General features: G+C 42.0%; 60 protein-coding genes, 4 pseudogenes, 1 riboswitch and 1 other annotated feature. Of the genes and pseudogenes, 13 read left to right on the forward strand and 51 right to left on the reverse strand.

The annotated features are described in order from the left end of the window. Positions 1-285: 285 nt before the first annotated feature. The 4 genes from ppdK to tdh form a co-directional block, all read right to left on the reverse strand. The gene (gene ppdK, locus DXC04_RS11740; RefSeq protein ID WP_117538247.1) at positions 286-2,916 is read right to left on the reverse strand and encodes a pyruvate, phosphate dikinase; all 2,631 of its coding nucleotides are present in this window, start codon (positions 2,914-2,916) and stop codon (positions 286-288) included. Positions 2,917-3,019: 103 nt separating this feature from the next. Further along, positions 3,020-4,417: an aminopeptidase gene (locus tag DXC04_RS11745; RefSeq protein WP_118661090.1), complete on the reverse strand. Its 1,398-nt coding sequence runs from the start codon at positions 4,415-4,417 to the stop codon at positions 3,020-3,022. A 289-nt stretch (positions 4,418-4,706) separates the two neighbouring features. Next, positions 4,707-5,909, reverse strand: a complete 1,203-nt coding sequence (locus DXC04_RS11750; protein ID WP_021859923.1) for a glycine C-acetyltransferase — start codon at positions 5,907-5,909, stop codon at positions 4,707-4,709. Positions 5,910-5,930: 21 nt separating this feature from the next. Beyond that, on the reverse strand, positions 5,931-6,971 hold the full coding sequence (gene tdh, locus DXC04_RS11755; RefSeq protein WP_117538279.1) for an L-threonine 3-dehydrogenase: 1,041 nt from the start codon (positions 6,969-6,971) through the stop codon (positions 5,931-5,933). Between the two features lie 367 nt (positions 6,972-7,338). Between tdh and sstT the strand changes: the two genes are divergently transcribed. Then, positions 7,339-8,577: a serine/threonine transporter SstT gene (gene sstT / locus DXC04_RS11760; protein WP_117538244.1), complete on the forward strand. Its 1,239-nt coding sequence runs from the start codon at positions 7,339-7,341 to the stop codon at positions 8,575-8,577. 159 nt (positions 8,578-8,736) lie between these two features. Here sstT and DXC04_RS11765 read toward each other — a convergent pair whose 3' ends face one another. The 4 genes and pseudogenes from DXC04_RS11765 to DXC04_RS11780 all read right to left on the reverse strand — a co-directional run bounded on the left by DXC04_RS11765 (position 8,737) and on the right by DXC04_RS11780 (position 11,969). Continuing rightward, positions 8,737-10,137 (reverse strand): glycine--tRNA ligase, encoded by a 1,401-nt coding sequence (locus tag DXC04_RS11765; protein ID WP_118661091.1) that lies wholly within the window; start codon positions 10,135-10,137, stop codon positions 8,737-8,739. Positions 10,138-10,192: 55 nt separating this feature from the next. Further along, positions 10,193-10,606 (reverse strand): annotated as a pseudogene (locus DXC04_RS11770) (FMN-binding protein); the annotation flags it as partial. A 41-nt stretch (positions 10,607-10,647) separates the two neighbouring features. Further along, positions 10,648-10,860 carry a hypothetical protein gene (locus DXC04_RS11775; protein ID WP_021859919.1) on the reverse strand — a complete coding sequence of 71 codons (213 nt, stop codon included), beginning with the start codon at positions 10,858-10,860 and terminating at the stop codon, positions 10,648-10,650. Between the two features lie 20 nt (positions 10,861-10,880). Next, entirely contained in the window at positions 10,881-11,969 is a 1,089-nt protein-coding gene (locus tag DXC04_RS11780) for an FAD:protein FMN transferase (protein WP_243059941.1), read from the reverse strand. 273 nt (positions 11,970-12,242) lie between these two features. Here DXC04_RS11780 and DXC04_RS16295 point away from each other — a divergent pair. Beyond that, positions 12,243-12,775: pseudogene (locus DXC04_RS16295) on the forward strand (penicillin-binding Tp47 domain C-containing protein). Positions 12,776-12,983: 208 nt separating this feature from the next. Here the strand turns inward: DXC04_RS16295 and recO are convergent. From recO to DXC04_RS11895, 19 genes are all read right to left on the reverse strand, one after another. Then, positions 12,984-13,727 (reverse strand): DNA repair protein RecO, encoded by a 744-nt coding sequence (gene recO / locus DXC04_RS11795; protein WP_118520202.1) that lies wholly within the window; start codon positions 13,725-13,727, stop codon positions 12,984-12,986. 177 nt (positions 13,728-13,904) lie between these two features. Next, positions 13,905-14,801: a GTPase Era gene (gene era / locus DXC04_RS11805; RefSeq protein WP_021859915.1), complete on the reverse strand. Its 897-nt coding sequence runs from the start codon at positions 14,799-14,801 to the stop codon at positions 13,905-13,907. Beyond that, on the reverse strand, positions 14,794-17,742 hold the full coding sequence (locus DXC04_RS11810) for an insulinase family protein (RefSeq protein ID WP_118661094.1): 2,949 nt from the start codon (positions 17,740-17,742) through the stop codon (positions 14,794-14,796). Before DXC04_RS11810 ends, era begins: the two co-directional genes overlap by 8 nt. Positions 17,743-17,875: 133 nt before the next feature. Further along, entirely contained in the window at positions 17,876-19,510 is a 1,635-nt protein-coding gene (locus DXC04_RS11815; RefSeq protein ID WP_021859913.1) for a Na+/H+ antiporter NhaC family protein, read from the reverse strand. Between the two features lie 121 nt (positions 19,511-19,631). Continuing rightward, positions 19,632-19,801: riboswitch (Lysine riboswitch) on the reverse strand. 138 nt (positions 19,802-19,939) lie between these two features. Beyond that, a complete protein-coding gene (gene nifJ / locus DXC04_RS11825) occupies positions 19,940-23,476 on the reverse strand; it encodes a pyruvate:ferredoxin (flavodoxin) oxidoreductase (RefSeq protein ID WP_021859912.1) in 3,537 nt (1,178 codons plus the stop codon). A gap of 82 nt (positions 23,477-23,558) precedes the next feature. Further along, entirely contained in the window at positions 23,559-24,467 is a 909-nt protein-coding gene (gene lgt, locus DXC04_RS11830) for a prolipoprotein diacylglyceryl transferase (protein ID WP_118661096.1), read from the reverse strand. Positions 24,468-24,511: 44 nt separating this feature from the next. Beyond that, a complete protein-coding gene (gene ychF, locus DXC04_RS11835; RefSeq protein WP_021859910.1) occupies positions 24,512-25,612 on the reverse strand; it encodes a redox-regulated ATPase YchF in 1,101 nt (366 codons plus the stop codon). Positions 25,613-26,329: 717 nt separating this feature from the next. Then, complete coding sequence (locus DXC04_RS11840; RefSeq protein WP_118520229.1) at positions 26,330-26,992, reverse strand: thiamine diphosphokinase; 663 nt, start codon at positions 26,990-26,992, stop codon at positions 26,330-26,332. Next, on the reverse strand, positions 26,985-27,647 hold the full coding sequence (gene rpe / locus DXC04_RS11845; RefSeq protein WP_118661097.1) for a ribulose-phosphate 3-epimerase: 663 nt from the start codon (positions 27,645-27,647) through the stop codon (positions 26,985-26,987). The genes DXC04_RS11840 and rpe overlap by 8 nt, the downstream gene beginning before the upstream one ends. 2 nt (positions 27,648-27,649) lie before the next feature. After that, entirely contained in the window at positions 27,650-28,528 is an 879-nt protein-coding gene (gene rsgA / locus DXC04_RS11850) for a ribosome small subunit-dependent GTPase A (RefSeq protein ID WP_021859621.1), read from the reverse strand. Positions 28,529-28,553: 25 nt separating this feature from the next. After that, positions 28,554-30,665, reverse strand: coding sequence for a Stk1 family PASTA domain-containing Ser/Thr kinase (pknB, locus tag DXC04_RS11855; RefSeq protein ID WP_118661098.1), 2,112 nt, complete (start codon positions 30,663-30,665; stop codon positions 28,554-28,556). Continuing rightward, positions 30,659-31,402, reverse strand: coding sequence for a Stp1/IreP family PP2C-type Ser/Thr phosphatase (locus tag DXC04_RS11860; protein ID WP_021859619.1), 744 nt, complete (start codon positions 31,400-31,402; stop codon positions 30,659-30,661). The genes pknB and DXC04_RS11860 overlap by 7 nt, the downstream gene beginning before the upstream one ends. After that, positions 31,403-32,449: a 23S rRNA (adenine(2503)-C(2))-methyltransferase RlmN gene (gene rlmN, locus DXC04_RS11865; protein WP_021859618.1), complete on the reverse strand. Its 1,047-nt coding sequence runs from the start codon at positions 32,447-32,449 to the stop codon at positions 31,403-31,405. Beyond that, a complete protein-coding gene (gene rsmB / locus DXC04_RS11870) occupies positions 32,442-33,752 on the reverse strand; it encodes a 16S rRNA (cytosine(967)-C(5))-methyltransferase RsmB (RefSeq protein WP_118661099.1) in 1,311 nt (436 codons plus the stop codon). Before rsmB ends, rlmN begins: the two co-directional genes overlap by 8 nt. Before the next feature lie 33 nt (positions 33,753-33,785). Beyond that, complete coding sequence (locus DXC04_RS11875; RefSeq protein ID WP_021859616.1) at positions 33,786-34,487, reverse strand: zinc metallopeptidase; 702 nt, start codon at positions 34,485-34,487, stop codon at positions 33,786-33,788. A gap of 18 nt (positions 34,488-34,505) precedes the next feature. Next, a complete protein-coding gene (gene fmt / locus DXC04_RS11880; RefSeq protein WP_021859615.1) occupies positions 34,506-35,438 on the reverse strand; it encodes a methionyl-tRNA formyltransferase in 933 nt (310 codons plus the stop codon). After that, complete coding sequence (def, locus tag DXC04_RS11885) at positions 35,438-35,914, reverse strand: peptide deformylase (RefSeq protein WP_021859614.1); 477 nt, start codon at positions 35,912-35,914, stop codon at positions 35,438-35,440. Before def ends, fmt begins: the two co-directional genes overlap by 1 nt. Positions 35,915-35,930: 16 nt before the next feature. After that, complete coding sequence (gene priA, locus DXC04_RS11890) at positions 35,931-38,159, reverse strand: replication restart helicase PriA (RefSeq protein WP_118661100.1); 2,229 nt, start codon at positions 38,157-38,159, stop codon at positions 35,931-35,933. 9 nt (positions 38,160-38,168) lie between these two features. Further along, the gene (locus DXC04_RS11895) at positions 38,169-39,629 is read right to left on the reverse strand and encodes a UDP-N-acetylmuramoyl-L-alanyl-D-glutamate--2,6-diaminopimelate ligase (RefSeq protein ID WP_021859612.1); all 1,461 of its coding nucleotides are present in this window, start codon (positions 39,627-39,629) and stop codon (positions 38,169-38,171) included. A 168-nt stretch (positions 39,630-39,797) separates the two neighbouring features. Here DXC04_RS11895 and pepT point away from each other — a divergent pair. Continuing rightward, positions 39,798-41,017 (forward strand): annotated as a pseudogene (pepT, locus tag DXC04_RS11900) (peptidase T). Between the two features lie 173 nt (positions 41,018-41,190). Here the strand turns inward: pepT and DXC04_RS11905 are convergent. The 9 genes from DXC04_RS11905 to DXC04_RS11945 all read right to left on the reverse strand — a co-directional run bounded on the left by DXC04_RS11905 (position 41,191) and on the right by DXC04_RS11945 (position 53,311). Continuing rightward, entirely contained in the window at positions 41,191-42,066 is an 876-nt protein-coding gene (locus DXC04_RS11905; RefSeq protein ID WP_021859647.1) for a YitT family protein, read from the reverse strand. A gap of 208 nt (positions 42,067-42,274) precedes the next feature. Continuing rightward, positions 42,275-43,294, reverse strand: coding sequence for a vWA domain-containing protein (locus tag DXC04_RS11910; RefSeq protein WP_118661101.1), 1,020 nt, complete (start codon positions 43,292-43,294; stop codon positions 42,275-42,277). Between the two features lie 26 nt (positions 43,295-43,320). After that, positions 43,321-44,358, reverse strand: a complete 1,038-nt coding sequence (locus tag DXC04_RS11915; protein WP_158580499.1) for a zinc ribbon domain-containing protein — start codon at positions 44,356-44,358, stop codon at positions 43,321-43,323. 2 nt (positions 44,359-44,360) lie between these two features. Next, complete coding sequence (locus DXC04_RS11920; protein ID WP_199692547.1) at positions 44,361-45,338, reverse strand: N-acetylmuramoyl-L-alanine amidase family protein; 978 nt, start codon at positions 45,336-45,338, stop codon at positions 44,361-44,363. Further along, positions 45,338-46,567, reverse strand: a complete 1,230-nt coding sequence (locus DXC04_RS11925) for a Y-family DNA polymerase (protein WP_118661104.1) — start codon at positions 46,565-46,567, stop codon at positions 45,338-45,340. Before DXC04_RS11925 ends, DXC04_RS11920 begins: the two co-directional genes overlap by 1 nt. 11 nt (positions 46,568-46,578) lie before the next feature. Continuing rightward, a complete protein-coding gene (clpB, locus tag DXC04_RS11930; RefSeq protein ID WP_021859643.1) occupies positions 46,579-49,194 on the reverse strand; it encodes an ATP-dependent chaperone ClpB in 2,616 nt (871 codons plus the stop codon). A 167-nt stretch (positions 49,195-49,361) separates the two neighbouring features. Beyond that, entirely contained in the window at positions 49,362-49,955 is a 594-nt protein-coding gene (locus tag DXC04_RS11935) for a metallophosphoesterase family protein (RefSeq protein ID WP_118661105.1), read from the reverse strand. Positions 49,956-49,963: 8 nt separating this feature from the next. Then, positions 49,964-51,856 (reverse strand): BMP family ABC transporter substrate-binding protein, encoded by a 1,893-nt coding sequence (locus DXC04_RS11940; RefSeq protein ID WP_118661106.1) that lies wholly within the window; start codon positions 51,854-51,856, stop codon positions 49,964-49,966. Positions 51,857-52,132: 276 nt separating this feature from the next. Then, the gene (locus tag DXC04_RS11945) at positions 52,133-53,311 is read right to left on the reverse strand and encodes an ABC transporter ATP-binding protein (RefSeq protein WP_118661107.1); all 1,179 of its coding nucleotides are present in this window, start codon (positions 53,309-53,311) and stop codon (positions 52,133-52,135) included. A gap of 455 nt (positions 53,312-53,766) precedes the next feature. Between DXC04_RS11945 and DXC04_RS11950 the strand changes: the two genes are divergently transcribed. The 5 genes from DXC04_RS11950 (at position 53,767) to malQ (DXC04_RS11970) (ending at position 59,410) form a co-directional block, all read left to right on the forward strand. Continuing rightward, complete coding sequence (locus DXC04_RS11950) at positions 53,767-55,095, forward strand: ABC transporter substrate-binding protein (protein ID WP_117538209.1); 1,329 nt, start codon at positions 53,767-53,769, stop codon at positions 55,093-55,095. Positions 55,096-55,165: 70 nt separating this feature from the next. After that, the gene (locus tag DXC04_RS11955; protein WP_021859900.1) at positions 55,166-56,008 is read left to right on the forward strand and encodes a carbohydrate ABC transporter permease; all 843 of its coding nucleotides are present in this window, start codon (positions 55,166-55,168) and stop codon (positions 56,006-56,008) included. Beyond that, entirely contained in the window at positions 56,008-56,841 is an 834-nt protein-coding gene (locus tag DXC04_RS11960; RefSeq protein WP_021859899.1) for a carbohydrate ABC transporter permease, read from the forward strand. Before DXC04_RS11955 ends, DXC04_RS11960 begins: the two co-directional genes overlap by 1 nt. Before the next feature lie 53 nt (positions 56,842-56,894). Continuing rightward, entirely contained in the window at positions 56,895-57,902 is a 1,008-nt protein-coding gene (locus tag DXC04_RS11965) for a LacI family DNA-binding transcriptional regulator (RefSeq protein ID WP_021859898.1), read from the forward strand. Positions 57,903-57,919: 17 nt separating this feature from the next. Further along, positions 57,920-59,410, forward strand: a complete 1,491-nt coding sequence (gene malQ / locus DXC04_RS11970; protein WP_021859897.1) for a 4-alpha-glucanotransferase — start codon at positions 57,920-57,922, stop codon at positions 59,408-59,410. A gap of 45 nt (positions 59,411-59,455) precedes the next feature. Here the strand turns inward: malQ (DXC04_RS11970) and DXC04_RS11975 are convergent, their stop codons facing one another. After that, positions 59,456-60,169 (reverse strand): TraX family protein, encoded by a 714-nt coding sequence (locus tag DXC04_RS11975; protein WP_117538208.1) that lies wholly within the window; start codon positions 60,167-60,169, stop codon positions 59,456-59,458. A 335-nt stretch (positions 60,170-60,504) separates the two neighbouring features. Then, positions 60,505-61,380: an AraC family transcriptional regulator gene (locus DXC04_RS11985; RefSeq protein ID WP_118661109.1), complete on the reverse strand. Its 876-nt coding sequence runs from the start codon at positions 61,378-61,380 to the stop codon at positions 60,505-60,507. A gap of 183 nt (positions 61,381-61,563) precedes the next feature. Here DXC04_RS11985 and DXC04_RS11990 point away from each other — a divergent pair, with 183 nt between their 5' ends. Together DXC04_RS11990 and malQ (DXC04_RS11995) are read left to right on the forward strand one after the other, a co-directional pair. Continuing rightward, complete coding sequence (locus DXC04_RS11990) at positions 61,564-63,816, forward strand: glycogen/starch/alpha-glucan phosphorylase (protein WP_199692548.1); 2,253 nt, start codon at positions 61,564-61,566, stop codon at positions 63,814-63,816. A gap of 12 nt (positions 63,817-63,828) precedes the next feature. Continuing rightward, positions 63,829-65,174: pseudogene (gene malQ, locus DXC04_RS11995) on the forward strand (4-alpha-glucanotransferase). 78 nt (positions 65,175-65,252) lie between these two features. Here malQ (DXC04_RS11995) and DXC04_RS12000 read toward each other — a convergent pair. Continuing rightward, on the reverse strand, positions 65,253-66,620 hold the full coding sequence (locus DXC04_RS12000) for an MATE family efflux transporter (protein WP_117538204.1): 1,368 nt from the start codon (positions 66,618-66,620) through the stop codon (positions 65,253-65,255). A 196-nt stretch (positions 66,621-66,816) separates the two neighbouring features. On the opposite strand from DXC04_RS12000, the gene DXC04_RS12005 reads away from it, so the two are divergent. Further along, a complete protein-coding gene (locus tag DXC04_RS12005; protein WP_118661111.1) occupies positions 66,817-67,404 on the forward strand; it encodes an HD domain-containing protein in 588 nt (195 codons plus the stop codon). 14 nt (positions 67,405-67,418) lie between these two features. Here the strand turns inward: DXC04_RS12005 and rsmH are convergent, their stop codons facing one another. From rsmH to DXC04_RS12045, 9 genes are all read right to left on the reverse strand, one after another. Further along, the gene (gene rsmH, locus DXC04_RS12010; protein ID WP_118661112.1) at positions 67,419-68,474 is read right to left on the reverse strand and encodes a 16S rRNA (cytosine(1402)-N(4))-methyltransferase RsmH; all 1,056 of its coding nucleotides are present in this window, start codon (positions 68,472-68,474) and stop codon (positions 67,419-67,421) included. A gap of 124 nt (positions 68,475-68,598) precedes the next feature. Beyond that, complete coding sequence (larC, locus tag DXC04_RS12015) at positions 68,599-69,858, reverse strand: nickel pincer cofactor biosynthesis protein LarC (RefSeq protein WP_118661113.1); 1,260 nt, start codon at positions 69,856-69,858, stop codon at positions 68,599-68,601. Next, positions 69,855-70,613, reverse strand: coding sequence for a nickel pincer cofactor biosynthesis protein LarB (gene larB, locus DXC04_RS12020; RefSeq protein WP_118661114.1), 759 nt, complete (start codon positions 70,611-70,613; stop codon positions 69,855-69,857). Before larB ends, larC begins: the two co-directional genes overlap by 4 nt. Next, positions 70,613-71,362 (reverse strand): ATP-dependent sacrificial sulfur transferase LarE, encoded by a 750-nt coding sequence (gene larE / locus DXC04_RS12025; RefSeq protein WP_118661115.1) that lies wholly within the window; start codon positions 71,360-71,362, stop codon positions 70,613-70,615. The genes larB and larE overlap by 1 nt, the downstream gene beginning before the upstream one ends. Then, the gene (locus DXC04_RS15580) at positions 71,359-71,526 is read right to left on the reverse strand and encodes a hypothetical protein (RefSeq protein WP_158580501.1); all 168 of its coding nucleotides are present in this window, start codon (positions 71,524-71,526) and stop codon (positions 71,359-71,361) included. The genes larE and DXC04_RS15580 overlap by 4 nt, the downstream gene beginning before the upstream one ends. A 29-nt stretch (positions 71,527-71,555) precedes the next feature. Further along, positions 71,556-72,374: an energy-coupling factor ABC transporter permease gene (locus tag DXC04_RS12030; RefSeq protein WP_118661116.1), complete on the reverse strand. Its 819-nt coding sequence runs from the start codon at positions 72,372-72,374 to the stop codon at positions 71,556-71,558. A gap of 224 nt (positions 72,375-72,598) precedes the next feature. After that, on the reverse strand, positions 72,599-73,624 hold the full coding sequence (locus DXC04_RS12035; RefSeq protein ID WP_118288766.1) for a bile acid:sodium symporter family protein: 1,026 nt from the start codon (positions 73,622-73,624) through the stop codon (positions 72,599-72,601). A gap of 172 nt (positions 73,625-73,796) precedes the next feature. Further along, positions 73,797-74,034: a binding site (T-box leader), on the reverse strand. 117 nt (positions 74,035-74,151) lie between these two features. Continuing rightward, positions 74,152-74,754 carry a bifunctional phosphoserine phosphatase/homoserine phosphotransferase ThrH gene (thrH, locus tag DXC04_RS12040; RefSeq protein WP_021859882.1) on the reverse strand — a complete coding sequence of 201 codons (603 nt, stop codon included), beginning with the start codon at positions 74,752-74,754 and terminating at the stop codon, positions 74,152-74,154. Between the two features lie 71 nt (positions 74,755-74,825). Next, the gene (locus DXC04_RS12045; RefSeq protein WP_118661117.1) at positions 74,826-75,695 is read right to left on the reverse strand and encodes a C39 family peptidase; all 870 of its coding nucleotides are present in this window, start codon (positions 75,693-75,695) and stop codon (positions 74,826-74,828) included. A 178-nt stretch (positions 75,696-75,873) separates the two neighbouring features. Between DXC04_RS12045 and DXC04_RS12050 the strand changes: the two genes are divergently transcribed. Together DXC04_RS12050 and DXC04_RS12055 are read left to right on the forward strand one after the other, a co-directional pair. After that, entirely contained in the window at positions 75,874-76,812 is a 939-nt protein-coding gene (locus DXC04_RS12050) for a D-2-hydroxyacid dehydrogenase (protein ID WP_117538195.1), read from the forward strand. Between the two features lie 179 nt (positions 76,813-76,991). Then, the gene (locus tag DXC04_RS12055; RefSeq protein ID WP_118661118.1) at positions 76,992-77,747 is read left to right on the forward strand and encodes a gamma-glutamyl-gamma-aminobutyrate hydrolase family protein; all 756 of its coding nucleotides are present in this window, start codon (positions 76,992-76,994) and stop codon (positions 77,745-77,747) included. On the opposite strand, the gene DXC04_RS12060 is transcribed toward DXC04_RS12055, so the two are convergent. Genes DXC04_RS12060 through DXC04_RS12070 form a run of 3 tightly spaced genes read right to left on the reverse strand, consistent with a single transcriptional unit; the run spans position 77,724 to position 82,394 of the window. Beyond that, complete coding sequence (locus DXC04_RS12060; protein WP_118661119.1) at positions 77,724-79,541, reverse strand: ABC transporter ATP-binding protein; 1,818 nt, start codon at positions 79,539-79,541, stop codon at positions 77,724-77,726. The two genes, DXC04_RS12055 and DXC04_RS12060, sit on opposite strands and share 24 nt — an antisense overlap. Before the next feature lies 1 nt (position 79,542). Beyond that, complete coding sequence (locus DXC04_RS12065) at positions 79,543-81,915, reverse strand: ABC transporter ATP-binding protein (RefSeq protein WP_118661120.1); 2,373 nt, start codon at positions 81,913-81,915, stop codon at positions 79,543-79,545. Continuing rightward, positions 81,912-82,394 carry a MarR family winged helix-turn-helix transcriptional regulator gene (locus DXC04_RS12070; protein ID WP_118661121.1) on the reverse strand — a complete coding sequence of 161 codons (483 nt, stop codon included), beginning with the start codon at positions 82,392-82,394 and terminating at the stop codon, positions 81,912-81,914. The genes DXC04_RS12065 and DXC04_RS12070 overlap by 4 nt, the downstream gene beginning before the upstream one ends. Positions 82,395-82,778: the final 384 nt, after the last annotated feature.

Here is an 82,778-nt window from a genome sequence, read left to right on the forward strand (position 1 = left end):
TACAGCAAAACCCCATTACACCATAACAAGCTACAGCAAGACCTCATCGCATCACAACAAGCCCCAACCAAGCCTTTTTCAATACGAATAGATATCAATAAATCTCAATTTTCTTATAAACAAATACAAAATTGGAAAAATGTGCCGGAACCGGCACTTACTGAATAATAAAATATAGAATATATGCCTGGCCAAAAAGGCCAGGCATATAAAGAATTATAAACATATCAATAGAACAAGTTCTATCTTTTCGTCATCTAATGCTTATCTAATGCTCAACTTTAATTACGCATTCTTCTGAGCAATAGCTGCCTGTGCTGCTGCAAGACGAGCGATCGGTACACGGAATGGTGAGCAAGATACATAGTCAAGACCAATCTTGTTGCAGAATTCAACTGAAGATGGATCTCCACCGTGCTCTCCACAGATACCAACGTGAAGGTTCGGATTAACCGGCTTACCTAATTCGATAGCCATGTTCATCAGTTTACCAACACCTGTCTGGTCAAGCTTAGCAAATGGATCATTCTCGAAGATCTTAGCATCATAGTAAGCATCTAAGAACTTACCAGCGTCATCACGAGAGAATCCGTATGTCATCTGTGTTAAGTCATTAGTACCGAAGCAGAAGAAGTCAGCTTCTTTAGCGATATCATCAGCTGTAAGAGCAGCTCTTGGGATCTCGATCATTGTACCAACTTCGTACTCAAGGTCGCTTCCTGCTGCTGCGATCTCAGCGTCTGCTGTCTCAACTACGAATTTCTTAACGTATTTCAGCTCTTTGATATCTCCAACAAGCGGGATCATGATCTCCGGTTTAACATTCCAATCCGGATGAGCTTTCTTAACATTGATTGCTGCACGGATAACAGCACTTGTCTGCATCTTAGCAATCTCTGGATATGTAACTGCAAGACGGCATCCACGATGTCCCATCATTGGGTTGAACTCGTGAAGTCCATCGATGATAGCTTTGATCTGCTCAACAGTCTTGCCCTGAGCATCAGCTAATTTCTTAATGTCCTCTTCCTCTGTAGGAACGAACTCATGAAGCGGTGGATCAAGGAAACGGATAGTAACCGGGTTACCTTCCAGTGCCTCATATAATTTTTCGAAGTCTCCCTGCTGTTCCGGAAGGATCTTAGCAAGTGCTGCTTCTCTTTCTTCTACTGTCTCAGAACAGATCATCTCACGGAATGCATCGATTCTGTTGCCTTCGAAGAACATATGCTCTGTACGGCAAAGTCCGATACCTTCTGCACCAAGCTCGCGAGCTTTTTTAGCATCAGCCGGTGTATCAGCATTAGTACGAACTTTCATAGTTCTGTACTTATCAGCCCATCCCATGATTCTTCCGAACTCACCTGCGATTGTAGCGTCTACAGTCGGGATGATTCCGTCATAAATGTTACCAGTAGAACCATCAAGAGAGATGCAATCTCCTTCATGATATTCTTTACCGGCAAGTGTAAATTTCTTGTTTGCTTCGTCCATTGTGATGTCTCCACAACCAGATACACAGCAAGTACCCATTCCACGAGCAACTACGGCTGCGTGAGATGTCATACCACCACGAACTGTCAGGATACCCTGAGCAGATTTCATACCTGTAATATCTTCCGGTGAAGTCTCAAGACGTACAAGAACAACCTTCTCTCCTCTTGCAGCCCATTCTACAGCATCATCAGCTGTGAATACGATCTTACCACAAGCAGCTCCCGGAGATGCTCCAAGTGCTTTAGCCATCGGTGTTGCAGCTTTCAGTGCAGCAGCATCGAACTGTGGGTGAAGCAGAGAGTCAAGGTTACGAGGATCGATCATTGCAACAGCCTCTTCCTCTGTTCTCATTCCTTCATCAACAAGATCACAAGCAATTTTCAGAGCAGCTTTCGCTGTTCTCTTACCATTACGTGTCTGCAGCATGTATAATTTACCGTGCTCTACAGTAAACTCCATGTCCTGCATATCTCTATAGTGTTTTTCCAGTGTCTCACATACCTGTTTGAACTGTACGAATGCTTCTGGGAATTTCTCTTCCATCTCAGAAATGTGCATTGGTGTACGAACTCCGGCAACAACGTCCTCGCCCTGAGCGTTTGTCAGGAACTCACCGAACAGACCGTTCTCGCCTGTAGCAGGGTCACGAGTAAATGCAACACCTGTTCCACAGTCATCTCCCATGTTACCAAATGCCATCATCTGTACGTTAACAGCTGTTCCCCATGAATACGGGATATCATTGTCACGACGGTATACGTTAGCTCTTGGGTTATCCCATGAACGGAATACAGCTTTCACTGCTTCCATTAACTGTTCCTTCGGATCAGACGGGAAGTCTGCACCGATCTTCTCTTTGTATTCTGCTTTGAACTGGTTAGCAAGTTCTTTTAAATCTTCTGCTGTCAGCTCAACGTCCTGTTTAACACCTCTGTCAGCTTTCATCTTGTCGATCAGCTCTTCGAAGTATTTCTTACCAACTTCCATAACTACGTCAGAGAACATCTGAATGAATCTTCTGTAGCAGTCCCAAGCCCAACGTGGATTTCCAGAAGCTTTTGAAAGTGTCTCTACAACTTCTTCGTTCAATCCAAGGTTCAGGATTGTGTCCATCATACCAGGCATAGAAGCTCTTGCTCCGGAACGAACAGATACAAGTAACGGATTCTCTTTGTCTCCGAATTTCTTACCTGTGATTCCTTCCATCTTGTCGATTGCTTCCATAATCTGGCCCATGATCTCATCGTTGATCTGTCTGCCATCTTCGTAGTACTGTGTACAAGCTTCTGTTGTTACTGTGAAGCCCTGTGGTACCGGAAGACCTAAGTTTGTCATTTCAGCAAGGTTCGCACCTTTTCCACCAAGAAGGTTTCTCATGGTTGCGTTACCTTCTGTAAACATATAAACCCATTTTGCCATTTTGTCATGACCTCCTAAAACTAATTTTTTCTAAGTCGCACATCTATTTTACTGGTTTTGCTATTATTCGTCAAGTGTCAGCATTAACTTTCACGACACAAAACTACATTTTTATAAGAAAGCTTTTATATCCTCTGTATGCTTCGTACACATCTGCCTTGCTTGTCACTTCCCATGGCGCATGCATACTGAGTACCGCAACACCACTGTCGATAACCTGCATTCCGTAGTTTGCCATAATGTATGCGATTGTTCCGCCGCCACCTTCATCTACTTTTCCAAGTTCAGCAAACTGGTATGCAACTTCTCCCGCATCCATTACCTGACGGATCTTTGCAAGATATTCTGCATTGGCATCATTGGATCCACTCTTTCCTCTTGCACCGGTAAATTTATTAAATACAAGCCCTTTTGCGAAAAATGCCGAACTTCTTTTTTCAAAGGCTTCTGCATACATCGGATCATATGCCGCACTTACATCAGAAGATAACATGCAGGAATTCTGCAGCGCTCTTCTCACTTTCAGGTCGGATTCGCTACTTTCCAGTGCAACCAGCTCAGCAATTACATTTTCAAAAAATCTGGAATGCATACCTGTTGCACCCACACTTCCGATTTCTTCTTTATCTACCAGGATACAGCATGCCGTACGCTCTGTCTCTTCTACATCCAGCATTGCAAATAATGAAGTAAATGCACACACACGGTCATCCTGCCCATAAGAAAGGATCATACTTCTGTCAATTCCACAGTCTCTTGCTTTCCCAGCCGGTACGATTTCCAGCTCTGCGGATACAAAATCCTCTTCTTCTACGTCATAATATTCTTTTAAAAGCTGAAGTACATTTTCTTTTACTGTTTCTTTTTCTTCTGTATCCAGATCCGGGGTTTCTTCTACCGGACAGCTTCCGAACAGCAAATCCAGTTTTTCACCTTCTACAACAGCGTTCGCTTTTTTCTCCATCTGTTTTCCCGCCAGATGGATCAGAAGATCTGTCACTACAAATACGGGATCGTCTTCCTTTTCACCAAGGCTGATTTCTACAACTGTTCCATCTTTTTTTGCTACAACACCGTGTAATGCCAGCGGAAGGGTTACCCACTGATATTTCTTAATTCCGCCATAATAATGGGTATCCAGATAAGCCAGCTCTTCATTTTCATACAGTGGATTCTGTTTTACGTCAATACGCGGTGAATCTATATGTGCACCGAGAATGTTCATTCCGTTTTCCAGCGGCTTTTTTCCAATCTGGAATGCTGCAATACTTTTTCCCATACATACTGCATAAATCTTATCACCGGTTTTCAGTTTATTATTTGCTGTCTTATATGTTTCCAGCGACTGATAGCCTTTTTCTTCAAGCATTTTTACTGCAAGTTTCACACATTCGCGCTCTGTTTTTCCGGCATTCAAACATGCTTTATATTTTTCATTGATCGTGTTTAATTCTTGTTTTTGGCTATCTGTATAAGATTTCCATGCATTTTTTCGTATCATAATTTTAAGCTCCTTCCACAAGTTGTTATTCTTCCTCTTCGAATTTCTGCACACCCTCACGGAGTGTATAATAGACAGGGAATCCTTCCCTGTTCTGTTCAGGGCTCGCTCTCGAGTCCTGGTGCGAAATTCGAGTCTGTCTTGCAGACATTTTCCTCTTCGAATTTCTGCACACCCTCACGGAGTGTATAATAGACAGGGAATCCTTCCCTGTCTATTATACACAAAAACCGGGCAGAGCAAACGTTAATTTTGCTCTGCCCGGTCTGATATATCGGATTATACCATATTATTTGTTCAATCCCATCTCTTCTCTTACTTCTTTGAAGCATTTTACGATGAAATCAATATCTTCTTTTGTATGGCTTGCGCATACCTGTGTACGGATTCTTGCTTTTCCCTTCGGAACAACCGGATAAGAGAATGCAACAACATAAACACCTTTTTCCATCATATGCTGTGCAAATTCTGCTGCAGTCTTCTCGTCGTATAACATAACCGGTACACATGGATGAGTTCCCGGAATAATATCAAAGCCATTATCTACAAGTTCTTTTCTGTAGTAAGCTGTAACTTCTTCCAGGTGATCTCTAAGCTCTGTACTCTCATCTAACATATCAAAAAGTTCAATACTTGCGCCTGCGATAGCCGGTGCAAGAGAGTTGGAGAACAGGTACGGACGGCTTCTCTGACGAAGCAGGTCAATAATCTCTTTACGTCCTGATGTATATCCGCCGGATGCTCCACCAAGTGCTTTTCCAAGAGTACCTGTGATAATATCTACACGTCCTTCCACTCCACAATGTTCAGCAGTTCCACGTCCTGTCTTTCCTACAAATCCTACAGCATGGCTGTCATCTACCATAACAAGTGCATTGTACTTGTCAGCCAGATCACATACGCCTTTCAGGTTACAGATAATTCCGTCCATTGAGAATACACCGTCTGTTGCGATCAGTTTGATTCTTGCTCCGGCTTCATCTGCCTCTTTTAACTTAGATTCCAGATCTTCCATGTTATTATTCTTATAGCGGAAACGTTTTGCTTTGCAAAGACGTACACCGTCAATGATAGATGCATGGTTCAGCTCATCACTGATAACTGCATCGTCTGCTGTCAGGATTGTCTCAAATAATCCACCATTTGCATCGAAACATGAAGAATATAAAATTGTATCATCTGTTCCTAAAAAATCAGAAATCTTCTTCTCCAGCTTTTTATGGATATCCTGTGTACCACAGATGAAACGAACAGATGCAACTCCGTATCCTTTCTCATCATAAGTACGCTTTGCAGCTTCGATCAGTCTTGGATTGTCTCCAAGTCCCAGATAGTTGTTCGCACACATACACAGAAGTTCTCTTCCATCTTCCATCGTCACACGTGCACCCTGCGGAGAAACAAACGGAGCTTCTCCTTTAAACAGTCCTGCCTCTTTGATGCCTTCTACTTCTTTTGTATAAATATTTAAAATATCATCTTTACGTGCCATCTTTCTTCTCTACCTCTCTTCTTAGTCATTCACATGTGCCCAGTCAAGAACTACTTTACCAGACTGTCCTGAAATCATTGCCTCAAAACCTTTTTCGTAGTCTTTGATATCGAAACGATGTGTGATAATTTCGGAAATGTCCAAACCTGCCTGTAACATCGTAGACATCTTATACCATGTATCCCATACTTTTCTTCCGTAGATTCCACGGATATTCAGTCCGTTGAAGATTACTGTCTCAAGGTCTACTGTTGCATCTGTTCTCTGTAATCCAAGCAGTGCTATGTTACCACCGTGCTTCATATTATGGATCATGTCATGAAGACCTGCCTGTGATCCGGACATCTCAAGTCCCACATCAAATCCTTCTGTCATGCCGATTTCTTTTAAAACATCGGATAATTTTTCTTCTTTTAAGTTTACTGTTCTGGTAGCACCCAGTTTCTTAGCCAGATCCAGACGATACTGGTTCATATCTGTTACAACAACATGTCTTGCACCTGCAAATTTGGCAATTGCTGCTGCCATGATACCAATTGGTCCTGCACCTGCAACCAGTACATCTTCACCAAGCATATCATAAGACAGCGCTGTATGTGTTGCATTACCAAACGGATCAAAAATTGCATACATCTCTTCCGGTATATTCGGATTGCACGGCCATACATTAGATGCAGGGATTACGAGATATTCTGCAAATGCTCCGTTTCTGTTCACGCCGACACCTTTGGCATCCTTGCAGTTCTCTTTGTGTCCTTCCAGACAGTTACGACATTTACCACATGTAATATGTCCTTCTCCGGATACCAGGTCACCGATCTTGAATCCTTTCACACCCGGTCCTACTTCTACAACTTCACCTACATATTCATGACCTGCAGTAAGTCCGACCGGAATTGTATGCTGTGCCCAGTCATTCCACTGATAAATATGTACGTCTGTTCCACAGATTGCTGTCTTGTGGATCTTAATCTTCACATCATTCGGTCCCACTTCCGGAATCGGAACTCTCTTCATCCATAATCCAACTTCTGGTTTTTCTTTTACAAGTGCCCACATCATTCCATCATTTTGTACGCTCACAGTATTAAACCTCCCGTTTTCTATTGTCCCCCCGACAATTTTTATTTTGCTGTCTCATTATAACACCTCTTCTCTCTATATACAACTTTTTTCTTGCTTTTTTTGTGCACATTGACATTTTTTTCACATTTTATGTGTATTTTTTTGTCTTTTTCAACAGTTTTTTCTGTGAAATCTATTTACAAACCATAGTCTATTCTTTATAATAAAACCCGTTACAGCAGGTTGAGCATGGAAAAGCACTACGGAAGAACCGCCTACTTCTCCATGCTCGATGTATCTATCGGGGAACATATTACAAAAGAAAGAGAGGATGCAGGTTTTTACCTGCAAAAGGAAGGGATCTATGAAAAACTTAATTCAGAAATGGAACAGCATAAGCCTTGTATTAAGAATCCTGTGCGGTCTGATCGTTGGTATCATTCTTGGGCTTTGCATTCCAAAAGTAACTGTTATTGCAATTCTTGGAGATTTATTTGTCGGAGCTTTAAAAGCGATTGCTCCGCTTCTTGTCTTCTTTCTTGTTATGAGCGCACTTGCTCACATGGGCGAGGGGCAGAAGACAAACATGGGCTTTATCGTAGCTCTTTATATGCTTGGTAACCTTTTCTCAGCACTTGTTGCAGTTATAGCCTGCCGTCTTTTCCCAGTTACTTTAACTCTTGGAAAAGCAGCCACAGAAGATGTTACTCCTCCGAGCGGAGTAGGCGAAGTATTAAAAAATCTTTTGCTCAATGTTGTGTCCAATCCGATTGCTTCTATCGTAAATGCGAATTATATCGGTATTCTTGCATGGGCATGTATCTTTGGTATCGCACTCAAAGCTGCATCTCCTGCAACAAAGAATCTGTTAGATGATTTTTCCAATGCTCTGTCAACCGCAGTAAAATGGGTAATCAGCTGTGCTCCGTTCGGAATCATGGGACTGATTTTCAATGTTATTTCCGAATCCGGACTCAAGGCATTATTATCTTACGGAAGGCTGATTCTTGTACTTGTTGGAAGTATGGCATTTGTAGCACTGATTATGAATCCACTGATCGTATTCTTCTGCTCACGCAAGAATCCATATCCGCTTGTATTCAAATGTCTGGTAAGAAGCTTTATCACTGCATTCTTCACCAGAAGTTCTGCAGCCAATATTCCAGTTAACATGGAGCTTTGTGAAGAGATGGAACTGGATGAGAATACATACTCCGTATCCATTCCTCTTGGTGCAACAATCAACATGGCTGGAGCTGCTATTACAATCTCTGTTATGGCATTATCCGCAGCCAATACAGTTGGTGTATCTGTAGACTTTGGAACTGCACTGATCATGTGTGTTCTTGCCGCACTCAGCGCTGCCGGAGCTTCCGGAGTTGCCGGTGGTTCTCTGCTTCTGATTCCTATGGCATGCAGCCTGTTTGGTATCTCTTCTGATATTGCAATGCAGGTTGTTGGTGTCGGCTTCATTGTTGGTGTAATCCAGGATTCCTGTGAGACAGGTCTGAACTCCTCTACAGACGTTCTGTTTACAGCCGCTGCTGAGCTCCGTGACAGAAGACTTCATCCAGAACGTTATAGTAAAGAAGCAAACATCTAAAACAATTACTTAGGTTTGATTATCAGTCGGGAAGGACTTGCACAGGCAAGTGCCTTCCCTTTATCATTAACAGTGCCAGAAAGGCTGTGGCATCTTATCAGATGCCGCAGCCTTTCTATTAACGATTTTCTATGAAACCACGCATTCTCTTATTAAATCTTACCACTCAAACTTCTCTGCGAAATAAGCTTCCAGATCTTCGATCTTAATTCTCTCCTGTTCCATCGTATCACGATCACGAACAGTAACTGCTCCGTCTTCCTCAGAATCAAAATCATAAGTTACACAGAATGGTGTTCCAATCTCATCCTGACGACGGTAGCGTTTACCGATATTTCCACGGTCATCATATTCGCAGTTATATTTCTTTCTTAAAATCTCATATACTTTCTCTGCGCCTTCATTCAGTTTCTTGGACAACGGAAGGATACCAATCTTAACCGGTGCAAGTGCCGGATGGAAATGAAGTACTGTACGGACATCCGGCTTCTCTTCTGTTCCGATATTCTCCTCATCATAAGCACTGCAAAGGAATGCAAGTACCATACGGTCTGCTCCAAGTGACGGTTCGATAACATATGGAATATATTTGATTTTTTTCTCATCATCAAAATAAGTCATATCCTGTTTAGATACATTCTGATGCTGTGTCAGGTCGAAATCTGTACGGTCTGCGATACCCCATAACTCTCCCCATCCGAACGGGAACAGGAATTCAATATCTGTTGTCGCTTTACTGTAATGGCTCAGCTCTTCCGGATCGTGATCACGATAGCGGACTTCTTCTTCTTTTAAGCCAAGCTGCTCTAACCAGTCAAGACAGAACTTCTTCCAATATGCATGCCATTCAAGGTCTGTATCCGGCTCACAGAAGAATTCCATCTCCATCTGCTCAAACTCCCTTGTACGGAAAGTAAAGTTACCAGGTGTAATTTCATTACGGAATGACTTACCAATCTGGCAGATACCAAATGGAAGTTTCTTTCTGGATGTACGCTGTACATTCTTAAAGTTTACAAAAATTCCCTGTGCTGTCTCAGGTCTTAAATAAACAACATTTTTTGCATCTTCTGTTACGCCCTGGAATGTCTTAAACATCAGGTTGAACTCACGGATCTCTGTAAAATTATGCTTTCCACAGGTCGGACATGGAATGTTATGGTCTGCAATGTAGCCTTCCATCTGCTCATGACTCCATCCGTCAATGCTGTCCGGAATATCCAGCCCGTTCTTATGTGCATAGTCCTCAATAATCTTATCTGCACGGAAACGCTCATGACACTCTTTACAATCCATAAGAGGATCACTGAATCCTCCAAGATGTCCACTTGCTACCCATGTCTGTGGGTTCATCAGAATTGCACAGTCCACACCAACATTGTATGGAGACTCCTGTACAAACTTCTGCCACCATGCTTTCTTTACATTGTTCTTAAGTTCTACTCCAAGATTACCATAGTCCCATGTATTCGCAAGCCCGCCGTAAATCTCTGATCCCGGATATACAAATCCTCTTGATTTTGCCAGTGCTACGATTTTGTCCATAGTTTTCTCTACCATATCCCTTATCCTCGCCTTCTATAATATAGTAATTGTACCTTATTATACATTTTTACTATTTGCTTTTCAAGTATTTTCCCGGAAACGGTCGTTCTGCATTTCTTCTCGGACACCGTTCTGCACATTTTCCACATGCAAAACATTCGCCGGGCAGCAGAACATGCTGAAAACAGTTGCCGGTTTCTGTAACCTTTGCGACCTTTTTCGCCTTGCCTTTTCCCCCGAAAGATGCAGGCGCCTGTTTCGTTGTCGATTTTGTTCCATACAACGCATTTTTCACTGCACCGATAATTCCTTTGGAACTGTAGGTTGCTCCTGATACTGCATCTACATCAGTACTCTGCTGCCGGAGCATCAGATCTGTCAGCGTTTTTGCACGATTGAAGAAAGAAGTCGTTTCTCCCGGCGAGCTATCAATGTGTATCTTCACAATCTTTTTATTCTTGATCGTTACGGTCACCGTGATCTTTCCACCATATCCATTTGCAGAGCCTGTGTATTTTCCATCTTTTAGATCAAAACCTTTACCTTTTTCCCGGCTTTCACTGTCTGGGACTCTGTCGTTTGCTTTCCTGCTGCCAGAATCTTATGCACCCAACTTCCTCCATCGGAATCTGTTCCTGCATCCGGTCTGTATCCGGTGACAGCCACTATAACGAAAATTCCAAGTAACATTGCCGGAAGTACCGGTTTTATCATCTGTAATTTTTTCAGAATTTTCATACTCTACCCTATCCTTTTCTTTATTTGTGAATAACTTTGAATCCACTGTCACCGGAAAACACATCTGCAATTCCTTCCGTCACCCAGATTGTTCCGTCATCTTCCACCATAACAGTATCAAATGCCTGTGTATGTTTCTTCCAGTAAGTTGTTGCTTTCTTTCTGCCCATAATAAAGAGCGAGGTTGACAGTCCATCTGCAAGCGTTCCATCTTTTGAAACGATCGTAACCGAAGACAATCCATTTTCTGACGGATATCCGGTCTTCGGATCAATGATATGATGATATTTCTTTCCATTCTTTTCAAAATAACGTTCATAGCCACCCGATGTAATCGCCGCCTGATTTCGAAGAGACAATACTCCAATATAACTGGATTTGTCTTGTGGATCTTCCACGGCAATCTGCCATGCAGAACCATCCGGCTTGCTGTTCAGCGTCTGTACATTGCCGCCAAGGCTGATTACGGCATTTTTCACGCCATATTTTTTCATGATCTCCATAACGCGGCCGGAAGTATATCCTTTGGCAATTCCTCCAAGATCAATCTTCATTCCTTTTTGATCCAGTTTTACAGTACCTTTCTTCTCATCACAGATAATTTTATCTGCATCCATATTGGCAAGAAGTTTCTGAAGTTCTGTTTTGCCCGGTATCCGGTATTTTTCTGTCGTAAATCCCCATGCTTCCATCACCGGATACACAGTGATATCAAATGCGCCGTCTGTATCTTCATATAACTCTCTTGATCTTAAGATCAATTTCATCGTATCTTCAGAAACTTTTCCTGAACCATTCTGATTGATCCTGGCAATCTCACTCGTCTTCTTCCCGGTAGATACCAGATTTTCAATCCGTTCAATCTCTTTCACAGAAGCATCCAGCGCTTTTCCGGCATTTTTGCCATATGCTTTGAGTGTCATATAAGTGTCCATCGCAAATACTTCTCTTGTCTGTTCTTTTAAAAGAGATGCCTGACTGCCTTTTGATTTGCCATTTGTACTACAGCCGGTCGCAAGTCCCGTCACCATACATCCGATTACGAATACCGCCGCTGCCCGTTTCACATATTTTTGCATACATCTGTATATATATTCCTGTTTTTTCATATTTATATAATCCTCTTTATTTTTATCATTCAACGAATTCCTTCTGTTATCCGCGGTCTTATCTGTTCAACTCTCTTATTGTATATTTTTTTTTCCTATCTGCCAAGGCTAAGTTGTATTTTGATAACATCTCTCATTTTCTCTGTATTTTATTGCGACTTTTCTCAATAGCTGTTATTCTTTTTGTTAGCGTAAGCTAACTACTATTTTTTCAAGAAGGATTTAAGTGCTTATGATAATCTGAAAGCCAATGTAACAGAGAACACAAACGGTCTGAAAACAGCTGCTTACAATGCTTCTACCGATTCTTTTACCTTTAGTGCACGCCAGACTGGAACAGATTCCGGAATCGCAGATACTGCACAGTTGACAGCATCTGATATTGAAATGACTGTAAAACCGGCAGATGGTGCTTACGGTGAATTCTTAAGAGTTGACTTTAACGGAAATGGTTATGGAGCTCTTGGTTCCAGAATGCAGGCTGTAAAATGGACTTACTATGGAAATGATTCTACATACAGCAAACCGGTACAGACATATGGTACTAAATTTGCTGCCAGTTCCCACAGGGATATGACGGAACAGGATACTGGACAGTTACTATCTATGCACTTGGTTATGCAGACTACTCTGTAAATATCCAGGCTACTGCTGATAACATCGTTGTAGACGATAACACAAAAGGTGATGACACGCAGTTAAAAGCACTCGTTGAAAAAGCTGAGAAACTTTCTGAAAATGATTATACAGCAGAGAGCTGGGCAAGCTTTAAGACAGAATTAGACGAGGCAAAAGAGCTTCCGTAAACATTCCTTCTACTGTAAAGATTAATAAAGTTTCTTACAGAGTAACTGCTGTAAATGCAAAAGTATTTGCAAACAACACAAAAGTCAAAAAAATTAAAATTACAAAATAAGCGATCAACCTCCATTCAAAATAAAAAAGGCAGGGAATGAATATTTCCCCTGTCGCCAAAATCGCCCGGATCCTTTTCAGATCCAGGCGATTTTCAATTTACATAATCAACGTCTCCAGAATCTCCAGTGACTTAAATGATTTTCCAAGATACTCTGCCATATACGCTGTCACAACGTCTCCCAGCTCTTTCAGCACATCTTCCTTCACAAGAAACGTATAAAGTTTCTCCACAGGTGAGGCTATGATATACTGCATTGCATACAGCGTAGAAGCACTCAGTTTTCTTCCGTCCGTCACATGAGCGGCACACTGTCGGCATAAAAGCCCACCACGGCGGATACTGAATACTTTCTCCTGTTCTCTGTCCCCGCAACCGATACATTCAAACACCTGCGGCCCTTCTCCATTGATACTGATGACCTTTAATTCATAAATATAACGAATCAGCTGATTCGGGATTCTGGTATTCACAAGTGCACGAAATGTCTGATATAAAAGCTTCAGTAACAAAGTCTCATCATTGGCTTCTCTTGCATAATAATTTGCTAAATCCATAAAATAAAAGCCATAATAAGCACCCTCTACATCCGTGCGCAGTTCTTCAAAATAATTGGAAATGGACGCCGACACCAGCGTATACGATGTACGCCCTTCATATACAGTAAACTGTCCAAAAGAGAAAGGGCTTGTCACACCGACCAGTGCGCTGTTTGGTCTTCTCGCGCCTCTGGCAAATGCTGCGATCTTGCCCCTTTCTTTACTCAGAATTACTACACGTCTGTCATATTCTCCTATCGACGTCTGAGCAAGCACCATGCCTGTCACCGTAATCTGATTCATATTCTTTCTCACCTTTCCGGTTCTGTTCTTTCTCTGCACATGCACAGATTTGCATGCCCCGGTAATATAAATAATCGGTTATCTTCCCCGTCTTCCGGAAACGGTCCCAGTACATTTCTTCCATCTTCTCACCTCATCTGGTATTTACAGATTAGGTTCTCCAGAAGATACCCTTTCCTATTCTTCTTCCCGGTATCCAAAATTTTTCATCAGAAACTCACTGTCTCTCCAGTCCTTCTTTACTTTTACCCAAAGCTTGAGATTTACCTGGCAATCCAGCATTTTTTCAATCTCATAACGGGCAGTACTACCGATTTTTTTCAACATATTTCCTTGTTTTCCAATAATTATCCCCTTGTGCGAATCTCTCTCACAGATAATCGTTGCGTCAATGTGCATAACTTTTCCGCGTTTTTTCATCTGATCGATCGCAACTGCGATTCCATGTGGAATCTCTTCATTCAGACTGTGCAATGCTTTCTCACGGATCAGTTCAGCTACGATCTGACGCTCCGGCTGGTCTGTAATCGTATCTTCATCATAGAACTGTGGTCCGTAAGGAAGATATTTCATCACTACTTTCAACAACTCTTCCGTGTTATCTCCGCTCCTTGCTGACACCGGCACGATGTCAGCGAAATCATACACATCTTTATATGCTGCAATTGCAGGAAAGATATCTTCTTTCTTTACACTGTCTATTTTATTGATAACAAGTACAACCGGCGTCTTTACCTTCTTAAGCTGGCTGGCAATATGCTGCTCTCCTGCTCCGATAAATGTTGTCGGTTCTACAAGCCAGAGAACAACGTCTACTTCATTTAACGTCCGTTCTGCAACATTTACCATATATTCTCCAAGTTTATTTTTTGCTTTGTGGATTCCTGGTGTATCGACGAAAATAATCTGTCCATCTTCTCTTGTAAGTACAGTCTGAATCCGGTTTCTTGTCGTCTGCGGTTTCTTGGATGTGATCGCGATCTTCTGACCGATCAAATAATTCATTAGTGTGGACTTTCCAACATTCGGACGTCCGATCAGAGTTACAAATCCTGATTTATATTTATTATTCATCTTCCTTTTCCCCTTCATTCTGGAAACTTGTCACTGTCTGGAACAGGTCTTTTGCTTCTTCAATCTTTTCTTCACTTCCGATAACACAGATCTGGTCTGCCGAAAGGATTGCTTCCAGTACTGGTGCCAGCCTGCGGATATCCTCCTGCGTTGCATCCAGTACTTCTTCTCTTGTTTTCCGAACCATGTCTTCGTTTACTTTATTCATATAAAGATTCATGGAACGTTCACCTTTTGCAGAAGGCGTCATCGGCTGATCCAGATTGCTCATCGTTCCGATAATGTATTTCGTCATATCACGGTCAGAAACTGTAAAATTCTTCACATAATCTACAACACCTTCATACACATCCAGTGTCCGCTTCAGATTCGGATCACGGTAAGAGACAAAATAACCTTCACCGATACGGTTAAAGTTGCTCATACAGCCATATGCACCACCTTTTACACGGATATTCTGCCACAGATATTCATAACTTAAGATTACTTTTAATATCTGTAATGCTCCTGTATATTCTTCTCCCCGTTCAATAAAATTACCGGTTTTTGCCACATACTGTACTTTGGAAGCAGTACGGAATCCTTCGTTCTTCTTCTCACAGTGAATAATGCACGGTGTCTCTTCCACCGGCTCTGTATACAATCTGTCTTTCAGAGACTGCACCATTTTTTCAAAGCCCTTCAAACCTTCGCCTGCGGCTGTGTAACTAAGCATCATACGATCTGCCCGGAACAGCTTCACTGACAGTTCTTTTAATTTTTCCGATAAATGTTCTTTCTCTTCTTCAAAATGTGTATCCAGCCAGTCTACCTTGCGGAAGAAATCTACGCCATTTGTCATATCTTTAAGTTTCGCTGACGGAGATGCATAAGACAATGCACGAAGTGCTGCCGTTGTATGCCCGGAAGACTGGAACTTCATCAGAAGTCTGGATTTTAACATGGCAAGGATTTCTTTCATACGCTTTGTATCATCCAGGCAGGACTCTGTCAGGATCTCACCCATCATATCAAATGCAAACGGGAGCTTGTCATATAGGGCTTTCGTTTTGATCTCAAATGTAGCTTTAAATTCCTTTTCCTTTACTTTTGTAACATCATTGTATAATTCCAATGATGTTGCAATACCACCAGTATGCATGTTAATCTCATTAAAAAGTTCTCCATATCCATGTTTCTTCGTATCGATCACGCCAAGCGCTGACTGTAAAATACCAACATACGGAAGGTCTTCCTCCTGCACATCCGACATATCAAAGAGAATATCTGCATATCCAATTCCGTTCGTTTCAATTTCATGGAAAATAACCGGCACATCCGCAAGCCTCATCTCTTCATTAATAATCGGCTGGATTTTTCTGGAAATATCTTCTCTTTTTAAAACCGGTATCTTCTCCAGATCTTCCGGCGAATCTTCTTCTGACTGGTAAGTTTCCAGTGCCTTCGTATTTACAACCAGCTGTTCCTGCTCCTCTTCACTTAAACTCTGCTTATATGATTCCAGTTTATCTTCTAATTCTTTCTCCAGTTTCGCTGTGCGTCCCTTCTCCGGTTTTACAACTACGACCGCACCATGCGTATTATCAAGGATGTATTTTTGGATCAGTTCTTCATAATACCTGGTCCCGATCTGTTCTTTCAGAAATTCAAATGTATCCAGTGCTTCAATATGCATGAACGGTTCATTGTCATCATACAGCCAGCTGTCCATCATCTGTAAGCCATACATAAGTCCTTTCGGATAATTTCCAAAATCCGCTTCACGATAACGAAATTCCTGATAATTAATCCCCGCCTCCAGCGCTTTCTTATCAATTCCGTTCTTAACAAGATCTGTAAACACCTCTTCAATCTTCGCAACAAATGCTTCCTTCTGGTCTGCATTTGCATTTTTAGAAATTACAGAAAAGATCGGCTGATAAATACCATTGTCATAAGATCCCATAATATCTTTTCCGATTCCTGCGTCCGTCAATGCCTGTTTCAGCGGTGCACCCGGCGCTGATAACAATGCATAATCCAGAATCTCAAAAGCAAGATATAGCTTCGGATCAAGACTTGTTCCAATAACTTTATTATAAGACAGGAAGGTATTCTCTTCTTCCGACTCCTCACTGCCGACAGAGTACGTTAGCTCCTTTTCAGCCATCTCTGCAAACGGCTTCTGCAGGCGGATTGCTGAATCGATCTCTTTCGCTTCAAATTTGCTCAGATACATCTCATTCAGCCAGTTCAGCTTCTCTGCCATATCCATATTTCCATACAGATAAATATAGCTGTTGGATGGATGATAATAAGTTCTGTGGAAATCAAGGAACTGTTCATAAGTCAGTTCCGGAATCACGTCCGGATCTCCACCGGATTCATTTGCATAGGATGTATCCGGAAACAATGTATTCAGTACTACCCGATCCAGCACACCTTCCGGAGAGGAAAATGCACCTTTCATCTCATTGTATACGACACCATTATACGTCAGCGGCTCATCTTTTGAAGGCATCCGGTAGCTCCAGCCTTCCTGGCAGAATATCTCCTCATGCTTATAAATATTCGGATAAAGCACAGCATCCATATAAATATGCATCAGGTTCTGAAAGTCTTTGTCGTTGCAACTTGCGACTGGATATACGGTCTTGTCCGGATATGTCATCGCATTCAGAAATGTATTCAATGATCCTTTTACCAGTTCTACAAATGGATCTTTTGCCGGGAAATTCTTTGATCCGCACAATACAGAATGTTCCATAATATGTGGTACACCGGTGCTGTCCGACGGTGGTGTACGAAATCCGATCTGAAACACTTTGTTGTCATCATCATTCTCTATTAAAAGGACTCTCGCCCCACTTTTTTTATGTCTGAGTAAATATCCCACAGAATGGATTCCTTTTAATTCCTTTGTCTGCAGTAATTCATAAGCCTTCACATCATTTTTATTCATATAAGCTCTCTTCGACTCCTTTCATTGCACACTCTATCTGATTATTATACCATCTTTTTTCTTTCTATACAAAGAAATAACAAAAGTGAGGCGATATCACCTCACTTTTCTATATCCCTTATCTGGTTTTCGTTTAATATTTGCTCAGATCACCATAATCCGGCTCTCGTGTAACCTGGCGAATCACCAGCAGTGTACCGATCATCAGCACGATAGAAACCGGCATACAGATAAATGGATTTCTCACAAATCCGGCGATTACATAAGATACGCATGAAACAATCGCTGCTGTAATCGCATACGGAAGCTGTGTCGTTACATGATTGACATGATTACACTGGCCACCCGCCGACGCCATGATCGTCGTATCGGAAATCGGTGAGCAGTGGTCTCCGCATACAGCTCCAGCCATACATGCTGAAATAGAGATGATCATCATCTGCTCATTCGTTCCCGAAAATACAGCTACAACAATCGGAATCAGGATTCCGAAAGTTCCCCATGAAGTTCCGGTTGCAAATGCAAGGAAACATCCTACCAGGAAGATAATTGCAGGCAGTAGACTTACCAGTCCTCCGGCTGCTTTTTGCATTCCATTTGCAACAAATTCAGCTGCCCCAAGGCTGTCTGTCATTGCCTTTAAAGTCCATGCAAATGTCAGGATCAGGATAGCCGGAACCATCGCCTTAAATCCTTCCGGTACACAGGACATGGAATCGCTGAAAGATAATACTCTTCGCACTGCATAGAAGATAACTGTAATAATAAATGCGAAGAAACTTCCGAGCATCAGTCCAACCGATGCATCACTTCCTGAAAATGCTTTCACAAACCCGGTTCCACTGAAAAAACCACCGGTATAGATCATTCCGATAATACAACATACGATCAATACAAGAATCGGAAGAACAAGGTCGATTACGTTTCCCTTTCCTTCTTCCATCTCATTTTCTGCTGTTGCATATGGTCTGTCTTCTGTCGTATACAGATCGCCTTTTACTGCATTTTTCTCATGCAGTTTCATCGGGCCGTAATCAAACTTCAGGACTACGATTGCTACCATCATTACAACTGTCAGGATCGCATAGAAATTATAAGGAATTGCACGGATAAAGATTGAAAATCCGTCTTCTCCTTTTACAAATCCGGTTACTGCCGCTGCCCATGAAGAAATCGGTGCAATGATACAAACCGGCGCTGCAGTTGCATCGATCAGATAAGACAGCTTTGCTCTGGATACATTATGCTGATCCGTTACCGGTCTCATAACACTTCCGACTGTCAGACAGTTAAAATAATCATCAATGAAGATCAGTACTCCAAGTAAAATTGTTGTAAGCTGTGCACCTACTCTTGTTTTAATGTGTTTACTTGCCCAACGTCCAAACGCTGCTGATCCTCCGGCTTTGTTCATCATACATACCATAATTCCAAGTACAACTAAAAATACTAAAATACCAACGTTATAGCTGTCAGACAGCACTCCTACGATACCATCCTGGAATACATGGGTGATTGTCTTCTCAAACCGGAACCCTGACCAAAAAACACCTCCGATTAAAATACCAACAAACAGGGAACTGTACACTTCCTTTGTAATTAATGCAAGCACGATTGCCACCACCGGTGGAATTAACGAATATATCGACGCATACATATCCGGTACATATTTTGCTTTTCCATCTGAAGCAAATACTGTCAGTGAACTTCCTAAAACAGATAAAGTCAACAGCATGGTTGTCATCCAGACTTTTTTTCTTCCTCTCATCTTTTTTCCTCTCTTTTCTTCCTTTTATTTGCTAAAAAAATGCCATGAACAACACATCTTTTCTGCGCGTTCATGGCATAATCGTCAATTCTCAAATATGAATTCTCTTCTTCGACTCTCATACTGTGATAGCGCTCCACATTCCTGTGACAGTACGCAACATCTTCTGTCTGCGTCCCAGAAATCAGATCCGGAATATCTGACTCCTTCGGCAAATCCCCCTTTCTGAAAGAACAGTCTTCCAAACTATCGTTCTTCCTTACTGATGAAATCCGCACCTCTATCAAGTTCTGTTATTCACATTCTCTATTTTTACATTTTTCTTCGCTGATGTCAACAACTGTTATTTTTTTATCAGCGATCGTCAAAATGTGGCAGCCATAAATGCCTGCCACATTCTTATATGCTTTATGATTTTCTTGTCAAACCTTATTCTTCTCCGTACAGAGTGATCAGTTTCTTCAGATAATCATATCTTTCCATAGCCTCAGCCTCGTTCTTAGCGAACAGTCTTGCAGCCTTCTCCGGATTAGCTCTCTTCAGGGCATTGTAACGAACTTCTCCGTCAAGGAATGCCTGATAATCTTCTTCCTTAGGCTCTTTGCTGTCCAGAGTGAACTTGTTGCCTTCTGCTGCAGGATTGAATCTGAAGTTGTTCCAGTATCCACATTCTACTGCCAACTGTTCCTCTGTCTGAGCTTTGCTCATACCTTTCTTGATACCATGGTTGATACATGGAGCGTATGCAATGATCAGTGATGGTCCCGGATAAGCCTCAGCCTCTGAAATTGCTTTAACAGTCTGGTTGAAGTCTCCACCCATAGCAATCTGTGCAACGTATACATATCCGTAGCTCATTGCCATGCTTGCAAGGTCTTTCTTCTTAGTTTCTTTTCCGCCTGCTGCGAACTGAGCTGTAGCACCAGTCTTAGTAGCTTTAGAAGACTGTCCACCTGTATTAGAGTAAACTTCTGTATCGAATACCATGACGTTGATGTCTTCACCACTTGCTAACACGTGGTCAACTCCACCGAATCCGATATCGTAAGCCCATCCGTCACCACCGAAGATCCACTGGGATTTCTTAGCAAGGAAGTCTTTGTTTTTAACAATATCTTTGCATGTGTCACAGTCACATCCGTCTAATGCTGCAACTAATTTGTCTGTAGCATCTCCGTTTGTAACTCCGCAGTTAAATGTATCCAGGTATTCCTGGCAAGCAGCTTTTGCTGCCTCTGAAGCCTTGTCGCTTGCAGCTACAGCTTCTACTTCTTCTTTCAGTCTCTTTCTAATTGCTTTCTGAGCAAGCAACATACCATATCCAAACTCTGCGTTGTCTTCGAACAGTGAGTTAGACCAAGCCGGTCCCTGTCCTTTCTCGTTGATTGTATATGGTGTAGACGGTGAAGAGTTACCCCAGATAGAAGAACATCCTGTTGCGTTAGCGATGTACATTCTGTCACCGAATAACTGAGTGATCAATTTTGCATAAGGAGTTTCTCCACATCCTGCACAAGCTCCTGAGAACTCAAGCAGTGGCTGTTTGAACTGGCTTCCCTTAACAGTGTTAGCTTTGAATTTAGCTACAACTTCTGGTTTTACTTCGATCTCACGTCCGAAGTCAAATACATCCTGTTCTTTAGCATTCTCTTCCATGTTTGCCATAACAAGAGCTTTCTCACCCTTCTTACCTGGGCAAACGTTTACACAAGATCCACATCCTGTACAGTCATAAGCTGATACAGTCATTGTGAATTTCATTCCAGGCATACCAATCATATCAATTGCTTTTGTTCCTTCCGGAGCCTTTGCAAGTTCATCCTCTGTAAGAGCTACCGGACGGATAACTGCATGCGGACAAACGTATGCACAACGGTTACACTGGATACAGTTCTCTGACTGCCATACCGGGATATCTACTGCGATACCACGTTTCTCATATGCTGCACTACCTGACGGTGTAGAACCATCTGCATAATCTGTAAATGTAGATACCGGCAGGTTATTACCCTCCTGTGCATTTACTTTAGACTGAACATTCTTAACAAATGCTACAACATCGTCTTTTCCACCTTTAACTTCCGGTGTGAATAATCCTTCGTCTTCACAAGATTTCCAAGATTCCGGAACTTCAATCTCAACAACCTGTTTTGCACCGGCATCGATTGCATCGTAATTCATCTGTACAATCTTGTCACCTTTTCTTCCGTACGTAGCTTTTGCTGCTTTCTTCATCAGATCGATTGCTTCTTCTTCCGGAATGATAGATGCCAGTTTGAAGAATGCTGACTGAAGGACTGTATTGATACGTCCGCCAAGTCCGATCTCTTTACCAATCTTGATACCATCAATTGTGTAGAATTTGATATTATGGTCAGCAATGAATGCTTTTACCTGTCCCGGTAAATGTTTCTCAAGACCTTCCATATCCCATGAACAGTTCAGAAGGAATGTTCCTCCGTCAACTAATTCCTGAACCATGTTGTATTTATTAACATAAGATGGGTTGTGACATGCTACAAAGTTTGCCTTGTGGATCAGGTAAGTAGATTTGATTGGCTTCTTACCGAAACGCAAGTGAGACATTGTAACACCGCCAGACTTTTTAGAGTCATAATCGAAGTAAGCCTGTGCATACATATCTGTATTGTCACCGATAATCTTAATAGAGTTCTTGTTAGCTCCTACGGTACCGTCAGCTCCAAGTCCCCAGAACTTACAGTTGATTGTTCCTTCTGGTGTTGTAACCAGTGGTGCACCAACTTCAAGAGAAAGATTTGTAACATCATCGTTGATACCGATTGTAAATCTGTCTTTGTCTGCGTTCTCAAATACTGCAACGATCTGTGCAGGTGTTGTATCTTTAGATCCTAATCCGTAACGTCCTCCGTTAACCGGAATTGCATCGAATTTAGATCCTTTTAATGCAGAAACAACATCGAGGTATAATGGCTCTCCCTGTGCTCCTGGCTCTTTTGTTCTGTCAAGTACATTGATGTATTTAACAGTATCCGGAATTGCATCGATGAGTGCCTGTGCGCAGAATGGTCTGTACAGACGTACTTTAACAACTCCGACTTTCTCGCCTGCTGCTGTTAAGTAATCGATTGTCTCTTCAATTGTATCACATACAGAACCCATAGCGATGATAACTTTCTCAGCATCAGCAGCTCCGTAGTAGTTAAACAGTTTGTAATCTGTTCCGATCTTAGCATTAACTTTATCCATGTACTCCTGAACGATTGCCGGCATAGCATCATAATATGGGTTACATGCTTCTCTTGCCTGGAAGAAAATATCCGGGTTCTGAGCAGAACCTCTCTGGCATGGATGATTTGGATTCAGTGCATGATTTCTGAACTCATCGATTGCATCCATATCTACCAGATCTTTCAGATCTTCGTAATCCCATGTCTCAATTTTCTGGATCTCGTGAGAAGTACGGAATCCATCAAAGAAGTTGATGAATGGAAGTTTTCCTTTTAATGCTGCACAGTGTGCAACTGGTGTTAAGTCCATTACTTCCTGTACACTGGATTCGCAAAGCATTGCAGCACCAGTCTGACGACAGGCGTAAACATCTGAGTGATCTCCGAAAATGTTCAGTGCATGACTAGCAAGTGCACGAGCAGATACGTTAAATACACCCGGAAGCTGTTCTCCAGCTACTTTATATAAGTTAGGAATCATCAACAATAATCCCTGAGATGCTGTAAATGTTGTTGTTAAAGCTCCAGCGGAAAGAGATCCGTGTACAGCTCCTGCAGCACCTGCCTCTGACTGCATCTCTGTTACCTGAACAGTCTGTCCAAATATGTTCTTTCTTCCTTCTGTTGCCCATTCATCTACATGTTCTGGCATAACAGATGATGGTGTGATAGGGTAAATTGCAGCAACTTCTGTATATGCATATGATGCATGAGCTGCAGCCTGATTACCATCCATGGTCTTCATTTTTCTTGCCATTTTTGTTGTTCCTCCTTAAATTTTGTACATATCACTGTATTTTGACGTGTATATTTATTATAGTCCGATTATATTTAAAAGTCTAGTAATTCTCTCTGTTATTTTGTTCCTTTTCCTGTACAACCTGTTCATTTTCCATTCTTTTTTGCCGGATATGCCAGAATATAATCAGTAATGCCGAAACAATTACAAGCGCTCCTGCAAGTACCTGCGATACCGGGATCGATGTGCCCGGAAACAGTAACTGATCTGTTCTGAGTCCCTCGATCCAGACGCGTCCCAGCCCATATCCGAACAGATAGACTAAGAATACCTCTCCATTAAACTTTTTGTGTCTGCGGTATAACAGCATGATGAACAGCACCATCAGACACCAGAGTGATTCATACAGAAATGTCGGGTGCACCTGAATGTATGACGTTCCATTTTTGTACTGCATATGTCTGCGCATCAACTCAGTAATATCCGACGGGCGTACTGCATCCGTCGGAAGTTTCATTGCGAATAAGCCATTCGTATATTCTCCGAAGGCTTCCCGGTTGAAGAAATTACCCCAGCGTCCGATCATCTGTCCTGCCACCAGTCCCAGGCTGGCAGTATCGAACAGTACCGCCGCCGATAATTTCTTAACTTTTGCAAATACGACAACTGTAATCACAGCTGCAATCACACCACCGTAAATCGCCAGACCGCCTTCCCGGATATTCAGGATACTTTTCAGATCATTTTTGTACATATTCCAGGAAAATACCACATAATATGCGCGTGCACCAATAATCGCAAATACGACTGCATAAAGTGTCAGATCAAAATAGGTCTCCGAATTCTGTTTCGTCCGTTTCGCTTCGGCTGCTGCGATCAGGATTCCTGCCAAAATCCCCAGACCAATAATTATTCCATAAAAAGCAATATCAAAACCGCCTATAGAAATGTGATTGCCCACATTTTTCAAGTGGATACCAAGATTGGGAAAATCAATGGTTTTATGCATGTTCTGTTTTCTTCCCTTCTTAACTTTTCCTTTTATTATTTCTCTTAAACGTTAAATCTGAACAGCATGATGTCTCCATCCTGAACAACGTAATCTTTTCCTTCCAGGCGGATCAGTCCTTTTTCTTTTGCTGCTGTATGGCTTCCGCATTCCATCAGATCATCGTAAGATACAACCTCTGCACGGATAAATCCTCGTTCAAAGTCTGTGTGGATTTTACCTGCTGCCTGCGGTGCTTTTGTTCCTTTTGTAATCGTCCATGCACGAACTTCCGGCTCGCCAGCTGTCAGATAACTGATCAGTCCGAGCAGCTTGTAGCTGGCTTTGATCAGTTTTTCCAGTCCGGATTCTGTTAATCCGAGATCCTCTAAGAACATCTTCTTCTCATCATCATCCAGCTCTGCAATCTCCTGTTCAATCTGTGCACATACAACAAATACTTCACTTTGCTCTTTTGCTGCGTATTCTCTTACTTCCTGCACGCCCTTGTTATTTGCTCCGTCATCTGCCAGATCATCTTCTGCAACATTTGCTGCATAAATAACCGGTTTGTATGTCAGAAGATTGTAGCTCTTTAACCACTCTTCCTCTTCTTCATCTTCTGCTCCGTCAAATGTCTTCGCAAGACGGTTATCTTCCAGATGTGCTTTGATCTTCTCTAACAGTGCAAGTTCTTTTGCTGCTGTCTTGTCATTTCTTGCAACTTTTGTAGTCTTTGCAATTCTACGCTCCAGGATCTCCAGATCAGAAAAAATCAGTTCCAAATTGATCGTCTCGATATCCCGCAGTGGATCTACACTTCCGTCTACATGTACAATATTGCTATCCTCAAAACATCTGACAACATGTACGATCGCATCTACTTCACGGATATTTGCGAGGAACTGGTTGCCAAGTCCCTCTCCTTTGGATGCTCCCTTAACAAGACCCGCAATATCAACAAATTCGATTGCCGCCGGAATGATCTTCTTTGTATGATACATCTCTCCCAGAACGTTCAATCTCTCATCCGGCACAGTAACGACGCCGACGTTCGGATCAATCGTGCAGAACGGATAGTTTGCGGACTCTGCTCCTGCTTTTGTTAATGAGTTAAATAATGTACTTTTTCCTACATTTGGAAGTCCTACGATTCCCAGTTTCATAATTTTATATTCTCCTTTTTTATCCTTTGGTTTCAGGATTTTTATTAATCTTTTTCTGCTATCTCATGTTCTTTCAAAATAAAAAGAAACCCTGATATAGCAATTTATAGATTATCACACCAGGGTTTCAAATTCAATGTAAATCCGCTATTTTCCCAGTAATTGTTAATGAAATCACGCATAAAATTTTATTTCCTTTCTCCCTTTAGCAGCCTTTTTCTTACTGCGAATATCTCTGGGCATACTCTTTATTTGTTCCATAACCTTTCTGGCTTCATCGTCCAACTGGGTAGCAGACATTTTCGATATCTCTTTTTGCAATTTTAGCATTTAAGGGATATCATGCTTTGTATCCTGGTATCCCTTCTCTGACACTTTTCTATATTTAGGATACGATTTTATATCCCTTTTCCACAATTTATTATTTAAGGGATATCATACTCTGCGTTCTGATATCCCTTCTCTAACTATTTATTATAATTGAGATATGATGTTGTATCTCTTTCCGCAATTATATATTAAAAAAGATACTTCAACTTAATTTCTGGTATCCCTTCCCGACAATTATACCGCAAGGGGATACAAAAGCTCATCTTGCCATATCCCTTTCCCGACAGTTCCTGCCATAGAGATATAAAAACACATCTTACAATATCCCTTCTCGGTAATTCCTGCCATAATAGATACAGCACCCAAGATTTACTTAACATCTTAATCTTAATCTTGTCCTTTATCCTTGGTCTCCATCAAGATCACGATTCCGTTCATAAAGCTAATCTTCACTTCATCTTCGATCCACTGATTGCTCACACACAGACTGTCATATGGACTCAGTATATGATCGGTGAGCGGATACTTGGCGCCCTCGATATTGAAATGATATACTTCCGCGCCAAGTGGAAATACTGAAAAGAACGGACCATACGCCTCATCTTTTTTAATCACAGTATCTCCGTCGATCAGCCGGATACGATTCTGCGGATCTAGGATCTGTGCCTCCACACCTGCCTGAAATGGAATTGCAAGCGACTGTATATTTGCCCAGAGATGATCGATCCTGCCGCCAGTTGCACCAAGAATAATCATCTCTTTGCACCCCAGTGTCATTGCGAGACGAATTGCGATTTCTGTATCTGAAGCATCCTTCACCGGATTAAATTCACGGATTGGAACATCTGTCTCGTCACGGTAATATGTGGCAATCGTCTGATCCACACTGTCAAAATCCCCTACGATATAGCTCGGCATAATCTGATGATGGTATAAAAATTCCATTCCCCGATCCACACCGATCACACATCCTGCTTCCTCCCTCAAAACAGAAAGTGTAAACTCCTCGTTCAGCTCTCCCCCGCTGACGATAACGATTTTCTTATTCATAATCCTTTAAAATCTCCATAAATTTCTTTGTATTTTCACCCGGATCTCCGCCAAATACAGCTGAACCCGCTACGATAATATTTGCTCCGGCATCCAGCACTTCACGGACATTTGTAAGATAAATACCGCCATCTACTTGAATATCCACCTGAAGTCCCTGTTCATTGATCATGGCACGGATCTTGCGGATCTTATCCAGCGATTCCGGAATGAACTTCTGACCTCCGAATCCCGGATGCACACTCATTACCAGTAACATATCCATTTTCGGAAGAAGATGTTCGATTGCTTCTGCCGGTGTTTCCGGGCAGATGGATAAGCCGACTTTCATGTTGCAGTCACGAATCTTCTGAATCGTTGCTTCCACATCCTCACATGCTTCCAGATGAATCGTTACGATATCTGCTCCTGATTTTTCAAATTCTTCGATATAGCGGATTGGTTCTTTCACCATCAAATGCGCATCCATCACCTGTCCTGTCACATCATGAATGGATTTTAAAACCGGCATTCCAAAAGAGATACTTGGCACAAACATTCCATCCATTACATCAAAATGAATATATTTTGCCCCATTGTCTTCTGTCAGTTTCATCTGTTCCCCCAGGTTCTTAAAATCTGCCGCCAAAATGGACGGTGCTAAAATGTACTCCATGTCTAATACCTCCTCTTATTCTTCAGTTCCTCATACATTTCTTTATAATCTTCATAACGGACTTCGTGGATCTTCCCGGATTCTACCGCTTCTTTTATTGCACAGCCCGGTTCGTGTATATGATCGCATCCATTATATTTGCATCCACCTTCATAAGGTTCAAATTCCGGAAAATAATATTTCAGTTCTTCTTTTTCAAAATCATTCACATACAGAGAACTAAATCCGGGGGTATCCATAATATAGGATTCCTCATCTATCGGGAACAACTCAGAATGTCTTGTTGTATGTTTTCCACGTTCGATCTTTCGGCTGATGCCTCCGGTCTCCATATTCGCTTCCGGCTGCAAAATATTAATGATCGAAGATTTACCGACTCCTGATGGTCCGGCAATCACTGTTGTCTTTCCCTGTAGCAGTTTACGGATCTCTTCGATATTCTTCTCCTCTTTTGCACTTGCAAAAACACACGGATAACCGCAGTCACGATAAATGCTTTCAATCTCGGCAATCTGTTCTTCGCAGGCAATATCTTCTTTGTTAAAGCACAGAACAACCGGTACACCTTTGCTTTCCATCATTACGAGAAAACGGTCCAGCAGATTATAGTGCGGACTCGGTTTACACACTGCAAATACGACCAGTGCTTGGTCGATATTAGCAACTGCCGGACGTATCAGTTCATTCTGACGTGGCAGGATCCGAATGATATTTCCCAGTTTTTCTTCTTTATCCAGAACTTCCAGTTCAACATTATCACCAACCAGCGGTTTAATCTTGTCTTTTCTGAAAATTCCTTTCGCTTTACATTCATAAACACCGGATTCTACTACGTGAACGTAGTAGAATCCGGCAATTCCTTTTACAATCTTTCCATTCATATTTTCTGCAATCTGTCCTTATCTGCTAGTTATCGCCCTGTTTTCCGTCATTGTTTCCACTGTTGCTTTCCGGTTTTGGTCCAAGGCTTAAGACATAGCGGATGGTTGATCCTTTGGATACTTTTCCGTAAGAAGGAGTCATGGAAATAATCGTTCCTTCTTCATAATTACTACTGTACTCGCTCCGCTGTTTGCTTGCATTCAGTCCATTCTCAGAAGCCCAACTTAACAGTTCTTCTTCATCACTGCCACTGAAATTCTGGACAGTGATCTTATCCTCCGGTTTCTTTCCTTTGCTGACAACAATATTTACTGTTGATCCGGCATTTACTTTGTTACCACTGTACGGAGACTGAGACACAACGTAGCCTTTTTCTGTCTCATCACTGTACTGGTAAGTAACCGTCCCAACTTTCAGTCCTGCTGACTTGATCGCAGACTGTGCTTCCGAATCTGTCTTGCCTACAAGACTTGGCACAGAAATCTTCTCAGAGCCTTTGCTGACTTTCATTACCACTTCCTGATCTGCGGTTACACTTGTTCCTGCTGCCGGATCTGTTCCGATAACTTCGCCCTCATCATACTGGCTGCTATATACAAACTGGGAAGATCCAACTGTAAGACCTTTTTCTTCCAGTGTGCGCTGCGCTTCGGATTCATCCATACCGGATACAGCCGGTATCTGGATCGTATCTTCTATCTTCTTTGAAGATACAACAATATCAATTCTTGTATTCTTCGCTACTTTTGTTCCGGCTTCTGTCTTCTGCTCGCAGACTTTACCTTTTTCATATTTATCAGATTCTTCATATGCGACATGACATCCAAGTCCTTTTTTGTTCAGCGCTGCTTTTGCATCTTCTTCTGTCATTCCAACAACATTCGGAACTTTTACTTTGCTGTCTGTCTCTTCTGCTGTAACTCCGGAATTAAATCCTTTGAAGATACCGGTAGCTTTGCCGATTGCAAAGACAACAACGAACAGAATAATGATCACGACAACAACCATAAGAATCTTCATAAGCTTACGCATACCTGGATTTACATCTTCGCCGCCTTTTTTCTTGCGGGACTTTTTCCGGTCATATACATCATCGTCATAATCATCGTCTCCGTAACCTTTGCTGCCATAGCCTTTGTCGTCATAATCATCATCGTAGTCTTCATCATCATAATCATCGCCATAGCCTTTGTTGTCATCGTAATCCTCGTCGTCATAATCATCATCATAACCACTACGGATATCGTCCAGTTCTTCATCCGTGATGATTACGGTGTCGGCATTGCCAAGCGGCGGGATCACTACGAAATCTCCATCCGGATCTACCAGTGAACGTTTCAGATCCTGAATCAGCTGTGTTGTATTCGGATAACGGCGTTCTCCGTTTTTCTGTGTACATTTTAAAATAATCTGTTCCAGACTGTACGGAATATCCGGAACCAGTTCTGACGGCGGTGTGATTTCCTGCTGCAGGTGTTTCATTGCAACAGATACGGTCGAATCTCCGTCAAACGGTACCTGACCGGTTGCCATCTCATACAGCGTAATACCAATCGAATAAATATCACTCTTCGCATCACTGAATCCGCCTCTTGCCTGCTCCGGTGATGTATAATGTACTGAGCCCATTGCGTTCGTACTGATCGTATTCGATGTAGTAGCTTTTGCAATTCCGAAATCTGTTACTTTAACTTTGCCGTCTCTGGAAATAATTACATTCTGCGGTTTGATATCGCGGTGAATGATATTTGCCGCATGTGCTGCACCGATACCAGTGCACATCTGTATTGCGATGCTGATAATCTCTTTGTGAGATAATCTGCCCTTTCTTTCAATATACTCTTTCAGCGTGATTCCTTCGACCAGTTCCATAACCATATAATACAGTCCCCGGTCCTCGCCTACATCATAGACATTTACAACGTTCGGGTTCAGAAGTCCCGCTGCGGACTGTGCTTCTGTCCGGAATTTACGGACAAAATTCTCATCTTCCCGATATTCTTTCTTCAATACTTTGATCGCAACATAGCGATTCAGCATCGTATCTTTTCCCTTATATACATCCGCCATTCCACCGGCGCCAATCTTGCTCAGCACCTCATAACGGTTACCCAGAAATATTCCGTCTTTTACCATACGCTCACCTCATCTGCAAGTGGCTCTGCCATAACCACCCCTATATTATCTCTCCCGCCATTACTGTTCGCTTTCTCTATCAGCATATGAACTGCCTCAACAATATCTCTGGCTCCCTTAACAATGTCAAACATGTCCTCATCTTCTACCATGTTGCTGAGTCCGTCTGTACACATCAAAATGATGTCTCCCTTTCTCAGACGATATTCATAAATATCTGCTTCTACATCTTCTTTCACACCGATCGCCCTTGTGATAATATTCTTATCCGGGTGATTCTTGGCTTCTTCTGCTTTGATTCCTCCAAGTCTTACCATCTCTTCTACAAGAGAGTGGTCTTTGGAAATCTGTTTGATCTTATCATTGATCAGATACAGACGACTGTCTCCTACATTTGAAAAATATAATGTATTACCGATAACAGTAGCAACAACCAGTGTTGTACCCATTCCTTCCAATTTCACATCCGACTGCGCTGCTTTAATAAGCTCATGATTGGCAGTTATTACTATCTCCTTAAGGATCTCTTCCGGCTTCTTAAGCACTGTCTTCTCCAGTTCTTCATGGAGTACTTTTACTGTATATTTAGACGCAAAATCACCGGCTTTATGGCCTCCCATTCCATCTGCGACTACCAGAAGATTCGGGAACGGTCCCACCGGTTTATCTGTTACATATACAAAGTCCTGATTGACTTCTCTTTTTCTACCCACATCGGTCATTGCATATATTTTCATCTAGTTCTCCTTTTTTGCGGTTTTATAACGTCGTCTTAACTGTCCGCAGGCTCCGTCAATATCTGAGCCTCTTTCTCTTCTAATAGTAACATTTATTCCGTTTTTTTCAAGTTTATTTTTGAAATCACGGGCATTTTTGCCATCCGGTTTCTTAAAATCACGTTCCCGGATTGGATTAACCGGAATCAAATTCAGATGACAGTTCCGGTTTTTTAACATCGCTGCCAGCTCCTTCACATCCTCGTCCTGATCGTTGACATCCTTTACAAGACTGTATTCAAATGTAACTCTTCGTCCTGTTTTTTCAAAATAAACGTCACAGGCTTTCAGCACGTCCGTCAGTTCATATTTATTCGCAACCGGCATCAGTTTCTTACGCTTCTCCTGATTAGAACCATGCAGAGAAAGTGCAAGTGTGATCTGCAGCCCTTCTTCGGCAAGCCGCAACATATTCGGGATGATTCCGCAGGTTGATGCCGTAATATTTCTCTGACTGATATGAAGCCCGTGTTCATCACTGATCATATGTACAAACCGTACAAAATTATCATAGTTATCTAACGGTTCGCCACTTCCCATGACTACGATATTCGATACCCGCTCCCCGGTGATCTTCTGTATCGCATAAATCTGTCGTAACATCTCTGATGCTGTAAGATTCCGTTCCAGTCCATCTATTGTCGATGCACAGAAACGACAGCCCATACGGCAGCCTGCCTGCGATGAAATACAGACTGAATTGCCATAGTTGTATTTCATCAGAACACTTTCGATCATATTTCCGTCATCCAGTTCAAACAGAAATTTCTCTGTCGGATCCATTTTGGAAATTTGTCTTTTTACAACCGAAACCTGACGGATCTCATATTCTTCATCCAACTTTTCTCTGAGATTCTTTGGAAGATTGGTCATCTCTTCAAAAGAATCCACCAGTTTTTCGTGCAGCCAGGAATAAATCTGTTTCCCGCGGAAAGACTTTGTACCGATCCGGTTCATTTCCTCTGTTAATTCTTCATAATTATAAGATGCTATATCTTTTTTACTCATGGTTCTCCCTCTGGAACATAGCTATATAAAAGCCGTCTCCAATGTCAATTCCCGGAAGTATCTGCTTCTCTTTTTGCAAATGAAATTCCGGATGTTCTTTTTGAAACCAGGCTGTATTATCTTCATTTTCAGCTTTATGAATGGTACACGTACTGTAAAGAAGCTTTCCACCCGGTTTCACATATTCACATACTACTTTTAAAATCTCTCTTTGTAATTTAACCAGCTCTTCCTGCATCTTTGGTGTCATCTTATAACGAAGATCCGGTTTACGGCCAAGAATACCAAGTCCGGAGCAAGGAAGATCCGCAATTACAATATCCGCATTTCCCACAGATTCCGGATCCTTTACCGTCGCATCCTGCACTCTGGCGCAAATGTTCGTAAGACCGCTCCGCTCTATATTTTCCTGCAACAGTTCTACTTTGTATTCCGTCAGATCTCTTGCTTCCACCATGCCCGTTCCATCCAGTTTTTCTGCAAGATGAATGGATTTGCCACCGGGCGCGGCACACACGTCGATGATCACGTCTCCGGCTTTTGGATCTGCCCATTCTGCTACCTGCATGGAGCTTATATCCTGCACATAGAATTCGCCATTCCGGAAAGTCTGTAATTTCTCCAGGTAATCATATCCGGAAATATAAAACACATCCTTCATCTGTGTTTCCGGTTCTACGATAACGCCTTCTGTCTCCAGACGCTTCACAAACTCTGTTGTGTCACCAGCTTTCGGGCTCTTGCGGATAGTTGTCTTTTTATTTTCCAGAAATGCCTTTCCCATCGTCTCTACTGTATCTGCATCGTATACTGCAAGCCACTGTTTTACAAGCCACTCCGGCAGCGAATATACAATCGACAGATAAGCTACCATATCTGTCTTATCCGGTAGCTGTATGTCTTCCCTGTTCCGGCTTATCGTCCTTAAGACGCCATTGACGAAACCTTTCAGATTCACAAATCCTCTTTTCGCTGCAACTTTCACTGCTTCATTGCAGACTGCACGATCCGGTACACTATCCATATATCGCATCTGGTAAACACTACTTCGTAGGATCGTACGGATCACCGGTTTCATTTTATTTACTTTTACTTTGGAAAACCGGTTCAGTATTGCATCAATCTCAACCATATGCTCCAGTGTTCCGTTGACGACTCTTGTAATAAAAGCCCTTTCTTTTTTATCCAGATACTGGTACTGATCCAGTACATTTTTTAAGGCAATGTGACTGTACTGCCCGTCTCTTGTGATCATAAGCAGTGTCTCAAGTATAAGTTCACGGCTGCTTACTGATGATGCCATACCTGTCCTCCTACATATCTTGTCCTATACCGATCAGTCTCTTCTAGAATTGGAGATCATGATCAGTCTTAATAACTGTAAAATTGCGGAAGCTGCTCCTGCGATATAAGTCAGGGCTGCTGCCGTCAATACTTTTCTTGTTTCTCTTACTTCATCCGGATATAACATTCCGGTATTGCCAAGAATCTTAAGTGCTCTTCTTGACGCATTAAGCTCTACCGGCAGTGTTACAATCTGAAACAATACTGCCATTGAAAATGCAATCACACCAAGATTCAGAAACAGCTGGGATGTCTGGCTGTTCATGATCAGTCCGATGATGATAAGCGGCCAGGCGATCGAACTTCCAAAATTAGCAACCGGTACAAGCGCACTACGGATAGACAGCGGTGCATATCCTCTTGCATGCTGGATCGCATGACCACATTCATGAGCTGCAACTCCGATTGCTGCAACCGATGTCTGCTGGTAAGTTGCATCGGATAAACGAAGTACTTTTGATCTCGGATCATAATGATCCGTCAGATTACCTGCGACATATTCCACTCTTACATCATAAATACCTTCTCTGTGAAGAAGCGCTTCTGCCGCTTCTTTTCCTGTCATTCCCGAGTGACTGCGCACGCGGGAATATTTTGAAAAAGTCGAATTCATCTTTGCCGAAGCAAGAAGACAAATAACAACTCCGATCATTACAAGGATATATGTTGGATCATAAAACATTGGATAATACATAGTAATTCCTCCTTAAAATTAAAGAACCGTTCCTGTTTCCATCTGATATCCCCTCAGAAATGCTGCTGCATCCATTCTCTTTTTCCCTGGGATCTGCAGTGCAGTGATCTTCAGAAGTCCGTCTCCTGTCTGTACAAAGAATCCGTCTTTTGCGACTTCTACTACTGTACCGGCAGCCTTATCTGTCTGCCCTTCTGCTACTTCTGCTTCCCAGATCTTCATTCCTTTATCATTCTCATTCCATCTCGTATACGCACTCGGCCATGGATTCAGTCCACGGATCAGTCTCTCAATTTCTTTTGCAGACATCTTCCAGTCAATCTTCCCCATGTGCTTATCGAGCATTTTCGCATAAGCGGTCGGGCTATCACCCTGTTTTTCAGGCGTTACCGTTCCGGCTTTTAATGCATCTAATGTCTCTACGCATAACCGTGCTCCGGCTTCTGCCAGTTTATCATGCAGACTTCCGCCCGTCTCTTTCTCATCCAGCGGAATCTCTACTTTCAATAACATATCTCCGGTATCCAGCCCTTCATTCATCTGCATGGTCGTTACACCGGATACTTTTTCTCCATTGATCACTGCCCACTGGATCGGTGCAGCGCCGCGATAACTCGGGAGCAGCGAAGCATGCACATTCACGCATCCGTACGGTGTCATTTCCAGTATCTCTTTTGGTAAAATCTGACCAAATGCAATAACCACCATAATATCTGCATTGTATTTTCTTAATTCTTCTATACATTCCGGCTCGCGGATTCTCTTCGGCTGATAGACCGGAATATTGTGGGCAACTGCCACTTCTTTCACCGGTGTATACTGCATCTTGCCGCCGCGTCCCTTTGGTTTATCCGGCTGCGTTACGACAAGTGCCACTTCGTGTCCCGCTTCAATGAGTGCCTCTAATGTTCCTACGGAAAAATCCGGAGTCCCCATAAAAATGACTTTCATTAAACTTCCTCCTCATATGGCTCCACATCGTGAAGTCCGCCTTCCACAAGGTCAACATACATCTTACCATCCAGATGATCGATCTCATGGCAGAAAGCTCTGGCAAGAAGTTCTTCTCCTTCCAGTACGATCTCTTCCATGTCTTCGTTCAGTGCTTTTACTTTGACATAATTCGGTCTTGTCACAAGTCCTGCTTTTCCCGGAACACTTAAGCATCCTTCTTCTCCGGTCTGCTCACCGGAAGTCTCCAGAATCTCCGGATTAATAAGGACGATCGGTCCTTCACCGATATCAATTGTTACAATTCTCTTTAAAATACCGACCTGCGGTGCTGCAAGACCAACTCCCATTGCCTCATACATCGTATCTAACATATCGTTGATCAGAATCTTTGTACGAAGTGTCATCTTCGTTACTTCTTTACATGGTTTTGTCAGGACCTCATCGCCTAACTCACGGATTTTTCTAATTGCCATCTCTCTTCTCTCCTGTTTACATTGTACTCATTGGGTTAAAATCAAATTGAATCCGAAGGCTTCGAAAGCCTGAATTCATCTCTATATACTGTTCCATAAGATCTTTTGCTTCGATCAGGAATTTGTATTCTTCACTTTTAATATAGATAAGCTGCCGGTATCTGTCATTTACTTTTTCAATAAACGGAGCAGTCGGTCCGATGATCGCCAGTTTCTTCTGCCGGTTGAGCCGCTCTGTAAATTCTTTTAAATATCCTGCCGCTTTCTTCAGATGCTCTTCTTCACTTCCACTCATCCAGACTGCAAGAAGCTGATGCACCGGTGGATACCCCATCAGACTCCTGTAGTTGATCTCTTCTTCATAAAAGCCATCATAATCCTGAGCTGCCGCTCTCTGGATACTGTAATGCTCCGGGCTATACGTCTGTATGACAACTTCGCCTCCGGCGGATCCCCTGCCTGCTCTGCCGGCTGCCTGCGTCAACAGCTGGAACGTACGTTCTGCCGACTGATAGTCATTTGAATACAGTGACAGATCCGCTGCCAGCACACCTACCAGTGTCACCTCCGGGAAATCATGTCCTTTGACGATCATCTGTGTACCGATCAGAATATCTGCTTCATGGTTTGCAAATGCAGCCAGGATCTTCTCATGTCCGTCCTTTGATTTTGTTGTGTCCAGATCCATCCGAAGCACGCCAGCCTGCGGAAACATCCTTTTTATCAGTTCCTCGATCTGCTGTGTACCTGCTTTGAAGCCTCCGATATAACCGGAACCACATTCGGGACACCGGTTCATCTGTTTCGTCTCATAGCCACAGTAATGACAGACCAGTTTTCCTCCGCGGTGTGCCGACAGCGACACATCGCAATGAGGACATTTTACTACATATCCGCAGGACCTGCAAGAAACGAATCCCGCATAACCGCGCCGGTTCAAAAACAACATGATCTGCTGATGCTTCTGTAAACGGTCTTCGATCAGTTCTTTTAAACGGTCGCTGATAATGGAACGGTTTCCTTTTTTTAATTCTTCCCGCATATCCACGGTATATACGCTTGCCAGATTTTGTCCCTTCGCTCTTCTGGTAAGTTCCAGCAATGTGTATTCTCCCTGCTTCGCCTTAAAATAAGCATCCACGGAAGGAGTTGCTGAACCGAGCACGACACTCGCTCCTTCCATCGTCGCTCTTGCAACTGCTGTCTCTCTGGCATGGTACCTTGGCACCTGCTCACTTTTGTAAGCCGATTCCTGTTCTTCATCAATCACGATCAGTCCCAGATCAGAAAATGGTGTAAACAGTGCCGACCTTGGTCCGATCATCACATCGACTTCTCCACGTCTGATCCTCTCTAACTGATCAAAACGTTCTCCCGGTGACAATCTGGAATTGAGAATAGATACCCTGTCGCCAAATCTTCCATAAAATCGCATTACCGTCTGATAAGTAAGTGCAATCTCCGGAATCAGCACAATCGCCTGTTTTCCCATTTTTACGACCTGTTCGATCATTTCCATATAGACTTCTGTCTTACCACTTCCGGTAATTCCATAAAGGAGATATGTCTTTCGTTTTCCTGCCTGATAATCCTGCACGAAAGTACGGATCGCTCTCTCCTGCTCTTCGGTGTAAACGATCTGCTTTCCAGTCTTTTTCTGATAATCGACCGGATTACGCAGCATATCTTCATATTCAACAGTAAGAATCTTCTGTTCTTCCAGCGTGCGGATCACGGTACCTGTCACATTCAGTTTCTTCGTCAGCAGTTCGTATTCCTGTACCGGCTGATCCAGAAGTCCTGCCAGCAGTCTGGCTCTTGCTTTCTGGTTCTTATGCAGATAAATATCCAGCTGACGCTTTCCGGCTTCTTCGTCTAAAAGCAGGTGCACCGTGCGCTTCTGCCGGATCTTCTCTTTCTTTTTTACAGGAAGAACCGTCTTCAGCGCCTGGATCATCGTTCCGCCGTAGTGCTCCTTCATCCATGCCGCCAATGCAACCAGTTTCCCCTCAATTGCCATACTTTCTTTCGCTTTTCCTGTAATCTCCTTGATCTTTGCCGGATCATAATCTGTCTTTTCCGAAAACGCGATAACATAGCCGTGTGTTTCTTTGTTGCCTCTTCCAAACGGAACAACAACTTCTGTTCCAACCTCAAGCATCCCTTCTAACCGGGAAGGGATGCTATATTGAAATACTTTATCTAATTTTTCATGCGTGATGTCTATGATAATATCAGCGTACATCTTGCTCCTTTATTTTTGTTCTTCTAATACTTCACGGATCAGCACACGATCATCCATATCATATTTTACGCCTTTGATCTCCTGATACGTCTCATGTCCCTTTCCGGCAATGATGATGACATCTCCCGGCTGACCATGTTCGATTGCATAACGGATTGCTTCTTTTCTGTCACAGATTGCTATATATTTGCCGTCTGTTTTCTTCATACCTGTAATAATGTCATCGATAATATCCTGTGGCTCTTCAAAACGTGGATTATCCGATGTAATGATTGTGAAATCAGATAATTTACCGGAAACTTCTCCCATCTCGTAGCGTCTTGTCTTGGAACGGTTTCCACCGCAGCCAAATACGGTTACAAGACGTCCCGGATTGTAATCGCGCATCGTATTTAACAAACTTTCCAGACTCATTGCATTGTGCGCATAGTCGATCATCAGCGTAAAATCATCCGCAACTTTGATCATTTCTACACGTCCTTTGACTTTTGCAGCCTTTAATGCCTTCTTAATATCTTCCTCCGGTACTCTGAAATGTCTGCATACTGCAATTGCCGTAAGAGAATTGTATACGCTGAATTCTCCCGGAATGTCTACTTCCACATCCATGTCCAGAAGTCCGGTTACATGATAATGCATGCCAAGGTATCCTGGTCTTGAAACGTGTTTCACATCTACTGCTCTTAAATCTGCTTCCTCTGAAAATCCGAACGTCTCCACGCGGCATGTTGCATTTTTAAATACATCCTTGTACCACTTGTCATCTACATTTGCAATTCCAAGATTACACTGGGTAAATAAAATACCTTTGCAGCGTTTGTAATCTTCAAAATCTTTGTGCTCATTCGGTCCGATGTGGTCTTCTCCAAGGTTAGTGAATATACCAATCTCAAACTGGATTCCTGCGGTACGGTGAAGCATCAATCCCTGTGAAGAAACTTCCATTACAACACTGTCACAACCTGCCTCTACCATCTCTGCAAAATATTTGTGGATTGTAAAGGACTCCGGTGTTGTATTATTCGCCGGAATTGTCTTGTCTCCAATAACTGCCTCAATCGTTCCGATCAGTCCGACATTATGTCCGGCTGCTTCAAGAATAGACTTCACCATATATGTTGTCGTTGTCTTTCCTTTTGTACCGGTAATTCCGATCACATGCAGTTTTTCTGCCGGATATCCAAAATAAGCCGCTGACATCAGTGCCAGCGCATATCTGGTATCATCTACATGGATAACAGTCACTCCTTCCGGTGCTTCTACCGGCTTTTCTACGATCACTGCTTTTGCGCCTTTACCGGCGACTTCTTCTACATAAGTATGTCCATCCGATACAGCTCCGCTAATACATACAAATACACTGCCTTCCGTCACTTTGCGCGAATCGTTGACAAGTTCTGTCACTTCGATCTCATCACTTCCCTGACGGACTTCATATTCCAAACGTTCCAATAAACTGGTTAATTTCATGCGTCGTGCCTCCTGCATCATTTCATTCATTTTTTTTCGTAATCTTTATTATAAAACATTTTCCACTACAGTACAAGAACTGCTCCGGGATAATTTTCCTGTCCATCTTCCTGCAAATGTGTTATAATCTTTTGCAGAAACAATATACAAGAAAAGGGGAATCAACTTATGAAAGCTTATGAAAGATTATTAAAGTACGTTGTTGTCCGTACACCTAGTGATGAGAACAGTGACACTGTTCCGTCTTCCACATGTCAGTTTGACCTTGCAAGAATTCTGGAGACAGAGATGAAAGAACTTGGTCTTGTAGATGTTTATCTGGACGACCAATGTTATCTGTATGGAAAACTTCCGGCAACAGCTGGATATGAAGACAAACCGAAGATCGGTTTCATCGCTCATATGGATACCGTATCTGATTTCTGTGACCACGATATCACACCAGTTATCACAGAGAACTATGACGGACAGGATCTTAAACTTGGGGATAGCGGTCTTGTCTTAAGTGTGCAGAACTTTCCACATCTTACAAGCCTGAGAAAGGACGTACACTGATTACAACAGATGGTACAACCGTTCTCGGTGCCGACGATAAAGCCGGAATCGCCGAGATTCTTACAATGATCGAATATCTGAATGAAGAAAATATTCCTCACGGGCCGATCCGTGTTGCATTTACTCCGGATGAAGAGATTGGAACCGGCGCTTCTCATTTCGATGTAGAACGTTTTGATGCAGACTACGGTTACACACTGGACGGAGACACAGAAGGTGAAATCCAGTATGAAAACTTTAACGCATGCAAAGCTGATTTCGTAATCAAAGGATTCAACGTACATCCGGGATCTTCCAAAGATACAATGATCAATGCGAGTCTTGTAGCTATGGAGATTAACAATGCACTTCCTTCTATGGAGACACCAAGAGGAACTGAAGACTACGAAGGCTTCTATCACCTCGTAAGTATGAAAGGTGAAGTTGGAGAAGCAGAGCTTCATTATATTGTCAGAGATCATGACAAATTACTTTTTGAAGCTAAGAAGAAAACACTCCGCCTGATTGAAAAAAATCTGAATGAAAAATGGGGCGAAGGCACTGTTACTCTCACGATCACAGAGCAGTACCGCAACATGGCTGAGATTATTGAGACATGCATGCACCTGATCGACAATGCAAAACAGGCATGTGAGAATGCAGATGTGACACCGCTTGTAATGCCAATTCGTGGTGGTACAGACGGATGCCAGTTAAGCTTCAAAGGACTTCCTTGCCCGAACCTTGGTACCGGTGGACATGCATACCATGGACCGTACGAGCACATCACAGTCGAGGGTATGGATCAGACAGTTGACGTAGCTGTTGAAGTTGTAAAATTATACGCGAAATAAATCTATCTGTATTTATATTAAGGGCTATTGCACTAACGTGCGATGGTCCTTTTCTCTTAATTCATTGTAATTGCTTTGTCGCCATAAATCGAGCAGATTAACTTCTGCTCGACTTCGTATAAACAAAAAGAACCATCTGTTACGACAGTTCTTTTTTTAATTTATATAATATTCTACAGATCAATATCCGGCAATTCTTCCTTGAAGCCTTCTCCTACGACTTCATTGGATTCCATAATAATGGTAAATGCTTTCGGATCTAACTCATGTACAAGTTTCTTAATTGAATACATCTGCTTGTTGTTGCATGCACACATAACAACATCTTTATTTGCTTTGGAATAACTTCCCATACCTTTTAAGATTGTGGAACCTCTTCCTGAATATGCATCAATCTCTTTTGCAAGCTCTTCTCCACGTTCTGTTACAATCAGTGTCATCTTTCCTTCATCAATACCATACATAATGCGGTCCATTACAGTTGCCATCAGATAAGTAACGATCACACCATAGATCAGTCCGTCTACGTCTTTGAATACGATAACTGTTCCGAGGATGATTGTTGTAATATCAAGTACAAATGTGATCACGCCCAGTGTCATGTGCGGTTTTACCTGTTTAATAGAAACGCTGATGAAATCCTGTCCGCCTGTGGAAGAACCGCGCATGAAAATCATCGCATAACCGATTCCACAAAGCACACCCATACATAATGCTGCCAACAGTCTGCTGCCGTTATATACCGGAAGCAGCGGTGCTACATAGTCCATTAAAAGAGATGAAATGATCGTTGTTTTTACTGAAACAAAGAAAAACTTCTTTCCAAGGAATTTATAACATAAAATTGAAACCGGGATATTTAACAAAATTGTACCGGCTCCAACCGGGATACCAAACAGGTGATATAAGATAATCGCGATACCAGAAAATCCTGCTACCGGAAAATTCGCATTTAAAGCAAAATTGTAAATACCGATTGCAATGATCATACCCGCTACAATATCCACCAAAACATCAATCATCAATTCTTTCCAGTTCATTTTTTTCATTTTGATAACCTCCCATCTGAATTTATATCTTTCTTCCATACGTCAAAACGACAAAAAAACAGCTGCAAACTATAAAAATATAATTCGCAACTGCTCTTATGTTTCACATTATATCCCTGGATTTTAACTTTGTCAACACCCTGTTTTGAATATTTTCATTTCAGAGTTTCCTCTTCCATCCTCTGCAATCTTCGTGCCAGACAGGCATTTACTGATTGATCCGGTCTGTAACTTTAATATCTGCGAAAGATGTCATCTCCCAGTCATTTCCATTTTTCTCAAGCACATAGGTACACTCCTGTGTCATAAGCTGCAGCGGTTTACCTGCCACCTGCACATAATAAGTCTCTCTTGTAGAAATCTTGCACTTATTCTTACCGCTGTATTTTACATCTGTCAGTTCATAAGAATCCAATTGTTCAGAAATTTTACGCTGAACATATTTCTCCTGTTCTTTATAAATCGGGCTTCCATTCTTCAGATATCCGGAAATCTCTGAAAAATCATTTGTATTCATTGCTTCTGCAAAATTCTTCAGATAACCTTCCACAACCGCCTCCGGTCCATCCTTATAAATATCTGCACTCTTGGCGCTTAACAATACATTCGGTGTATAGCTGTATTTGCAGGAGCCGCCATATTCCACACTCTTATATCCTGCTTCGATATCTGCTTTACTTTCCAGCTTCATGTCAGATTTGTCTTCAAACTCAACCATGTAAAGCTGTTTTTCCATTTCATAAACTTGATCGTAAATACTCTTCATGCCATTTACATCTGTAACACTATAATAAGCTCCACCAGTCTGTTCCGCAATATATCTTGCATCATTGTAATCATAACCTCCGATTCCGATAATAAAAATCGGTACATGATAACGGTTTGCTGTCCGGATCACGGTATCCGGGCTGCAATTACTGTGATTATCCTGTCCGTCAGTAAATGCGATCACGCATCTGGCTCCATTCTGTGCCGCAACACGTTCTACGGAAGTATATAAAGCATCGTACAGGCTGGTCTCTTCTTCTGTCTGCAACTGGTTAATACAGTTCACAAGATCGCTGGCATCATCGGTAAATTTCCGTTCCAGGCGGACTCCTGTAGAGAATGATGTAAGTTCCACTTTGTCTCCGGCGTCAAACTGCACACTGTTTACAAAATCTGACATGATCTGTTTTGCTTCATCCAGCGGTCCACCATCCATACTTCCGCTGACATCTGCAACCATATCTACCTTCAGCGCTTCTTTTTCATTTAACTGTCCGGTAACTGTCCGGCAGAAGTAATTATCTGCTTCACATATTTTGCATTTGCATCTTTTTTCTTAATATAGAAAAGCGAATTACTGAGCTTCTTCGGTACTTCTCCGGTATTGCCATCTTTCACACTCAGATACAGACGGATCTTCGGAAATGCAGACGCATCCACCTGCTGAACTGTAACATCCAGCGGATTCTTCGGATCGATATACAGATAGATTGCCTGATCCATCTTTGCAAATGTTTTCTGGATAGATTTGTAATTTCTCGTCTTTTCTTTTGTCAGGCTCTGAATCTCTTTTAAAATCGTCTTATAACTGCTTACTTCTTTGGACGATGCCTCGGAAAGATCTACATTTTCATACATAGATACCTGATCAGAAATATATTGGTCATCTGCGCTTTTTAATGCTTCCAATGCTTTCACAGCATTCTTATAAGTTGTCTGTGTCTTTTTGCCTTCTTTTTTCTTAATTGCACTGCGACATTCTTTTAATGCACTTTCATATGTGCTGTAACTTTCAGAATCCAGATCATACTGTTTCTTCTCTTTCTCCATCTCTGACAGTTCTGACGCACAGTCCTGAAATGCATCCACACCTTTTTTAAGTTCTTTCAGTTCTTTAACAACAGCTCTTTTACCGCCAAAATCCAGTACACCAAGATTCTCCCATTCTGCTGCCAGCCTTGCTTCTTCCGACTGATAATCTTCAAGACCGGCTTTCTCAATCTTTGACACTGCACTGTTCTTCTGCCATGCAAGACCAACCGTCCCATATAATAAGCCGCCACCGATAATAAATACAACTGCTGCGATAACCGCTGCAATAATAACTGTCTGATTCTTCTTCGGTGATGCCGGTGTCTGTCCGGATGTTGTTCTTCCACCTGCTGGTGGTATCTGTCCGGATGCCTGTGTATTTCCCGGATTCTGTACGGTTTTCTCCGGCTGTACCGGTTCTACCGGTGCACCACATTCCGGACAGAATCTGGCACCCTTTTCCAGCTCAGAGCCACAATTTGCACAAAACATTGTTATTCCTCCTCCAATCTCATTCCTTCTGCGATTCCTTTCGCATCTGCTTCTGCCCATTCCTTTGCCAGCGTTCCATCTGCTGCCAGCTTACGCATCTTTGGTACAGTATGGAAACCATGCTCCACGATCATTCCCGGTACCGCAACATTCGATGCGCCCCTTAATACGCCGTAATAATCACCATTATTTCCACGACGGGCACAGACCGTTCCTTCTTTATCCACACTGTCATTATAAGCATCTGTCCAGTTCAGTATATCATCTTTTCCACTTACTGTGTGAAACTTTTCCTGTGTGCTGATTCCTAATTTTGCATTGGAAACTGCCAGACTGGTTCCGATTGCATTTGCCACACTAAGTGCCTGTTTACTTTCCATTGCAACAGTATTAACAATCACAATTGGCTTTGTAATGCCAATTGGCTGTCTGTTCGTATCCACACCGTTGGCATGTTCCAGATTAGCATTCGTATGGAGTGAAATAAAGAGATCCATGCCTTTTGCCGCCTCACCGCGCAGGCTGATTTTTCCGGAATCCAGTGCCAGATTCTCGTATCCGTTGATACAGATATTGCCGCTGGTACGTGTCAAATGTACAATCACCCCATATCGTTCTTCCAGTATCTTTTTCAGTTCTTTTGCCACCTGCAATGTAAAATTGCCTTCACAGTAAACAACTTTTCCGTTTTCATAGACTTCATTCTTTTTTGAATAATGCCCCGGATCAATACAGATCTGTATCTTTTTCTGTCTTTTTATTATTTTCTGCTGTTCTTTTGCTTTCTGTTTTTTTTCTTCTTCCTGCTTTTTTCGTTGCTCCATTGCTTCTTTTCTTTCCTGTGCCGCTTCTTTTTGCTTTTCTATTTTCTGTGCTTCTTCATTCTCTCTTATTTTCATCTGTCTCATATAGCTTTTAACTCCACATAGTCCGATCACAAGCAATAACATTCCCACTGCTGCAAAAATCTTTTTTCTCATCATTTTTCTTTTTCCCGCTTTTCTTCCATATTACTGCCGCGGATCACGGCTTCTTCTCCATATCTTCCACGTATTTCCTTTAAAGCCTGCTCCAGCTTTGCTTTCTTTTCACTGGCTTTCTTCCTTTTCTCCATCTCCGGCTGTACTTCAAATATGGTAAGCTGTTCTGGTGCAAACGCATCCGTCAACTTGGAACTTCGGATTCCCAGCAGACGAATGGGTTGTTTTTTCCACATTTCCCGGAATAATTCTGCTGCTGTCTCGTAAATTCTGGCATCCTCATTGGTTGCTCTCTCCAGCTGTGTCTGGTGGGAACTATTTTCAAAATTATAATACTTAATCTCCACACTGATCATTCCGGCTTTCTGCCCAGCTTTCCTGAGTCTCCTTCCTACGCTTCCTGCCAGTTTTCCCAGCACTTCACACGCCTCTTCTTCTGTCTTTGCATCCTGCGGCAGTGTAATAGAGTTGCCGATTCCTTTTGCCTCCTGACGTACCGGTTCTACCGGCGAATTGTCCATACCATTGGCAAATTCCCATAGTTTGCGCCCGTGGCTTTTCAGATGTATCTCCAATAGTTCCGGATTCATCTGTGCCAGATCTCCGATCGTGCGGATCTCCAGCTTCTGTAAATATTCCACACTCGACCTGCCCGCCATAAAAAGTTCTCCAATTGGAAGTGGCCACATTTTCTCCTTAATCTCATCCGGAAATAGCGTATGTACTTTATCCGGTTTTTCAAAATCCGATGCCATCTTTGCCAGCAGTTTATTTTCCGATATTCCAACATTCACAGTAAATCCAAACTGTCTGCGGACTTCATTTTTAATCTCTAAAGCGCCTTCCATCGGTGATGAAAAACGCGGCGCGATCTCTGTAAAATCCATATAACACTCATCTACGCTGACCTGTTCGATCTGATCCGTATAACCGCGCAGAAATGTCATCAATTTTCTGCTGTAATCCGAATAAAGTCTGTGATCCGGCGGTGCGATCACAAGATTCGGACACTTACGAATGGCATCCACAACGGGTTCCCCTGTGCGGATGCCATACTTCTTAGCGGAAATGGATTTGGCAAGCACGACTCCATGTCTGGAAGCTCTGTCGCCTCCGATGATAGCCGGTATCTTACGCAGATCCGTCTCCGCTCCATTCTTCAATTGTTCCACTGCACTCCAGCTTAAATACGCAGAGTTCACATCTATATGGAAGATTATCCATGGCATCTTATCGCTCCTTATAAGTCAGACTCTGGTACCACCTGCATATATTCCTGAATATGCGCAGCAAGTTTTTCATTCTCAACATCAATCACAATAGTCTCACCTGCCCGGATCTCACCTTCCAGCATCAGTTTTGCTGCCAGTGTCTCAACATGCTTCTGCAAATATCTTTTCAGCGGACGTGCTCCGTAAGTCGGATCGTAACCACCTTCCACTACATAATTCTTTGCAGCTTCTGTCAGGGAAAGGGAAATCTCTTTGTCTGCCAGACGTCTGTTTACATCTTTTACAAGTAAGTCAATTATATGATAAATGTTATCTTTGTTCAATGGTTTGAATAAAATCGTCTCGTCCAGACGGTTCAAAAATTCCGGTCTGAAATGTGCACGCAGGTCATTCATAACCATTTCCTGTGCTTCTGGTTTGATCGTTCCATCTTCATTAATTCCATCCAGCAGATACTGGGAACCAATATTGGATGTCATGATCAGGATTGTATTCTTAAAATCTACAGTACGTCCCTGGGAATCCGTAATACGTCCATCATCCAACACCTGCAATAATACATTAAATACATCCGGGTGTGCTTTTTCAATCTCATCAAACAGTACAACTGAGTAAGGTTTTCTTCTGACAGCTTCGGTAAGCTGGCCACCTTCATCATATCCGACATATCCCGGAGGCGCTCCGATCAGTCTGGATACGGAATATTTCTCCATATACTCACTCATGTCGATACGCACCATGTTATTCTCATCATCAAACAGGCTCTCTGCAAGTGTCTTTGCAAGTTCTGTCTTACCGACTCCGGTAGGTCCAAGGAACAGAAACGAACCAATCGGTCTGGTTGGATCTTTAATTCCGGCTTTGGATCGGATGATTGCTTCGGTTACAAGTTCCACACCTTCATCCTGACCAATGACACGTTTATGCAGCTCATCTGCCAGATGCAGTGTCTTGCTTCTCTCGCTCTCATTTAATTTGGCAACCGGAATACCTGTCCACCGGGATACGATCTTCGCAATCTCATCATCGGTAACACTTTCATGTACCAGATCGCGGTCTTCATCTTTTACTTTAGCTTCTTCATCTTCCAACTGTTTCTTCAGTTGTGGCAGCTTACCATACTGCAGTTCTGCAGCCTTCTCCAAGTCATAAGAATGCTGTGCTTTCTCAATCTCTTTGTTGATCTGCTCAATCTCCTCACGGATCTTCTGCACACGTTCAACGCCGACTTTCTCATTGTCCCACTGTGCTTTACGACTTGCAAATTCTTCTCTGCGCTCTGCCAGTTCTTCCTGCAGATGTACAAGTCTGTCCTGGCTCAACCGATCGTCTTCCTTCTTAAGAGCTGCTTCTTCTATCTCAAGCTGCATGATCTTACGCTGTAATTCGTCCAGTTCTGCAGGCATGGAATCTAGTTCTGTCTTGATCATGGCACATGCTTCATCTACAAGGTCGATCGCTTTGTCCGGCAGAAAACGGTCGGAAATATAACGATCTGAGAGTGTTGCTGCTGCAACAAGTGCTCCATCTGTGATCTTCACTCCATGGAATACTTCATATCGTTCTTTCAGTCCACGCAGAATGGAAATTGCATCTTCCACTGTCGGCTCTTCTACCATAACCGGCTGGAAACGACGTTCCAGTGCCGCATCTTTTTCAATATACTGACGATACTCATCCAGTGTTGTTGCACCGATACAATGCAGTTCACCTCTGGCAAGCATTGGTTTTAACATATTTCCTGCATCCATTGCACCGTCCGTCTTACCGGCACCGACAATCGTATGCAACTCATCAATAAACAGGATAATTCGTCCATCGCTGTTTTTTACTTCTTCCAGAACTGCTTTCAGACGTTCCTCAAATTCTCCACGATATTTAGCACCTGCTACAAGTGCTCCCATATCTAGTGAGAAAATTGTCTTGTCTTTCAGTCCTTCCGGTACATCACCACGGACAATTCTCTGTGCAAGTCCTTCCACAACTGCTGTCTTACCAACACCTGGTTCACCGATTAGAACCGGATTGTTCTTCGTCTTACGTGAAAGGATACGGACTACATTACGGATCTCAGAGTCACGTCCGATCACCGGATCCAGTTTCTGCTCTCTTGCCCGTTCTACCAGATCAGAACCATATTTATTCAACGTATCATAAGTATCTTCCGGGTTATCACTTGTTACCCTCTGATTGCCTCTCACAGTAGATAATGCTTGCAGGAATCCTTCCCGGCTGATACCCATCTCACGAAGCAGTGCCTTCATATCTTTACTTGCATATTTTATAATAGCGAGGAAGAGATGCTCAACAGAAACATATTCGTCTCCCATCGGTTTTGCCTCATCCTCTGCGTGGATCAGAACATTATTCAGATCCTGTCCTACATACTGTCTTCCACCCTGTACTTTCGGGCGTTTTGTAATCGCCTCTTCCACGCGATTAATAATAAGGTTCTTATCGAGCCCCATCTTTTCCATCAATTTCGCGATCAGGCTGTCATCCTGTGTTAATAATGCATAAAGCAAATGCTCCTGTGCAATCTCCTGGTTGCCATAGTCAGATGCAATGCGTTCACAGTCTTGCACAGCCTGCAATGATTTCTGTGTAAATTTATTTATATTCATAAAGACAACCTCCTTCTTGCTCTTGTTCTACTTGCAATATAACAATACAACACTTTATTAGCACTGTCAAGAGGCGAGTGCTAATTTTGAATATTTTCATTTTCACTCTCACTTACCACTGATCATTCAACAGAAAATCTGCCAGATATTACTTTTTTTCAGCCAAATTATTCTTCGTAAGTAAATATATAGGACTCATATCCGTTAATAATAACCGTATTCTTATATTTCGTAACTCTTGGTTTTCTTCCATAATTTAGATGCACATGTCCGTGAAGATGGTATTTCGGCGAATATTTTTCCAAAAGCTCCTTAAATACTTCAAATCCCTGATGTGCGGCTGATTCTTCATCATTGATCCCTTTCGTCGGTGCGTGAGTCAACAGAATATCAAATCCTTTTTTCTGTCTCATTTTCAACCACATTTTCTGCACTTTGCGCTTCATTTCTTTCTGTGTGTATTGATGGGATCCGCCATTGTACCAACAAGATCCGCCAAGTCCCAGAATCCTTATCCCTTTATATTCATAAATCTGGTTTTCAATACAAATACAGCCTTCTGGTTCTTTTCTTTCATATATCCCATCATGATTTCCATGAATATATAATAATGGGCAATGGGCCATTGTCACTAAAAAGCTAAGATATTCTGGTTTCAAGTCCCCGCAGGACAGTATAAGATCAATATCCTTTAATTTATCCGGCGTATAATAATCCCAGAGACTTCTGGATTCTTCATCTGCTATTACGAGTATTTTCATACGTTTTTCTACAACCCCTGCAATTTCAGAAGTTCTCCTACTCCTTCCTCTAATTCTGACCGTTCCGGTATGCTTCCTATTACGTTCTCATAGAGCCAATCCATCGTAACCAATTCTTCAACATCTAATATTTCTCCGGCAGTTCCATGAATTTCCCCATTTTGATCACATAATTCTCCTTCAAATGGATGAAAGCTTCCGTCTGCAATAAACTGGGCAAAGCTCTCTGCCATACGTTTTACTCCGCCCGGAACTCTTTCAGAACAGATTAATTCTATCACTCCTGCAGACAATCCCCACCAGTAGTTCAATGTCTTTTTATCACCATATGCAAGCGGTTTCCATGATCCCTCCAGAATATACTGCATGATCCGTTCATAAAAATTCCCCCAGTTTACAATACTGGTCGCGATTCTTGTGATTTCTCCTTTATCTTGAAAATATAATCCGTATGGACTTTCTGTTCCTTTTTTACTAATCATTTCTTTTGCTGAAATAATCTTCAAATCCTTCTTTTCTTCTTCAGATCTGGAATTTTTTACTCCTGTCCAGATTAGTTTTACCTGGGCTCCCGGCTGCATCATCTGAACACCGATTGAAAATGCATTGACATTCGCAATAGTTCCATACATCGGATAATCCTCTTCATAGCCGATCACGCTGTCTCTATCTGCCGCTGCTCCCGCTATAAGTCCCAGTAAAAATTTAATTTCATAATTTCTTGTCAGATATGTTCTTACAGATTTGTATGGGAAATTCAAAGAACAATTAAAAATATAAATGTCCGGATGTTGCAAAGCGACCTGCACCGATGCCTGCATCAACGTTGCGGCTGTAGTAAAAATCACCGTATTTCCATCCTCGATCGCCGCCTCAAGCACTTCACTTCTTGCTGTCTGCGACTGGATATTCTCATATACACTGGTAATTACTCTTCCACGAAATGAATCCTCCAGCTGTTGTCTCCCTAGTTCATGCGCATAGTTCCATTCACTGGAATTTGCACTTCCTTCATAAATAAAAGCAACTTTCATCACTCTTTTCGCCGGTGTCAGAAACCTTGTCAAAATCGGGATCTTTTCCGCCTCCGGCTCCATCACGCGTTCCACCTCTGTTTTCAGCGCTTCCGGTTCAATTTCTTCACGGATTGTTTCCAGTTTTTCACGGATTTCCACAGACGTTTTTTCTTTCAATTCTTCATATGGAAAAATATCAAGGCACCGCAAAAAAGCAGTCCCTATATGTTCCGGCACAAAATCTCCGGCCATAGATTCATACATGATTTGAAAATGGATATATACACTTGACAGTCTTCGGATTTCTTTCTCTTTCCACTTGCTGTTCCAGTCTTTTCCCATTGCCTGCAGCAGACTTTCATAATCTCCCGGTTCCGGAAATATGATCATATTCAGACCGGTTCTTTTATAAAACTCTACGAATTCATAATATACTACATTCTCTTTTTTATTATCTTGTACCGGAAGAATTCTTGTAACATTTGCCAATATAGTCGGCATTTTCAAATATTTCATAATGCTGACTCTTTTATTACCTTCCTGTACGTAGAATCTGTTTCTGTATTCATATACGGTCACCGGATCTCTCAATCCTTCTTCCATCTGAGACTGGAAAAGATTGGTCCACTTTGCTGCAAATTCCGATGTCTCATCTAATAGGGGAAGAAAATCCGGACTGAACGCATTGCTCCTTGCGGCTTCTTTTGTTCCTACAACCAAAGATAATGGAATTTCCATCATTCCAAGATATTGATTTCCTGCAGTTTCCTCCCCTTCTAGAATTTCATCCAGTACGATCGGATATGGTGATTCTCCCTTTGCGCTCGCCCGTCTGGACTGACGCTGTGCGAGTTTTCTTGCCTGTTTATAATCATCCAACGGCATTTTTCTCAGCCCTCCTGTTTTTATATAGCACGCTACTTTAATTTTTGTGGATTTTCATAAAAAAAGGGGCAGGTATTCCCGCCCCTTTTTTCAAGTCGAGCAACCACGAGACTTAGCGCGTGATTCTGGTCAGCATAAGCTGACATATTCTTTACAGAATCACTGCGCATCCTCGCGGAGCGTTTATTTCAGTCGAAGATTGGACTCCCACTGAGACAAATTTGCTGTTACTCACCACCTGAAAAAAGTGGGAGTCTTCTCGACTGAGATAAAATGCTATGCTTCCAGATTGATTCCATCCTCGTCAAATACATGTACTTCACTTCCACGGAATTTAAAAGATACTTCCTCTCCGATTGCAAGATCAGAAAGTGTTCTTCCATTGAGATCCATTGTCTGCACGATAATGATTGTATCTTTTCCAGCTGCTGTAACATGCAGATGAATCGCACTTCCCATCATCTCGGCTACATCAATCTTACCGGTAACTGCCTGTGCTCCAGGCTCTGACAATGAAATGTGCTCCGGACGAATACCAAGTGTAACCTTCTGCGATTTTACACCTTTTGCTGCCAAATTATTTTCTTTTTCTTCTGACAGCTCCACTCTGATTCCATCTACTTCTACCTGGTATTTTCCAGCATTCTCAATCAGTTTCGCGTCAAAGAAATTCATCTGTGGCATGCCGATAAATCCTGCTACAAAAATGTTCACCGGATGATCAAATACTTCCTGCGGTGTTCCGATCTGTTGAACGACACCATCTTTCATGATAACAATACGATCTCCAAGTGTCATAGCCTCTGTCTGATCGTGTGTTACATACATAAATGTAGTATCGATTCCCTGACGTAATTTGATAAGCTCTGCACGCATCTGATTACGTAATTTTGCATCCAGGTTGGATAATGGCTCATCCATTAAAAGAACTTTCGGTTCACGCACGATGGCACGTCCGATTGCAACACGCTGGCGCTGTCCACCGGATAAAGCTTTCGGTTTACGATCCAAATACGGTGTGATTCCAAGAATTTCGGCTGCCTGATCCACTTTCTGGTTAATTTCATTCTTCGGCATCTTTCTAAGCTTTAATGGAAATTCCAGATTCTCACGAACTGTCATATGTGGATAAAGTGCATAACTTTGAAATACCATTGCGATATCTCTGTCTCTTGGTTCCACATCATTCATTTTCTTGCCATCAATTAAGAGTTCTCCATCTGAGATTTCTTCCAGTCCTGCCACCATACGCAGTGTTGTTGATTTACCACATCCGGAAGGGCCAACAAGAACGATGAACTCTTTGTCCTTAATATCCAGATTAAAATCCTGAACAGCTACTACGCCTTCATCAGTTACTAAAAGATTACTCTTCTTTTCAGATGAACCTTTCTTTCTTTTTTTCTCTGTGTTCGGGTAAACTTTTTTAATGTGCTTTAAAATTACCTCTGACATAAATTAAGACTTTAATGATACTGCCTCCGCAATGTATCATCTCGTGACCGGCGATTTCTTCCGCGCCACATTACGACAGGTCTCCACACTGTCGCACCGCAAGCCTGACGGATTTCCTCCTTTTCTTTCCCTGAAAATGCAACAATGAGTGGAGTGTTGCATCCGGGCGGATTTAAATATTTATTTTTTCGAAGTATAAACCAGAACTTTTATTTTCGCAATCTATTTTCAAAAATTTGACCATTCTTATTGATTTTGCACAATTTTGAAACCTAGTCTTAAGTATTTTTCAACAAATTTTTCATTTTTAACCGTTTTTTATTGTTTTTTCTTATCCATAATGCTATGATGAAGCCAACAAATGGAAACGTTTTCGGAAACAGTTCCGAACTATTGGGCTTTTCACAAAAACACCCATTTTACAAATTATTATTTTATTTAAGGAGGACCATATTATGAACAAGAAACGTTTGATGGCAGCCGGACTTGCAGTTATAATGACAGCATCTATGGTAACTGGATGTGGCAGTTCTGACAGCAAGAAAGAATCAAAAACTGATGCGAAAGGATCTGTATACTATCTGAACTTCAAACCAGAAGCAGATGATCAGTGGCAGGAGCTTGCCAAAGAGTACACAGATGAGACTGGAGTAAAAGTAGAAGTTGTTACCGCAGCTTCCAACCAGTATGAAACTACATTGAAGAGTGAGATGGGTAAATCAAAAGCCCCTACATTATTTCAGGTAAACGGACCGGTTGGTCTTGCTTCATGGAAAAAATATTGTTATGACCTTTCCGGTTCTGATGTTTACAAGCAGCTTACTTCTGATGATTTCGCATTAAAAGAAAACGATGCAGTATATGGTATCGGATATGCAATTGAATCTTACGGAATCATCTATAACAAGAAATTACTAAAAAAAGCCGGATATTCACAGGATGATATCAAAGGATTTGATGATCTGAAAAAAGTTGTTGAAGATATTACAAGCAGAAAAGATAAATTAGGATTCTCCGCATTTACATCTGCTGGTATGGATGGTTCTTCTGACTGGAGATTTAAGACACATCTTGCAAACCTTCCTATTTATTATGAATACCAGAAAGACAAAATTGACAACACAGATAAGATCAAAGGAACTTACCTTGATAACTACCGCAACATCTGGAATCTGTATATCAACAACGCAACATGCAGCCCGAAACAGTTAAGTACAAAAACAGCTGATGATGCAACTTCTGAATTCGTAACAGAGCAGGCAGTCTTCTATCAGAATGGTACATGGGCATACGCAGATATCGCTGATGTTGGAGATGAGAATCTCGGAATGCTGCCAATCTATGTTGGTGTAAAAGGCGAAGAAAATCAGGGACTGTGTACAGGTACAGAAAACTACTGGTGTGTAAACAAGAATGCTTCTAAAGATGACATTCAGGCTACTCTTGATTTCATGAACTGGTGTGTAACTTCTAAGACAGGTACAAAGGCAATGTGCGGAGCTGCAAACGCTATGCCTTCTGGTGCTGACGGTATGGGATTTGTAATTCCATTCAAAGGGAACCTTAAATCAGAGAATCCACTTGTTAACGTTGCTAATGATTATGTAAAAGAAGGAAAGACTCCTGTTTCTTGGAACTTCTCTACAATGCCTTCTGAACAGTGGAAGAACGATCTTGGTTCTGCACTTACAACTTACGCATCAAAACAGACAGATGCGAACTGGGCAAAAGTTAAATCTGCATTCGTAGATGGATGGGCAAAAGAAGCAAAAGCAAGCAAGTAATTTATAACAAAACAACTTATTATTGCAGGGGAGCACACTGCTCCCCTGTTTTCATACAAAGAGGGATAATATGGAAAAATCTATTAAACGTTATTGGCCAGTTTTTATACTTCCTACCATGGCAGCTTTCATGATCGGATTTGTCGTTCCATTTCTGGAAGGTATCTATCTTTCCTTTTGTGATTTCACGACCATCAAAGATGCCTCTTTTGTAGGACTTGAAAATTATGCAAAAGCTATTTCTGATAAGACATTTACACATGCCTTCTCTTTCACAACTGTTTTTGCAATTGTTACTTTAGTATTGATCAACGTGCTGGCATTTGCGGTTGCACTTGCACTTACCCAGAAGATCAAAGGAACGAATATTTTCCGTACCGTATTTTTTATGCCGAACCTGATCGGTGGTATCGTACTTGGTTACGTATGGCAGCTGATTTTTGACGGTATTCTTGGAAAGTTTGATCTTGCACTGAAACTGAATGCAAAATTTGGTTTCTGGGGTCTGGTCATTCTGATCTGCTGGCAGCAGATTGGTTATATGATGATCGTCTATATCGCAGGTCTTCAGGCAATCCCAGGTTCCTTGAATGAAGCAGCGATGATCGACGGTGCCAACGCAAGACAGCGTCTTTTCAAGATCACCATCCCGATGATGATGCCTTCCATCACCATCTGTACATTCTTAACGATCACAAACTCATTCAAACTGTTTGACCAGAACCTTTCACTGACATCCGGTGAACCAATGCATCAGACAGAAATGATGGCATTGAACATTTATGATACGTTCTACGGTCATGTAGGATTTGAGGGAGTCGGTCAGGCAAAAGCCGTGATCTTCTTCATAATTGTAGTAGCAATTGGTTTGATTCAGCTTCGCGCAACCAGAGATAAGGAGGTTCAGCAATAATGAAAAATAAAAAAAGCGGTATTTTCGCCACTCTCTTTTTCACTGTAATCTCTATTCTTTTCGTGGCACCGATTTTTGTTGTTTTGATGAATTCATTTAAGAGAAAAGCTTTTATCAGTCTTTCCCCATTTTCAATGCCGGACGAAAAGAGTTATGCAGGTCTTGAAAACTATGTTACAAGTATTACAAAATATGAATTTGTAAAAGCAGTTGGCTGGACATTATTTATCACCGTCCTCTCTGTAATTGTAATTTTAGTATGTTGCTCTATGTGTGCCTGGTACATTACACGAGTAAAGAATAAACTGACAAAACTGATTTATCTTTTATGTGTATTTTCTATGGTTATCCCATTCCAGATGGTTATGTTTACCCTCTCCGGAACAGCTGATTCTCTTCACCTGAATACACCTTGGGGAATCGTAATCGTATATCTCGGTTTTGGTGCCGGACTTGCAGTCTTTATGTTCTGCGGTTTTGTAAAATCAATTCCGATTGAAATTGAAGAAGCTGCCATGATCGATGGATGCAATCCGATCAAAACATTTTTCTCAGTCGTACTTCCTATTATGAAGCCAACTTATATCTCTGTCGGTATTCTGGAAGCGATGTGGATCTGGAATGACTTCCTTCTTCCTTACCTTGTACTGGATATCAAGAAATTTAAAACAATTTCTATCGTTGTACAGTATATGAAAGGAAGTTATGGACGTGTAGATATGGGAGCAATTATGGCTTGCCTGATCATGGCGATCATCCCTGTTATCGTATTCTACTTAAGCTGTCAGAAATATATCATCAAAGGAGTTGCGGCAGGTGCTGTAAAGGGATAAAATATACTCCGTACATATTTTTTAACTGCTGTTAACAGAAAGGATTTTTAATTATGACGATTAAGGACATTGCAAGGTTATCCGGATATGGTATCGGTACTGTATCACGGGTTATAAATAATCATCCGGATGTCAGTGACAAAGCACGGCAACGGATCATGGAGGTTATCGAAGAGACAAATTTCCAGCCCAATTCCAATGCAAAGCACTTGAAAATGAGAGCTGTTTCTTCTATCGCCATTATTATTAAAGGAAATCAGAATATTCTGTTTAACGCAATTCTTGAACAGATCCAGCAACGCCTTTTGGCAAATGATGAAGAGGCAGTTGTCAGCTATCTGGATGAAGATGCGAATGAAGTCAGTTATGCTATGAGTCTTTGCCGGGAAAAAAATCCAAAAGGAATATTTTTTCTCGGTGGAGATCTGGAATATTTTGAAAAAGATTTCAAATACATCCCTGTCCCATGTGTTCTGCTGACAAACAGCGGAAAGGATCTGAAATTTACGAATTTATCCTCTCTGACAACAGACGATGCTGCAGCTTCTGAGGCAGTAATCGACTATCTGGTAGATCAGGGCCATACACATATTGGAATCCTTGGTGGTAATCTTTCCGACACACAAGTCAGCTATAAACGTCTGACAGGCTGTATTGCCGGATTCAAAAAGCACCATCTTGATTTCCAGCAGGATCTGCAATATGAACCTTGCCATTATTCTGTCGAAGAAAGTTATGAAGCTGCTCTCCGACTATTAAAGCGAAACTCGTCATTGACTGCAATCTTTGCTTTTGGTGATATCATTGCATTTGGTGCAATGCGGGCCAGTTTCGATCTTGGCAAAAGAATTCCGGAGGATATTTCTCTTGTGGGATATGATGGCATTGACCTCTCCCGTTTTTTTGTCCCAAGACTTACAACCGTCCGTCAGGATACCGCTCAGATGGCCAAGCAAGGCGTTGATTTGATGTTACAGCGGATCCATTATCCTTATAAAGCAGTTCACAAGGTCATTCCTTATGAACTGATCAAATCAGAAAGTGTAAAAAAAATAAATTAGAACGGAAAGGAGGGTTTATGGTGAGAGCTGCAGGTATTTTAATGCCCATTACTTCTCTTCCTTCCCCATATGGAATAGGAACCTTAGGTCAGACCGCACGTGATTTCATCCAGTTTCTTGAGAAATCTGGTCAGACATACTGGCAGATTCTTCCTATTTGCCCAACCGGATATGGAGATTCTCCCTATCAATCATCTTCTACCTTTGCAGGCAATCCTTATATGATCGATCTTAATGATCTTGTTTTGGAAGGATTACTGCAACGCGCTGACTTTGAAAATTTCTCCTGGGGAGACGAACCTGAAAAAATAGATTATAAGCTACAATATGAACAGCGTTTTGTTGTTCTAAAAAAATCTGTCGGAAACGTTTCTACGAACATGGCTGACAGTCTGTCTGCATTTTTTCAGACAGAAGCTTACTGGTTAGATGATTATGCCTTATATATGGCTGTTAAGAATCATTTCGGTGGAACCGCATGGTCCCAATGGCCAGAACCGGTAAGACTTCGTGACACGAATAAATTAGAGGAATTAAAAACAACTCTTGCAGAAGACATTTTATTCTGGAAAACAATCCAGTTTCTCTTCTTCCACCAATGGAACAAGTTAAAAGCTTATGCCAGTCAACATCACATTCAGATTATCGGCGATCTTCCAATTTATGTTTCCGAAGACAGTGCCGATGTATGGGCACACCCGGAACAGTTCCAATTAAATGAAGAGTTACGTCCAACAGAAATCTCCGGATGTCCTCCAGATGGATTTTCGGAAGATGGACAGCTCTGGGGAAATCCACTATTTAATTGGGATTATATGAAAGAAAATGAGTTTTCCTGGTGGATAACAAGAATTGCACATCAGATGAAAATCTATGATGTATTGCGAATTGATCATTTCCGTGGATTTGATTCCTACTTTGCAATTCCTTACGGAGATAAAACTGCGAAAAACGGAGTTTGGAGAAAAGGTCCGGGAATTGACTTCTTCCAGACTGTAAAAGAAAAACTTGGGGATCTTCCAATCATTGCCGAGGATCTTGGTTTTTTAACAGACTCCGTACATCAGTTACTGAAAGAAACCGGATTCCCTGGAATGAAAGTGTTAGAATTTGCTTTCGACACCCGTGACACCGGTTATGGCTATCTGCCTCACTGTTACACAAGAAACTGTATCGTATATACCGGTACTCACGACAATGAGACAATCAACGGCTGGTTTGAAACCGCTCCGGAAGAAGACACAGCCAATGCGATCCGTTATCTTCGTCTGACAAAAGAGGAAGGTTACCACTGGGGTATGATGCGCAGTGCATGGGCAAGCGTATCTGATACAGCGATCATGCAGATGCAGGATCTTCTTGGTCTCGGACATGAAGCCCGGATCAACACCCCATCAACGCTGAGTGATAACTGGACCTGGCGATGCAAGCCTGAAGACATCTCAGATGAACTCGCAAAGCAGTTATATGAAGAAATGAAAATATACGAAAGACTTCCTCAAATATAGAAGCGAAAGGGCGTAAATGCATTCACATTTACGCCCTCTTTTTCTTTAAATTCCAAGACACATTCTTATGATTCCTAAAATCAGCAAATGCACCGGATAGAAAAGATAATTTACTAACTTATTCTGTTTTCCACGCTCTCCATTATAAGTAAGTGTCAATCCAAATCCAAGCAGAGCCCACGGCTCTTTAAACATAGAGAGGTAACAAAACGGAATTCCAAGTGCCCATCTCTCATGAAAAATATAACAGAAATAACCGATCAGCACCGCATGATGTTCATAGTCCAGACTTGTATTCATTGCTACAAAGCACAATACCGCTACAATGAGAAATGATACGAAATACCATAACGCCTTCGGTAATGATGCCATCTTCTCTTTCAATACGTCGATCACCCAGATCATAGCAAGCACAAGTGCCAGCGTGAACATAATATTGTTCCAGTTGACTTCAACAAATCTGGCCGATGTGCACATATCAAACGGAACCTCTGATATTACTCCAAATACAAGAAGTGTAGTTAAATATCTCCACTTATTCCTTGTGTGGAAATATCCTTCTACAAGAAGGAAGATGAATATCGGGAAAGCGATTCTTCCTAAAATATCAAAAAAATCACTCAATCGATTCAATGCTCCGCCATCCAGATTCGGATAGATCAGTGCTTTATTTGTATGGTCAATAAGCATTGATAAAAAAGCGATATATTTTAGCTGCGCTCCTGAGAATATCTTGATTCTTTCTTTTATATTGTTCATAGATTTTTTTCAGACACCTTTCTTATTTATATTCTAGTAATTTTCTGTGTGAAGCTCGTGTGCTCTCTCGATGGCTGCCACACCTTTTCTGCCCAACACAAGCTCATAATCTGTCGATAATAGCAGAATAAATGCATTTATACAATCTAATATATAATGACTTTTGTCAAGAGGTAAATTGAGAAAAATCACTACAAATTTATTAAATTTTATCTGGCGAACCCGTGCCAACATAGATTTCTCATAGATAGCTCGAACCTTGAAAGATGCTAAAGCCCTTTCAGGGATTCTCCGGTTAATTGTTGTCTGCTTCGCTGTAAGCAGCGTACAGATACTTACGATTTTCTGTAGCTTCCGGGGGAAACACCATATTTTCTTTTGAAAATACGATTAAAATAAGACAGATTATCGAAACCGCTTTCTTCTGCGATCATCAGAATAGATTCATCGGATGATTTAAGAAGCCTTGCAGCCATAGCAAGACGATAATCGTTTAAATATTCGGTAAATCCAGTTCCCATATGAACTTTGAAAAACTTCATAAAATGAGATTTACTGTAAAAGGTAAGTTTCGCCATGTCATCAATTGTAAGTTTTTCTGTATAATGCTCTTCTACATATTTCAAAACAGTTTTCATTTTCTCCAAGGATTTTGGATTGTGAGAAATGGAAACTGTTTTTTTCTGTCTTTCAGAAATCAGAAGAAAGAAAAAGTAAAACAGTGCACTTTTTACTGCAAGCTGCCACCCGGTTGTCTGGTCTGCACAGACAAGGTCAATCTGTCGGATGCAATTGCTTAGAGACTCAAAAACTTCATGAGCAGGAGTAAGAAAATGTTCCACCGGCAAAGTCCCGTCAAGAAGCGGCTTCATGTATTGAAGCATACACAAATCATTTGCTCCGGAAGAGAGTAACTCCGGTTTAAAAATAATATTTTCATACTCCATTTTATAAGAAGCATCCTGCTCAATGGCATGAAGACAGCCCGGACATATCATAATAATATCTCCGCTGTGCACCAGATGCTTATCAAAATCCACAGAAACATAACCTTGCCCTTTTTTAATAACGACAAGTTCCATCTCATCGTGCCAGTGCAACGGCACTCCCGGAAAATCAAGCGGAATAGAGCATAGATACGTATTATAAGGAAATTCTGCGGATGTATGTGCTTTTATTTCGTGATAGTTCTGATATTCATTAATATTCATAAGAAAACAAAGTCCTTTCAACGAGTCCATAAAAATCTATTAGAATGATAGTATTGTACAATAAATTACAAGTATATTGCAAGATATTGGCATGGAATCATATTAAAATACAATTATAAACCAATGACAAAACAGCAAAAATGTTACATAAACCCGAATTCGATTTGAAAGGAGATTATTCAAATGAACATTCAGACAACATTACAGGAAAAACTTGGAAAAGAGATCGCGCAGGCTTCCAATGAAGAAATCTATGACGCACTTCTTAGCATGGTGCAGGAAATGGCAGGCGAAAAGGAACGCACAGACAGCAAAAAGAAGCTGTACTACATTTCCGCAGAATTCCTTATTGGAAAACTGCTTTCTAACAATATGATCAATCTTGGTATTTTCAATGAAGTAAAAGATGTGCTCGCACAAAACGGAAAGAACATTGCGGAGATTGAAGAAGTAGAACCAGAGCCGTCACTCGGCAATGGCGGACTTGGACGTCTGGCAGCTTGTTTCCTTGACTCAATCGCAACACTCGGACTTGCCGGAGACGGTGTCGGTCTGAACTATCATCTCGGACTTTTCAAACAGGAGTTTAAAAACAATCTTCAGCGAGAAACTCCGAATCCATGGATCGAATCAAAATCATGGCTGAAAAAAACAGATGTTATTTACCCGGTGTCATTCAAAGGGCTTAATGTAAATGCAAGAATGTATGACATCGAAGTGACAGGATACAACAATAAGACAAATAAATTACATCTCTTCGACATCGACTCTGTAGATGAGACGATCGTGGAGGATGGAATTGCTTTTGATAAAGAAGACATTGAGAAAAACCTGACACTTTTCTTATACCCGGATGACAGCGATGAGAACGGAAGACTGCTTCGCATTTATCAGCAGTATTTCATGGTAAGTGCAGGTGCACAGCTGATTCTCGATGAATGTATAGCAAAGGGGTGCAACCTTCATGATCTTGCTGATTATGCAGTGATCCAGATCAATGATACCCACCCGACAATGGTAATTCCGGAATTGATCCGTCTTCTTGTAGAGAAAGGCTTAGACATGGACGAGGCGATCGAAGTTGTTTCTAAAACATGCGCCTATACAAACCATACCATCCTTGCAGAGGCACTGGAAAAATGGCCGGTATACTATTTGAAGAAAGTCGTTCCACAGTTAATGCCGATCATTGAAGTATTAGATGACAAAGTAAGAAGAAAATATGATGATGAAAGCGTTTCTATTATCGACAGAAATGATACTGTTCATATGGCACATATTGATATCCATTATGGTTTCAGCGTAAATGGTGTTGCTTCTCTTCATACAGACATTCTGAAAGAGACTGAATTAAATAACTTCTACAAGATTTACCCGGAGAAGTTTAATAATAAGACAAATGGTATTACATTCCGTCGTTGGCTGCTGCACTGTAACCCGGCTCTGACAGCACTTCTTGATGAACTCATTGGAGAAGGATATAAAAAAGATGCAGCGGAACTTGAAAAACTGCTTGCGTTTAAGGATGATGAAAAGGTACTTGACCGATTAGTAGCAATCAAACACGCAAACAAACAAGCATTGTGCAAATATCTGGAAGAGACACAGGGCGTAAAAGTGAGTGCAGATACGATCTTCGACATTCAGATCAAACGTCTCCATGAGTACAAACGTCAGCAGCTGAATGCATTATATATTATTGATAAATATCTTGAAATTAAAGCAGGAAAGATTCCTACAGCACCTGTGACAGCGATCTTTGGAGCAAAAGCCGCACCGGCTTATGTAATTGCAAAAGATATCATTCATCTGATTCTCTGTCTGCAGGAGATCATTAACAATGATCCTGAAGTAAGCCCATATCTGAAAGTTGTTATGGTTGAAAACTACAATGTAACAAAAGCGGAAAAATTAATTCCGGCATGCGACATTTCTGAACAAATCTCACTTGCATCTAAAGAGGCAAGCGGAACCGGTAATATGAAATTCATGCTGAACGGAGCTATAACACTTGGAACAGAAGACGGCGCAAATGTGGAGATCCACGAACTTGTCGGCAATGATAACATTTTTGTATTCGGTGCTTCCAGCGACGACGTAATCGAACATTACGTAAAAGCAGATTACGTCGCAAAAGACTTCTATGAAAAGAATCCGTCCATCAAAGCAGCAATTGACTTTATCACAAGCGATGAAATTTTGAAAGTTGGGCAGAAGGAAAACCTTGAAAGATTGCAGCATGAAATCATCAGCAAAGACTGGTTCATGACACTTCTTGACTTTGACAGCTACAAAGAAAAGAAAGAAGAAGCACTGAAAGCTTATACAGATCAGAAAACATGGGCTAAAAAAGCACTTGTAAATATTGCGAGAGCAGGATATTTCTCATCTGATCGAACAATTGAAGAGTACAACAACGACATCTGGCATCTGTAAGAGGAGGAGCACATGGAAAGAGCAAGCGGAGTATTATTACCGGTATTTTCATTGCCGTCCAAATACGGGATTGGCTGTTTCTCAAAAGAGGCATATAAGTTTATAGATCGATTAAAAGAGGCCGGACAGAGTTATTGGCAGATCCTGCCTCTTGGACCGACTGGATACGGGGACTCCCCGTACCAGTCCTTCTCCACATACGCAGGAAATCCATATTTTATTGATCCCAAGACATTGATCAAAGAAGGACTTCTGACAAAAAAAGAATGTAAAGCGTATGCCTTTGGAGACAAGGCAGACTGTATTGATTACGAAAAAATTTACAATTCTAGATTCAAAATGCTGAAAAAAGCATTTGCGCGTTTTAAAAATGGCGAAGCATATGATCACTTTATAAATGAAAATGCATACTGGCTGGATGATTACAGTCTTTACATGGCAATCAAAGACAGTAAAAATGGAATCAGCTGGAATGAATGGGAAGCTCCTCTAAAAAACCGTGAAGCGGATGCACTTGAAAATGCAAGAAATGAACTGGCAGAAGAGATTGCATTTTATAAATTCCAGCAATATGAATTCGATAAACAATGGACAAAGCTTCATACCTATGCAAATGCACAAGGCATTCAGATCATCGGTGATATTCCGATCTATGTAGCGTTTGATGGTGCGGATACATGGGCATCTCCAGAGTTGTTTCAGTTTGATGAATTGAATAATCCGTTGGCAGTAGCAGGATATCCTCCGGATGATTTTTCTGCAACCGGACAGCTGTGGGGCAACCCATTGTACAATTGGGACTATCATAAAAAGACCGGGTACGACTGGTGGATCAAGCGGATCCGTCATTGTTTCAAATTATATGACGTAGTCCGAATTGATCATTTCCGTGGATTCGATGAATATTATTCCATTCCTTATGGAAATAAAACCGCAGTAGATGGCACATGGATGCCTGGTCCTGGAATGGAACTCTTCCGCACAATTATCCAAAGAACAGCGTTGTGTATACCGGCACGCATGACAACGATACGACAAGAGGATGGTATCACAGTACAGATAAAGCAACGCGAGATTTTGCAAAAGAATATATGCATACATCACGTCTCGACGAAGACGATCTGGCATGGGATTTTATCCGCCTTACGATGAACAGCAACGCGAACCTTTGCATCACACCGATGCAGGATCTGCTGAATCTGGATGGCAGGGCGAGAATTAATACACCATCCACACTCGGCGAAAACTGGGCCTGGCGTATGGAAAAGAATCAATTTGATGCACAGACAGTGAAGCGCTTGAAGCGTATGACATGGTTGTACGAGCGTCTTCCTGAAAAACAAAATAAATCGTTCTAATTTCGGTTGGTTTGAATTAATTGAAGGCAGCATTGCACTCATGTGTTACCACCCATCACGGAGATTCAAAAAGGCATTCTAAGCAGGTACTTCCATCCGTTTCAGTTCCGGCAAAATCATACACAGCATTGTAATAAAACACAGACTGCCACCGATTACATTGGACACCGGTTCTGCAAGGAACACACCGGAAGTTCCCATATTTAAAACGTATGGCATAAAATATGTCAGCGGCACAACTATAAACACTTTACGAAGCAGGGAGAAGAAAATCGCCTGCTTCTTTTTGTTCAGGGATTTGAATACTGTCTGTCCCATATATTGGAAATCCATAAAAATAAATGCTGCGAAATACTGATTAAGCGCAGTCATTGCATCCTGCATCAATTCTGCATCTGTACTGAAAATACGTATAAGCGCACCTGGTTCCAGAATAATCACACTCCACATAACTCCGGTATACAAAATCATCATCATTGCCAGTACAACGCCCGCCTTGCGGACTCTTGCCGGGCGTCTTGCACCATAGTTATAACTCAAGATTGGAGATGCCCCCTCATTCATCGCATGGATCGGCGTCTCTACAAGCTGACGCACGCTGGAAATAATCGTCATCACCGAAATATAAATATCGCCTCCGGTCACTGCAAGTACATTGTTACAGCAGATCGTTACCAGACCGTTTGTAAGTTGCATAATAAATCCTGCCATTCCAAGACTTATAATATTTTTCGCATATCCGATATTTTCTGCTATTTCATTTTTCTTTAGTAGCCGCACCTTTAACTCTGCTTTTCTTGTCAAAAAATAAAATACAAACAATGCAGACAAACACTGTGAAATTACAGTTGCACACGCCGCACCACGTACTCCCATTCCAAATACAAAGATAAACAGAGGATCTAAAATCAGATTCACAACTGCACCGATTGCAACCGAAAGCATACCAACCAGCGAATAACCCTGTGCGTTGATAAATGGATTCATGCCAACTGCAACCATAGATGGAAGCGTACCAATCAGATAGACCATCAGATACGGACGTGCATAAACCATTACACTTCTGGATGCTCCAAACAGCGTCAGAATCGGATGGGAAAATAAAAGTCCGATCATCATTAACAACAAAGCACTGGAACATACAAGCGAAAACGACGTATTCATAATACGTGTTGCCTCTTGCTCTTTCTTTCTTCCTCTGTCTATGGAAAATAAGGGCGCACCACCTCCACCAAACAGATTTGCAAATGCTGTAATGATCACGATAACAGGAAAACAAAGTCCCACTCCTCCAAGCGCTGCTGTTCCTACCTCTGGAATACGCGCAATATATATTCGATCCACAATGTTATATAACAGATTTAAAATCTGCGCCACCAGCATCGGAAGCGCAGCTCCAAGTATATTTCCTGTAACCGTTCCATTTTCAAAATCAATTCGTTTCATTTATATTTAATCCTTTTTATATCTTGCTTTTTAGTATAACACGCACTATTCTATATGTAAAATATGATATCCGGATAACAAGATCATACTTCCGTCTGAACCTGCTCATGTGTAATTGTATGATTTTGAAATCAGCCCTATTATGAGTCAAAAAATGGGACTTTGTCCCGTGATATATGTACAGGAGGACATTAACATGAACGATAAATTAAAACAACAGCTTGACTTTATTCTGGAAATTGATAAAGAGAAAAATATTTTAAGACAGACACATCTGTCCGGCCACGGCAGACGTGAAAATGATGCAGAACATGCCTGGCATATGGCGATCATGGCATATCTTTTAAAAGAATATTCTAACGAACCGGTTGATATTACCAAAGTCATGATCATGTGTCTGATCCATGACATTGTAGAAATTGATGCCGGGGATACTTACGCTTATGACACAGAAGGGCTGAAAACACAGAAAGCACGAGAAGATGCCGCAAAAGAACGAATTTTTTCCTTACTTCCGAATGCACAGAAAGAAGAGCTGACTGCTCTTTTTGACGAATTTGAAGAAGCCAGAACCGCTGAATCCAGATTCGCCCACGTATTGGATAACCTACAGCCTCTTCTTCTCAACAACAGTAATGGCGGTGCTGACTGGCGGGAACATGAAGTATACGCCTCACAGGTTTATGGCAGACAGCAGAAAACCAGATATGGCTCTAAGCAGTTATATGAAATTACAGACCAGATTCTGAAAGAAAACATCAAAAAGGGGAACATCAAAGAATAGTTCCCCTTTTAAAACTACCGCGCTTTAATAGCCCAACGCATCTTCGTAGATCTTGCACGTCCGTTCTGTGCGCACTCCTGCGCAGATGGGCGGATCACATCTTTCGCGTAATCGGAATAAATTCCCGCTTTATATCCGGCTTTTAAAGCCTTTTTCACCAACTTATCTTCTCCTGAATGGAAAGTAAGAATCGCCACACGTCCTCCCGGTTTTAACGCATCCGGAAGCTTTTCCATAAATTCATACAGTACTTCAAACTCACGGTTTACATCAATACGAAGTGCCTGGAACACTCTCTGGCAAGTCTTGCGGATCATATCTTTCTTCTCCTTCTCCGGAAGAAAATCCAGTGTATCTGCAATAAGCTCCCGCAGTTTTGTAGTCGTATCTACACGGTTTCCCTTGCGAATCTCATCTGTAATTGCTTTTGCAATCTCTTCACAGTATGGCTCGTCAGAATTTTCATATAACATTCCGGCAAGCTCTTCCCTGCTGATCTCATCCAAACGCTCTGCAGCGCTGATTCCTTTCTCCTGATTCAGCCGCAGATCCAGCGGACCGTCAGCACGGAAAGAAAATCCTCGTTTCGGATTATCGATCTGCATAGATGAAACACCCAGATCCGCAAGGATAAAATCAAAACCACCTATTTCTTCTGCAATCTCATCAATCGTACAGAAGTTCTGAAGTTTTACTGTCAGGATATCTTCACCGAAACCCTGTTCTGCAAGACGTTTCTTTGTCTTTGCTGATTCTTCCGGATCGACATCTGTCGCATACATATGACCTTCGCCTTTCAGACATTCCATCATTGCCTTTGTATGCCCGCCATATCCAAGCGTTGCATCAAATCCTGTTTCTCCCGGCTTTATCTGAAGGAAATCCAGGATCTCTTTCACCATAATAGATATATGCATACCGGCAGGTGTATTTCCCTTGCTGATCACATGTGCAATCGTTTCTTTGTATTTCTCCGGATTTAATTCTTTGTATTTTTCTTCATATTTCCGTGGATATTTTCCTTTATATCGTACACGTCTTTTGTGGACTTTCTCTGTATTCTGTTCCATGATAGCTCCTATTCTTTCGTTTTTTCTTCTTTTTCAAATTCTTCTGTAACTTCTTTTAACAAGTCTCTGATTTGTAAATGCTGCAGACAGCCTTCAATACAATAACGGCATGCTGTACATGGAATCATATGTTTGGAATGGAAGACATCTGCTCCTGATTGCTCATTCCGGAAAGTACCATCACACACTCTCTCACCTGTGCGATTGGCATCTCCTGCTCTCTGGCGATCCGAGCCAGATCTTCATACTCTGCTTTCTGACGTTTTATCCCCCAGCCGGATACTTCTTTTATCCGCACATTGCCATATACCGTCATTTCAGTCTTCATTGTGCGCTTCAATGTATAACGGTTGCAGACAGATTCCCGTACTCCTAAAGTTGTCGTATGTAAAAACAGTAACCGAATCATTTCTTCTCTCTGTTTTTCCTTACACATACAAGTCAGTAAGATTCCCGGTCGGTTCTTTTTCATTCCGACTGCTGTCGTATATACATCCAATGCTCCTGCTGCAAATAACTCTTCCATTGCAAATCCAACTGCTTCCGGTGTCATGTCATCCAGATTACAGCGAAGTTCCACGATATAATCCTGATTATCTGCCGTTTCTCCGCACATTGCACGGACACAGTTTGCTACTTCAAATTCTTTCTGCCCACAGCCGTAACCGATTCCTTCCACACGCATCGGCGGCTGGCTTCCAAATTCCTGAACGAAATATTTTAAAAGCGCAGCTCCTGTTGGTGTACACAACTCTCCTCTCACCTTTCCGCCGTAAGTTGGAATATCTTGCAGAATCCATGCAGTCGCAGGTGCCGGAACCGGAAGGATTCCGTGTGCGCAGTGGACATGTCCGCTTCCTACGTGTACCGGAGAAGCAACTACACGCTCCGGTTTCAGTTCATGCATCAGAAGACAGACTGCTGTCACATCAGCAACTGCATCCATGGAACCGACTTCGTGAAAATGAATTTCGTCTACCGGGCGACCGTGCACATGGCTTTCAGCCTGTGCGATCAGATCATACACAGCAAGTATGTCTTTTTTTACTTCTTCCGGTATATCCAGTTTTCCCACGATTGCAGTAATACTCTGCATATTATGATGGTCATGATGGTGGATGTGTTCACCGTAATGATGCTCATAATGGTGTGCTTCCTCATGGTGATCTGTGCTTACTTCTTCCATGCCATCTACTTTCACTGTCATGTGCGTTCCTGTAATGCCACATTTCACTGCCGGTTCTGCCTGAAATTCCACTTTCGGTATCCCAAGGCGGTTTAGACGCTTTACAAACTGTCCCGGTTCCGGATGTAGCTCCAGAAGTGCGGCACTTAACATATCACCTGCCGCGCCCATTCCACAGTCTAAATATAATGTTTTCATCTCTTCCCCTCCATATGATTGATCATGCTCGCCAGATAACCGGCGCCAAATCCATTATCAATATTCACAACGCTAACTCCGCTGGCACAGGAATTTAACATTGCCAGCAGTGCCGACACGCCGCCAAAACTTGCGCCATAGCCGACACTGGTCGGCACTGCGATCACTGGACAGTCTACAAGTCCGCCGATTACCGATGCAAGTGCACCTTCCATCCCGGCAACTGCAACAATCACTCGTGCCGTCATAATCTCTTCCCGATGTGCCAGCAGACGGTGAAGTCCCGCAACACCTACATCATACAGACGTATGACTTCATTTCCGAAGCACTCTGCTGTCTGTGCAGCTTCCTCTGCCACCGGCAGATCACTCGTTCCGGCAGCCGCCACAACAACCTTACCGATTCCATCCGGCTCCGGTATCTCTCCTACCAGTCCGATTCTGCTGTATTTATCATATTTTATTAGAAAATCCTGTTCAACCGCCTCCGCCGCTTCGCTGCTCATGCGGGTGATCAGAATACTTTTCTGTCCCTGCTGTACCATGGATGCAACAATATCATGAATCTGCTCCGGCGTCTTTCCTGCACCATAAATCACCTCTCCAATTCCCTGCCGGAGAGCCCGGTGATAATCCGGTTTCGCAAATCCCAGATCCTCAAACGGCGCTTCCTTAAGCTTTAACATGGCTTCATCTATATCCAGTTCCCCACTGGAAACCTGTTCCAGCAAAGCGCGTACTTCTTTCTGTTCCACTACGGTTCCCTGCCTTTCATATCCAGTAACACCGTGTCAAACCACGGTGCCAGCCGCTCTCTGATCTCTTTTCGTTTCTCAATCGCATGCATCATATCTTCCGGCTGAAACTGCAGACGAGCTGCGCCATGAAATACGCGCACGCGGAAATCAGTATATCCCATCTGAAAGAGTTCTCCTTCTGCATGCTCAACTTTCTTTAACATCTCTGCTTCAATCCCTGTCCCTGTCTGAATTCTTGTCGCAAGACAGGCATATGCAGGTTTGTTCCAGGTAAACAATCCGGCTTCTTTTGAGAGGCAGCGGATTTCCGTCTTTGTCAGTCCACATTCTCTGAGCGGAGAACGAACCTGCATTTCCTTCAATGCTCTCATTCCCGGACGGTCTCCGACATCATCAGATGCATTCGTGCCATCGATCAACACAGTATATCCATCCGAGACTGCTCTTTCTTTCAACAGTCCGAACAACACTGTCTTGCAATAATAACAACGGTTTGCCGGATTCTTTACCACTTCTTCATGGCTTAAGATCTCATGCGAAATCACTGTCAACTCTACACCCACCTGTTTTGCAAAACGTCTTGCATCCTCCAGCTCAAATTCCGGCTGAAATGTTGTTTTTATAAAATACGGTTTGATATCTACGCCACACTGCGCTGCAGCATAAAGCAGATATGAAGAATCTACGCCACCGGAAAACCCCAGTGCAATTTTAGGATTCTCTTTAAAAAATCCTGTCAGATTCATGAGTTTGGTCCTCCTATTGCTTCTACATCTGCCGATTCCATCAGTTCCTTATTATATAATAAATCTTCCGCCTGGCCATCTGCAAATAGTTTGCCTTCTTTTAATAAAATGCAGCGCGGACAGACCTCTGCAACAAAAGTAAGATCATGTGTTGCGATCAGCATTGTATGCGGAAGTTTCTGTAATACACAGATCAGATTCCCAGACCATCCGGATTGGCAGAAGCATACAACGACAGTCCGCCACCGACCAAAATTGCAAGAACTGCAAATAGCAGAATCACTTTTTTCGCAGACACACTGTCAGACCTGCCCTTATCAGATTCTTCTATGTATCTTATTCTCTCTGCTGGTTTCTCCAATTTTTCCAATACATCTGTCAGAATCTCCGGACGCATCTGGTATACAAAATTCAGAATACCTGCTGTAATAATGCCTTCCACAAAGCCAATCGCCAGATGAATTGGCTGCATCAGCAGTACAAATGTATGAAATGGCAGCTCTGTCACGTCTGATGCCAGTGTCTGTAGAACAACACAAAAAGCCCCCAGTTGCAATCCCACTACACAGGATACAACGGAAACAATCATAATCCTCTTATGCGTCACGCCTTTTCTTAAGATTGGTCTGAAAATAAGCGGACATACAAACAGGCAGGGAATGACTCCCATATTAAAAATATTCGCTCCTAATGCCAGAAGTCCTCCATCTGCAAAGAACAGGCACTGGATCAGTAAAACTGCGGTCAGCGTCACTACAGCCGGAGTTCCGCCAAGCAGTCCCGCCAGCAGGATTCCACCTCCGATATGTCCGCTGGAACCCGTCCCCGGAATCGTAAAATTAATCATCTGTGCTGCGAAAGTAAATGCCCCTGCAACTGCCATCATCGGCAGATTCTTCTCTCCCAAATCATCCTTTTTAACCTTCTGTACTGCATATGCGATTGATACCGCACTTACTGCATACATCGCACCGCCAACTGCCGGTGAAAGTAATGCATCTGACATGTGCATAAATAATTTCCCTCCCCCAAGATAATTCTACAGTACCTTTATTGTACAAGATAAACAATCCTTTTTTCAACCAGAAAAAATTTTTCTTTTCTACATAAAAACACATGCATAATTAAAAAACGGAGATGAAACAGTTTCTATATTTACTGTTTCTCTCCGTTTTGCAGTCATCGAAGATTCAATCGCATTGATCGCATCCATGGAATCTATTTCTGCTTTCGCTATTATGCTGTCTTAACTTTTACTGCATCTGCTGCTTTTTCTTTATGTTTATCATACATTGCAAACATTCCTGCCAGTAACGTTCCGGAAATGGAGTGCCATGTACACGATACCGCACAGATAATTGCAGATTCCGGTGTGGAAGCAAACTGAGCTGTTGTTGTTGCAAGGTTCGTTGCAAGTCCGGCATTCTGCATTCCGACTTCGATAGAAATCGTTCTCTTCTTTGATGTATTCATGCCAACCAGCTTTCCGGCTCCATATCCAAGCAGATAACCAAGTCCGTTATGAAGAAGCACTGCTATGAAAATAACTGCTCCTGACTGGAAGAACTTATCTCCCTGTGAAGATACAACCCCACCGACTACGCAGGCGAGTCCAAGCACGGCAACACCAGGCATCATCTGCTGGATCTCGTGGAACATTCTCTTCTTTCCATATAAATAGTTTAATAAAAATCCAACTGCAACCGGTAAGATAACGGTTTCAATAATAGATACAAACATCGGAAGTCCGTGAATTGTAATTTTTGTTCCACTTGCCAGGAAAGATACCATCAGCGGTGTCATAACCGGTGAAATCAACGTGGAAACTGTTGTCATTCCTACAGAAAATGCTACATCTCCACCGCACAGATAAGACATGATATTGGATGATACACCACCAGGACAGCAGCCAACCAGAATCAGTCCAAGTGCAATTCCATCCGGCAGATGCAATGTTTTTGTCAGTGCAAATGCCAGAAATGGCATAATTAAATATTGTGCGATCGCACCCACACAGATATCAAATGGTCTCTGTGCAAGGATCTTAAAGTCTTCTGTTGTCAACGTCAGTCCCATACTGAACATGATAATTCCGATGATCACGGACTGACTGGTAAATTTATTTGCCACCATGTCTGTAAATAATGCCTGATTCACCCATCCCATCATAGACGGTACAAAAAAGGTCACAACTGCGATTGCAATTACAACAATCGATGTGTAGTCTGATAAAAATTTGCTTGCTTTTTGTAATGCTTTCATATTGTTTATTCCTCCTTCATCATACTGCTCACCGATTTTTTCAACGCCTACGGCGGTTGCCTGTGACATCATCATTGTACGCCCCAATGCATATCCTGCCGGAAGCTTTCTATATAACAGAAAATTATATCTCCTGATTATATAAAAAATCCCTCCTCAGACTTCTCATCTGAAGAGGGACGAATTCTATCCGCGTTACCACCCTGATTCTGCAGAAAATTTCTGCAACACTCTGTCGCATACTGACATATGCCATCCCTGTAACGGGGGATACCGGCGAGGTTTACTAATCTTTCTTTCAACCTGCTTCTCAGAGAGGATATCCCGATTCACTTATTGCCTGTTCACACCAGCCACAGGCTCTCTGTAAATAAATATAAATCCGGCTTTGTTCTCATCAACGAATTTCGGTGAACTTTATGTACTTACGTTATTTATTATATACTTGAATTTTCAAAAGTCAAGCAAAAATTAGAACGCACTCTGTTTTTTTGATATTTTATGATGTCTGCTATTTTAATATCTTGCTATACCATTGTATCTTTAATTGCCTGCATCAGCTCATCATATGTCTCATATGCCGGAATCTGTGGATTGTCTGTTTTGATTTGCTCTGTGCTCCGGAATAAAAATCCAGCTTTACTTGCCTTAATCATGCCAAGGTCATTATAAGAATCCCCGCTGGCAATCGTATCAAAACCGATAGACTGCAATGCTTTTACTGTGCTCAACTTAGACTGCTCAATACGCATCTTGAATCCGGTAATCTCACCATCTTCTGCTACTTCAAGACTGTTGCAAAACAAGGTCGGATACCCCAGTTTCTCCATAAGTGGAGCCGCAAATTCTGTAAATGTATCACTGATCAGTATAACCTGTGTAAAGCTTCTTAATTTATCCAGAAATTCTCTTGCGCCCGGAAGTGGATTAATTCTGGAAATTGTCTCCTGAATTTCCTTCAGTCCAAGTCCATGCTCCTTTAAAATACTCAGACGCCAGTTCATCAATTTATCATAATCCGGTTCGTCTCTGGTTGTTCTCTTTAATTCCGGGATTCCGCTTTCTTCAGCAAATGCTACCCATATCTCTGGTACTAATACACCTTCTACATCTAAACAAGTAATATACATCGCTTCTTCCTCCTGCTGCCGTTCTCTTTTACGTTACTACTTTAACATAGTACATTCATAATAACACACTTTTACCGCTCTTGCACTTGTTTTTTAGAATAACTATATACCCACATAGACTTTGCCTGTTTCTTTATTCTGCTGTAAGTCCACAGTTTCTGACTGTTCTGACGGCTGAATGGATCATTTACCTGAATCTTTCCGTCCTTCCATCCTGACAGCACAATAAAATGTCCATTCTTTGTAAAATCTCCCGGTCCTACACTGCAAATAACCGGATGTCCTTTGCAAAGCTCAGCTTTCAACTGCTTCTTATTCAACATTCCTGCATAGCAGTTCAGTCCCCAATGCTTTGCTGCTTTCTCCATAAATTCCCAGTACGTGTTATTTTCTTCATCGATCAGATTGTGACGTACGCTGTATGCTGCTGTTCTTGCCGGCGTGATCTTCGTATTACCGGTAAGCCCTGACACAACCATAGACATACAGGTCGGTCCGCAGCCGCTGACCGCAACAATGCTGGTTCCATACTTTGTATATCCCCAGCGTTCATCCCACTGGATCAGCTCCGGTATCGTGCCCTTTTGTATCTTCACACCAATATCTTTTGCTACTGCCTGATCTTTCTTCTCTCCATAGTCCTCCACGAAGTCAATCGTATCTTCGTTCTTGTCCAGCAGCTCAATGACACCTTTCGGATAGCCCTGGTTCTTTGCCATTGCTTTCACCCGTTCGAGACGGCTTGTGTACATCTCTTCCTGTGTCTTATTCTGTATTACTTCCTTCGTCTTCGACGACAGATCATCTTCCTTTCCCGCCGAATGATGTCCTATGGCAAACGCGACTGCAAGCAGCACAAAAATTCCTGCAGTCATCATGTAAATCCTTCTTCTGAGAATCTGTTTTCGTTTTTTATTTTTCTGTTTTTTGATTTCTTTCATCTGTATGTGACTCTCCTTATCTGAAAGACATTATACAATATGTTACAAAATAATTACAAGGTGAGTCATCTTATGATTTTCTTAACAATTCTTAAAAAAGAAAAATTTGACATGTTCTCAAAATACGGTTATCCTAACCACATACACATCCAATACTCACAAGGAGGACCAACTATATATGAAAATCGTTTTTTTAGATGCAAAAACTATCGGCGATGATATTGATCTGTCCGGTTTTGATGCGATCGGCGATGTCACACGCTACGCATTTTCTACATCCGAAGAAGTACCGGAACGCGTGAAAGATGCCGATGTCATTATCGTTAATAAAATACAGATAAATGAATCTACCATCGGTACTGCCGAGAATCTGAAACTGGTATGCGTCACTGCAACAGGTACGAACAATCTGGACAAGGATTATCTCGACAAGCGCGGAATCGCCTGGAGAAATGTTGCCGGTTATTCTACGGAATCCGTTGCGCAGCATACATTTGCCATGTTCTTCTATCTGCTGGAACATCTGCGATACTATGATGAATATGTCAAATCTGACCGTTATACCAATGACACGATATTTACACATTTTGAAAAAGTATTCTACGAATTAAAGGGAAAAACATGGGGAATCATCGGACTTGGCAACATCGGCCGCCGCGTTGCTTCTATCGCTTCCGCTTTCGGTGCTGATGTTATCTACGCTTCTCCATCCGGCAGTGCCCCGCAGAACGGTTATCATCAGGTCGATCTGGATACGCTGTACCGTACTTCGGATATTATTTCTGTTCACGCACCACTAAATGAATATACCGACGGACTACTTAATCTCGACGCTTTCTGTAAGATGAAGAAAAGCTGCATTTTCCTGAATCTCGGACGTGGCCCGATCGTTGTAGAAAAAGACCTTGCAACGGCTCTGAAAACCGGTCTCATCCAGGCAGCCGGTCTGGATGTACTTGCTGTAGAACCGATGAGCCCAGACTGTCCGTTGCGCGAATTAAAGGATTATCCGAACCTCCTCATCACACCGCATGTGGCATGGGCAAGTATTGAAGCCAGAACCAGACTCATGCAGATCATTCTCGGACAGGTGAAAGAATTCTTTCATGTAGAATAAGATAGAATGTGTTTTGGCACATTCTCGCGCCGAGCACGGTTGCCTGCAACATATTACCGCTTCGTGCGAGTGCGCATCCCCCGGAGGGTTTATGTAATAGGAGCGAAGTTTCCTATTACATAAAAGCCTTCCCTGACGCATATATTTTTTAATAAATATATGTACAGGGGAGGCTTTTTATGGAATCTATAACAAAACCAGTAATCGGCATTGTATTTTGCGGCTTTTCAGATGACCGCCTGTTTGTGCCATTTTCCTATATTCAGGCAATTGAAAAAAGTGATGGAATTCCTGTCATTATTCCTTATCTTTCTGACGCGGACTCACTCTCTGGCTACTTGAGCATCTGCGATGGTTTCCTGTTCTGCGGCGGTGATGATATCACACCGGAACTTTTTGGTGAAGAATTGCAGACTGATCACGGCACTACCGACAGAAAAACCGATCAGTTTCATCTTACGCTGATGCAGAAAGTACTGGATTTTCATCTTCCTGTACTAGGCATCTGCCGCGGTATGCAGGTGTTAAACCTTACGCTCGGCGGAACAATCTATCAGGATCTGTCTCTCCGTAACCGGAACTCCTTCAATCATATCCAACGCTCTCTCGACCGCAGCGATCCCTGCCATACGGTTGCTTTTGCATCTCATAGCCTGTTATATGAAATTTGTGGGAATTCCTGTGCTGTCAACAGCTATCACCATCAGTGTGTCAAAACATTAGGAAAACATATAAAAATGACAGGTATCACTTCCGACGGCGTCATCGAATCCATTGAATCTACCGGTCACACTTTCGCGGTCGGTGTACAGTGGCATCCCGAGTGCATGTACACAAACTGCGAAGCAATGCGACGTTTATTTGATCAATTTGTCCGAAAGGCTGCCGGTGCGAAACACTTGTCACTTCCTTTAAGCGCTTCTCTCAAACTGTGAATTATAGAGATCCGCATAAAATCCATTTTTAGCGAGCAGTTCCTCATGATTTCCCTGCTCCACAATATCTCCGTCTTTCATAACAAGGATCAGGTCTGCATCTCTGATCGTAGACAGACGGTGTGCAATGATGAAACTTGTTCTTCCACGCATCAGGTTATCCATCGCTTTCTGAATTTGGATCTCTGTACGTGTATCTACGGAACTTGTTGCTTCATCGAGAATGAGGATCTTCGGATCCTCCAGGATTGCTCTCGCAATGGTCAGGAGCTGTTTCTGCCCCTGCGACACGTTGCTTGCCTCCTCATTCAGTTCCATGTTATAGCCCCCCGGAAGTGTCTGTACAAACCGGTGTACATGTGCCGCTTTCGCAGCCTCTACCACTTCCTCATGTGTGGCATCTAATTTACCATAACGGATATTTTCTTCAATACTTCCCTTGAACAGCCACGTATCCTGCAGTACCATGCCAAACATTTTTCGAAGCTCGGAACGATTAAAATCACGGATATCATGTCCATCTACTTTGATCGCGCCTTCATTCACATCGTAGAAACGCATCAGAAGTTTTACCATCGTTGTTTTACCGGCTCCGGTTGGACCTACGATCGCAATCTTCTGTCCCGGCTCCACTTTCACACTGAAATCATTGATGATTATATGATCTGGGTTATATCCGAAATGTACATGGTCAAACTCTACGCGGCCTTCCAGATCATCGACCGGCTCGGAATCCGTAACTGTCTGTTCTTCTTCATCTTCTTCCAGAAATTCAAATACACGCTCAGATGCGGCTGCTGTAGACTGCAGCATATTTGCCACCTGCGCTACCTGCTGGATCGGCTGCGTAAAATTCCTTACATACTGAATGAAGGACTGGATATCTCCAACTTCGATCACGCTTTTCATTGCCAGATAACCGCCCAGAATAACTTCTGCCACATAGCCTAAGTTGCCGACAAACTGCATGATCGGCATCATCATTCCGGATAAAAACTGCGATTTCCATGCAGACTGATACAACATATCGTTATCTTTATCAAATGTTGCAATTACATCTTGCTCTTTATTAAATGCTTTTACAATATTATGCCCGCCATACACCTCTTCTACCTGTCCGTTGACATGTCCCAGATATTCCTGCTGACTCATGAAATATTTCTGCGAGCGTTTTACAATTACGGAAATAAATCCCATAGAAATCGGAAGCAGTAAAAGTGCCGTCAATGTCATAAGCGGACTGATACTGAGCATCATAATAAGTACACCAATGATTGTTGCTACCGATGTAATAACCTGTGTCGCACTCTGGTTCAGACTCTGGCTAAGTGTATCGACATCATTCGTAATTCTCGAAAGCACTTCTCCATGTGTCATTTTATCAAAATAATTCATCGGCAGACGATTGATCTTCTCCGAAATCTCTTTTCTCATACGATAAGTCAGTTTTTGCGATACACCTGTCATGATATATCCTTGGATAAAGGAAAATAATGCACTGCACAGGTACAATACTAATAACATTCCAAGTATTTTCCCAATTTTCGTGAAATCAATTCCTGAACCGCCGGAAACTTTCCGAACAAGTCCTTTGAAAATCTCGGTTGTTGCTCTTCCGAGTATTTTCGGTCCGACAATGTTAAATACTGTACTTCCAATTGCAAATATAATTACTGCCATAATGGAGATTTTATAAGCTCCAAGATACTGTAACAGCTTCTTCATCGTACCCTTGAAATCTTTTGCTTTTTCTACAGGGGCTCCCGGACCTCTGCGCATATGTCCTTTTGCCATATTAGTCCACCTCCTTCATATCTGCTTCCAGCTCCTTCTCAGATAACTGGGAAGATGCGATCTGATAATATGCTTCACAGGATTTCAACAATTCTTTGTGTGTACCTTTTCCGACAATCTGTCCATCATCCAGAACAATGATCTGCTCAGCATGAAGAATCGTGCTGATTCGTTGGGCAACAATCATGACAGTACTGTCTTTTGTCTTCGCTTTTAACTCTTTTCGAAGCACCGCATCCGTTTTGTAATCCAGCGCGGAAAAACTGTCATCGAAAATATATACATCCGGATGTTTGGCAATTGCTCTCGCAATTGAAAGTCTCTGTTTCTGTCCTCCTGATACATTGGAACCGCCCTGTGAAATCGGACTACGATATTTCTTTTTCTTTGTATCAATAAATTCCTGTGCCTGTGCAATTCCGGCCGCTTCGATCATTTCTTCTTCGCTTCCGTCTGGATTACCATACATAATATTGGAAGCAATATCACCGGAGAACAGAATTCCTTTCTGAGGCACATATCCAAGACGGGCACGCAGATCATGCTGCGAAACTTCCCGGATGTCCGTTCCGTCAATTGTAATCTTTCCTTCTGTCACATCGTAAAATCTCGGAATCAGATTTACCAGCGTAGATTTACCGCTTCCGGTACTTCCGATAAATGCGGTTGTCTCTCCCGGTTTTGCTGTAAATGACAGATCATGCAGTACATCTTCTTCAGCTCCCGGATAGCGGAACGAAACATGTTCAAATGCAACTTCACCCTTCTCATTTTTCGCAAATGTCCGCGGTGTTTCCGGATCATTGATTTTTGTCTCGCTCTTCAATACTTCGTCTACACGGGTTGCTGATACTGCTGCTCTCGGAAGCATGACTGAGATCATACAAATCATCAGGAATGCCATAATAATCTGCATTGTATACTGGATAAATGCCATCATATCGCCAACCTGCATTGCTCCATCATTGACACTGTACCCACCGATCCATACAATCAGAACGGTAATACAGTTCATAATCAGCATCATGGTCGGCATCATAAATGTCATGACACGGTTGACAAATAAATTTGTTTTTGTCAGATTTTTATTTGCTTCATCAAATCTTTTTTCTTCATGTTTTTCTGTACTGAACGCACGGATAACCGGAAGTCCTGTTAAAATCTCACGGCTGACAAGGTTCAACCGGTCAACCAAATCCTGTACAATCTTGAATTTTGGCATAACAACGAAAAATAATACTGCTACAACCAATACGATCAATCCAACAGCAAGTGCAATGATCCAGGACATATCCACATTTGTATGGAACACTTTCGTAATTCCTCCGATTGCCATAATCGGTGCATATAATACCATACGCAGAATCATAACCGTTAAAAGCTGAATCTGCTGAATATCATTCGTACTTCTAGTAATCAGAGACGCAGTTGAAAATTTATCAAATTCTCCATTGGAAAATCCTACTACCTTACGGAATACGTCCCTTCTGAGTCCACGTCCGATTGCCGCACCTACTCGTGATGCCATAAGACCGACTATAATACTTGCGATCATTCCCAACGCTGCCAGTGCAAGCATCTTCGCACCTGTATTTAAAATATAATGTGTCTCATATTTATCCATATCTATTCCGATATGTTTATATGCACCTTTAATATAAGTTGAGGCTGCCTGATCCAGCATAGAGTCCGGGAATTTATCCATCTTCTTTTCTATCTTTTTCACAAGCTCCTCACGCTGTGCGCCTTTCATCTGCCCAAATATGTCATAAATGGACATTTTGTCAATCTTCTTATCAATCTCTTTTTCTGATTTCTTTAACTGTGAGGCTGCTTGGCTTGCATTAGCAGTCTGCTTGGCTTCCTCTGGCTGCGCCTGTGACGAAAGTGCTGCCTGGCTCGCATCTTGCATCTGGCTCTTCATCTGCGCTTTCATCTGCTGCTTCATCTGATCTTTCATCTGGATTTCCATCTTTTTCGACATGTCACTTCCAGAATTAAATCCCTCTGCCAGAAGCATTGGTTTTGCTAACAGATTCGACAGTTTATTCATTTTATTCTCATCTGTTTTAACAGAGGATTTCAACTGCCATACTTTTTGCTTTGTATCATATTTTTTGCTGCTTTTTGTATAAGCATTTTTCACAGTACTTTGATCCTTCTCCGGAACCAGAAGTAACAAATGCTCCAGATCTTCCTCACCAACCTGCTCCGGAATCTTTTCATCAATTCCGTTTTGCTGAATTCCGACATTTACAATATCCGAAGTATATGTCGGTAATGACAGATCACAGTATGCCTGCACAACCAGTACGCACAAAATCGCCGCTACAACGCCTGCATATGGCTTCATAAATTTAAAAAGTTTACTCATAGATGTCTCTCCTCCATAATTGAACACATATCCATGCCCTGGATTTCTTTATAATTCAACATATTTGTCCGCATGCGAAGCATAATTCTTTGCAGTTCTTTCCGTTCTTCTCCGGAAATACCTTCATAAAGACCTGCTTCCAACATGTGCATCGTCTCTTTTAATTCATTCAGACAATCTGCTCCCTGATCTGTTATCGTAATTCTCTGAATTCTTTGATCTTTTTCATCTACTTTTCTCTGCACATATCCCTGTTTTTCCAATTTTCGAAGTGCTACCGTCATCGATGGTGGTGTAATTCCTATCAGCTTTGCCAGTTCACGCTGCGATAATTCGCCTTCTGAACGTAAAATAAACATAATACCTACCTGATTCGGTTTAAGATGAAAAGATTCCATCTCTCTCATTGCCTGATATTTTACTAAATGAGCAACCTGTTGGATCAGCATAAAACCTGATTCCATCCATTTTCTCTTCATGTTGTATTCCCCTCCCATAATCACCGCGCTCTCTTTTTATTTTCCTTTATTTAACCTGCGAAACCTGCCACTGGCAGCTTCCTCTGTAATCTATAGAAACAGTGATAAAACTTGTCGCTATAGCAAAAACGTTAGACTTTTAATAATTAGATGACTAATCATTAAAAGTCTAACGTTTAGGATACTCACTTCTTATATAAATGTCAAGAGAGTTTATATATTTTTTATAGAAGATTTGTTTGTATTTGCACGGGTACATGCGTTTTTCTCGTCGTTATAACAAAAAAGTGACTGGCTTTATACCAATCACTTCTGTAAGTTATATACCTTCAAAACTGCATACAAGAAATATTTCATCCTTTACCTATCACCTTGCTTGGTCAT

It is taken from the genome of Dorea sp. OM07-5 (genome assembly GCF_003481355.1).
Lineage (GTDB): Bacteria > Bacillota > Clostridia > Lachnospirales > Lachnospiraceae > Dorea_D > Dorea_D hominis.

Bases quoted from the DNA above. Each gene is read 5' to 3' on its own strand.
- ppdK (WP_117538247.1), bottom strand. From the start codon at position 2,916: ATGGCAAAATGGGTTTATATGTTTACAGAAGGTAACGCAACCATGAGA.
- DXC04_RS11745 (WP_118661090.1), bottom strand. From the start codon at position 4,417: ATGATACGAAAAAATGCATGGAAATCTTATACAGATAGCCAAAAACAA.
- DXC04_RS11750 (WP_021859923.1), bottom strand. From the start codon at position 5,909: ATGGCACGTAAAGATGATATTTTAAATATTTATACAAAAGAAGTAGAA.
- tdh (WP_117538279.1), bottom strand. From the start codon at position 6,971: ATGATGTGGGCACTTGTAAAAGAAAAACCAGAAGTTGGATTATGGATG.
- sstT (WP_117538244.1), top strand. From the start codon at position 7,339: ATGAAAAACTTAATTCAGAAATGGAACAGCATAAGCCTTGTATTAAGA.
- DXC04_RS11765 (WP_118661091.1), bottom strand. From the start codon at position 10,137: ATGGTAGAGAAAACTATGGACAAAATCGTAGCACTGGCAAAATCAAGA.
- DXC04_RS11775 (WP_021859919.1), bottom strand. From the start codon at position 10,860: ATGAAAATTCTGAAAAAATTACAGATGATAAAACCGGTACTTCCGGCA.
- DXC04_RS11780 (WP_243059941.1), bottom strand. From the start codon at position 11,969: ATGAAAAAACAGGAATATATATACAGATGTATGCAAAAATATGTGAAA.
- recO (WP_118520202.1), bottom strand. From the start codon at position 13,727: ATGAATCAGATTACGGTGACAGGCATGGTGCTTGCTCAGACGTCGATA.
- era (WP_021859915.1), bottom strand. From the start codon at position 14,801: ATGAATAATAAATATAAATCAGGATTTGTAACTCTGATCGGACGTCCG.
- DXC04_RS11810 (WP_118661094.1), bottom strand. From the start codon at position 17,742: ATGAATAAAAATGATGTGAAGGCTTATGAATTACTGCAGACAAAGGAA.
- DXC04_RS11815 (WP_021859913.1), bottom strand. From the start codon at position 19,510: ATGAGAGGAAGAAAAAAAGTCTGGATGACAACCATGCTGTTGACTTTA.
- nifJ (WP_021859912.1), bottom strand. From the start codon at position 23,476: ATGGCAAGAAAAATGAAGACCATGGATGGTAATCAGGCTGCAGCTCAT.
- lgt (WP_118661096.1), bottom strand. From the start codon at position 24,467: ATGCATAAAACCATTGATTTTCCCAATCTTGGTATCCACTTGAAAAAT.
- ychF (WP_021859910.1), bottom strand. From the start codon at position 25,612: ATGAAACTGGGAATCGTAGGACTTCCAAATGTAGGAAAAAGTACATTA.
- DXC04_RS11840 (WP_118520229.1), bottom strand. From the start codon at position 26,992: ATGAATAAGAAAATCGTTATCGTCAGCGGGGGAGAGCTGAACGAGGAG.
- rpe (WP_118661097.1), bottom strand. From the start codon at position 27,647: ATGGAGTACATTTTAGCACCGTCCATTTTGGCGGCAGATTTTAAGAAC.
- rsgA (WP_021859621.1), bottom strand. From the start codon at position 28,528: ATGAATGGAAAGATTGTAAAAGGAATTGCCGGATTCTACTACGTTCAC.
- pknB (WP_118661098.1), bottom strand. From the start codon at position 30,665: ATGGTAAAAGACGGAATATTTCTGGGTAACCGTTATGAGGTGCTGAGC.
- DXC04_RS11860 (WP_021859619.1), bottom strand. From the start codon at position 31,402: ATGAAAATATATGCAATGACCGATGTGGGTAGAAAAAGAGAAGTCAAT.
- rlmN (WP_021859618.1), bottom strand. From the start codon at position 32,449: ATGAGTAAAAAAGATATAGCATCTTATAATTATGAAGAATTAACAGAG.
- rsmB (WP_118661099.1), bottom strand. From the start codon at position 33,752: ATGGCATCATCAGTAAGCAGCCGTGAACTTATACTTGAGACACTGCTT.
- DXC04_RS11875 (WP_021859616.1), bottom strand. From the start codon at position 34,487: ATGTATTATCCAATGTTTTATGATCCAACATATATCCTTGTAATGATC.
- fmt (WP_021859615.1), bottom strand. From the start codon at position 35,438: ATGAAAGTCATTTTTATGGGGACTCCGGATTTTTCCGTAGGAACATTA.
- def (WP_021859614.1), bottom strand. From the start codon at position 35,914: ATGGCAATTAGAAAAATCCGTGAGTTAGGCGATGAGGTCCTGACAAAA.
- priA (WP_118661100.1), bottom strand. From the start codon at position 38,159: ATGTACGCTGATATTATCATAGACATCACGCATGAAAAATTAGATAAA.
- DXC04_RS11895 (WP_021859612.1), bottom strand. From the start codon at position 39,629: ATGAAATTAACCAGTTTATTGGAACGTTTGGAATATGAAGTCCGTCAG.
- DXC04_RS11905 (WP_021859647.1), bottom strand. From the start codon at position 42,066: ATGAAAAAAATGAACTGGAAAGAATTGATGATTGATGTTTTGGTGGAT.
- DXC04_RS11910 (WP_118661101.1), bottom strand. From the start codon at position 43,294: ATGGTTGCAGATGTCAGCGGAAGTATGGATGGTGGACCGCTGGATGAA.
- DXC04_RS11915 (WP_158580499.1), bottom strand. From the start codon at position 44,358: ATGTTTTGTGCAAATTGTGGCTCTGAGCTGGAAAAGGGTGCCAGATTC.
- DXC04_RS11920 (WP_199692547.1), bottom strand. From the start codon at position 45,338: ATGAGAAAAAAGATTTTTGCAGCAGTGGGAATGTTATTGCTTGTGATC.
- DXC04_RS11925 (WP_118661104.1), bottom strand. From the start codon at position 46,567: ATGCCATGGATAATCTTCCATATAGATGTGAACTCTGCGTATTTAAGC.
- clpB (WP_021859643.1), bottom strand. From the start codon at position 49,194: ATGAATATAAATAAATTTACACAGAAATCATTGCAGGCTGTGCAAGAC.
- DXC04_RS11935 (WP_118661105.1), bottom strand. From the start codon at position 49,955: ATGAAAATACTCGTAATAGCAGATGAAGAATCCAGAAGTCTCTGGGAT.
- DXC04_RS11940 (WP_118661106.1), bottom strand. From the start codon at position 51,856: ATGCCGTTGGATGATTATAAACAGGCAAGAAAACTCGCACAGCGTCAG.
- DXC04_RS11945 (WP_118661107.1), bottom strand. From the start codon at position 53,311: ATGTCAGAGGTAATTTTAAAGCACATTAAAAAAGTTTACCCGAACACA.
- DXC04_RS11950 (WP_117538209.1), top strand. From the start codon at position 53,767: ATGAACAAGAAACGTTTGATGGCAGCCGGACTTGCAGTTATAATGACA.
- DXC04_RS11955 (WP_021859900.1), top strand. From the start codon at position 55,166: ATGGAAAAATCTATTAAACGTTATTGGCCAGTTTTTATACTTCCTACC.
- DXC04_RS11960 (WP_021859899.1), top strand. From the start codon at position 56,008: ATGAAAAATAAAAAAAGCGGTATTTTCGCCACTCTCTTTTTCACTGTA.
- DXC04_RS11965 (WP_021859898.1), top strand. From the start codon at position 56,895: ATGACGATTAAGGACATTGCAAGGTTATCCGGATATGGTATCGGTACT.
- malQ (WP_021859897.1), top strand. From the start codon at position 57,920: ATGGTGAGAGCTGCAGGTATTTTAATGCCCATTACTTCTCTTCCTTCC.
- DXC04_RS11975 (WP_117538208.1), bottom strand. From the start codon at position 60,169: ATGAACAATATAAAAGAAAGAATCAAGATATTCTCAGGAGCGCAGCTA.
- DXC04_RS11985 (WP_118661109.1), bottom strand. From the start codon at position 61,380: ATGAATATTAATGAATATCAGAACTATCACGAAATAAAAGCACATACA.
- DXC04_RS11990 (WP_199692548.1), top strand. From the start codon at position 61,564: ATGAACATTCAGACAACATTACAGGAAAAACTTGGAAAAGAGATCGCG.
- DXC04_RS12000 (WP_117538204.1), bottom strand. From the start codon at position 66,620: ATGAAACGAATTGATTTTGAAAATGGAACGGTTACAGGAAATATACTT.
- DXC04_RS12005 (WP_118661111.1), top strand. From the start codon at position 66,817: ATGAACGATAAATTAAAACAACAGCTTGACTTTATTCTGGAAATTGAT.
- rsmH (WP_118661112.1), bottom strand. From the start codon at position 68,474: ATGGAACAGAATACAGAGAAAGTCCACAAAAGACGTGTACGATATAAA.
- larC (WP_118661113.1), bottom strand. From the start codon at position 69,858: ATGAAAACATTATATTTAGACTGTGGAATGGGCGCGGCAGGTGATATG.
- larE (WP_118661115.1), bottom strand. From the start codon at position 71,362: ATGAATCTGACAGGATTTTTTAAAGAGAATCCTAAAATTGCACTGGGG.
- DXC04_RS15580 (WP_158580501.1), bottom strand. From the start codon at position 71,526: ATGCTGATCGCAACACATGATCTTACTTTTGTTGCAGAGGTCTGTCCG.
- DXC04_RS12030 (WP_118661116.1), bottom strand. From the start codon at position 72,374: ATGCACATGTCAGATGCATTACTTTCACCGGCAGTTGGCGGTGCGATG.
- DXC04_RS12035 (WP_118288766.1), bottom strand. From the start codon at position 73,624: ATGAAAGCATTACAAAAAGCAAGCAAATTTTTATCAGACTACACATCG.
- thrH (WP_021859882.1), bottom strand. From the start codon at position 74,754: ATGTATATTACTTGTTTAGATGTAGAAGGTGTATTAGTACCAGAGATA.
- DXC04_RS12045 (WP_118661117.1), bottom strand. From the start codon at position 75,695: ATGAAAGAAATCAAAAAACAGAAAAATAAAAAACGAAAACAGATTCTC.
- DXC04_RS12050 (WP_117538195.1), top strand. From the start codon at position 75,874: ATGAAAATCGTTTTTTTAGATGCAAAAACTATCGGCGATGATATTGAT.
- DXC04_RS12055 (WP_118661118.1), top strand. From the start codon at position 76,992: ATGGAATCTATAACAAAACCAGTAATCGGCATTGTATTTTGCGGCTTT.
- DXC04_RS12060 (WP_118661119.1), bottom strand. From the start codon at position 79,541: ATGGCAAAAGGACATATGCGCAGAGGTCCGGGAGCCCCTGTAGAAAAA.
- DXC04_RS12065 (WP_118661120.1), bottom strand. From the start codon at position 81,915: ATGAGTAAACTTTTTAAATTTATGAAGCCATATGCAGGCGTTGTAGCG.
- DXC04_RS12070 (WP_118661121.1), bottom strand. From the start codon at position 82,394: ATGAAGAGAAAATGGATGGAATCAGGTTTTATGCTGATCCAACAGGTT.